At 71.0% G+C, this 113,582-nt stretch carries 107 protein-coding genes, 3 tRNA genes and 1 pseudogene (2 of these 111 cut by a window edge); 63 read left to right on the forward strand and 48 right to left on the reverse strand.

The window, feature by feature from the left end; all coding sequences use genetic code 11:
* Positions 1–348: the 5' portion of a helix-turn-helix domain-containing protein gene (locus ACIBST_RS14995; protein ID WP_397172008.1), read on the reverse strand. It extends 75 nt beyond the left edge of the window; the window shows 348 of its 423 coding nt (coding positions 1–348); its start codon is at positions 346–348; its stop codon lies off the left edge, out of view.
* Positions 349–531: 183 nt separating this feature from the next.
* On the reverse strand, positions 532–993 hold the full coding sequence (locus ACIBST_RS15000; protein WP_358300590.1) for a GNAT family N-acetyltransferase: 462 nt from the start codon (positions 991–993) through the stop codon (positions 532–534).
* Between the two features lie 181 nt (positions 994–1,174).
* Between ACIBST_RS15000 and ACIBST_RS15005 the strand changes: the two are divergent.
* A pseudogene (locus ACIBST_RS15005) lies at positions 1,175–1,342 on the forward strand (transposase); the annotation flags it as partial.
* A 153-nt stretch (positions 1,343–1,495) separates the two neighbouring features.
* Here ACIBST_RS15005 and ACIBST_RS15010 read toward each other — a convergent pair.
* Positions 1,496–2,833, reverse strand: a complete 1,338-nt coding sequence (locus ACIBST_RS15010; protein ID WP_397172011.1) for a multicopper oxidase family protein — start codon at positions 2,831–2,833, stop codon at positions 1,496–1,498.
* 717 nt (positions 2,834–3,550) lie between these two features.
* Entirely contained in the window at positions 3,551–3,931 is a 381-nt protein-coding gene (locus tag ACIBST_RS15015) for a hypothetical protein (RefSeq protein ID WP_397172013.1), read from the reverse strand.
* Between the two features lie 416 nt (positions 3,932–4,347).
* Here ACIBST_RS15015 and ACIBST_RS15020 point away from each other — a divergent pair, with 416 nt between their 5' ends.
* The 3 genes from ACIBST_RS15020 to ACIBST_RS15030 all read left to right on the forward strand — a co-directional run bounded on the left by ACIBST_RS15020 (position 4,348) and on the right by ACIBST_RS15030 (position 6,652).
* Positions 4,348–5,247, forward strand: coding sequence for a DNA-processing protein DprA (locus ACIBST_RS15020; protein WP_397172015.1), 900 nt, complete (start codon positions 4,348–4,350; stop codon positions 5,245–5,247).
* Positions 5,248–5,249: 2 nt separating this feature from the next.
* On the forward strand, positions 5,250–6,068 hold the full coding sequence (locus ACIBST_RS15025; RefSeq protein ID WP_397172017.1) for a hypothetical protein: 819 nt from the start codon (positions 5,250–5,252) through the stop codon (positions 6,066–6,068).
* A gap of 74 nt (positions 6,069–6,142) precedes the next feature.
* Positions 6,143–6,652 carry a single-stranded DNA-binding protein gene (locus ACIBST_RS15030; protein ID WP_397172018.1) on the forward strand — a complete coding sequence of 170 codons (510 nt, stop codon included), beginning with the start codon at positions 6,143–6,145 and terminating at the stop codon, positions 6,650–6,652.
* Here the strand turns inward: ACIBST_RS15030 and ACIBST_RS15035 are convergent.
* Entirely contained in the window at positions 6,627–8,150 is a 1,524-nt protein-coding gene (locus ACIBST_RS15035) for a hypothetical protein (RefSeq protein WP_397172019.1), read from the reverse strand. The genes ACIBST_RS15030 and ACIBST_RS15035 overlap by 26 nt on opposite strands.
* Positions 8,151–8,773: 623 nt before the next feature.
* On the opposite strand from ACIBST_RS15035, the gene ACIBST_RS15040 reads away from it, so the two are divergent.
* Genes ACIBST_RS15040 through ACIBST_RS15055 form a run of 4 tightly spaced genes read left to right on the forward strand, consistent with a single transcriptional unit; the run spans position 8,774 to position 10,498 of the window.
* Complete coding sequence (locus tag ACIBST_RS15040; RefSeq protein WP_397172021.1) at positions 8,774–8,929, forward strand: hypothetical protein; 156 nt, start codon at positions 8,774–8,776, stop codon at positions 8,927–8,929.
* Positions 8,930–9,382 (forward strand): class I SAM-dependent methyltransferase, encoded by a 453-nt coding sequence (locus tag ACIBST_RS15045; RefSeq protein WP_397172581.1) that lies wholly within the window; start codon positions 8,930–8,932, stop codon positions 9,380–9,382. It abuts the gene before it with no gap.
* Positions 9,383–9,426: 44 nt separating this feature from the next.
* Complete coding sequence (locus ACIBST_RS15050) at positions 9,427–9,990, forward strand: hypothetical protein (protein WP_397172023.1); 564 nt, start codon at positions 9,427–9,429, stop codon at positions 9,988–9,990.
* Between the two features lie 52 nt (positions 9,991–10,042).
* Positions 10,043–10,498, forward strand: coding sequence for an integrase core domain-containing protein (locus ACIBST_RS15055; RefSeq protein ID WP_397172025.1), 456 nt, complete (start codon positions 10,043–10,045; stop codon positions 10,496–10,498).
* Positions 10,499–10,688: 190 nt separating this feature from the next.
* Here the strand turns inward: ACIBST_RS15055 and ACIBST_RS15060 are convergent, their stop codons facing one another.
* From ACIBST_RS15060 to ACIBST_RS15070, 3 genes are all read right to left on the reverse strand, one after another.
* The gene (locus ACIBST_RS15060; RefSeq protein ID WP_397172026.1) at positions 10,689–11,102 is read right to left on the reverse strand and encodes a DUF4279 domain-containing protein; all 414 of its coding nucleotides are present in this window, start codon (positions 11,100–11,102) and stop codon (positions 10,689–10,691) included.
* Positions 11,103–11,105: 3 nt separating this feature from the next.
* Positions 11,106–17,771 carry an RHS repeat-associated core domain-containing protein gene (locus tag ACIBST_RS15065; RefSeq protein ID WP_397172028.1) on the reverse strand — a complete coding sequence of 2,222 codons (6,666 nt, stop codon included), beginning with the start codon at positions 17,769–17,771 and terminating at the stop codon, positions 11,106–11,108.
* A 1,124-nt stretch (positions 17,772–18,895) separates the two neighbouring features.
* Positions 18,896–19,240: a hypothetical protein gene (locus ACIBST_RS15070; protein ID WP_397172030.1), complete on the reverse strand. Its 345-nt coding sequence runs from the start codon at positions 19,238–19,240 to the stop codon at positions 18,896–18,898.
* Positions 19,241–19,653: 413 nt separating this feature from the next.
* On the opposite strand from ACIBST_RS15070, the gene ACIBST_RS15075 reads away from it, so the two are divergent.
* The 3 genes from ACIBST_RS15075 (at position 19,654) to ACIBST_RS15085 (ending at position 21,593) form a co-directional block, all read left to right on the forward strand.
* Entirely contained in the window at positions 19,654–20,376 is a 723-nt protein-coding gene (locus ACIBST_RS15075; RefSeq protein ID WP_397172031.1) for a hypothetical protein, read from the forward strand.
* Positions 20,339–20,767, forward strand: coding sequence for an integrase core domain-containing protein (locus ACIBST_RS15080; protein WP_397172033.1), 429 nt, complete (start codon positions 20,339–20,341; stop codon positions 20,765–20,767). The genes ACIBST_RS15075 and ACIBST_RS15080 overlap by 38 nt, the downstream gene beginning before the upstream one ends.
* Before the next feature lie 475 nt (positions 20,768–21,242).
* A complete protein-coding gene (locus ACIBST_RS15085; RefSeq protein ID WP_397172035.1) occupies positions 21,243–21,593 on the forward strand; it encodes a tyrosine-type recombinase/integrase in 351 nt (116 codons plus the stop codon).
* Between the two features lie 207 nt (positions 21,594–21,800).
* Here ACIBST_RS15085 and ACIBST_RS15090 read toward each other — a convergent pair.
* Positions 21,801–21,874: transfer RNA gene (locus ACIBST_RS15090), tRNA-Arg, on the reverse strand.
* A gap of 54 nt (positions 21,875–21,928) precedes the next feature.
* Positions 21,929–22,663, reverse strand: coding sequence for a ZIP family metal transporter (locus ACIBST_RS15095; protein WP_397172036.1), 735 nt, complete (start codon positions 22,661–22,663; stop codon positions 21,929–21,931).
* 917 nt (positions 22,664–23,580) lie between these two features.
* On the opposite strand from ACIBST_RS15095, the gene ACIBST_RS15100 reads away from it, so the two are divergent.
* A complete protein-coding gene (locus ACIBST_RS15100) occupies positions 23,581–24,336 on the forward strand; it encodes an aminoglycoside phosphotransferase family protein (protein WP_397172038.1) in 756 nt (251 codons plus the stop codon).
* Positions 24,320–25,255: a cobalamin biosynthesis protein gene (locus ACIBST_RS15105; RefSeq protein WP_397172040.1), complete on the forward strand. Its 936-nt coding sequence runs from the start codon at positions 24,320–24,322 to the stop codon at positions 25,253–25,255. Before ACIBST_RS15100 ends, ACIBST_RS15105 begins: the two co-directional genes overlap by 17 nt.
* A gap of 27 nt (positions 25,256–25,282) precedes the next feature.
* On the opposite strand, the gene ACIBST_RS15110 is transcribed toward ACIBST_RS15105, so the two are convergent.
* The 4 genes from ACIBST_RS15110 to ACIBST_RS15125 form a co-directional block, all read right to left on the reverse strand.
* Positions 25,283–25,519, reverse strand: coding sequence for a hypothetical protein (locus tag ACIBST_RS15110; RefSeq protein WP_357978197.1), 237 nt, complete (start codon positions 25,517–25,519; stop codon positions 25,283–25,285).
* 88 nt (positions 25,520–25,607) lie between these two features.
* Positions 25,608–26,408: an exodeoxyribonuclease III gene (locus ACIBST_RS15115; RefSeq protein ID WP_397172041.1), complete on the reverse strand. Its 801-nt coding sequence runs from the start codon at positions 26,406–26,408 to the stop codon at positions 25,608–25,610.
* Between the two features lie 37 nt (positions 26,409–26,445).
* Positions 26,446–27,417: an inositol-3-phosphate synthase gene (locus tag ACIBST_RS15120; RefSeq protein WP_397172043.1), complete on the reverse strand. Its 972-nt coding sequence runs from the start codon at positions 27,415–27,417 to the stop codon at positions 26,446–26,448.
* An 8-nt stretch (positions 27,418–27,425) separates the two neighbouring features.
* Positions 27,426–29,912, reverse strand: a complete 2,487-nt coding sequence (locus tag ACIBST_RS15125) for an ATP-binding protein (protein WP_397172045.1) — start codon at positions 29,910–29,912, stop codon at positions 27,426–27,428.
* Positions 29,913–29,986: 74 nt separating this feature from the next.
* Between ACIBST_RS15125 and ACIBST_RS15130 the strand changes: the two genes are divergently transcribed.
* Positions 29,987–31,090, forward strand: a complete 1,104-nt coding sequence (locus tag ACIBST_RS15130; protein WP_397172046.1) for an MFS transporter — start codon at positions 29,987–29,989, stop codon at positions 31,088–31,090.
* Here ACIBST_RS15130 and ACIBST_RS15135 read toward each other — a convergent pair.
* Positions 31,059–31,682: a hypothetical protein gene (locus ACIBST_RS15135; protein WP_397172583.1), complete on the reverse strand. Its 624-nt coding sequence runs from the start codon at positions 31,680–31,682 to the stop codon at positions 31,059–31,061. The two genes, ACIBST_RS15130 and ACIBST_RS15135, sit on opposite strands and share 32 nt — an antisense overlap.
* 20 nt (positions 31,683–31,702) lie before the next feature.
* Between ACIBST_RS15135 and ACIBST_RS15140 the strand changes: the two genes are divergently transcribed.
* Positions 31,703–31,882: a hypothetical protein gene (locus ACIBST_RS15140; RefSeq protein ID WP_397172048.1), complete on the forward strand. Its 180-nt coding sequence runs from the start codon at positions 31,703–31,705 to the stop codon at positions 31,880–31,882.
* Here ACIBST_RS15140 and ACIBST_RS15145 read toward each other — a convergent pair.
* Positions 31,858–33,417 carry an ABC transporter substrate-binding protein gene (locus ACIBST_RS15145; protein WP_397172050.1) on the reverse strand — a complete coding sequence of 520 codons (1,560 nt, stop codon included), beginning with the start codon at positions 33,415–33,417 and terminating at the stop codon, positions 31,858–31,860. The genes ACIBST_RS15140 and ACIBST_RS15145 overlap by 25 nt on opposite strands.
* Positions 33,418–33,601: 184 nt before the next feature.
* On the opposite strand from ACIBST_RS15145, the gene ACIBST_RS15150 reads away from it, so the two are divergent.
* Together ACIBST_RS15150 and ACIBST_RS15155 are read left to right on the forward strand one after the other, a co-directional pair.
* Positions 33,602–35,470 (forward strand): nitrate- and nitrite sensing domain-containing protein, encoded by a 1,869-nt coding sequence (locus tag ACIBST_RS15150; protein WP_397172051.1) that lies wholly within the window; start codon positions 33,602–33,604, stop codon positions 35,468–35,470.
* Positions 35,463–35,819 carry a DUF742 domain-containing protein gene (locus ACIBST_RS15155; RefSeq protein WP_352328721.1) on the forward strand — a complete coding sequence of 119 codons (357 nt, stop codon included), beginning with the start codon at positions 35,463–35,465 and terminating at the stop codon, positions 35,817–35,819. The genes ACIBST_RS15150 and ACIBST_RS15155 overlap by 8 nt, the downstream gene beginning before the upstream one ends.
* On the opposite strand, the gene ACIBST_RS15160 is transcribed toward ACIBST_RS15155, so the two are convergent.
* Entirely contained in the window at positions 35,797–37,203 is a 1,407-nt protein-coding gene (locus ACIBST_RS15160; protein ID WP_397172053.1) for an MFS transporter, read from the reverse strand. The two genes, ACIBST_RS15155 and ACIBST_RS15160, sit on opposite strands and share 23 nt — an antisense overlap.
* Before the next feature lie 73 nt (positions 37,204–37,276).
* Here ACIBST_RS15160 and ACIBST_RS15165 point away from each other — a divergent pair, with 73 nt between their 5' ends.
* The 7 genes from ACIBST_RS15165 (at position 37,277) to ACIBST_RS15195 (ending at position 43,705) form a co-directional block, all read left to right on the forward strand.
* The gene (locus ACIBST_RS15165) at positions 37,277–37,738 is read left to right on the forward strand and encodes a MarR family winged helix-turn-helix transcriptional regulator (protein WP_397172055.1); all 462 of its coding nucleotides are present in this window, start codon (positions 37,277–37,279) and stop codon (positions 37,736–37,738) included.
* Positions 37,739–37,874: 136 nt separating this feature from the next.
* Positions 37,875–37,950, forward strand: a tRNA-Met gene (locus tag ACIBST_RS15170).
* Between the two features lie 21 nt (positions 37,951–37,971).
* Positions 37,972–38,406 (forward strand): RpiB/LacA/LacB family sugar-phosphate isomerase, encoded by a 435-nt coding sequence (locus ACIBST_RS15175; protein ID WP_397172057.1) that lies wholly within the window; start codon positions 37,972–37,974, stop codon positions 38,404–38,406.
* Between the two features lie 10 nt (positions 38,407–38,416).
* On the forward strand, positions 38,417–38,641 hold the full coding sequence (locus tag ACIBST_RS15180) for a hypothetical protein (protein WP_357978227.1): 225 nt from the start codon (positions 38,417–38,419) through the stop codon (positions 38,639–38,641).
* 83 nt (positions 38,642–38,724) lie between these two features.
* The gene (locus ACIBST_RS15185; RefSeq protein WP_397172058.1) at positions 38,725–39,888 is read left to right on the forward strand and encodes an amidohydrolase; all 1,164 of its coding nucleotides are present in this window, start codon (positions 38,725–38,727) and stop codon (positions 39,886–39,888) included.
* Between the two features lie 27 nt (positions 39,889–39,915).
* A complete protein-coding gene (locus ACIBST_RS15190) occupies positions 39,916–42,426 on the forward strand; it encodes a Tex family protein (RefSeq protein WP_397172060.1) in 2,511 nt (836 codons plus the stop codon).
* Positions 42,427–42,577: 151 nt separating this feature from the next.
* A complete protein-coding gene (locus tag ACIBST_RS15195; RefSeq protein WP_397172061.1) occupies positions 42,578–43,705 on the forward strand; it encodes a hypothetical protein in 1,128 nt (375 codons plus the stop codon).
* Between the two features lie 479 nt (positions 43,706–44,184).
* On the opposite strand, the gene ACIBST_RS15200 is transcribed toward ACIBST_RS15195, so the two are convergent.
* From ACIBST_RS15200 to ACIBST_RS15235, 8 genes are all read right to left on the reverse strand, one after another.
* Positions 44,185–45,078 (reverse strand): RNA polymerase sigma factor RpoD/SigA, encoded by an 894-nt coding sequence (locus ACIBST_RS15200; RefSeq protein WP_397172062.1) that lies wholly within the window; start codon positions 45,076–45,078, stop codon positions 44,185–44,187.
* 10 nt (positions 45,079–45,088) lie between these two features.
* On the reverse strand, positions 45,089–45,475 hold the full coding sequence (locus ACIBST_RS15205) for an STAS domain-containing protein (RefSeq protein WP_352327166.1): 387 nt from the start codon (positions 45,473–45,475) through the stop codon (positions 45,089–45,091).
* Between the two features lie 52 nt (positions 45,476–45,527).
* Positions 45,528–46,505 carry a phosphotriesterase gene (locus tag ACIBST_RS15210; RefSeq protein WP_397172064.1) on the reverse strand — a complete coding sequence of 326 codons (978 nt, stop codon included), beginning with the start codon at positions 46,503–46,505 and terminating at the stop codon, positions 45,528–45,530.
* A gap of 109 nt (positions 46,506–46,614) precedes the next feature.
* Positions 46,615–47,844 (reverse strand): methionine--tRNA ligase, encoded by a 1,230-nt coding sequence (locus ACIBST_RS15215; protein ID WP_397172065.1) that lies wholly within the window; start codon positions 47,842–47,844, stop codon positions 46,615–46,617.
* A 135-nt stretch (positions 47,845–47,979) separates the two neighbouring features.
* Complete coding sequence (locus ACIBST_RS15220) at positions 47,980–48,483, reverse strand: TrmH family RNA methyltransferase (protein WP_397172067.1); 504 nt, start codon at positions 48,481–48,483, stop codon at positions 47,980–47,982.
* A gap of 92 nt (positions 48,484–48,575) precedes the next feature.
* On the reverse strand, positions 48,576–49,823 hold the full coding sequence (locus tag ACIBST_RS15225) for an APC family permease (protein WP_397172069.1): 1,248 nt from the start codon (positions 49,821–49,823) through the stop codon (positions 48,576–48,578).
* A 103-nt stretch (positions 49,824–49,926) separates the two neighbouring features.
* Positions 49,927–50,385 carry a universal stress protein gene (locus tag ACIBST_RS15230; protein WP_397172071.1) on the reverse strand — a complete coding sequence of 153 codons (459 nt, stop codon included), beginning with the start codon at positions 50,383–50,385 and terminating at the stop codon, positions 49,927–49,929.
* 110 nt (positions 50,386–50,495) lie between these two features.
* The gene (locus ACIBST_RS15235; RefSeq protein WP_397172073.1) at positions 50,496–51,113 is read right to left on the reverse strand and encodes a DUF998 domain-containing protein; all 618 of its coding nucleotides are present in this window, start codon (positions 51,111–51,113) and stop codon (positions 50,496–50,498) included.
* A 216-nt stretch (positions 51,114–51,329) separates the two neighbouring features.
* Between ACIBST_RS15235 and ACIBST_RS15240 the strand changes: the two genes are divergently transcribed.
* Positions 51,330–51,680 carry a MerR family transcriptional regulator gene (locus tag ACIBST_RS15240; protein WP_364329775.1) on the forward strand — a complete coding sequence of 117 codons (351 nt, stop codon included), beginning with the start codon at positions 51,330–51,332 and terminating at the stop codon, positions 51,678–51,680.
* A complete protein-coding gene (locus ACIBST_RS15245) occupies positions 51,677–52,651 on the forward strand; it encodes an aldo/keto reductase (RefSeq protein ID WP_397172075.1) in 975 nt (324 codons plus the stop codon). The genes ACIBST_RS15240 and ACIBST_RS15245 overlap by 4 nt, the downstream gene beginning before the upstream one ends.
* On the opposite strand, the gene ACIBST_RS15250 is transcribed toward ACIBST_RS15245, so the two are convergent.
* Positions 52,648–53,787: a low temperature requirement protein A gene (locus tag ACIBST_RS15250; RefSeq protein WP_397172077.1), complete on the reverse strand. Its 1,140-nt coding sequence runs from the start codon at positions 53,785–53,787 to the stop codon at positions 52,648–52,650. The two genes, ACIBST_RS15245 and ACIBST_RS15250, sit on opposite strands and share 4 nt — an antisense overlap.
* Positions 53,788–53,797: 10 nt before the next feature.
* A complete protein-coding gene (locus ACIBST_RS15255; protein ID WP_397172079.1) occupies positions 53,798–54,730 on the reverse strand; it encodes an anti-sigma factor RsbA family regulatory protein in 933 nt (310 codons plus the stop codon).
* A 179-nt stretch (positions 54,731–54,909) separates the two neighbouring features.
* Between ACIBST_RS15255 and ACIBST_RS15260 the strand changes: the two genes are divergently transcribed.
* A complete protein-coding gene (locus tag ACIBST_RS15260; protein WP_397172081.1) occupies positions 54,910–55,464 on the forward strand; it encodes a DUF1707 domain-containing protein in 555 nt (184 codons plus the stop codon).
* Here the strand turns inward: ACIBST_RS15260 and ACIBST_RS15265 are convergent.
* Both ACIBST_RS15265 and ACIBST_RS15270 read right to left on the reverse strand, forming a co-directional pair.
* Entirely contained in the window at positions 55,434–56,546 is a 1,113-nt protein-coding gene (locus tag ACIBST_RS15265) for an aromatic ring-hydroxylating dioxygenase subunit alpha (RefSeq protein ID WP_397172082.1), read from the reverse strand. The two genes, ACIBST_RS15260 and ACIBST_RS15265, sit on opposite strands and share 31 nt — an antisense overlap.
* Positions 56,547–56,609: 63 nt before the next feature.
* On the reverse strand, positions 56,610–57,704 hold the full coding sequence (locus ACIBST_RS15270; RefSeq protein ID WP_397172084.1) for an FAD-dependent oxidoreductase: 1,095 nt from the start codon (positions 57,702–57,704) through the stop codon (positions 56,610–56,612).
* Positions 57,705–57,754: 50 nt separating this feature from the next.
* Between ACIBST_RS15270 and ACIBST_RS15275 the strand changes: the two genes are divergently transcribed.
* The 4 genes from ACIBST_RS15275 (at position 57,755) to ACIBST_RS15290 (ending at position 61,178) form a co-directional block, all read left to right on the forward strand.
* Positions 57,755–58,318: a TetR/AcrR family transcriptional regulator gene (locus ACIBST_RS15275; protein ID WP_397172086.1), complete on the forward strand. Its 564-nt coding sequence runs from the start codon at positions 57,755–57,757 to the stop codon at positions 58,316–58,318.
* A gap of 89 nt (positions 58,319–58,407) precedes the next feature.
* Positions 58,408–58,776, forward strand: a complete 369-nt coding sequence (locus ACIBST_RS15280) for a hypothetical protein (RefSeq protein WP_397172088.1) — start codon at positions 58,408–58,410, stop codon at positions 58,774–58,776.
* Positions 58,777–58,891: 115 nt separating this feature from the next.
* Positions 58,892–60,355, forward strand: coding sequence for a DUF2079 domain-containing protein (locus tag ACIBST_RS15285; protein WP_397172090.1), 1,464 nt, complete (start codon positions 58,892–58,894; stop codon positions 60,353–60,355).
* Between the two features lie 31 nt (positions 60,356–60,386).
* Positions 60,387–61,178, forward strand: a complete 792-nt coding sequence (locus ACIBST_RS15290; protein WP_397172092.1) for an NAD-dependent epimerase/dehydratase family protein — start codon at positions 60,387–60,389, stop codon at positions 61,176–61,178.
* Here ACIBST_RS15290 and ACIBST_RS15295 read toward each other — a convergent pair.
* On the reverse strand, positions 61,175–62,257 hold the full coding sequence (locus tag ACIBST_RS15295; protein WP_397172094.1) for a glycosyltransferase: 1,083 nt from the start codon (positions 62,255–62,257) through the stop codon (positions 61,175–61,177). The genes ACIBST_RS15290 and ACIBST_RS15295 overlap by 4 nt on opposite strands.
* A 38-nt stretch (positions 62,258–62,295) precedes the next feature.
* Here ACIBST_RS15295 and ACIBST_RS15300 point away from each other — a divergent pair, with 38 nt between their 5' ends.
* The 3 genes from ACIBST_RS15300 (at position 62,296) to ACIBST_RS15310 (ending at position 67,690) form a co-directional block, all read left to right on the forward strand.
* Positions 62,296–63,114: a PIG-L deacetylase family protein gene (locus tag ACIBST_RS15300; protein ID WP_397172096.1), complete on the forward strand. Its 819-nt coding sequence runs from the start codon at positions 62,296–62,298 to the stop codon at positions 63,112–63,114.
* Between the two features lie 49 nt (positions 63,115–63,163).
* Entirely contained in the window at positions 63,164–64,222 is a 1,059-nt protein-coding gene (locus ACIBST_RS15305; protein ID WP_397172098.1) for a lysylphosphatidylglycerol synthase domain-containing protein, read from the forward strand.
* A 63-nt stretch (positions 64,223–64,285) separates the two neighbouring features.
* A complete protein-coding gene (locus ACIBST_RS15310; protein WP_397172099.1) occupies positions 64,286–67,690 on the forward strand; it encodes a BTAD domain-containing putative transcriptional regulator in 3,405 nt (1,134 codons plus the stop codon).
* Here ACIBST_RS15310 and ACIBST_RS15315 read toward each other — a convergent pair.
* Entirely contained in the window at positions 67,659–68,174 is a 516-nt protein-coding gene (locus ACIBST_RS15315; RefSeq protein WP_397172101.1) for a hypothetical protein, read from the reverse strand. The two genes, ACIBST_RS15310 and ACIBST_RS15315, sit on opposite strands and share 32 nt — an antisense overlap.
* A gap of 154 nt (positions 68,175–68,328) precedes the next feature.
* Between ACIBST_RS15315 and ACIBST_RS15320 the strand changes: the two genes are divergently transcribed.
* Positions 68,329–68,847: a DedA family protein gene (locus tag ACIBST_RS15320; protein ID WP_397172102.1), complete on the forward strand. Its 519-nt coding sequence runs from the start codon at positions 68,329–68,331 to the stop codon at positions 68,845–68,847.
* Here ACIBST_RS15320 and ACIBST_RS15325 read toward each other — a convergent pair.
* Entirely contained in the window at positions 68,844–69,035 is a 192-nt protein-coding gene (locus ACIBST_RS15325) for a DUF1508 domain-containing protein (protein ID WP_357978304.1), read from the reverse strand. The two genes, ACIBST_RS15320 and ACIBST_RS15325, sit on opposite strands and share 4 nt — an antisense overlap.
* Before the next feature lie 156 nt (positions 69,036–69,191).
* Here ACIBST_RS15325 and ACIBST_RS15330 point away from each other — a divergent pair, with 156 nt between their 5' ends.
* A complete protein-coding gene (locus tag ACIBST_RS15330; protein WP_397172104.1) occupies positions 69,192–69,992 on the forward strand; it encodes a D-alanyl-D-alanine carboxypeptidase family protein in 801 nt (266 codons plus the stop codon).
* A 38-nt stretch (positions 69,993–70,030) separates the two neighbouring features.
* On the opposite strand, the gene ACIBST_RS15335 is transcribed toward ACIBST_RS15330, so the two are convergent.
* Complete coding sequence (locus ACIBST_RS15335; protein WP_397172106.1) at positions 70,031–70,651, reverse strand: hypothetical protein; 621 nt, start codon at positions 70,649–70,651, stop codon at positions 70,031–70,033.
* A gap of 196 nt (positions 70,652–70,847) precedes the next feature.
* Between ACIBST_RS15335 and ACIBST_RS15340 the strand changes: the two genes are divergently transcribed.
* A complete protein-coding gene (locus ACIBST_RS15340) occupies positions 70,848–71,141 on the forward strand; it encodes a hypothetical protein (protein ID WP_397172108.1) in 294 nt (97 codons plus the stop codon).
* A gap of 4 nt (positions 71,142–71,145) precedes the next feature.
* Here the strand turns inward: ACIBST_RS15340 and ACIBST_RS15345 are convergent, their stop codons facing one another.
* The 3 genes from ACIBST_RS15345 to ACIBST_RS15355 form a co-directional block, all read right to left on the reverse strand.
* On the reverse strand, positions 71,146–71,595 hold the full coding sequence (locus tag ACIBST_RS15345; RefSeq protein WP_397172110.1) for a group II truncated hemoglobin: 450 nt from the start codon (positions 71,593–71,595) through the stop codon (positions 71,146–71,148).
* A gap of 61 nt (positions 71,596–71,656) precedes the next feature.
* A complete protein-coding gene (locus tag ACIBST_RS15350; protein WP_397172111.1) occupies positions 71,657–72,472 on the reverse strand; it encodes a TrmH family RNA methyltransferase in 816 nt (271 codons plus the stop codon).
* The gene (locus ACIBST_RS15355) at positions 72,465–73,250 is read right to left on the reverse strand and encodes a DUF4184 family protein (RefSeq protein WP_397172113.1); all 786 of its coding nucleotides are present in this window, start codon (positions 73,248–73,250) and stop codon (positions 72,465–72,467) included. Before ACIBST_RS15355 ends, ACIBST_RS15350 begins: the two co-directional genes overlap by 8 nt.
* A 141-nt stretch (positions 73,251–73,391) precedes the next feature.
* Here ACIBST_RS15355 and ACIBST_RS15360 point away from each other — a divergent pair, with 141 nt between their 5' ends.
* The 14 genes from ACIBST_RS15360 (at position 73,392) to ACIBST_RS15425 (ending at position 89,568) form a co-directional block, all read left to right on the forward strand.
* Positions 73,392–74,030, forward strand: a complete 639-nt coding sequence (locus ACIBST_RS15360) for a hypothetical protein (RefSeq protein WP_397172115.1) — start codon at positions 73,392–73,394, stop codon at positions 74,028–74,030.
* 134 nt (positions 74,031–74,164) lie between these two features.
* Positions 74,165–75,937, forward strand: coding sequence for a substrate-binding domain-containing protein (locus ACIBST_RS15365; RefSeq protein ID WP_397172117.1), 1,773 nt, complete (start codon positions 74,165–74,167; stop codon positions 75,935–75,937).
* Positions 75,938–76,076: 139 nt separating this feature from the next.
* Positions 76,077–77,636 (forward strand): sigma factor, encoded by a 1,560-nt coding sequence (locus tag ACIBST_RS15370; RefSeq protein ID WP_397172119.1) that lies wholly within the window; start codon positions 76,077–76,079, stop codon positions 77,634–77,636.
* A 274-nt stretch (positions 77,637–77,910) separates the two neighbouring features.
* Positions 77,911–78,279, forward strand: a complete 369-nt coding sequence (locus ACIBST_RS15375) for a hypothetical protein (RefSeq protein WP_352327059.1) — start codon at positions 77,911–77,913, stop codon at positions 78,277–78,279.
* Positions 78,276–79,406, forward strand: coding sequence for a GNAT family N-acetyltransferase (locus ACIBST_RS15380; protein ID WP_397172120.1), 1,131 nt, complete (start codon positions 78,276–78,278; stop codon positions 79,404–79,406). Before ACIBST_RS15375 ends, ACIBST_RS15380 begins: the two co-directional genes overlap by 4 nt.
* Positions 79,407–79,556: 150 nt before the next feature.
* The gene (locus tag ACIBST_RS15385; protein WP_357978338.1) at positions 79,557–80,390 is read left to right on the forward strand and encodes a glycosyltransferase family 2 protein; all 834 of its coding nucleotides are present in this window, start codon (positions 79,557–79,559) and stop codon (positions 80,388–80,390) included.
* Positions 80,391–80,401: 11 nt separating this feature from the next.
* Positions 80,402–81,343: a glycosyltransferase family 2 protein gene (locus ACIBST_RS15390; protein WP_397172122.1), complete on the forward strand. Its 942-nt coding sequence runs from the start codon at positions 80,402–80,404 to the stop codon at positions 81,341–81,343.
* Positions 81,340–82,143: a polysaccharide deacetylase family protein gene (locus ACIBST_RS15395; protein ID WP_358288009.1), complete on the forward strand. Its 804-nt coding sequence runs from the start codon at positions 81,340–81,342 to the stop codon at positions 82,141–82,143. Before ACIBST_RS15390 ends, ACIBST_RS15395 begins: the two co-directional genes overlap by 4 nt.
* Positions 82,136–83,452 (forward strand): lipopolysaccharide biosynthesis protein, encoded by a 1,317-nt coding sequence (locus ACIBST_RS15400; protein WP_397172124.1) that lies wholly within the window; start codon positions 82,136–82,138, stop codon positions 83,450–83,452. Before ACIBST_RS15395 ends, ACIBST_RS15400 begins: the two co-directional genes overlap by 8 nt.
* A gap of 794 nt (positions 83,453–84,246) precedes the next feature.
* Complete coding sequence (locus ACIBST_RS15405; RefSeq protein ID WP_397172125.1) at positions 84,247–86,628, forward strand: hypothetical protein; 2,382 nt, start codon at positions 84,247–84,249, stop codon at positions 86,626–86,628.
* Positions 86,629–86,737: 109 nt separating this feature from the next.
* Complete coding sequence (locus ACIBST_RS15410) at positions 86,738–87,904, forward strand: DUF418 domain-containing protein (protein WP_397172127.1); 1,167 nt, start codon at positions 86,738–86,740, stop codon at positions 87,902–87,904.
* A 75-nt stretch (positions 87,905–87,979) separates the two neighbouring features.
* Positions 87,980–88,318 (forward strand): winged helix-turn-helix domain-containing protein, encoded by a 339-nt coding sequence (locus ACIBST_RS15415; protein ID WP_352351957.1) that lies wholly within the window; start codon positions 87,980–87,982, stop codon positions 88,316–88,318.
* Positions 88,318–88,584, forward strand: a complete 267-nt coding sequence (locus tag ACIBST_RS15420) for a hypothetical protein (protein WP_352326042.1) — start codon at positions 88,318–88,320, stop codon at positions 88,582–88,584. The genes ACIBST_RS15415 and ACIBST_RS15420 overlap by 1 nt, the downstream gene beginning before the upstream one ends.
* Before the next feature lie 9 nt (positions 88,585–88,593).
* A complete protein-coding gene (locus ACIBST_RS15425) occupies positions 88,594–89,568 on the forward strand; it encodes an NAD(P)-dependent alcohol dehydrogenase (RefSeq protein ID WP_397172128.1) in 975 nt (324 codons plus the stop codon).
* Here ACIBST_RS15425 and ACIBST_RS15430 read toward each other — a convergent pair.
* Positions 89,565–90,026 (reverse strand): DUF2867 domain-containing protein, encoded by a 462-nt coding sequence (locus ACIBST_RS15430; RefSeq protein WP_397172130.1) that lies wholly within the window; start codon positions 90,024–90,026, stop codon positions 89,565–89,567. The genes ACIBST_RS15425 and ACIBST_RS15430 overlap by 4 nt on opposite strands.
* A gap of 52 nt (positions 90,027–90,078) precedes the next feature.
* Between ACIBST_RS15430 and ACIBST_RS15435 the strand changes: the two genes are divergently transcribed.
* Complete coding sequence (locus ACIBST_RS15435; protein ID WP_397172132.1) at positions 90,079–90,654, forward strand: TetR/AcrR family transcriptional regulator; 576 nt, start codon at positions 90,079–90,081, stop codon at positions 90,652–90,654.
* 55 nt (positions 90,655–90,709) lie between these two features.
* Here the strand turns inward: ACIBST_RS15435 and ACIBST_RS15440 are convergent, their stop codons facing one another.
* From ACIBST_RS15440 to ACIBST_RS15455, 4 genes are all read right to left on the reverse strand, one after another.
* Positions 90,710–91,489 (reverse strand): class I SAM-dependent methyltransferase, encoded by a 780-nt coding sequence (locus ACIBST_RS15440; protein WP_397172133.1) that lies wholly within the window; start codon positions 91,487–91,489, stop codon positions 90,710–90,712.
* A gap of 507 nt (positions 91,490–91,996) precedes the next feature.
* Positions 91,997–93,388, reverse strand: a complete 1,392-nt coding sequence (locus tag ACIBST_RS15445) for a xylan 1,4-beta-xylosidase (RefSeq protein WP_397172135.1) — start codon at positions 93,386–93,388, stop codon at positions 91,997–91,999.
* Positions 93,389–93,478: 90 nt separating this feature from the next.
* The gene (locus tag ACIBST_RS15450) at positions 93,479–94,231 is read right to left on the reverse strand and encodes an SDR family oxidoreductase (RefSeq protein ID WP_397172137.1); all 753 of its coding nucleotides are present in this window, start codon (positions 94,229–94,231) and stop codon (positions 93,479–93,481) included.
* Between the two features lie 16 nt (positions 94,232–94,247).
* On the reverse strand, positions 94,248–95,285 hold the full coding sequence (locus tag ACIBST_RS15455; protein WP_397172139.1) for a phosphotransferase family protein: 1,038 nt from the start codon (positions 95,283–95,285) through the stop codon (positions 94,248–94,250).
* Positions 95,286–95,442: 157 nt separating this feature from the next.
* On the opposite strand from ACIBST_RS15455, the gene ACIBST_RS15460 reads away from it, so the two are divergent.
* Both ACIBST_RS15460 and ACIBST_RS15465 read left to right on the forward strand, forming a co-directional pair.
* Positions 95,443–96,525: a GNAT family N-acetyltransferase gene (locus tag ACIBST_RS15460; protein WP_397172140.1), complete on the forward strand. Its 1,083-nt coding sequence runs from the start codon at positions 95,443–95,445 to the stop codon at positions 96,523–96,525.
* A complete protein-coding gene (locus ACIBST_RS15465; RefSeq protein ID WP_397172142.1) occupies positions 96,522–97,652 on the forward strand; it encodes a DegT/DnrJ/EryC1/StrS family aminotransferase in 1,131 nt (376 codons plus the stop codon). The genes ACIBST_RS15460 and ACIBST_RS15465 overlap by 4 nt, the downstream gene beginning before the upstream one ends.
* Here the strand turns inward: ACIBST_RS15465 and ACIBST_RS15470 are convergent.
* Both ACIBST_RS15470 and ACIBST_RS15475 read right to left on the reverse strand, forming a co-directional pair.
* Positions 97,624–98,343: a hypothetical protein gene (locus tag ACIBST_RS15470; RefSeq protein WP_397172144.1), complete on the reverse strand. Its 720-nt coding sequence runs from the start codon at positions 98,341–98,343 to the stop codon at positions 97,624–97,626. The two genes, ACIBST_RS15465 and ACIBST_RS15470, sit on opposite strands and share 29 nt — an antisense overlap.
* 41 nt (positions 98,344–98,384) lie before the next feature.
* The gene (locus ACIBST_RS15475; protein WP_397172146.1) at positions 98,385–99,779 is read right to left on the reverse strand and encodes a PLP-dependent aminotransferase family protein; all 1,395 of its coding nucleotides are present in this window, start codon (positions 99,777–99,779) and stop codon (positions 98,385–98,387) included.
* 71 nt (positions 99,780–99,850) lie between these two features.
* On the opposite strand from ACIBST_RS15475, the gene ACIBST_RS15480 reads away from it, so the two are divergent.
* The 8 genes from ACIBST_RS15480 to ACIBST_RS15515 all read left to right on the forward strand — a co-directional run bounded on the left by ACIBST_RS15480 (position 99,851) and on the right by ACIBST_RS15515 (position 108,586).
* Complete coding sequence (locus ACIBST_RS15480) at positions 99,851–100,489, forward strand: pyridoxamine 5'-phosphate oxidase family protein (RefSeq protein ID WP_397172147.1); 639 nt, start codon at positions 99,851–99,853, stop codon at positions 100,487–100,489.
* An 85-nt stretch (positions 100,490–100,574) separates the two neighbouring features.
* The gene (locus tag ACIBST_RS15485; RefSeq protein WP_397172149.1) at positions 100,575–102,944 is read left to right on the forward strand and encodes a protein kinase; all 2,370 of its coding nucleotides are present in this window, start codon (positions 100,575–100,577) and stop codon (positions 102,942–102,944) included.
* Between the two features lie 114 nt (positions 102,945–103,058).
* Positions 103,059–104,732 carry a serine/threonine-protein kinase gene (locus tag ACIBST_RS15490; RefSeq protein WP_397172151.1) on the forward strand — a complete coding sequence of 558 codons (1,674 nt, stop codon included), beginning with the start codon at positions 103,059–103,061 and terminating at the stop codon, positions 104,730–104,732.
* A gap of 21 nt (positions 104,733–104,753) precedes the next feature.
* On the forward strand, positions 104,754–106,160 hold the full coding sequence (locus ACIBST_RS15495; RefSeq protein WP_397172153.1) for a hypothetical protein: 1,407 nt from the start codon (positions 104,754–104,756) through the stop codon (positions 106,158–106,160).
* Positions 106,161–106,206: 46 nt separating this feature from the next.
* Positions 106,207–107,391, forward strand: coding sequence for a DUF2510 domain-containing protein (locus tag ACIBST_RS15500; protein ID WP_397172155.1), 1,185 nt, complete (start codon positions 106,207–106,209; stop codon positions 107,389–107,391).
* 68 nt (positions 107,392–107,459) lie between these two features.
* Positions 107,460–108,053, forward strand: a complete 594-nt coding sequence (gene orn / locus ACIBST_RS15505; RefSeq protein ID WP_357978410.1) for an oligoribonuclease — start codon at positions 107,460–107,462, stop codon at positions 108,051–108,053.
* Between the two features lie 68 nt (positions 108,054–108,121).
* Positions 108,122–108,197: transfer RNA gene (locus ACIBST_RS15510), tRNA-His, on the forward strand.
* A gap of 155 nt (positions 108,198–108,352) precedes the next feature.
* Entirely contained in the window at positions 108,353–108,586 is a 234-nt protein-coding gene (locus tag ACIBST_RS15515) for a helix-turn-helix transcriptional regulator (RefSeq protein WP_352325186.1), read from the forward strand.
* Between the two features lie 12 nt (positions 108,587–108,598).
* Here the strand turns inward: ACIBST_RS15515 and ACIBST_RS15520 are convergent, their stop codons facing one another.
* Positions 108,599–109,267, reverse strand: a complete 669-nt coding sequence (locus ACIBST_RS15520; RefSeq protein WP_397172157.1) for a helix-turn-helix domain-containing protein — start codon at positions 109,265–109,267, stop codon at positions 108,599–108,601.
* A 117-nt stretch (positions 109,268–109,384) separates the two neighbouring features.
* On the opposite strand from ACIBST_RS15520, the gene ACIBST_RS15525 reads away from it, so the two are divergent.
* Positions 109,385–110,611 (forward strand): NAD(P)/FAD-dependent oxidoreductase, encoded by a 1,227-nt coding sequence (locus ACIBST_RS15525; protein ID WP_397172159.1) that lies wholly within the window; start codon positions 109,385–109,387, stop codon positions 110,609–110,611.
* Between the two features lie 51 nt (positions 110,612–110,662).
* On the opposite strand, the gene lat is transcribed toward ACIBST_RS15525, so the two are convergent.
* The 4 genes from lat to ACIBST_RS15545 form a co-directional block, all read right to left on the reverse strand.
* Positions 110,663–111,931: an L-lysine 6-transaminase gene (lat, locus tag ACIBST_RS15530; protein WP_397172161.1), complete on the reverse strand. Its 1,269-nt coding sequence runs from the start codon at positions 111,929–111,931 to the stop codon at positions 110,663–110,665.
* Positions 111,932–111,997: 66 nt separating this feature from the next.
* Positions 111,998–112,540, reverse strand: a complete 543-nt coding sequence (locus ACIBST_RS15535) for an HdeD family acid-resistance protein (protein ID WP_397172163.1) — start codon at positions 112,538–112,540, stop codon at positions 111,998–112,000.
* Positions 112,541–112,598: 58 nt separating this feature from the next.
* On the reverse strand, positions 112,599–113,246 hold the full coding sequence (locus ACIBST_RS15540) for a hemolysin III family protein (protein WP_397172165.1): 648 nt from the start codon (positions 113,244–113,246) through the stop codon (positions 112,599–112,601).
* 47 nt (positions 113,247–113,293) lie between these two features.
* Positions 113,294–113,582 carry the 3' end of a penicillin-binding transpeptidase domain-containing protein gene (locus tag ACIBST_RS15545; protein WP_397172167.1) on the reverse strand. 1,244 nt of this gene lie beyond the right edge of the window, so 289 of the gene's 1,533 nt are visible here — the last part of the coding sequence; its start codon lies beyond the right edge, outside the window — the gene reads right to left on this strand; its stop codon occupies positions 113,294–113,296.

Below are 113,582 nucleotides of genomic sequence, written 5' to 3' on the forward strand. Positions count from 1 at the left end.
TGCGGGGGTGTCACCGGAATGGTGCACAAGGGTCGCGCCGGAGCGGTGACCGAACGGAATCGAGGCTCTGTTCGTGTGCACCGTGGAGTAGCTGGGAACCGGCCACCCCTGCGCGGTGGCGACGCTGACCGCCTGCCGGTGAATCACCGCGATACTACGGCGGGGCGGCCGCAGCGCCAGCCCCTCGATCAGCAGCCGCAACGGCTCGGGCATCTTCACCCGGCAGCGGTCGGCGCGCGGCCGGCGCACCAGAGCGGCCAGGCCGCCGGTTCGGTAGGCGGCACGCCAGCGGCGCAGCGTCCGCTCGGGGAATCCCGCAGGCGGCGGCGAGCTGGGCCGGCGGGACATCGTCTTCGAGATGGGGCGGCAGCAGCCGCCAGCGCTCGATCGCCGCCCGGCGTTGCGCGTCGCTGAAGCCCGTCAACGGGGCGGGGCCGCCATCTGATGCGGATGTTTCCATCAACCGTCCCCTTTCCGACTGCCATGACGCCACTGCGCCGGCCCGGTGTCGCTCTCTCAGACCCTTAAACATCACGGTCGCGCGGGACACTCTCCGGGAGTACCAAAGATCTGGTCCACACCGTTGGCGTCATCGTAGAGATGAACGAAGCCCGCTCGCTCATAGAGCCGACGCGCCGCGCTACCGCGGTCGATCGCGAGCCGGAAAGGCCTGGCGTCGCGATGGGCGTCCATGACGTGCCGGAGCACCTGGCCACCTATGCCGCGGCCCTGGGCTGCGGGGTCGAGGTAGAAGTGTTCTATCCACTGCGTATCGACCTCGGCTCGCACGGCGATGACGCCCACCGGCTTCCCGTCGATCTCGATGATGTCGGTGTTGGCCGGGATGTACGTGTCCAGGAATCGACGACGTGCCCAGTCTTGATCCCATAGTCCGAGACGTTCCAGGTCTGGGCGCATAGTGAGGGCTTTGAGGTCGGCGAGCCAGTCAGCATCGGCCGGCGTTGCTGGACGAAGTCTCCATGGTCTATCCATGGGAAGAAGATATGTGTCGCACCCTTGCAATCCGTGACACATCGCGATCTCGAGGGTCGGGGTCACATGGCGACGGCCATCGCGTGATCATTCGGGGTTTGTGAAGACAACCAAAATCGTGCGGTGGCCGCGGCCCACAGCGTAGACCCCTGATGGCTGGATGGTCATGTTCAATGAGCTGATGGCCCGGATCGCCGGTCGGTTCGGCCGCGTCGAACCACGCAGGGCCGCGACCGCTTACGTGCGCGGGCTGCTTGCCGACATCGACCGCAAGAACTGCTGGAACCTGGCCGAACACGCCGCCGCCAACGGCCCGCAGGCGCTGCAGCGGCTGCTGCGCACCGCCCGCTGGGACGAAGAGGATCACGCGCCAAATGCACGGGCCGTGCCGGCTTCGATCTTCTGCGCCACCGCATCTTGCCGCGGTGAAGATCACTCAACGCCGCCACCGATTACGGGCCAGAGCCGTTGTTCTTACACGCCCGATACCCGTCCGGATTGCTCAGTGTCCCGTGTGGGTGGGGATGGTGAGGTTCACCTGGCTCTCAGTACCGGGGTTGACGATCACGAATTGCCCCATCATGCCGGAGTCTTCGTGGCGGAGGATGTGGCAGTGGTACATGTACGGCGAGGCAGCGTCGGTGAAGTGGCCGAACTGGACCGCGAGCCGTACGACGCTCTTGGAGGGCACGTAGACGGTGTCCTTGTGGCCGGTGGCGTAGGCGGGCGGCGCGGCGCCGTCCACCTCCAGCACCTGGAAGGCGACCTCGTGGATGTGGAAGTTGTGGGAGTAGACGTTGTTCTCGATCTCCCAGATCTCGATGGCGCCGGCGGGCACGACCTCGTCGATGCGCGCCATGTCCATCTCTTTGCCGTTGATGGCGTCGTGACCGCTGAGCTTGAAGCGGCGCACCTTGGCGCCGGCGGGTGCGGTGATGGGAGTCAGGGCGGCCAGGCGGGCGGGGACGTCAGGACTCGGCTTGAGGTCGTTGGCGGCGGTGAGCTTCAGCAGGTCGAAGTCGCCCTTGCCGATGTCGACGCCGTTGTCGGTGGTGTGCAGTACCACCTGCTCGCCGGGTGCGAAGGCCACGATGATCTCCGCGCGCTCGCCGGGGGTGAGTGAGAACGCCTCAACCTCGACCGGCGCTCTGAGCAGGCCGCTGTCGTTGGCGATGATGTGGAAGCGGCGTTTGTCGGCGAAGGCAAGGTTGTACATCCGGGCATTGGAGCCGTTGAGCACGCGGAAGCGTACGCGCTCGGTGGTGACGGTCAGGTAGGGGTTGTAGGTGCCGTTGACGAGGATGTGGTCGCCCAGGATGCCGAAGGTGCCCTTGAGCGGGTCGCCGTCGAAGGAGCCGTCGGCGGCGAACTTCTTGTCCTGCAGGATCAGCGGGAAGTCGTCGACGCCGTAGTCGGCGGGCAGATCGAGATCGAGGTCGTCGTCAAGGATGAACATCCCGGCCAGGCCGCGGTAGACATGCTGAGCCGTCGTGCCGTGGGGGTGCGGGTGGTACCACGAGGTTGCCGCGGGCTGGTCGATCGTCCAGTGCGGCGTCCAGATGGCGCCTGGCTCGATGGGCTGGTGCGGACCGCCGTCCATCCGGGCCGGCAGGCGCATACCGTGCCAGTGCACGGTGCTGACCTCGGGTAGCTGATTGCGTACGGCCATCTCGACCTTGTCACCACGGCTGGCGCGCAGTGTCGGTCCGAGGAACGTCCCGTTGAAGCCCCAGGTGGGCGTCTGTTTGCCGGCCAGGATCTGCGTCCGGCTGGCCTGCATGGACAGTTCGAAGCGCCGTACGCCGTGCTTGTCGGGCTTGGGGTGAAGCAGCGGGGGCACCCGCAGGGCATTGCCGAAATCGAGTGCGGCCGCCGGAGACGAGGAACTGGCGTCGGAACCCGAGCTACAGGCCGCTGCCAGGCCGGACAGAGCTGCGACCGTGAGGAACTTACGTCGATGCACGGTCGAAACTGTAGCGATCTATCCCTGTTCGCTATGAATCGCGGGGTTTGGCGAAGGCCGACGCGGCGAGGGTCGTGATCCACGCCGCCGTCCGGCACGCACCTCCGCAATAGATCGTCCCGACCGGGTGATCCACATCGTCCAGCCACGATCCCCGGCACGGGCTTGAGAGCCAGCCCCACTCTGACGGACTTCCCGCTGACCGCTCCACTCCCGTTCGCCGCGACCATCGGCTGGGTGAGCAGCGTCCCCGGAAGCACCGTGACTGTTGCGACGGTGGCGGCCACCTGGTCGCGCCGGGACCACGACCAGTAGGAAACTCCCCCATCGGCGATGCGCGCCTCCTGCAGCGCGCCGCGATCGAAGCGCTGGCCCGCGCCGATCGTCTTGGTGACACGGATGACGGAGATACGTTCGTCGGCCCGCATCACCAGCAAGGTCGTGGCCAGAGCACCACCGAGCACAAGCAGCACAGCGAGCGCGGCAAGTGCCGGCCTGCGTTGACGAGCCTGCTGCGGCAACCCACGAGAAGCAACCCCGGTCAACACACCCGATCCTCCAATCCTCTATGAGAAGAGTCGTCCCGGAATACGCCTATAGGTTGCGGGTCTGGTTGCACCAGCGCCACGAGCCGCCATCGGGATCGACGTCCGGGCCGTAGCAGAACTTGGCCCACTTGATAGAGCCGAAAACCACCGAGTCCGAAACGCAGCCCTGCTTGGGCCCGGCCTGCAGCAGGATCGTCCGGCCGATCGTGGTCTTGTACTCCACGGCCACCTTGTCCTCGTCGTCGAGCCGATCGCAGAGTGTCACGTCTTTCCGGTCGGCGCTGATCTGCACGTCACCGAGTTGGCGGTACCCATCGGCCACGGACGCGGGGACGCCCACACAGGCCCAGCCACCAGCAACGAACCCACCAACACGCCTGGCGCTACCGCCACCCACCGTGCCATCGCTCTCCTTCCCGTCGTACACGTGCTTCATAATGTCGCGGAACGCAACTGAATAGCATCAGAATGTAGTGATTGGGCAAGGCGCCCCCAGGATGGAACCTGCCGGGCATGACCGTCCTGGGCCGTGCGCCCAGGAACCGACTCAGCAACGCGGCATCAGGCGACCGCACTCGGGCTGAATCGCCTGCGGCATGTTTGAGCACGTGAACAAGCCTGACCTCGGCAGCTCAGTGGCTGGATGCCCGCCATAGGGCCGGCAATCTGCGGCAGGCGCCCGCGGCGCGGCGGGCACAGCAAGGAATCCAACCCGGCAAACCCGCCCCGCTGTGGGGCCGACCTCGGCACGATAGGCCCAAGGCGAACCACGCATCCCGTCGCCACCTCTGTCGGCGTCGGCGCGTCCGTTCACACCGAACCACGTTCAAGATGGTGATGACCATGACCACAATCGATGAGCAAGCCGCCGTCCTCGCCCTCACCAAAGCCACCCGTACAGAGCCCTGGTTCTCTACCGCGCGCACCATCCTCGACGCTGGTAGCGCCCTTGAGCTGCTCGCCGGCCGGTGCGCGAGTCGGGACGCCGACGACCGGGCGCACGCCGCCGACATCGCGGCCCGGGTCCAATCCGGCGACCTGACCTGGGCCCGCGACCTCGTCACAACCATGCGCGATAACGGCGTCCAGCTCGTCACCGTGCTGGACGACGCCTACCCCGGCAACCTGATGTGGGCCTACGACCGGCAGCCGTTCCTGTGGATCCGCGGTGACATCCGCCCCGGTGACCATCGGTCCGTCGCCGTGATCGGCGAGGACGACTCTGAGCATGCGGCGGCGGCGGCCCGCGCCTTGGCCCACGCGGGCATCACCGTCATTGCGCCCCTGGGCACGGCCCTGGACGCGTCTGTCCACCAGGCCGCGATGGACGCCGGTGGCCGCACCCTGGCCGTCCTGGCCGGCGGCATCACCGAACCGACCGTCCTCGGCGAGTACACCAGTGTGGCCGAGCGGATAGCCGACTGCGGCGCGCTCGTGTCCGCGTTCTGGCCCGACGCCGCCCCGACCGACCGGACCATCGCGCTCGCCCGCATCGTGACCTGCGGGCTAGCAGACTGCCTCTACGTCCTCGACGGAGCCGACGGCGGGACGTCAGCCAGCCACGTTGAGCAGGCACTCCAGACCGGCAAGTACGTGCTTGTCTCCCAGCAGCTCCACCAGGAACAGCCGTGGGTCGCGCGGGCAGGGTCGCGGGGAGGCATGACTGCCGTCCAGGACACTGACGAACTGTCCAAGCGGGCGGTCAATTTAGTATGCATGACACCTCGAACGAGCACCTTCTGATCATGGGTGATGCCGAGGCGTTCACCCGCGAATTCCTGCCGCTGTTTCGCCCGGTGCCACCCACCCGGCCAGGCGTGTGCCGAATCTGCCACTCAGGTCCGAACAACGCCAGAGACACCGGCGGGCCTCACGCCACATGCGCGAGCTGCAAGCGCACCACGCAGCATCTGTACGGCCACACGAAGGAGGTGGTGCCGATCTCGCTGACGACCACGAACGAGCAGCTGTACGACGTTCTTATCCGCGAGAAAGACCCCCGCGGTGCCGGAGGACGGCGCGAACGGGCGGACTTCCTGGCCGCCACGGTGAGCCACTTCTACCAACAGCACGCCCGCTGCCTGCAAGAACGGGCGGGCGGCCCGTTCACCCTCGTGGCCACCATCCCGAGCAACAACCTCCACGCACCCGCCAAACCCCTCCACCTCATGTGGAAAGTCGTGGAGAAGGTGGGCGCCCTGGGTCGACTGTGGCAGCCCCTCCTCCTGGAGGCCGACACCACGTACGCACCGGTACTGGCCGACCGCCGCTCTCACCGCAACGCCTTCCAGATCCCCCGGCCCGACAGAGTAGACAAGGCACGCGTCCTGCTGGTGGATGACCTGTTCGTGTCCGGCGCTCACGTGCAGAGCGCCGCGTCCGCGCTGATCGAGACCGGAGCTGCTGCAGTGGTGGCGCTCGTGATCGCGCGGCTGATCAACCCGGCGTCCGCGGACCCCTATAGCGCCGGCATCTGGAAGCAAGCCCGTGAACAGCTCTTCTGCTTCGACCGCTGCTGCATCTGCGACCGGCACGATCACAGCAGGCGCACAAGCAACCGGTAACCGCCAGCCCACGGCAACTCACGACAGAGCCTCGGCGCTGACAGCGCCGAGGCTCTTCACATTCCTGCACCGCCGTGGCCGACTTCGCCATCGCCTCCAGCGCCCGCACCTACGACAACAGTGTTGAGCAGTGGAAGGACGGTGAGGTGCTGTTCATGCGCTGCTCAGCGTGGCGCGACCTCGGCGAGCACGTCACCGAGTCCCTCACCTGCGGCACCCACGTCATCGCATCCCGACGGCTGCGCATACGCACCTACGAAGCCAGCGACGGCGATTTGGGCACCTGGGCGGTGGCCGTGACCTGGATGGAGGCTGAACGGGAACTTTCACGCGGCCACCGTCCCTGCCGCCTACCACGGCCAGCCCGAGCACGCCGTCGCGATCCCTACCGCGATGCTGGAGTTTCTGCAGGTAACGCGGCCACGGGGAGGGCCACGAAGACGGTTGCGGTGCCCATGAGAGCCGCCAGCACGGATAAGGCTGTTGCCGCATTTCTCTTCGAGAGCATCGCAGACCTTATGATTCAGCTTCAAAGATTACGCCGGGCGGCGTCTCGGGTCAGTCGTTCGGCTTTTCGACGGTGACAACCTGGCTGGCCTCCGCTGGTCCGGTACGGGCGTCGCCAGCCCACCGTACGGTGTACGTGTACTTGCCCGCTTCCGGCGTGTCGGTGAACTGGTACGACCCGAAGTCGCCGATCCACGCCTGCCACTCGACGGTGTCGCCGCCGTCGGCGTTGAGACTGCGCTGGACGGTGATCCAGACCCTCCTCGGCGGAGTAGTGCCATCGGCCTGCGACGTTCCACTGAAGACCAGCGTCGTGCCGGCGACCGCGCTGGGTGGCCCCGTCAGCGTGAGCCCGGCCTTGTATCTAACCGCTGTGGTGACCGAGACCTTGCTCCAGCGGTGCTCACCGTCGCCCTTCCAGAGCACGGTGTAGGTGATCTGTCCACCGGTCGGGGGTGTGTCGGTGATGGCGAAGGTTCCGTCCGCAGCGGTGGTCGCGCTGGGCAGCGTCGCGGTGGTGCCGTTAGGGAGTGTGCGGGTCACGGTGAGGGGCTGCATGCCCGGGGCCATTTCGTCGGCGAACGTCAGTTGCCCCGTCACGGTGAGCGGTTGTTGGGCAGTCCCACCGGGCTCCGCCGTCAACGTCAGCGTGCTCGCCGGCAGGGTAACGTCGTGGAGCCGCCACAGGTAGAGGTGGCCAGTGTCCGACTTCACCAGGCTGTAAACGTCCCGGCCGGCGTACGCGGCGCTTCCGCTCACCACTTCGCCTTGTGGAGGGTTCGTGGCATAGACCGTGGTGCCCGAGGCCCTGTCGTACAGCGTCATCCCTACGCCCCCCGTGCGTCCGCCCGCGATGTAGGTGCCGTCCGGACTGACGGCGACGGTTCGCGGGTATCCCTCGGCCTCGGGCCCCTTCTCATAGTCGCGCACCTTGGCCAAGGTGGTGGCGTCCCACATGGTGAAGGCGTCCGGGAGCGCGAATGCCGAGATGATGTGCGAGCCGTCCGGGGTGACCGCGATGTCTTCCAGCCTGTAGTTGCTGTAGGTGTGCCCATCGATCTCGCCGCGCAGGACGGGTGCGGCGCCGCTCACGTCGTAGACGAACAGGTCGGTCGGACTGCCCGTGAATTCGCCGACCACCAGCGTGTCTCCAGCTGCCGCGATGTACGGGGACGACTTGAGCAGGGAGGTGTCGGCCACCGCCGGCTGGGACGTCGGTGCGGAGAGATCGAAGCCGAGGACGCCGGTGCCGTCGCAGCCGTAGCCGACCCACAGCCGTTCGCCGGTGAGTGCCAGGCTGAAGGGGCATCCGTAGGCGTCGAGGTCGATGCGCCGTGTAATCTCCCGCGTAGCGGTGTCGATCTCGGCCACTTCCTTGGAGCCCTGCAGCGCCGCGTACACGCGGGTACCGTCGGCCGTCATGGCCAGGCCGGAGGCGCCGGACACGCCGGCGATGGTCCCCTGGACCTCGCCGGCGGTGTCGGCGACAATGATGCGATTGTCGATGGACACGACGACCTTGTCGCCTCCGACCACCAGGTCACCGCCATAGGCAAAGGCCCCGAGGTCGGTCATGGAATCCTCGGCCGAGGCCGTCGGGGCCAGGGTGACAAGGAGGCCGACAGTCAAGGCCAGAACGCCACCGAGCGCGGTCGGCCATGATGCAGTGGACCTGCGACGTATCGCGGGTAAGAGGCGCACGTGGATCTCCGCTCATGAGAGGTGAAGAAGACGAAACGCCCCAATCAAGCCAGACGGGGACATCTCAGGTCAATATCGACGGCCAGTAGTCGCCAATGATCATCGACGTGAGATCGGTCACCTGCAGTGATCGCCGCAGGTCGAAAGTCTGGCAAGTGGCATCAAATCGTGACATTGAGTTGGTGTCCCGCTCGAAAACACGGTTTCGCGCTGTGAACTGGGGTTTTGCTGCGTGATCCTTTCTTGCCCAGAAGCAGGAGCCCGGCGGCTTCGCGTGGCAGCGCGAACTCCAGCCATCCAGGAGACGAACCAAATGCGGCGCGATAATCGGCCGTGCTCCTTCGCCTGGCCTTGCGGGTGCCGAATATTTATCCGTGCAGGCCGTGGAGTAATGCACTCCGTCGCGCGCCGCGCACGTGCACTGCTTCATGACTCATCGCGTGGTGCTTGACCTGGGGCGTTGACCCCCAGACGCCTCGCGGACAAGATCGCGGTCTGTGTCGGTTCGTCTGCTGTATCTGACTCTGCTTCGAGTGTTCGGCTGGCTGGTGTTGCTGGAACGTGGTCAGGCATCCAAGGACGTCGAGATCATGGTGCTCGGGGCTTCCCCCTCGAACGTGGACGCCGATTTCAGGCGGCAGACTTCAGGCTAACTGTCGTCTCCTCGTAGACGATCGGACCGCCGGGCCGCGAGCCGCGCATCACCCAGGACCGCGGTCGAAGCCGACATCGCCGACTACGCCTGCCGCGCGTTCGACGCGATCGTGTTCTCCCTGTCGCTGCACCACACCGCCCGGCTGGCGGAAGCGGTCGAACGGGCACGAGCGCTGCTGGCGCCGGGCGGAGTCCTGATCGTCGACGAGTTCGCCGGGGAACGCGCAGATCGCGCCACCGCGTCGTGGCTCTACGACATCGGCGCCGTGCTCTCGGAGCAGGGCGCCACCGCGGCAGACCCTCACACGGAATGGGTGGGCCGGCACCGCGACGAGCACCACCTGCACTCGGGCGACACCATGCTGGAGGCGATCCGCGCGGCCTTCGAGATCCGCGAGCTCGTACGCGCCTGTTGGGTACAAAAATCGATCACCGAAGTGGTCGGCCTGTAGCCAAGCGGCTCAAGCACAGCGTGCTCTGAGGCATCCTGCTGGTGGTGTGGTGGTCTTCGCTCTACGTGATCCTCGGACGCGTTCTGCGATTGCTGGTCCTGCTCGGCCGTGACGACCGCAGCAAGGACGTGGAGATCGTGGTGCTGAGGCATCAGGTCGCCGTGCTGCGCCGTCAGGTGAACCGGCCCGATCTCCGTCCGCAAGACAGGGTGCTACTCGCTGCGCTGTCGCGGATGCTCCCGAAAGCTTCGTGGCCGGTTTTCTTCGTGACCCCCTCGACGCTGCTGCGCTGGCATCGCCAGCTGGTGACGCGCCGCTGGACCTACCCACCCACGCGTCCTGGCCGCCCGCGGACACGAGCAGTAATTCAGGAAACTGTGCTGCGTCTGGCTCGAGAGAATCCCTTGTGGGGCTATCAACACATCAGCGGCGAACTCGCCGGTGCCCGCCTGCGGGTGCCGCCCAGTACCGTGCGCGACATCCTCAAACGAGCCGGCCTCGGGCCGGCGCCACGCCGCACCGGCCCGAGCTGGAGCCAGTTCCTCCAGGCGCAGGCCGCCGGCATCTGGGCATGCGATCTGTTTCACGTCGACACCGTCTTCCTTTAAACGGCTCTACGTACTGTTCTTCATCGACCATGCCACCCGATCCGTGCACGTCATGGGAGTCACCGCGCATCCGAGCGGAGCCTGGGTCGCGCAGCAGGCACGCAACCTGATCATCGAGCTGGGGCACCGGGCTGAAACTCTACGGTTCGTCATCCGCGACCGTGATGCGAAGTTCACCGCAGTCTTCGACGAGGTGTTCACCTCACTTGGCATCCGCATCATCAAGACACCGATCCGGGCGCCCCGCGCGAACGCGATCGCCGAACGCTGGATCGGAACCACCCGGCGCGAATGCACCGACCGACTCCTGATCTACGGAGAAACTCACCTCCGCCAGGTGCTGGCGGACTATCAGCGGCACTACAACAACCATCGTCCGCACCGATCACGAGATCGACGACCACCGCTACCAGCCGTTCTATCGGCACCCGACGATCTCGACCAGCTCCATCTGGAGCGCCACGAAGTCCTCAACGGACTGATCAACCAGTATCGGCAAACAGCCTGATCAGGCTCCGGTACGCCCAGCTCAGCCCGCAAATCTCAGTTTTCGCACCCCACACCCCCTCACGTCCACGGACGTGGTGCATGGATCGATCTTCTGTCCACAAGAGCCGGATGATGCCCAGCTCGTGTATCCGGAGCCGGGTGTATGGGCGTCCCCCACTCGTCAGTGACATCGCGCATGCCGATCAAGCTCACTCCGGCAGAAGCATGAGGTATTGATCGACCTCGACACCGGCCCGCGCCTCCGCCAGCCAGCAGATGAAGTCCGCGCCCATCGAGATGCCCTTCTCCCGGGGCTCCTCGGCGTCGCGGAACTCCTGCACCACGATCAACGTCGTCTCCCAGCCCCGGTCACCGGCGAGATCACGCAGCGTGTGAGCGCCCCGGTCGCCCCACGCCGTCAGTCTAGTGAACACCTCCTCCAACTGGTCCGACCCCACCTGCCGGCCGAGTGCGAGGGTCCATGAACTGAACCCGTACGGCCTGCCCGTCTTGGGGGACGGGCGGCCGTGCCGGGTGGACTCGTCGGGTGCGATACCGAGCGCCTGGGTCACCGATTCGGGGTCACCGTCATCGGCGACCAGGCGCAGGTACACGTTGAACATGGGCTACTTCCACTTGTACGCCGATTTGATCTTTGCCTTGCCGTCCTTGCTGATGAGCCAGTAGTAGCCGTCCGACCCCTTGTAGACGTCGAAACTTGAGACCTTGGCGCCACGTCCGAGCTCTTCACGCTTGAACTCGTGCGGATCGAGATCGTACCGCTCTCGCAACTCCTGCTCGAGACGCCGCTCCTTCACCTTGTTGAAGTCGACGCTCTCCTCGGCCGCCTCCTCAGCGGCCCTCTCGGTGGCCGCGCAGTCCTCACCGGGCCGCTCATCCTCGTTGTGGACGAGCACGTCCACACCGCCCACGACGACGTGGTAGCTGTTCAGACCGGCGACCGTGAGGTTGTGCACACGCTGCTCGCCCGCCGTACGCTTGGCGACGCCAGCGACCCTGACGCGGGTCTGGCCGCTGGTGAGCAGCCACATTCCCCGTTCGAGACCGCCTGCTTTCACCCAGGCGCGGCGGTCCTGCGCCCAGAATGGGTGTTCGGCCGTGGCCTCGACGGCGCCCTCGACCGTGCTCAGGTCACCGTCGGTGTCGACCGAGACCTTGACCAGGTTCTTGGCGCCGTCACCCACGATGACTGCCTGGACTCGTCTGGCGCCGCGCTCGCCGGTCCCGGGATCGGCCGCCATCACCTCATCGCCCACCCGGACCTTTTCGATCGGCTTGGCGCTTCCGTCAGCCATGACCACAAAGGTGCCGGGCACGAAGCTATTCGCCCGTTTAGGCCGTGCACACGCGCGGCCGAGTGCGGCGGTGGCCTCCTGCACTTTCTTAGAGGCGAACTTCAGCCGATCCTTGGCATTCAGCCAGTTCTTGAACGCGGCGATGGCGTCACCCGCGTGCTTCCAGACCTTCTTGCCAAGTTCATACGCCTTTTTCCATTTCCACGGCAGGCCGTATTTGGCCGCGAGCTTGCCCGCCAAGCCGCCGGCCAGCGAGCCGAGGACGTTCAGCGCGGTCTCGCCGCAGGCGCCCAGGTCGCCGGTGCTGAAGCACTTGATGCCGGCGGTAATGCCCAGCTCATCGGCAGCGATCTTGGCGATCGCCATGATGGCAGACAGCAGCAGGTTCAGCTGGCGGTCCACGTCGGCCTGCACTGCCCGCAGCTGCGCCTCGGCCTCCTGCTTACGCTTTACCTTGCAGGCTGTGCTCTTCGGTTTGGCGCACGGGTCAGCCGGGCGGGCGTCGTCGATCACCTTGAGTCCGGTCGGGTCGGACAACCCGACGGGATTGTTGCCCGCGTAGGAGTAGGGATTGAGCCATTGAGGTTTCGAGAAGTCGAGCAGGGGGTCGGTGGAGACGAACCGGCCGATCGCGGGGTCGTAGTAGCGGGCCGACAGGTAGTCCAGCTGGGTGGAGGTGTCCTCGGTCTTGCCGAGGAAACCGCGGTCGGTGAAGGGCAGGTCATCCTCACCCCTACGCTGCCCGAAGGGCAGGTAGCGTTCGCGAGACACCTGGCCGGAGGCGTCGTCGACAGCGAGCTGCGTCGAGCCGTGCAGGCCGGACGCCATCCACTTCAGACTGGTTCCGGTACGAGTGGCGACGACCGCCCCGTCGGGACCAGCGTAATAGCGGGTGGCCTTGGCGCCCGCAGCCGTCGCACGGATCTCCATGGAGCCCAGATAGAGCGTCGCGGTCCCGTCGGGGTCGCGACGGATGAGCCGCTCGCCGTCGGCGTCGTAGACCATCGACGTCTCGTGGCCCTCGACGACTGCCTTGTCCAGCTGGCCCAGAGCGTCCCAGGTGAAGGTGGCCTGCTGATTCCCGACGGTGCGGGCGACGAGTCGACCGGCGTTGTCGTAGCCGTAGGTGTCGGTGCGGCCGGGCCTGGCGATCGAGCTGACGGCGTTGGGACGCACGGCGGAGGCGCCAGGGGCCGGGTAGGTGTAGGTCGCGGTGGCGCCGTTGTCGGTGACGCTGGTCAGATTGCCGGTGGCGTCGTAGGCGAAGGACTGGCTGTAGGGTTCGATGCCCTGCCCGTCGGCGCCGGCCGTGCAGTCGGCTGCCGTCGTGGTGTAGGCGGCGGTGAGTCTGGACAGGCCATCGTAGCTGAAGCATTCGGCCTGGCCGGGCGTGGTGGGGGTGGCCGAGGCGGCGTCGAGAACGCGAGTGATCTCGCCCGTGACGTTGTAGGTGAAGCGGTCGTCCTGGGCGGTCTGGCTTCCAGCCGTGGTGGTGAGGCGGTTGAGCCAGCCGGTGCCCTCATCCCAGGAGAAGGTGCGCTTGACCTGAGCGTTGGCGCCGTAGGAGCGCTCGTTGAGCCGGGAGGTGGGCGAGTAGGCCATGTCCTTGACGTACGTGGTCCCGCCGCCATAGTCCGACGTGAGACTCTTGGCGAGGCCCAGGTCAGTGTAGGTCAGCGTAAGAGTTTCGGCGGACAGGTCGCCCTTGCCGGGCATGCCCTGCTCGATGAGGTTGCCGGCGTAGTCGTACTTGGTGGTGAAGGTGTACTCACCCGCAAGGTCGCCCTCGGCGGCAGGGATGATCACCTTGGTGGCAGTAGGCCGGTAGGCGCTGTCGTAGCTGACCACCGCGTCGCTGTACGTCCTGCCTCCGACATAGCGGACCGCCGTGGCAGGGCTGCCCTTAACGACGCTGTCGTAGGTCCATTCGGCCAGCTTGGTGCCGGTCTGCGGGTCGCCGGCCCACTGGCCGCTCCGGCGTCCCAAGTCGTCGTAGGCCAAGGAGATCTTGGTTCCGTTGCCGTCGACGCTCCACACCTGCCTGCCGGCGGCATCGTAGCCGTAGGTCGCCGAGCCGGCGTCCGGATCGGTGGCGGCGGTGCGGCGGCCGAGCCAGTCGTAGGTGAAGGTCCGGACGTTGCCCGCGGCGTCGGTGAGCTTGGTGAGGCCCCCAGTCGCGTTATAGGTGTAAGTGGTGTCGTGGTGGGTGGAGCCGTCCTTCCACTCCTCGGTCCTGACCGTACGGTCGTAGACGTCGGAGACGGTGACGGTCTTGCCGCCGCCGGGCGGAGTGACCTCGATCCGGTCCAGTCCCGGGTAGGCGGTGGTGGTACGACGATATTCCGTAGCCTGCTGGTAGTCGATGACCGCGGCCGGGCGCTCCATGCTGTCGTAGACGCTCTTGGTCCACGACGGCAGGGTGGTCAGGGCCGGGTTGAGCAGGCCGCTGCCGGGGGCGGCGCCATTGTGCACGGGCTGGGAGGTGGCAGCGGTCAGGCCGCGCGCGTCGTAGGCGGTGACGGTGACGATCCGGCCGCCGACCGGAGAGGCGGTCTGCTCTTCCCGGGTGCGGCCGAGCCCGTCGTCGTAGCTGTACGAGGTGAGGTAGGTGGTACCGCGCAGGAGACGGCGCAGGGTGGTCTTGGCCGGGGCGGTGGGCTGGCCGAGGTTGCCGTCGAAGGGGATGTCGTAGGCAACGGTCGCGGTCGGCGTGCCGCTGGCCTTCGGCTGGTCAGGCTCCCACAGGGCGGCGGCGCGACCGAAGGCGTCGTAGTCGATCTCAGTGGTCTTGTTGTTGGCGTCAACGACCTTCGTGGGCAGGCCGTTGCGGTGCGAGGAGTACGTGGTGACCGCGTGCGCCAGTGGGTTGGTGACCTTGGCGCCCTGGTGGGGCCAGCCAACCGCAGGGGTGTAGGTCGTGGTGGTGACCTTGCCCATCGGGTCGGTGGCGGTCAACGGTCGGCCGTAGTCGTCGAAGGTGTTCTTGGTGACCGAGATCGACGTGGCGCCGGCGTAAGAGCGCGTCTCGGTGATGTTGCCGTCGGACGGAGTGTTGGTGGCCGGGTCGGTGCCTCCGTCGTACAACGTGATCGTCTTGCCTAGCACGGTGCCGCTGGTGCAGCTGTCGCCGGAGCGCTTCTCCACCACTGAGGGCAGGCTGGTGATGCCGTTGGCCGGGTTGCGGGCGTAGGTGGTGCTCGTGCAGGTGTTGTCGGTGGTGACGGCGGTGTCGCCGTAGTCGTTGACCGTGGCCGGCTGGCCGTCGCCGTTGTAGGCGGTGCGTTGGTCGCTCCACCGCCAGGTGCCGCCGGTGACCTGCTCGCGGGCGCGTTCGCGGGTGCGGTGGACGAAGGCAGGGTCGAGGATGCCGGGGCCGGTGCCGGTGGTGGCGACCTGGTACTCGTAGCGGGTGGATTCGGCCTCGGTGTAGGCGCGCGGGTCGGTGGCCGTCAGCTTCCAGGTCTGCTCCTGCAGGAGCTGGCCTTGCAGGGCGCGGGAGTCGGTAACGGTGTTGCCCTCGAAGGTGGTGATGGTGGCGCCGTCGATGCCGCGGTAGAAGGTGTCGGAGGTGACGGTGTAGCCGTTGGGGTCGCTGCCGGAACCGCGGGTGGTGCGGACGGTGCCGTAGCCGCGCCAGTCGCTGCCGGACGGGACCAGGTTGGGCTGGGCGTACTCGACGCGGTTGGTCCAGCGGGGCCCGCCGAGGTAGTCGTAGCTGGTGACCATGTCAGGTGAGCCGCCGACCAGGTCTCGCTCGACCACCTTCATGGCCAGCTGCTTGTAGAAGCGGCCCCAGCTTTCGTAGCCCGTCTCCGGGTTCTCGTCGTACAGGACCTTGTAGCAGTCGCCAGTCGCGTCGGAGAGATAGTCGGTGCCGTCGCGGCCCTTGCCGCCGCCGCACGGGTCGGCCTGGCCGTAGGTGACCTCGATCCGGCCGCCCATCCCGTTGCCGATTCCCGCGACCCTGGGCACCATCCGCCAGGACAGGAAGTCGGTCCAGTCCGACCAGTTGTCGTAGTCCATTCGCCCGGCCACCATGGCGGCGTCGAAGTCCACCGGCGGCAGCTTGGTCGGTGTGCCGTTGAGTCCGGTCTGCTGGACGCTGTCCAGCCACAGCACCGGGTCGTAGGCGGGGCCGAAGTCCGTGCGGGTGTAGATCCACTGGTAGCGGAGGTCGAGTCGGGTGTTCGGCTCCCACACCCCGGAGGTGGGGTTGCGTGACTCGGTGAGCACCGAGTCGAGCTTGCGGGTGGAGTAGAACGCGATCGCGTCGTTGGTGGCGCAGGTGGGGCCGCAGTTCAGGTCGGTCGGCACGTCCAGGCCGCCGCGGTCGGAGGTGGTGAACGTCATCCGCGAGGTCGGTGTGGTGCCGGCGACCTGGGTGTTGTGGCCGTAGGTGATCTGCTTGAGGAAGCCGCCGCGGTCGTACGGCAGGACCTTGTAGGTCTCGTACTGGCAACCCGGCATGCAGAAGTAGTTGGTCTCGCGCTCGTAGGTGTAGTCGATGACGTTCTCGTTGGCGTCGATCGACTGGTCCAGGTTCCACCTCCAGACCCCGGCGCAGGTGGGCGGGATCACGTCGTTGAAGTACCGGTCCGAGCACGGTTCGCCCTGCTGGTTACCGATGTACTGCAGCTGCCACTGGGCGTCCTTGGTGTAGCCGAAGCGGTGCACCTGCCCGTCGGAGGAGGTGACCTTCCAGTACTCCAGGCCGTCTGCGCCGCCGGTCAGCTTTTCGATCTTCCATCCGAAGTCCGGCACCGTCTTCCACAACCCGGACGTGCGGTCCTTGACGATTGAGGCTGAGCGGCCGGCCAGGTTCAGCACCAGCTCGGACTGGGTGTAGTCCTTGGTGACGTCGGTGGCCAGCTCGTCGGGCGACTCCCAGCAGACCGCCGAACCGTAGGGGCCGCCCTCGTCGGCGTGCCAGATCAGGTCGGCGGTGTCGGGGTCGTACTCGTTCCAGGCCGTGCAGCGGCGGTACTTGCGCTCGATGAATCCGGCCGACAGGTTCCAGCCGATGCCGGTCACGCCGGACTGGTTGTTGGTCCAGTGGCCCTCGCCATCCACGGAGGAGGCGTCGTACTGCAACGACAGGTTCGGGCCTGTGCCCACCGGTGACGGCGCCTCCGGCAACGGGTAGTCGTAGGAGAAGCCGCCACCCGAGGTGCCGGCCTGCCAGGTGCCCGACGGCTTGAGGTCGGTGGCGCCGAAGTTCCCGTCCGGGCCGGTCATCCCGGTCGCCAGCACGTACACCGAACCGGAGGTGAACGCCTGCGCCGCCCGCGCGTCCGACTTGCCGCCCTTGCCGTCGGCACTCTTGGGCAGCGGGACAGCGGCTGCCTTGCCATTGGCCGGGTCGGTGTCGACGTCGGCCGTCAGCGTGCCGGTCTTGACGTCGTTGTGCGCCGCCACCCGCTGCGGGCGCACCACACAGTCCCGCGGTCGCGGCGACGTCAACGCGCAGGCCGGCACCCGCAGCACCTGAAGGCGAGTGGCGAAGTTGCCGCCGTAGGCGTCACGGAAGTTCGCGTACGAGAACTCCGCCCTAACCTTGCCGGGAGTGTCGCCGGTGAGCCGGGCCGCGATGCCCACCCCGCCCAGCTTCTGTACGGTCGCGGCCGGCAGCGTCTCCACCTTCACCTTGCCGACGTCCGCGGCGCCCTTGACCGTTGCGACCCGGACAGGCAACTCACCCGCCGCGACCGCCTTCTCGCCAGGATCCACCTGCGCGATTCCTGGCTTCGGCCAGACCGGCTTCTGCCGCTCCCCCTTCGGCTGGGACGCCTCCGCCCCCTTGGCCACCTTGGCCTTCGGGACCGGGCGGCCATCCACGGACGTCTCGGGGTCCGGCCCGGACACCTCTGCCGCCGCCAGGCTGACGAGATTGTCCGGCACCCCCAATCCAGAGATGACCACCGCCATCACCACTGCGATGACCAGCAGCGTCGTTCGTAACCGCCATCGGAGCCGCATGTCGCCACCTTTTCCGGGCACGCTGACGCAGCCCCTGAAGAAAGGCCGCGTTGCGCCATAAGGAGTCAATAAAGACGATCGCCTGGATCGTGATCGACGCTCCTCCCGCGGTCAATACCTACACACCGCCGACGAGAACTACGGAATGTCGCTTTCACCTTTCACAATGAAGTGCACTCCATGTCAACCCAGTCGCGGAATCCGTATTCATCCACACAGCGACGCGAGTGTGATTTAGGTCACATCGGACGATTTTCGCTGAATGTAGAAAATATGTAGAGGAGCCAGCTATTGGCTGCATCACGGACCACGCCGGAGGAACCTCGCTCTCACCGAGCGCACATACACGCTCACCCCCCGCCACGCCACGCACCAATACGTAGACAAGAAGCCGTCAAAGCTCCCCACCACCAGATCTAGGCACCCGCACCAGCACAAACACCCGTCCAGCGATGGACAGTGGAAGGCCCTTACTGAGGAGCCAATACAGGCCGAGCAACCATCACATATAGCCCATTAACAGAGAAGCCGGACGCCATTCGGCTCGAGCTTTCCTAAGTGGGTGCCGCGGGTTCGAATCCTGCCGGGGGCACTCCCCTAGTCGACACCATCGGCCCCTGACCCGCGGTTTTTCAGCCACAGGTCTTTGCATTGCGGACCTTGATAGGCAACCGATGGTGCCCACATGCAGCCGTAAGACCATGATCAGGGGATATGCGCGGGATGATCTCGATCATGCATCCCAGCTCACAGCCCAATTCCCCGCCTCCGCTACCCACTACACCCGCCCAGACACTTGAACGAACGCCATGGGCAATCGTGCCAAATAGGTGCGTGACCCCTGGAGGTGTACGGTCGCCCGCCGAATACGCGCCCCGCGCCCGGGGCCACACTGTCGCCACAGAGCCCAGCGGACTGCGACCAGCACATTTAGGAGCCACGGCATCCTCCCTTCGGGACGCCAACAAGCGCCCCTTCCTCAGGAGAAACTCCGCCGCGACCCCGACGCTGCCCTGTCAGGCCTGGATCTCGGCACGCCAACGAGATCAGCAACATCAAGACCTACCGGACGGAGCACAGCGTCCCCACTGGGAGGAGAACGAGCATCTCGAATGGGTGCGGCTCTAGCCGAGTGAGGGGTTGAGCTGGGCGTTCGCATCCCGGTACGCCTGCGGCAACACAGCCACCCGTGCGCCCGGTCGCCATCGGGGCACTGTCACCACCCCGACCACCCCCGACTCGGCCGGACCGATGTCAGTCCTATCGGCCGAGAACTCGGGCTCTTCCACCAGCCAGGTCGCCTCGCCCAGGATCTCCTCCACAGTCTCCCTGGCGATCACCAACCGCGACAACCGGCTCTCCTCGGTATCAAGCTGCTGGTTCAGCTCGGCGATCTGCTCACGGATCCCCTCGATCCGTCGACGCGCCGCCGTTTCCCGTCGCGCCAGTTCCTCCAGTAACGAGCCCATCGCCACCACCGCCTCGCACGTTTGCTCACACGGTAGACAACGACCACCCGGCCAGACAGTCCTGGCAGTAAACGCCCAGCTCAACCCCTCACTCGGCTAGAGCCGCACCCATCAGGCCGGCCGAGACATCACCGCCGAGGCTGACAGGGACGATCGGTGAGTTCTGACCGGCGCTCCCCTGCGGCGACTCAACATGCGCACGCCACCGGGCTGGCCCAGATCTTCCAGTCTGCCGGCGACATGCTCGTCTACGAAGGCGGGGAGCCGTACCGGTGGGCGCGATGGCCCACACCGCCAGCTCCGGCAACGACCTCGGCAGCGGCGGTGGATGCTGTCCTGCTCGAAAATACGGTCTCGTGCTGTGAACTGCGGTTTTGCTGCGCGTCCAGGGCAGCGACTGCGACCATCGCCAAGTGTTGTTGTCGCTGGTCTATCAGTTGCTGAGGAACCTCTTCGGCCTGCTGACGATCCTGGTTCGCGCTGATCTGTCCAAGGACGTTGAGCTGCTGGTTCTTCGTCACGAAAACCAGGTGCTCCGCCGCCAACTCGACGGCCGGCCGCAGTGGGACCACGCCGACCGGCTCTGGCTTGCAGCGCTATCGCGGCTGGTCTGCCGCCACCAGTGGACCAAAATCTTCCCGGTCCCTCCAGCGACGATCCTGCGTTGGCATCGTCACCTGGTAGCCCGTGAGTGGACCTTCACCGACAGGCGGTGCCCGGGACGGCCCCGCACCCGTCAACCCGTTAAGAGACTGATCGTTCGGATGGAGCGGGAGAACCCGACCTGGGGGCACCGGAGAATCCAAGGCGAGTTGGCGCGCATGGGCTATCCGATCGCTGCCTCCACGGTATGGGAGATCCTGCACACAGCCGTTATCGATCCGGCACCCCGCCGGGCCGGGCCGACCTGGCGACAGTTCCTAACCGCACAAGCCCACGCGATCGTTGCCTGCGACTTCCTGGTGGTCGAGACGATGATGCTCAAACGCCTGTACGTGCTGGTCTTCATCGAGCACGGCACCCGAAGACTGCACCTGGCCGGAGTAGCCGCGAGCCCAAACCGGGGCGTAGCCGCGAGCCCAAACCGGGGCATGGACAGTGCAGCAGGCCCGCAATCTCATGATGGATCTTGGTGATCGCATCTCAGGGCTGCGGTTCGTGATCCACGATCGAGACCCGCTCTTCACCTCCGCCTTCCGGGAGGTCTTCACATCTGAAGGGCTGCGGGACATCACCACGCTGCCGCGGACGCCGAGAATGAACGCCATCTGCGAGCGCGTCATCGGCACCCTACGCCGCGAACTCCTCGACCGGATCCTGATCCTCAACGAACGCCACCTGACCCTTGTGCTTCAGGAGTACCTGATCCACTACAACGGGCACCGGCCGCACCAGTCCAGGCACCAATGTCCCCCGGACATCGCAACCCAACCCGCCCGCGACGTAACCGACCTCAACGACCAGGGGATCGTCCGCCGAAAACCCGTCGTCACAGGCACGATCAACGAATACCACCACGCCGCTTAACCGCAGCTCAGACCACGTAACTCAATATTCGAGCGGCACAGGATCGAGGACCGGGTGCGCGCCTGGCAAGCCGACTTCGCCCAGCACCGGGAGGCGGAAAGCAGCGCCGGAGCAGGCAGCGAGTGAACCCGATCGACGCCTACACCAGCGCTCCGCGCCCCTCTCCTGTCATGGTGTGGACGCCCGCTCAGACCCGTGTGTTCCTCGACCATGCCCGCCGCCACCGCCTGTTCGCCCTGTACCAGCTGATCGCGCTGCGCGGGCTACGCCGGGGCGAGGCGTGCGGGCTACGGTGGAAGGAGGTCGACCTCGACGACCACAGTCTGACGGTGAACTGGCAGCTGGTGCAGCTGGGCTTGGCAGGTCCACGAGGGCACCCCGAAGACCGACGCCTCGGTACGTTCCATCGCGCTGGACACCGACACCGCCCATCCTGCGCGCCCACCGACAGCAGCAACTGCAGGAACGCCTGGCCGTGGGCGAGGCATGGGTCGACACCGGGTTCGTTTTCACCCAGCCTGACGGCCCTCGCCTGCACCCCCAGCACGTCTCCGACCAGTTCCTGTGGCTGGCCTACCTGGCCGGCCTGCCACCCACCCGGCTGCACGACCTCCGGCATGGCGCCGCCTCGCTCATGCTGGCCGCCGGAGTGGACATGAAAGTGGTCCAGGAAACGCTGGGCCACACCTCCAGCGCGTTCACCGCCGACACCTACACCTCCGTCTACCCACAGGTGGCCACGGCAGCGGCCGAGAAGACCGCCGCCCTGCCGTTCGGCAAGGAAGACCAGGCCGAAACCGGGAGAGTCGTCTCGCTGAGGAACTGACAGTCGGATTAAGCATCCGGCCCCGCATTCGCTGACTGCTCCCGGCGAGGCGGGGCCGCTGTTCTTGCTGAGCCGGCCCGGGATGGCTGATGATCATGGTTTGTGCAGGGTTGGTGCAACCGAGCACGCACGGAGCGCGCAACCGCTAGACGAAAATTCTAGAACGCATCCGACGCTGCATTCGCGCAGGTCAGGCCATGATCAAAGCGCGCCCTGCAGGATTCGAACCTGCGACCGTCGGATTAGAAGTCCGGTGCTCTATCCAGCTGAGCTAAGGGCGCTCCTGCCTTATTGTGCATGATCCGGCGACTTGTCACGCACACGTTCTGCTCGTGTCAGGCCGACAGGGCGATCACCAGCCACATGAACAGGGTTCCCGTGACCGTGGCGGCCAGGGTCCAGCCGGTGGCGCGTCTGGTTGTGTGGGCCTCCGGGAGGATGTCGGAGATCGCCAGATAGAGGAGGAATCCGGCGAAAAGGCCCAGGTAGGCGGTCAGGACGTGGGCCGGGATGGCGATGAGGAAGGTCAGGGTGGCGCCGATCACGGGGGCGAGGGCGTCCAGGGCCAGGAGGGTGAGGGCGCGGCGGCGGGCGTTTCCGTACAGAGATGTGATCGTGTACGTGTTGAAGCCGTCGGTGAAGTCGTGGGCGATGACGCCGATGGCCACGGCGGCGGCGAGCGAGGCGTCCGTCTGGTAGGAGGCTCCGATGGCGGCGCCGTCCAGGAGGCTGTGGATGACCAGGGCGGATCCGGCCGTGACGCCTACGCCGGCTCGGGCGTGGCGGTGGGCGGCGTAGTCGCCTTCGTGGGCGTCGTGCATGCCCATGGAGCGTTCGACGATGTGGATGCCGAGGAACGCCAGGGCGAACATGAGCATCGGGAGGGGGACGCCGAGCACGTCGAGGGCGTCCCGGGTGAGGGCTTCAGGGAGGAGGTCGAAGGCCACCACGCCGAGCATCACGCCCGCGGCGGCGCCGAGCACGAGGTGGCGGTTGTTCTTGACGCGGTCGGCGACCAGCCCGCCCAGCAGCGTCATGAGGAAGGCCGCCAAGGAGAGCAGGATGGGCACGGTTCCTCAGGCTAGGGGGTGGCCGGGAGGCAGGGGCGGTACGACACTCGGCCGCGGAATTCGAGGGCACAGGGGGATTCGAGGCATGAACGGAATCGCGGGCACGGGTTCGAGAACAGGCACGTGAGCGGCACGGGTTTCGAGGACAGGCTCGCAGGAGCACGGGTTCGAGGACCGGCTCGCGGTGGGCGCGGGTTCGCGGACCACCTCGCGGGAGGACACGGCTCCGGAGACAGGCGCGCAAAAAGGCGCAGGTTCCAGGACAGGCTCAGCAACAGCACAGGATTCAGGGCCAGGCTGGTGGAAGGGCGCGGGTTCAGGGCCAGGCTCGCGGAAGAGCACGGGTTCAGGGAAGGCGCTCGCGGAAGAGCACGGGGAGGGCTCACGCAAGGGCCCGGGTGCAGGGAGAGGCTCACAGAAGGACACGGGTTCGGGGAAAGGGGCGGGATCCGCAGGGCACGGCGTCCGTCGGTCGCGGAGGCGTCGGTGGTGGGTGCGGGTCGGTGTGGGTGCAGGGCGGTGCGGCGCAGTGCGGGGCGGAACGGGCAGCGCAGAGCGGGCAGCGCAGAGCGGGCAGCGCAGAGCGGGCAGCGCAGAGCGGGCAGCGCAGAGCGGGGGCGGGGCAGGCGGTGCGGGGTGGTGCGGCGCAGTGCGGGACGGAACGGGCGGCACGGAGCGGGCGGCACGGAGCGGGGGGCGGGGCAGGCGGGGCGGTGCGGGGCGCGCAATGGGGTGATCCCGGTACGGGGGCAGGGTGGCCCGGAGTTGGGTAAGGACGTGCCGGAAAGCGGGGAGACGGGGGCAGGTGGGGAGGGAGGGGGTGGGGGAAAGGGCAGGCGGCCCTGGGGCAAATGGGGCTAAGCTGTTGTGGCATGGTCGCGACGCTCCTGCATGAGATTCCCCTGCAGGGCGGGGACGTGACAGACGGGGTGGTGCGCGTCGGTGACACGGTGCGCAGGCCGGTCGGTCCGGCCACGCCCGCCGTGCACGCCCTGCTCAGACACCTTGAGGCAGCCGGGTTCGGGGGTGCGCCGCGGGTCCTGGGAACGGACGGCTTAGGGCGCGAGATCCTCACGTACGTCCCGGGGCGAAGCGGGTTGTGCCTGGCCGGTTCGAGCGATGCGTTCCTGGTGGACCTGGCGATGCTGGTCAGAGAGTTCCATGACGCGACCGCCGGGTTCCCGCTCGACGCCGGCGGGTGGGAAGGCGGGTCGAACGACGACCGCGCGCCGGAGGTCATCGGGCATTGCGACCTGACGCCGGACAACGTGATCTTCCGTCAGGACGCCGGCGTCCCCATGGCCGCCCCCGTCGCGCTGATCGACTTCGACCTCGCCCGGCCCACCACCCGGCTGTTCGACATCGTCACCACCCTCCGCCACTGGGCCCCGATCGCCGACCCCGTCGACCGCCACCCCCTCCAGCGCGACGCCGACGTCGGAGCCAGGATCCGCCTGTTCTGCGACGCCTACGGCCTCGCGCCGCGCGAGCGCCGGCGGCTGCTCGAACTGTCCAGGCTCCGCTTCCACCGCTCCTACGACGTCATGCGCACCCGCGCCCGGGCCGGCGGGAACTGGGGCAAGATGTGGGCAGGCGGCGCCGGGGAACGCATCCGCCGGGCGGCAGCCTGGCTGGATGTGCACGAAGATGAGCTTCATGCCCATTTGGTATGACCCGCTAGGTCTCGCGCTCGGTGTCGCACTCGACCAGGTTCTCGGCGATCCGCGCAGCTCGGCCCACCCCGTCGCCCTGTTCGGACGGGCGGCGGCGAAGCTGGAGGAGTCGTCGTACGGCGACACGAGGTGGCGCGGGGTGGTCCATGTCGGGATCTGCGTCGGGAGCGCGGCCGCCCTGGGCGTGCTGGCCCAGCGGAGCGGCGACCGGGCCGTCCGTACGGCGGTGACGGCGTTCGCCACGTGGGCCGTGCTCGGCGGCACGACGCTCGCCCGCGAAGGCGTGCACATGGCCGAGGCCCTGGAGCAGGACGATCTCCGGCGGGCCCGGGCCAGGCTCCCCCACCTGTGCGGCCGCGACCCCGCGGCGCTGGAGGCGCCCGAGCTGGCCAGGGCGACGGTGGAGTCGCTGGCGGAGAACACCTCCGACGCCGTGGTCGCCCCGCTGTTCTGGGGCGCGGTGGCGGGCGTGCCGGGGCTGCTGGCCTACCGGGCGATCAACACGCTGGACGCCATGATCGGCCACCACTCCCCCCGCTACGAACGGTTCGGCTGGGCCGCGGCCCGGCTCGACGACGCGGCGAACTACGTACCGGCACGCGTGACGGGACTGCTGACGGCGGCGCTGGCCGACGACCCCGTCCGGGCGCTGCGGATGTTGCGACGGGACGGCCACCGCCACCCCAGCCCGAACGCGGGCAGGTGCGAGGCCGCCTTCGCCGGCGCGCTCGGCGTCACCCTCGGCGGCACGAACGTGTACGGCGGCCGGACGGAACACCGCCCCACGATGGGCGACGGCCCCAAGCCGGACGTCAAGGACATCCGGCGCGCCGCCCGGCTCACCCGCGCGGTCGGACTGGCGGCGGCGGGGCTGGCCGTGCTGACCGCATGGGGCCTGCGCCGCCGCCGTTCCGGATAATGGCGGCGGTAATCAGCTGAATGGCGGTCAGCTCATTATCCGATTGAGATTGATCGCCAGCCAGATGACGAATGCGGCGACGGCGGTGACGGCGACCAGACCCTTCACCGCGTGGTGCGCGGTCTCCCGCCGCACCGTCACCTGCCGCTGCGTCTGCTTCCAGACCTGGCGAAGCATGATCATGTTCTGGAAGCGGCGTCCGAGCGCGAACAGGGCCAGCCCGATGAGGACGAACAGAATGACACGACCATCGGCAGGTTCCACGACACGGCCCCCTTTTTCGATCTTGAAGAAGAAGCGTGCCCCCGCACATTTGGTTACTCACGATACTCGTCTTGCAGCTGTTTGTTGATTAATTTACCGGGTCGAGATCCACCACAATGGGAGCGTGATCCGAGGGGCCTTTCCCCTTGCGCGCCTCGCGGTCGACGTACGCCGCCCGCACCCGTTCCGCGACGTCGGCGCTGGCGTAGACCAGGTCGATCCGCATGCCCTTGTTCTGGTGGAACATCCCGGCCCGGTAGTCCCAGTACGTGTACGGGTGCGGCCCCTTCATCGGCGTCGGCACCACGTCGCGCAGGCCGAGGTCGAGCAGCTCGGCGAGCGCGCGGCGTTCGGCGGGGGTGACGTGCGTGGAGCCGGCGAACAGCGCGGGATCCCAGACGTCGGCGTCGGTCGGCGCCACGTTGTAGTCGCCGCAGGCCACCAGCGGCGAGCCGGCCTCCTCGGCCAGCGCGTCCCGCAGCGCGGCGAACCACGCCAGCTTGTAGGCGTAGTGCGGCGAGCCGACCGCGCGGCCGTTCGGCGCGTACAGGGACCAGACCCGCAGGCCGCCGCAGGTCGCGCCGAGCGCGCGGGCCTCGGGACGGGCGGCGCCCACCCCGTCGAGCTCGGCGAAGCCCGGCTCGCCGGGGAAGCTCGGCGTCACCTCCTCCAGCCCGACCCTCGACAGCACGGCGACGCCGTTCCACCGGCCGTCGCCGTGGGCGGCGGCGGCGTAGCCGAGCTCGCCCACCTCTGCCACGGGGAACGACTCCGCGGGACACTTCGTCTCCTGCAGGCAGACGATGTCGGGCTCGGTCGCGGCCAGCCAGTCGAGCAGGCGCGGCAGCCGTGCCTTGACCGAGTTCACGTTCCAGGTCGCCAGGCGCATCCTCCCAGCCTGCCACGACCACTCGCGGCAGCCGAGGTCAGACCGCCTTCATGAGGGCGGCCGAGACGTCGCGCAGGAAGCCGCCCGCGCCCGCGTCGAGCGCGGCCTTGGCCTGGCGCACGGCGTCGAGGACGTTGCCCGCCGCGCTCGGCGAGTCCTCCACCACCATGCGCAGCTCGACCTCCAGCGGGGAGCCGCCGAACCCCTCGCCCTCCAGCCGGATGAAGGCGATCTTGCGGTCGTCGAGGAAGGGCAGGTACTGGGCGCCGACGTGGGTGGAGGTGCCGGCGCCGGACGCCTTGGTGGCCCGCTTGCCGGCCATCCTGGCCGGGTCCTGGAGGTTGACGAAGTCCATGTTGCCCCCGGCCAGGAGCTGGTGGCCGGCGCGCAGCCGGACCCCGCTCGCGGTCAGGGCGTCGACCAGCGCCCGGTGCACGAGCGTGGCGCCGAAGGAGCTCTTCAGGTCGTCGCCGAGCAGCGGCAGCCCGGCCGCGGCGAAGCGGTCGCGCCAGCGTGCGGAGCGGGCGAGCACGGCGGGCATGCAGTTGACGAACGCGCAGCCGGCCTCGATCGCGGCCTCGGCGTACCGCTCGGCGGCGCGCTGGGCGCCGGTGGGCAGGAAGTTCACCACGACCTGGGAGCCGGTCTCGCGCAGGTGGGCGGCCACGTCGGCGACCGTCGCGGCGCCGCTCGGCTCGACCAGCCCGGCCGAGCCCTCGCCCACGCCGTCGGCCAGGATTCCCTCGCGCACCGGCACGTCCAGGTGCGGCACGTCGGCGAAGCGGCGGGAGTTGTTCGGCGGCGCCCAGATCGCCTGCGACAGGTCCAGGCCGAGCTTGGCCCGGCCGACGTCGAAGGCGGCGGTGAAACGCACGTCGGAGACTGCGTACCCGGCGCACACGGGGTTGAGCAGGCCGGGCGCCTCGCCGTCGCGGTAGTACTCGACGCCCTGCACGAGGGACGACACGCAGTTGCCCACGCCGACGAGGGCGACGTTCACGGTGGTCATGCCGGAGTTCATATCAGGCCGGTCCGGCGGGCGACGGCGGCGGCCTCCACCCGGGAGGCGGCGCCCAGCTTGGCCATGATGTTCGACACGTGCACGCCGGAGGTCCTGGCCGAGATGAACAGCCGCTCGGCGATCTGCCTGTTGCTCAGGCCCTCGGCGACCAGGCCCAGCACCTCCAGCTCGCGGGCCGACAGCCCCGGCGTCGCCGACAGCGTCACCCGGGCGGTGGCCGCCGCCGCCTCCGCCTGCCGGCGCAGCGGCTCCGCGCCGAGCGCGGCGGCGATGGCCAGGGCCTCGCGCAACGGCTCGCGGGCCCGCGCCGGGTCCCGCTCGGCCGCGCCGACCAGCGCCCGCCCCAGCCCGTACGGCTGCCCCACGGCCCGCCAGGCGGCCACCGCACCGGCCCACGAGCCGCCGAGCTCGGCCTCGAACGTGGCCCGGTACGCCTCCTGCAGCCGCCCGACGGTGGGCAGGCCCGGCGGCGCGGCGCGCACCCGTCCGATGCGGGCCGCGAGCGCCAGCAGCGGCCAGGCGTAGCGGCGGCTGCGGGTCAGGTCGTGCTCCGACAGCACATGATCGACCACCCGGCGCGCCCGGTCCAGGTCTCCCCCGGCCTCGGCGAGGCGGCATTCGAGCAGGTCGGGCTCCAGGCAGGAGTCGTAGCCGCGGGACCGCCCGCGCATGAGCGGCCTGGCCTGCGCGAGCAGCGCGCCGGCCGCGGACAGCGAGCCCTCCTGCACCGCGACCGTGCCGAGCACCAGCAGGATCCAAGCGCGGTAGATCGGCGGCGGGTCGAGGGCGAGCGCGGGGGCGGCGACCTCGCGGGCCTCCGTCCAGCGGCCCAGCGAGGCGAGCGGCTCGGCCAGGTTGGCGGCCAGGTGGGCGCCGCGCGAGCGGGTCAGGCCCAGCCGGGCGGCCTCGGCGATGCCGCGCCGCGCGACCGCCTCGGCCCTGGCGTGCTCGCCGGCGGCCTCCAGCGCGTCGGCCTCGCCGGCGTAGGAGACGAGCAGCGTGTCGTCGTCGGGCGCGCTGATCCGGGCGCGGGCGTACAGGGCGGAGGCGGTGGCGAGGTCGTCGTCGAGCGCGGCGAGCGCGGCCAGGGTGACCAGGGACCTGGCGTCGCCCAGCGCGTACGCCTCCTCGGCGCGGGCGCGGGCCTCGTCGTCCTGGCCGTGCCAGGCCAGCGTGCAGGCCAGGGCGCCGAGCAGCCGGGACTCGCGGGGGGCCAGCCGGACGGCCTCGCGCAGGTCGTCCAGGCCCTCCTCGCCGTGCAGGTCGCGGATGGCGACGCGCAGCTCCAGCAGGTGGGCCGCGCGCAGCGGGTCGGCGACCTCGGCGAGCGCCCGGCCGGCCAGGTCGTCGGCGCGGTGGGCGTCGCCGTCGCGCAGGGCGTCCCTGGCGGCGTCTTCGAGCACCTGGGCGTGGTCCTGGCCGTCGGCGTGCGCCCACAGCTCCAGCACCAGGTCCCATCTGCGGGCCCGCCAGGCGGCCTCGAAGGCGCGCGGCCCGTCGCCGGCCGCGTGCCAGTGGTCGGCGGCCAGGTCGGGCTGGGCGGGGGCGCAGCGGGCGTGCAGGCGGCGGCGTTCGCCGGGGAGCAGGTCGTCGTAGACGGCCTCGCGGATGAGCGCGTGCCGGAAGACGTAGGCGTCGCCGTCCACGAGCAGCAGCCGGGCCCGTACGACCGGCCGCAGCGCCTCGTCGAGCGCCAGGTCGTCGAGGCCGGCGACCTGGCGCAGCACCTCGTGGGGCGTCCTGCGCCCGGCCACGGCGGCGATCCGCAGCACGTCGAGACCGGGCCCCGGCAGCCTCTCGGCCCCGGCCAGCAGCAGCTCGCGCAGCGAGGCGGGGGTCGTCTCGCCCGCCTCGGCCAGCGCCTCGGCGAACAGCGGGTTGCCCTCGCTGCGCGCCACGATCGCGTCGACGTCGTCGCGGCCGAGCAGGCGGGCCACCTCGTCGCGGCCGAGCGGCGGCACCCTGACCAGCTCCGCGCCGGGCAGCCGCAGCGGCTCGCGCGAGGTCGCGACGACCATCGCGCCGGGCCGCGTCAGGTTGCGCAGCAGGTACGCCAGCAGGTCGCGGGCGGCCTGGTCGGCCCAGTGCAGATCCTCCAGCACGATCACCAGCGGACGGCGCTCGGCGGCCCGCTCGACCAGCAGCAGCACCTCCTCGAACAGCCGGGCGCGGCCCAGGTCGGGCGTGTCGTCCAGCTCCCCGAGCTCGGGCAGCAGGCAGGCCAGCCCCTTGCGCCCGGCGCCCGGCACCAGCCCGGCGCCGTACTCCCTGACCAGGCGGCGCAGCACGGGCACGAACGGCGCGTACGCCGGCCCGCCCGGATCGGCCCCGCCCTCGGCCACCAGCGCGTCCACCCCGCCGGCGAACCGCGCGACCAGCCTGGACTTGCCGATCCCCGCCTCGCCCACGACCAGCACCGCACTCGGGGTACGGGCCCACGCGGCGGCCAGCCGGCCCAGTTCGGCCTCACGTCCCACGAACACACCTCTCATTATGAAGAGGCGGCTACGCATCATGCCCGATCCGGTCCAAAGCGGGATTCGTCATCGTCGATGGCATGATGACGCGTTCGTTGGGCCTGATGATGGCTGCCTCGGTGACCGGGATGCTCGGTTTCTTCCTGCTGTTCTCCACCGTCCCCCTGTACGCGGCGACCGGCGGGTCCGGCGCGTCCGGCGCGGGCCTGGCGACCGGCGCGATGATGCTGTCCACGGTGCTCGCCGAGCTGGCCGTCCCCTGGCTGCTGTCGCGGCACGGCTACCGGACGGCGATGGCGCTCGGCCTGGTGCTGCTCGGCCTGCCCGCCCTGCTGCTGCCGCTGTCGGCGGAGCTGCCCGTGGTGCTGGCCGTGTCGCTGCTGCGCGGCGCGGGCCTCGGCGTGCTCGTGGTCGCCGGCACCGCGCTCACCGCCGACCTGGTGCCCGCCGAGCGCCGCGGTGAAGGGCTCGGCCTGTACGGCCTGGCCGTCGGCGTGCCCTCGGTCGCCGGTCTGCCGCTGGGTCTGTGGGCGGCCGACGTGCTCGGGTTCGCGCCCGTCCTCGTGGTGGCCGGGCTGCTGCCGCTGGCCGGGCTCGTGGCGGTGACCGGCCTGCCCGCCGGCAGGCCCGCGACGGCCGGCGCGGGCGGGCGGGCCGGCGGGCTGGCCGCGCCGATGCTGGTCTTCGCCTCGGTCACGGTCTCCGTCGGCGTGCTGGTGACGTTCCTGCCGCTGGCGGGCTCGCCGGGACTGGCCTCGGCGGCCCTGCTCGCCCAGTCGCTCGCCACGCCGGCGGCCCGCTGGTGGGCGGGCCGGTTCGGCGACCGCCACGGCCCGGCCAGGCTGCTCGTGCCGGGCCTGCTCGCCGCCGCCGCGGGCACCGCGCTGCAGGCGTGGACGACGGCTCCCGTTGCGGTCGTGGCCGGGATGGCGCTGTTCGGGGCGGGGTTCGGGGTGCTGCAGAACGCGACGCTGACGGTGATGCTCCAGCGCGGCGAGCCGGCCCGCGTCAGCGCCCTGTGGAACCTGGCCTACGACGCCGGGATGGGCGTGGGCGCGACGGGGTTCGGGCTGGTGCTCGGGCACACCGGCTACCGGCTGGGGTTCGTGCTGGTCGCCGCGCTCGTCGTGACGACGATCCCGCTGGCCAGGGTCAGGCCCGCGTACGCGGAACTCCCACGGTGATCTCGTGGCCGAGGCGGCGGCCGGTCAGCAGCTCCAGGTCGTCGCCGCTCCAGAACCTGCCCGGGTCGTACCAGTTGGGACGCCGGCCGCCGGGCAGCAGCCCCATCTCCTCGTAGGTGACGGCCACGACCTCCGCGCAGTACGCGCTCTCCAGCGTGGCCTCCTTCCTGGCCCGCCGCGGGACCCGGCCCCTGGCCCAGCGGGCGGCCAGCCGGGCGGTGGACGGGAACGGGGTGCCGTCGAGCCGGGCGACCACGCGCAGCGCGGCGTCCTCCATCTCGGGGGTGGCCTGCGGTTCGAGCTGGCGCAGCCAGGGACGCTGGCCGTAGCGGTCGGCCCAGACGGTGACCGCGTCGCGCAGGTCGTGCAGCTGGACCCCGCGCTGGTGGGTGCCCGCCCACAGGTCGAGCAGCGACTTTCCCAGCTCGGCGTGCCACATCATGGGCGGCAGGTCCTCGATCACGATCGCCATGCCCACGTGGTTGACCGGGCTGTTGGTCATCGTCTGGATGGCCCGGTCGGGCACGGACCGGCCGCGGAAGATCCACAGATCGCCGGTTCTGGTCACCTTGACGGCCTCGTCGAGAGTCAGCACATCGCTAGCCTAGGCACATGCGCTGGTGGAAGATGCTCGGTCTGGCGGGAATCGCGGGGGTCGCGGCCACGGGGGTGGTGATCGCGCGCGCCGAACGCAGGCGGCGGGCGTACACGCCCGAGGAGATCAGGACGCGGCTGCGGGAACGCGTCGAGGCGGCGTCCGAGGCGGGTCAGCCCGAGGGGCGCAGCTCGTAGGCGAAGACCACGTCCGGGTAGGCGGGGTTGTCGTCGTACCCCTGCACACCGCCCAGGTAGGCCCTCTGGTACCGCACCACCCAGGGCAGCGCCGCGGCGGCCCGCACGTCGAGCACGCGCCCGGTGGCCTGCTCGTACGCCGCCTGCGCGGCCTCCTTGTCGGTCACGCTCAGCTCGGGCAGCCCGTCGAGCAGCTCGTCCAGGGTCCTGTCGCGCAGGTAGGCGAGGTTGAACACCGGCGGGTCGCCGCCGCGGAAGACGTTGCCGAACCACGAGTAGCCGTCGGGGTAGTCGGGCCACCAGTACATGACGAAGATGTCCTGGCCGCGTTTCCTGCCCTGCTCCCACTGGGCCTTCCAGGGCATGGCGCGGGCGTCGAGCGTGACGTTCAGCGGCTTCAGCTCCGCCGCCAGGCTGGTGGCCAGCAGCCGCTGGTCGTGGTCGCCCTGCGCGTAGGTGAGCGTCAGCCGCAGCGGCCGGCCCGCGGGTCCGTACCCGGCGCGGCCCAGCAGGGCCGCCGCACCCGCCAGGTCCTGCCGGGGCGGGCGGCCGGCGACGTGGCCGGTCAGCCCCTCAGGGACGATGCCGCCGGCCGGCGCGACCGCGCCCCTGAGCGCTCTGACCAGGCCGCGGTAGTCCACGGCCTTCTGCACCGCGCGGCGCACCCGCACGTCCTTCATCGGCCCGCTCGCGGTGTTGAACAGCAGCATGGCCGTCTGGTACGAGTCCCGCTCGCTGGTGCGCACCCCGGGCGTGACCGCGGCCCTGGCGAACAGCCGGGGGCTGAGCCGGTCCACGAAGCTCACCTCGCCGCGGGCCAGCATCCGCCACGCGCGGTCGGGGTCGGGCACGACGCGGTACTTGACCGTGCTGTAGTGCGGCTTGTCCCATCCGCCCCAGTACTTGGGGTACGCCTTGAGCGTCAGCTCCTCCTCCTGGCCCGGATGCCAGGCCGCCACCGTGTACGGCCCCGACCCGGCGTCCCTGCCCGCGCCGAGCCATGAGCGCAGGTCCGGCGCCGCCTGCGTGTCGTAGATGTAGGCCGCGTACCCGGAGGAGGCCACCAGGTCGAGCGGCACGGCGTACTTCAGGGCGAAGGTGACCGTGCTCGCGTCCTCGGCCTTGACGGAGGAGACGGCGTCCCAGATGTAGGACGCGCCCGCGCCGGTCTTGATCGTGCGCTCGATCGACGCCTTGACCGCCGCGGCGTCCACCGGCCGGCCAGTGTGGAAGGTCGCGCCCTGGCGCAGCGTGAACGTCCAGGTGCGGCCGTCGGGCGTCGAGCGCCAGGAGGTGGCCAGGCGGGGGGAGGACTTCTTGGTGAAGGGGTTCCAGAGGGTCAGGGTCTCGTAGACGTTCTGGAAGGCGATCAGCTCGTTGGAGTAGGAGCTCGCGGGGTCCCAGTCGGAGATGACGTCCAGGTTCTGCGCGTACACGAAGACCGACTCGGCGGCGGGGGGCCGGGGGACCTCCGTGGGCCCGGAACAGGCCGACAGAAGCGCCAGCGCGGCGGCCGCTGCGAGACGACGGCGCAACGCATCTCCCTCTGTAACCGATTTGGGGGAAACCTACTGCAAGATCACGGACACATGTCCAAAAGTCCCGAAAAATTGGGCAATTGGGTGATCGAATTGCTATCCTCTGGGCTTGTCCCGTCCGGGGTTGCCAGCAGGGGACCGACCGGAGTGAGGTGCCATGGGTCGTAGCCGGACGATCCGCATGAAGATCATCGGACTACTACTCGTGCCTCTGACCTCCATGGTCGTGTTGTGGGGCGTGATCACCGCCGTCACCGCCGGCGAGAGCCTGGAGCTGCGTCAGTACAAGACACTCTGGACGAACCTCCGCCATCCGGCGTACAAGTTGATCAGCGAGCTCCAGCACGAGCGTCTCTCCTCGGCCAAGCTGCTGCGCCGGGCCGCCTCCCAGAAGGACGTGGCCGACCAGCGCACCCGCACCGACGCCGCCAGGGACGAGTTCAGAAAGCTCTCCAGCAACTCCAAGGACCGATCGGAAGAGATCCGTACGCAGGTGGACGCGGTGTACACGCAGCTCGGCAGGCTCGACGCGATCCGTGGTGAGATCGACGACGGCCTGTCCGACCGTCTGCTCGCCGGCGAGGCGTACAACACCGTGATCGACTCCCTCTACGGCCTGCACCGGCGCGTCGCGCTCATCGACGACATCCCGATCTACGAGCAGTCCCGTGTGATCATCGAGCTGGGCTACGCCAAGGAGCTGCTGACCAGGGAGCAGGCCATCGCGCTCGGCCCGGTCACGCCGGCGGAACGCCGGCAGTTCACCCAGATCGTCGGCAACCGGCGCTTCCTCATCGACCAGGGGCTCGGCGAGCTGGACACGAGCCTGCGCGACACCCAGGTCTCCCTCGTCACCTCCCCCGTCTACCAGCGCATGCGGCTGATGGAGGACCGGATCATCGCCGGCGCCACGCCGCCGCGCGGCTGGCTGAGCACCACCGAGTCGATCTCCAAGACGTACGGGGAGTCGCTCATGCGGGCCAGCACGCTGCTCAACGCGCGCGCCGACCCGGTGGCCGACCAGGTGCTGTCGCGGGCGTTCATCCTGGCCGGCACGTGTTTCCTGCTGGTCATCGTGTCGATCGTGTTCTCGCTGCGGATGGGCAACCGGCTGTCGAAGGAGCTGGGCGCGCTCCGGCTCGCCGCGCTGGAGGTGGCCCAGGAGCGGCTGCCGCACGTGGTGGCCAAGCTGCGCAAGGGCGAGAGGGTGGAGATGCCGGAGTTGTCGGTGGCCACCAGCACGGTCGAGATCGGCGACGTCGGCCAGGCCTTCTCCACCGTCCAGCAGACCGCCGTCGAGGCCGCGATCGGCCAGGCGCAGCTCAGCGAGGGCGTCGGGCACGTCTTCCGCAACCTCGCCCGGCGCTCCCAGGCCCTGCTGCACCGCCAGCGCATCCAGCTTGAGGACATGCAGCACCGCGCGACGGACCCCGAGGCCCTGGACGACCTGTTCCGCCTCGACCACCTGACCACCCGCATGCGCCGCCACGCCGAGGGCCTGATCATCCTGTCGGGCGCCACCCCGGGCCGCGGCTGGAGCAAGCCGGTGCCGCTGCTCGACGTGGCCCGCGGCGCGACGGCCGAGGTGGAGGACTACCGCCGGGTCACCGTCGAGCCGATGTCCGGCCAGCGCCTGGCCGGGCCGGTGGTCGGCGACGTGATCCACCTGGTCGCCGAGCTCATCGAGAACGCGACCGTCTACTCGCCGCCGCACACGCAGGTCATCGTGCGCGGCGAGGAGACCGCCCGCGGCTTCGCCTTCGAGGTCGAGGACCGCGGGCTCGGGCTGAGCGCCCAGGAGCTGGCCGAGCTCAACGAGCGGCTGGCCAGCCCACCCGAGTTCGACCTGGCCGACAGCGACAAGCTGGGGCTTTTCGTCGTCTCCCGCCTGGCCGCCAGGCACGACATCCGCGTGACGCTACGCGGTTCACCATATGGAGGGACCACCGCGATCGTGTTGATCCCGGCTGAGCACGTCGCCGATCCGGAACCGGAGGCCGACGTGAAGGAGCCCGCCCGTCCTGTGATGCGGGTGGTGCCAAGTGAGTGACGAGCGCTGGCTGGACGAGGACGCCGGTCCGATCGTCCCGGCCTACCTGCTGACCAGGGGCCGTACGGTGCCCGCGAGCGAGGCCATCGACCTCATCGCGGTCATCGTCACCGCCGGCGGGCTGACGCCCCCGGTCGGGCTCGGGCCCGAGCACCTGATCATCATGCAGAAGTGCACCAAGCCGACCCGGCTGGTGGACGTGGCCGCCGAGCTGAACCTGCCCATCGGCGTGGTCCGGGTGCTGGTCGGCGACCTGCACGCGCGGCAGCTCGTCCAGGTCGAGCTGCCGCCCCCCGCGCCGGACGCCAAGGTGCTGCTGGAAGTGATCAGTGGGCTGAAGGCGCTGTGACGGCCCGGCTGTTCAGCTTTCCGTAGACGGTGGCGAACACCGCCGCGACCAGCCCGGCCGCCGCGGCGGTGCCGAACACCCACTGGAAGCCCAGGACGCCGGGGCGCGCGGCCAGGATCGCGGCGATGGCCGCGCCCGCCACGCTGCCGCCGACGATGCGCACCAGCGCGTTGACCCCCGCGGCCAGCGCGGTCCTGGACGGCTCGACGTGCTCGACGGCCATCGTGCCCAGCGCGGCGTAGCCGATGCCGAGGCCGATGCCCATGAGGGACGAGGCCACGTACAGAGTGGCCGGGCTGCCGTGCTCGAACGCCAGCCACGCCCCCGCGAGCCCGGTCACGCCCGCGCCCGTCGCCACCATGAACGAGGCGGCGAACCGGCGCATGATCCGCCCCGCGAACAGCGAGATGACCAGCATGAACAGGGTGCTCGGCAGCAGGAACAGCCCGACCTGGAGGGTCGAGGCGCCGAAGCCGAAGCCGGTGGCCTTCGGAACCTGGGCGAACTGCGACATGCCGGTCAGCATCGTGAAGAACGAGAACCCGAGCAGCATCGAGGAGACCGTCGCGCCGATCGTGCCCCTGTGCACCAGCATCGACATCTCGACCAGCGGCTCGGCCACCCTGCGCTCGACCAGCACCCACACCACGGCCAGCACGGCGGCCCCGGCGAACAGGCCGAGCACGCCGGGCGACGTCCAGCCCCACGAGCCGCCCTCGCTGATCGCCAGCAGCAGCGCGACCAGCCAGGCGGTCAGCAGCGCGGCCCCCGCGAGGTCGGGGCGGCCCTTGCCGGCCGGCGCCACGTCCCGCACGAGGAAGGCCAGGATCACGACGGCCACCAGCGAGATCCCGCCGGTGATCCAGAACACCAGGTGGTAGTCACCGGCGGCCAGCCCGGCCAGGATCATGCCGCCGCCGCTGCCGAACCCCATCGTCGCGCTCAGCACGCCGATGCCGGTCGCGAGCTGCTGCCTGGGCAGCAGGTCGCGGACCACGCCGATCGACAACGGGACCAGCGCGGACACCGCCCCTTGCAGGATCCGGGCGATGATCAACCAGGTCAGCGACGTGGCCATCGCCGCCATGACCGAGCCCACCACCAGCAGGCCCAGCGCGCCGAGGATCATCGGGCGCCGGCCGTACATGTCGCCGAAGCGCGACAGCAGCGGCGTGGAGACCGCCGCGACCAGCAGGCTGATGGTGAGCGTCCAGCTCACGGCCGAGAGCGAGGCGTGCAGCTCCCGCTGCAGCACGGGAAGCAAGGGGACCACGGCGGTGTTCTGGAGTGCGGCGATGGAGGCCGCGAACGCCAGGGAGACCACCGTGGGCCAGGGATTGCGCATCGACGTCTCACGCGTCGCGGATACGACGGCTGTCGCCATGTCGGCTCCTTTAGATAACTTAGGTAAGTAACCGAGCAACGATGATACATACGTAAGTTAGGTAAGCAAACAGATGGGCGAAGATCTCAACAGGACGGTGTCGGCCTTCCGGCGGCTGGTCGTCACGCTCAACCGCGCCAAGACCCACGAATGGCTCACCGAGGCGGCCGGCATCCGGCTCGACCGGCCCGACGTGCAGATCATCGTCTACCTGCTCGACGCGGGCGAGCCCCGCAGGATCGGCATGATCGCCGAGGGGCTGCAGGTCGAGAGCCCGCACGTGACCAGGCACGTCGCGGCCCTTGAGCAGCGCGGGCTGGTCGAGCGCGTACGCGACCCCGACGACCGGCGGGCCTGGCGCATCGCGCTCACCGAGGAGGGGGCCGAGGTGGCGAGCAGGTGCCGCCGGGTCACCACCGAGTGGTTCGAGGAGGTGCTGTCCGACTGGCCGGAGCAGGAGCGCGCCGACCTGTCCCGGCTGATGACCAAGCTGTCGGACGACTTCTGCGAGCGCATGCGCGCCCGGTACACCTGAGAAAACGTGTTGCGGGGCCGGGGGCGCGGGCGGCATGCTCGTGCCCGTGGTCATCCAGCTGATCGTCCGGCGAATGCGCATGCCGCACCCGTCCGGGGGTTCCCGCCGCTGAACCGGCGGCCCCCGGCCCGTTCCAGACGGGTGGGGGCGCTGGTGTGCCCGGCGGTTTCATAAGCCGCTCCAGGCGGGTTCGATCCCCGCACCCGTCACCACATTGCTGGTAGAGATGGGCCATGCGGATTTCGGTGGCGGCGGACAGCAACGACGGGGTGGCCGGGCGCATCGTGGCCGAGCTGCGCGGTCGGGGTCACGAGGTGCTGACCCACGGCGCACTCGACGACGGCGAGCGCGACGACTGGGCGTGGGCCTGCGAGCTGGCCGCCAGAGACGTCGCGGAGGGCCGGGCCGACCAGGCGGTGGTCTGCTGCTGGACGGGCACGGGCGCCTCCATCGCGGCCAACAAGGTGCCCGGCGTGCGGGCCGCGCTCTGCGCCGACGCCTACACCGCCGACGGGGCGCGCAAGTGGAACGACGCCAACGTGCTGGCCCTCAGCCTCCGTCTGACCTCCGACGTCGTGCTCGGCGAGATCCTCGACGCCTGGTTCGGCGGGCGGCCCAGCACCGACCCGGCCGACGTGGCCAACGTGGCGCACCTCGCGGAGATCTAGGCTCTGCGGCATGGACAACTTACGGTGCACGCATTGCGGCGAGGAGGGGCTCGAACCCGGCTTCGTCGCCGACCAGGGTGAGCACTCCCGGGGGTACGCCCGCTGGGTCGAGGGGGCGCTGTCACGCGGGATCTTCGGCGGCGCCCGGCTGATGGGCCGTCCCAAGTGGGAGATCGACGCCTACCGCTGCCGCTCCTGCCACCACCTCGAACTGTTCGCCACCCGCCCCGACTAGCTCCGTCCGCCGTCGCGGGCGGCTCACGACCCTCACGTCCGAGGGCACGGAAATCGTCGGTGCCGCCCTCTAGGGTGCTGGGCATGACCGACGTGCTGATCCGCGGCGGCCGGCCCTGGGGGCTCGCGTCCCCCGCCGACCTGCTCGTCCGCGACGGCCGCATCCACCGGGTGGGCCCGTCCCTCGACGCGCCCGGCGCCCTCGTCCTCGACGTGTCCGGTCAGCTCGTCCTGCCCGGTCTCGTCGACGCCCACTGCCACCTCGACAAGACGCTCTACGGCGGCCCCTGGATCCCCCACTCCGCCGACGACTCGCTGGCCGGCCGCATCGCCAACGACCTGGGCCGCCGCGCCGAGCTGGGGGTGCCGAGCGCCGAGCGCGCCGCCGCGCTGCTGGCCCGGATGAGCCAGGCCGGCACCACCCACGTGCGCACCCACACCGACATCGACCCGTCCGTGGGCCTGCGGGGCGTGGAGGCCGTGCGCGAGGCCGCCGCCCGCTCCCCCGTCCACGTGCAGCAGGTCGCCTTCCCGCAACACGGCGTGCTCACCAACCCCGGCACCGCCGACCTGCTGGCCGAGGCGCTCAGCGGCGGCGTCGAGGCGATCGGCGGCCTCGACCCGGCCGGCGTCGACCGCGATCCCGTGCGCCACCTCGACCTGATCTTCGGCCTGGCCGACCGGTTCGGCGCGCGCATCGACATCCACCTCCACGACGGCGGCTCGCTGGGCGGCTGGGAGCTGGAGCTGATCACCGAGCGCACCAAGGCGCTGGGGCTCGGCGGCCGGGTCACGGTCAGCCACGCGTACGCGCTGGGCGAGCTCGGCGAGGCCGCCCAGGATCGCCTGATCCAGGGCTTCGCCGAGGCGGGCGTGGCCATCGCCACCGCCGCCGTCTACAGCTACCCGGTGCCGCCGGTCAAGAAGCTGCGCGCCGCGGGCGTCACCGTCGCCTGCGGCCACGACGGCGTCCGCGACCTGTGGGGTCCCTACGGCTCGGGCGACATGCTGGAGCGCGCGATGCACCTCGCCTACCGCAGCGCGTTCCGCCGCGACGAGGACATCGAGCTCGCCCTGGAGGCCGCGACCGTGGGCGGCGCGCTGGCCCTCGGGCTGCCCGGCTACGGCCTGGCTCCGGGCGACCGGGCCGACCTCGTCGTGGTGCCCGCGAGCGGCCCCGGAGAGGCCGTGGTCGTTCACCCTCGGCGCACTCTGGTCATGAAAGACGGCGTAGTCCTGCACAATTGACCGGCGGGACCATCGAAAGGCAGGCAAGTGCTCTCTATTCACCAGCGGATCGCGGCAGAGCTCGGCGTGCGCGACGGGCAGGTGCAGGCGGCGGTCGATCTGCTCGACGGCGGCGCCACCGTGCCGTTCATCGCGCGCTACCGCAAGGAGGTCACCGGCGCCCTCGACGACGCGCAGCTCCGCACGCTCGAAGAACGGCTGCGCTACCTCCGCGAGCTCGACGAGCGCAGGGCGGCGATCCTGGAGTCGATCGAGTCTCAGGGCAAGCTCGACGACGAGCTGCGCGCGCAGATCATGGCGGCCGAGACCAAGGCCAGGCTCGAAGACATCTACCTGCCCTACAAGCCCAAGCGGCGCACCAAGGCGCAGATCGCCCGCGAGCTCGGCCTGGAGCCGCTGGCCGACAAGCTGCTCGGCGACCCGACGCTCCACCCGGCCACGGTCGCCGCGGAGTTCGTCACCGAGGGCGTGGCCGACGCCGGCGCGGCCCTCGAAGGGGCCAGGGCGATCCTGATCGAGCGGTTCGCCGAAGACGCCGACCTCATCGGCGAGCTGCGTGAGCGGCTGTGGAGCCGCGGCCGGCTCGTGTCGAAGGTGCGCGAGGGCAAGCAGGAGGCGGGGGCCAAGTTCTCCGACTACTTCGACTTCACCGAGCCGTTCACCAAGCTCCCCTCCCACCGCATCCTGGCGATGTTCAGGGGCGAGAAGGAGGAGGTGCTCAACGTCGCGCTGGAGCCCGACGAGACCGCCGACTACGAGCTGCGCATCGGCGCCCGGTTCGGCATCTCCGACAAGGGGCGTCCGGCCGACACGTGGCTGGCCGAGACCGTGCGCTGGGCCTGGCGCACCCGCATCCTGGTGCACCTCGGCATCGACCTGCGCATGCGCCTGTGGCAGGCCGCCGAGGACGAAGCGGTGCGCGTGTTCGCCGCCAACCTGCGCGACCTGCTGCTGGCCGCCCCGGCCGGCACCCGGGCGACCATGGGCCTCGACCCCGGCCTGCGCACCGGCGTGAAGGTGGCCGTGGTCGACGCCACGGGCAAGGTCGTCGAGACCGCCACCATCTACCCCCACGAGCCCAAGCGCCAGTGGGACCAGTCCCTGGCCGTGCTCGGCGCGCTGGCCCAGAAGCACGGCGTCGAGCTCATCGCCATCGGCAACGGCACCGCCTCGCGCGAGACCGACAAGCTGGCCGGCGACCTGGTCAAGCTCATGCCGTCGATCACCAAGATCGTGGTGTCGGAGGCGGGCGCCTCGGTCTACTCGGCCTCGGCCTACGCCTCCCAGGAGCTGCCCGACCTCGACGTGTCGCTGCGCGGCGCGGTCTCCATCGCGCGCCGGCTGCAGGATCCGCTCGCCGAGCTGGTCAAGATCGACCCCAAGTCGATCGGCGTCGGCCAGTACCAGCATGACCTGGCCGAGTCCAAGCTCTCCCGCTCGCTCGACGCCGTCGTCGAAGACTGCGTCAACGCGGTCGGGGTCGACGTCAACACGGCGTCCGCGCCGCTGCTCACCCGGGTGTCGGGCATCGGGGCGACGCTGGCCGAGGGCATCGTGCGCCACCGCGACGCCAACGGCCCGTTCCGCACCCGCACGGCGCTGAAGGAGGTCTCTCGGCTCGGGCCCAAGGCGTTCGAGCAGTGCGCGGGCTTCCTGCGCATCCCGGGCGGCGACGACCCGCTCGACGCCTCCAGCGTGCACCCGGAGGCCTACCCGGTGGTCCGGCGCATCCTGAGCTCGGTCCAGACCGACCTCAAGTCGCTGATCGGCAACACCTCGGCCCTGCACACGATCCGGCCGCAGGACTTCACCGACGACACCTTCGGCCTGCCGACCGTCACCGACATCCTGCGCGAGCTGGAGAAGCCGGGGCGCGACCCGCGTCCGGCGTTCAAGACGGCGGCCTTCAAGGAGGGCGTGGAGAAGATCTCCGACCTGGTGGCGGGGATGATCCTGGAGGGCGTGGTCACCAACGTGGCCGCCTTCGGCGCGTTCGTCGACATCGGCGTCCACCAGGACGGCCTGGTCCACGTGTCGGCCATGTCCCGCACGTTCGTCAAGGATCCGCGCGACGTGGTCAAGCCGGGCGACATCGTGCGGGTCAAGGTCCTTGAGGTGGACATCCCGCGCAAGCGCATCTCCCTGACCCTGCGCCTGGAGGACGACGTCCCCCAGCCGTCCGCGGAGGGCCGCCCGCCCCGCAAGTCGGGCGCCCGCTCGGACGGACCCCGCAACGAGCCCCGCCGCGACGGCTCCGCTCGTGACGGCTCCGCCCCCCGTGGCGAGGGCGGCCGCGACGGCGGCTCCCGCGGCGACGGCCGCGACGGCGGCCGGGGTGAAGGTGGCCGGGGCGACGGCACGCGCGGCGGTGGCGGTCGTGACGGCGGACGTGGCCAGGGTGGTCGTGGCGACGGTGGTCGTGGCCAGGGTCGCGGCGACGGTCAGCGCGGCGGACAGCGCCGCCAGGACCGTCCGGCTCCCATGGGCGCGATGGCCGAAGCCCTCCGCAAGGCGGGCCTCGGCGGCGACAACCGCTGACGTCAGCCCCTGACGGCGGGCCGGCCTCACAACCGGCCCACCGTCAGGGCTCCCCTGCCACCAGCCCACTGTCAACCGGCTCATCCCCCACTAGGCGGAGGGTTTGCAGTGGGGGCGATACGGTCGGAGGGTGAGGACAACTGTGTTTTCCATGGCTGTCGGCCAAGCCCGCGACCTGCTTCGCTGGCGCTCGCCGCTGCGGACCGAGCTCTGGGCGGCCCGGCTCACCGCCGCTCTGGAGCCCGATGAGGTCAGGCCGTTCCTGCGGGAGCTGGCCGAGGACGGCAGCGCCGAGTCGCGTCTCACCCTCGCCGCCCTGGCCGCGGTCGACAGGCCCGGATGGACGGGGGCGGAATCCTCTCCGGACGTTGATCACGAGTCGGCCGAGCCGGGTGAGACGGCGGTCGGGTGGCACGGGGCGGATGGCGATCAGGAGGGTGCGGAATCGGGCGCGGCGCCGGACGCCTCTCGGGGGGAAGCGCGGTCTGAAGCGGGAGCGCGGCCGGGGGCGGGGGTGCTGCGGGTCCTGGGGGTGGAGGTTCCCGGGATGACCGAGGCCGAGCTCGGGCTGCCCGGGTGGGTGCGGCGTATGGGGCAGGTGACCTGTGAAGGAGCCTGGTACGGCAAGGCCGACCCGTACGGCGAGCAGACGCTGGCCGTCCTGTCCTTCCGGTACGCGAACGGCAAGGAGCCGCACATCCTCGTCGTCGGCATTGACCAGCCCAACGGCGGCCTCGCGGTGGACGCCGTCGTCGAGGAGGTCAAGTTCCTCGACGACCTGGGCCTGAGCCCGGCCGATCCCGGGGTGGTGGCCGGGCGGGTGCTGGACGCGTTCGAGCTGGGCGACCGGATCATGGGGGCTCAGGTGGCCGACACGCTGCCCGCCGTCCGTCCGCTGGCCATCGCGCGGGCTCTCGCCGTGCCCGGGCTCGTACGGCAGGCGCCCGACGGCACGATGGCCGATTTCCACGAGCTGCCCGATGTGCCGGGGGCGCGGGAGGCGTTCGAGAAGTTGGCGGAGTTTGTGGGTGAGCGTCCGCTTTGGTGGAGTCCGGCGCGGGTGAGCCAGTTTTTGACGTCGTGGCTGCCGAGGGAGGCCATCCTGTCGGACCCGGCGGTGGCGGCGATGCCGGAGGTGGTCCGGGCGTGGAGCCGGTTCAACGGCGCCCATCCCGCCGTACTGCACCAGATCGACGTGGACGCCCCGCGCCTGCCCGCCCTGATGGCCGACGAGTCCCTGGCAAGTCTCGGCAAACGCATCGCCCGCCAGCAGCTGTGAGGCGGCTCCTCCCCATCGGCCGCCGGCAGCTGTGAAGTGGCCCGTCCCCATCGCCCGCATCGCCCGTCAACAGCTGACACGTCCGCATCGCCCGGCGAACGGCTCCCGCACGTGGCACATTCGGCTGTCGACGGTGCCGCCGGCCGGGACCTCCCGGGGATGTGGGTGGATCGAGTCGGGGGTGGGGGCGGCTATGCTGCGCAGTGACGTTTAGCGGTGCCCCACTTGGGCGTTTCGAGGGAGACTTGCGCGATGTACAAGGAGTTCGCTGTCGAGGCCGTCATGTGGCTCGTCCCGGTTGCGGTGCTGATCGGGGTCGCGCTCCTCGTCACCGCCTGACCCAAGACCCGAGGAGAACGGGGGCCGAGCACGCGCTCGGCCCCCGTCCGCTGTCCGGGACCGACCGGGTGACCGCGCCCCGACGCCCACCGCCCAAGAACAGCGGACGACCCGCCGTCCAAGAACCGGCGGATGCGAGGTCAGGAGGCCCAGGCCAGGAGGGGTCTGCACTGGCGGAGGCGTTTCAGTGCCTGCTTCTCCAACTGCCTGATGCGTTCCCTGGTGAGCCCGAGGCGGTCCGCGATCTCGCTGTAGCTCTCCGCCTTCTGCCCGGTGAGGCCGTACCGGAGCTTGATGACGAACGCCTCGCGCGGCGGCAGCGACGTGACCACGTCCCGGACGTCGGCGCTCAGGGCACGGTGTTCGGCGACTTCCTGCACCCCGGCGCCCTCCTCGTCGGCGATCATGTCGGCGATGCGGCTCTCGCCGGACTCGCCGACCGGGAGGTCCAGGCTGACCACCTCCTGGCCGAGCCTGCGTAACGCGGCGACCTGCTCGGCGGTGAGCGCCGCCGAGGCGGCGAGCTCGCCGTCCGTCGGCTCGCGGCCCAGGTCGGTGGCGAGCTGCCGCTCGGCCCTGAGCAGCCGCGACAGGTCCTCGGCCACGTGGATGGGCAGCCGTACGGTGCGGCTCTTGTCGTGGATGCCGCGTTCGATGGCCTGGCGGATCCACCACATGCCGTACGTCGAGAACTTGTACCCGCGGGTGTAGTCGAACTTCTCCACGGCCCTGATCAGCCCGAGGTTGCCCTCCTGGATGACGTCGAGCAGCGGCAGCCCGCGGAAGGCGTACCGCCGGGCGGCGGCGACGACCAGGCGGAGGTTGGACCTGATCAGCTGGTCCTTGGCCCGCCGCCCGTCGCGCACGACGGCTTCGAGCTCCGGGGTCGCGGCGCCGCGCTCGATCAGGTGGCCCGCGTACAGTCCTGCCTCGATCCGCCGGGCGAGGTCGACTTCGTCCGCGGCGGAGAGCAGGGGATTTTTTCCGATCTGCTCCAGGTACATGCCGAGCAGGTCGGGCTCTGCGGCCGACATGTAACGGCAACTACCCGGTAAAAGGCGGCGAATTCCCGGCTTCGTTGAGTTCGGCGATGGCCAGCTCGGCCGTGCTGCGGATGTCGAAGAACTTGTCCAGCGCGGTGATCGCGAACAGGTGCTTGCACCGGCCGTTCAGACCGGACAGCAGCAGCTTGCCGCCGGAGGCGGTGACGGCCTTGTGCAGGTAGACCAGCACGGACAGGCCCGAGGAGTCGCAGACGCTGACGGCCTGCATGTCGATGACGAGGAGCGGCGGTTGGGTGAGGTCGAGCGCCTTGGTGACCCGGTCGCGCACCTCGGCCGCGGACCCGAAGTCGAAATCCCCGGTCAGCCGTGCGATGACGCAGGGGCCCTGGAGTCCGAGGCTGATCGACAAAGCCTGCTCCGAAGTCACCCAGCTCCACCTACCCGCGTTGTTTCCCACTTGTCGTCACTTCTCGACCACTTTACGAGAAGTAGCGTCTCGGGTTGAACACCAGCATCTGTTCGATCTGGTCATCGGTGACACCAGAGCCGAGCAGTGCGGCCAAAACGTCATCGTGAATGTGATCGTAGCGCCAGTTCGGCGCGAGCGTGTTTCTGGCTTCGTCCCAGGCGCCGCCGAAGTAGTCCATGAAGCAGGCGGTGTCGTGGCTGAGGACCATGCGGTCGGCGTATCCGCGCCGGCACAGGGCCGCGATCGTGGCCACGCGCTGCTCGGTCGGGTTGTAGACGTCGAGCCCGAACCGGTCCATGCCGAGCGTCGCGCCGGTGTCGGCCAGGCGCATCAGGTAGTCGAGGTCGTTGCTGTCACCCGCGTGCCCGACGACCACCTTCTCCAGGTTCACCCCTTCCTTGGCGAACAGGTCCAGCGCGAGCAGCCCGCTCTGGGTGAAGGCGTTCGTGTGGACGGTGATCGGCGCCCCGGTCAGCACGTGGGCCCGCGCGACGGCCCGGCAGATGCGCTCGACGCCGGGCGTCAGCCCCTTGTGCTCCACCACGCATTTCAGCAGCGCGGCCTTCACCCCGGTGTCGGCGATGCCCTCGGTGAGGTCGCGGACGAAGTCGTCGATCATCGGGTCGGGCATGTCGAGGAACAGGCCGGGGCCGCGGTGCTCGTACTGGTGGGGCAGTTCCTCGAAGGCGTACAGGCCGGTGGCGACGACGATGTTGAGGGCCGGCACCGCGGCGGCCACCCGCTGGATGCGCGGGATGTGGCGGCCGAGGCCCCACACCGTCGGGTCGACGATCGTCCGCACGCCCTTGGCCGCCACCGCACCGAGCTTGGCGATGGCGTCGGCGACCCGGAACTCCTCGTCCCACCAGGCGCCTTTGCCGTAGTTGTCCACGTGCTCGGCGGCCACGACGAACACGTGCTCGTGCATCAGCGTCTGGCCGAGCCGTTCGACGTCGATCGGGCCCCGGACGGTCTCGACGGTGGGCATGGGACCTCCATACCAACTGGTCAGTAAGTGCGCCCAACGTAGGCCGCCCCTGCCGCACCGTCAACCGTCCGGGGCGGGTCCCGATCGGCGTGTTGGCACATGTCGCGATTCACCGGGTCAGGCGCGGGAACAGGGGCTCCGGCCGCGGCAGCCGTTCCCCCGACACCGCCGCCGCCACCCGCGCCGCCGCCGTCGGCAGGAACGGCTCCAGCTCGACGGCCAGCGTCCGGCACGCCCCCACCAGCACGCCCAGCGACGCCTCCCGCCCGCCGGCGGCCTGCTGCCACGGACGGACGCGCTCGACGTACCTGTTCGCCTCCTCCACCAGCCGCCACACCGCTCCGGCGGCCCGGCGGAAGTCGAAGTCCCGCAGCGCGCCGTCCACGTCGCCCGGCCCGAACTCGTCGCGCACCTCCGGCACGTTCCCGTCCAGGAACCGGTGGACCATCGTGGCCACCCGGTTGACCAGGTTGCCCACGCCGTTGGCCAGGTCCTCGTCGGCCCTGGCGATCAGGCGGTCCTCGGTGAAGTCGGCGTCGCCCACGCGCGGCACCTCGCGCAGCAGCCACCACCGCACCGCGTCCACGCCGTACGCCTTCACCAGGGCCACCGGGTCGACGGCGGTCCCGGACGACTTGCTGATCTTGCGGCCGTTCACGGTGAGGTAGTCGTGCACGAAGATCTGCGACGGCAGCGGCTCGCCGGCGGCCAGCAGCATCGCCGGCCAGTAGACGGCGTGGAAGCGGATCACCCCCTTCCCGACCAGGTGCACCTTGTCCGGCTCGGCCACCCACCAGCGCTCGTGGTCGGCGCCCTCCAGGGCGGTGACGTAGTTGGCGAGGGCGTCCCACCACACGTACACGACCTGGGTGGGATCCCCCGGCACGGGGATGCCCCAGCCGCGGGCGCGCGCCGCCGATCGCGAGACGCTGATGTCGGCCAGCCCCGCCTCGACGAACGCCAGCACCTCGTTGCGCCGGGCGGCCGGCTCGATGCGCAGGCCGCCGCCGCGGACGAGGTCGAGCAGGGCGTCCTGGTAGCGGGAGAGCCGGAAGAACCAGTTCCGCTCCGAGACCACCTGCAAGGGCCCCTCGTGCCCCTCCGGACAGGGCCCTTCGAACGCGGCCGCGTTGCGGTCCACGAACTCCCGTACCGGCAGCCCCTCGGCCTCGGCGGCCAGCACGTTCTTCAGCGAGTTGTCGTCGGTCCCGGTCTGGAACCGCACCGGTTCGCCGCGCCGCCGGTGGCGCCTGGCCAGCACGTCCGCCTGGACGAGCTCCAGCGCGTGCCCGAGGTGCGGGCGGGCGTTGACGTAGGGGATGGTCGTCGTGATGTACATCGGTCGCCTCCCGGAAGGGGCCCCGACACGACGAGAGGCCCCGGGTCGCAGGGCCTCAACAGGACGTCGTCGGTGAAACCCCCTACGGGGCCGTCATCACCGAGCTGATCGTCATGTCCGGCATCGTACCCGGCGTCAGGCCAGCCCGGCCAGCTTGTAGAGCACCAGCGACCCGGCCACCGCCACGTTGAGGCTGGCCCCGGTGCCGATCATCGGGATCTCGACCACGGCGTCGAGCAGGTCGAGCGCCTCGCCGGGGATGCCGGTGGCCTCGTGGCCGAGCACGACGACGGTCGGCTCGCGGGCCATGGGCAGGTCGGCCAGCCTGATGGCGTTCTCGGCCAGCTCGACGCCCAGCACGCGGTCGCGCCGGGAGGCCAGCCAGGGCAGCGGATCGACCCAGTGGACGCAGGCTCCGGCCCGGAGGGTGTTCCCCCTGGCCAGCGCCTCGGGCACCCAGGGCAGGCGGGGCACGGCCAGGCACGCGCCGGCCGCGTCGCAGGTACGCAGCAGGGTGCCGAGGTTGACGCCGTGCATCGGCCACAGAGGGGCGACGGTGAGATGGGCGAGGCAGCGGGGCCGCCTGCGCCGCCGCTGGGCCCGGAGCTCTCTGGGGGTGCGCACCCGGATGCCGCTCATGCGGCCGGGCGGAGGTTCCTTACGCGGACGTTCACGAGAAGGGCGCTTTCGTCGGCACGCCCGGGCCATCGTCGAGAGGAATCACGCCCAGTCTACGCCCGCGACCCGCGCACGCGGTGGCGTACGGCCCAGACGGCCAATCCGACGGCGAAGACGGCCACCCCCGCGAGCACGGACGCGAGCGGCAGCGTGAACGCCAGCACCAGGCACAGCACCAGCCCGAGCACCGGCACGGCCTTGACCGGCGCGCCCTCGGCCCGGGAGAGGGTCAGCGCGCAGGCGTTGGCGATCGCGTAGTAGACCAGCACTCCGAACGAGGAGAACCCGATCGCGCCGCGCAGGTCGGCCACCAGCAGCAGCACGACCACCGCGGCCCCGACCGCCGCCTCGGCCCGGCGCGGGACCCGGCGCTCCGGGTCGACCGCGGCCAGCACGCCCGGCAGGTCACGCTCCCTGGCCATCGCGAGCACGGTACGGGAGACGCCGAGCAGCAGCGCGAGCAGCGCCCCGAGCGAGGCCACCGCCGCCCCCGCCCCCACGACCGGCACCAGCCACTGCGCCCCCGCCCTGCGCACGACGTCGGCCAGCGGCGCCGCGGACCCGGCCAGCCCGGACGCGCCCAGCGTGCGCAGGGCGGCCACCGCCACCAGCGTGTAGACGACGAGCGTGACGCCGAGGGCGATGCCGATCGCCCGCGGGATGGCGCGGGCCGGATCGCGCACCTCCTCCCCCAGCGTGGCGATCCTGGCGTATCCGGCGAAGGCGAAGAACAGCAGCCCGGCTCCCTGGAGCACGCCCCACGGGCCCGAGCCGGGCAAACCCGCGCCCGGCATTCCGGGCGGCCGCTCCCCCGCCAGCCCGGCGACGATCACCGCGGCCAGCACGGCGAGCACCAGCACGACGATCACCCGGGCGACCGCCGCCGAACGCTGGACGCCGAACAGGTTGAGCAGCGTGAGCGCGACGACCGCCGCGACGGCCAGCGGCCGGGCCGCGCCCGGGGCGACGTACGAGCCGAAGGTGAGGGCCATCGCGGCGCACGAGGCCGTCTTGCCGACGGTGAACCCCCAGCCCGCCAGGTAGCCCCACAGCGGGCCGAGCCGCCGCCGGCCGTAGACGTAGGTGCCGCCGGACTCGGGGTGGACGGCGGCCAGACGGGCCGAGGAGGTGGCGTTGCAGTATGCCACGACGGCGGCGAGCGCGAGGGCGGCGAGCAGCGAGCCACCCGCCGCGGCGGCGGCCGGGGCGAAGGCGGCGAACACGCCCGCGCCGATCATCGCGCTCAGCCCGACGACGACCGCGTCGCCGGTGCCCAGCCGCCGCGCCAGGCCCTCGGCCATGCCGCCCCCTCCTCCGGCCCACGCCCTTGATCGGGTCACCGGTCAGGAGATCCCGAGGCCCCCACTCTGCCGCACGCCACCGACATCCTCGCCGCCGGGTCCGTCAGGAGGTCGCCTCGGGGCCGGGGACCACCAGCACGGGACGCCGGGCGTGGTGCAGGACGCGGTCCGAGGTGCTGCCGAGCAGCAGTGATCGCACGCCGCCCAGTCCCCGCGTGCCGGTGACGATGAGGGTGGCGTCGATCTCGTCGGCCACGTCCACGATGGTGGACCACACCGCCACCGAGTCCAGGTCGCACCGGGGCGTCGCGTCGAGGCCGGCCTCGCGGGCCAGTTCGGCGCCGTGCCCGGCCAGCTCGGTCATCGCCTGGCCGATCGCCTCGTCCTCGGCCGCGGTGTTGTCGAGGGTCATCATGAGCCCGGCCGAGGCGCGGGCGGAGGTCATCGCCAGCCGCTCCCACACGGTCAGCACGACGGCGGACCTGTCCTGCACGGCCCGTCCGGCGAACGCGATGGCGGCCTTGGCGTCGTCCGAACCGTCGTAGGCGATCAAAATGGTCATCTTCACAGCTCCTTGGGCGAGGTCAGAGCCCTACCTCTTTCCAGGAGCGGGCCCTTCTCACGCGAAGAGGGGCGGGAAGATCATCCCGCCCCTCGCGAACCGGCCGGGCGTCAGGCCAGCACGGCCGACACCCGCCGCGCCGCCGGCCTGAGCATCGACAGGCCCGCCAGCGCCAGCACCCCGATCTCGGTCACGACCACCACGCGCTGGGTCAGGCCCGCCGGGATGTCGTCGTTGCTCAGGGGGATGCCGAACATGCGCACGACGTACGGGACCACGACCAGCAACAGCGCCCCGAGTGCCACGCCGCTCAGCACGCGCATCGCTCTGGCGTACCGGATCTGGGCCTTGGCCAGCAGGAACCCCGCGGCGGGCATCACCAGGAAGGCGGCGAAGGCGGCGTAGCGGTGGATGCCTCCGGACAACGAGAGCGGCACCCCGGGACGGTCGGTCGGGAAGGCCCCGATCAGGAACATGCTCGCCCCCCAGGCCACCAGCAGCGCGACGACCCAGCGGTTGGCGCCGGAGCGGCGCAGCGCCTCGGCGATCAGCGCGGATCCCACGGCGAACAGCGTCAGCGAGGCCGGCAGCAGCCAGCCGGACGCCTGGAAGGCGTACTCGCTGATCACGCTGTGCAACGGGTCGAGGCCCGCTTCGGCGTGCAAGGTGAGCATCGCGCCGGCTCCGGTGCCGATGGCCGTGAATCCGCTGACAAGCAATCCCCTCATGCCTTAAAGCTCGCGTAAGGCGGCCTTGACCGGCATCGGAGATGAGCCCCCAGCGGGCCCTGATCCATCCCCTAATACCTTGGTCGGCAGGGTCCAGGGACGGGCCCGTGACCTGCGGGAACATGACCCTGGGTAGGGCTTCCCCCCTCAGGGTGAGTGCAGTCGGCGATACCCCCGATTTGACTTGGAGTGCACTCGAAGGGTGACTCTGGATACATGACGATCCAAGAGGCCGCCCAGCGTTCGGGTCTCAGCGCCCACACCTTGCGCTACTACGAGCGCATCGGGCTCATCCACTCGGTCGGCCGCAACGTCAGCGGGCATCGCGACTACGCGGAGGCGGATCTGCGGTGGCTGGACTTCCTCACCAAGCTGCGGACCACCGGCATGCCCATCGCCGACATGTGCCGCTACGCGGAGCTGCGCCGCATGGGCGAGCACACCTCCGCCGAGCGGCTGGCGATGCTGGAGCTGCACCGCGAGCGCGTCCGGGCCAGGATCGCCGAGCTCAGCGCGGACATGGACGTCCTCGACCACAAGATCGACAACTATCGGGAGCGGATGTGAAGACGCGCGTTCTGGGGACCGGCGGCCCGCGGGTGTCGGCCCTCGGCCTGGGTTGCATGGGCATGTCGGAGTTCTACGGGCAAGGCGACGAGAAGGAGTCGATCGCCGTCATCCACCGCGCCCTCGACCTTGGCATGAATTTTCTTGACACAGCCGACATGTACGGACGCGGCCACAACGAAGAGCTGGTCGGCCGCGCCGTCAAGGACCGCCGCGACGAGGTCGTCCTGGCGACCAAGTTCGGCATCAACCGCCACGACGGCACCCGCACGGTCGAGAACAGCCCGGAGTACATCAGGGCGGCCTGCGACGCCTCGCTCCGGCGGCTCGGCGTCGACCACATCGATGTCTACTACATGCACCGCCGCAACCCCGACGTGCCGATCGAGGAGTCGGTCGGCGCCATGGCCGAGCTGGTCCAGCAGGGCAAGGTGGGCCATCTCGGGCTGTCGGAGGTGAGCGCGGACACGCTGCGCAGGGCCGCCGCCGTGCACCCGATCGCCGCGCTGCAGAGCGAGTACTCGCTGTTCACGCGGGGTCTGGAGGCCGAGATCCGGCCCGCGGCCAGGGAAGTGGGCACCGCGGTGGTGGCGTACTCGCCGATCAGCCGCGGCCTGCTCGGCGGCGCGCTGCCGAGCGCCGACCGGCTCCCCGACGACGACTTCCGCAAGCACCTGCCCCGCATGTCCGGCGAGCACGCCGAGCACAACGCCCGCCTGGTCGAGCGGGTGCGCGAGATCGCCGGGGCGGCCGGGCTCACCCCCGCCCAGCTCTCGCTGGCCTGGCTGCTGGCCCAGGGCGAGGACGTGGTGCCGATCCCCGGCACGAAACGCCTGGCGTACCTGGAGGAGAACGCCGCCGCGGCCGACGTCACGCTGACCGCCGAGCAGCTCGACGCCCTGGCCAGGGCGGTGCCCGCGGACGCCGTCCGGGGCGCCCGCTACCCGAACATGTCGGAGGTCGAGCGCTAGGCCGCGCGCCTGGTCACGCCGGTCACGACCACCAGCGCGACCAGGACGATCGCCGTCAGCGGGATCGGCGCCGGCGTCAGCGCCGACAGCAGCACGAGCACGGCCGCGCCCAGGAAGGCCGCGCTGTCGGCCGGGCCGTAGCGGTGGGGCCGCACGTGCAGCAGCCAGACCATCGACAGGAACACCGCGACGGGCACCGCCACGGCCAGCGCCGCGCCCGTGGCGGACAGGTGGGACGTGCCCGAGGCGTGGTCGATGCTCACCTCGACCCCGGCGCTGAACGCCCCGACCGCCGCGAAGATCGCGTAGTGGCCGTACCCCCAGAGCAGGGCGCGCCTGGTGGAGTCGAGGATCTCGGCGGTCGGCGGGTCGAAGTAGAGCCACCACATGGCGAAGGCGATCACCAGCGCGCCCAGGGCCAGCACGATCAGCTCGGGCCGCAGTCCGGCGGTGCGCGCCTCGGCCTGGAAGGCGACCGTGGCGGCCAGCACGTTCTCGCCCATCATGATGATCGTGAACAGGCCGTACCGCTCGGCGATGTGGTGCGGGTGCCAGGCGGTCGGGCTGCCCCGCTCGGCCCACACGGGCACCGCGAGCTCCAGCACGACGCCCAGCGCGAACGCCGCCAGGTACCACTCCCCCGGCACGACCAGCAGCGGGATCCAGCCGACCTGCGCGACGCAGATGCCGGCGGCGTACCGCACGGCCGTCCGCCGGCCCGGACGGTCGCCGCAGGCCGCCCGCAGCCAGTGGGCGGCCATGGCCAGGCGCATGATCACGTATCCGGCGTAGACGACGCGGAAGTCGTGCTCCTGGAACGCCCTGGGCACCCCGGCGGCCAGCACCAGCACGCCCGCCATCTGGACGAGCGTGGTCAGCCGGAACAGCCAGTCGTCGTTGTCGTAGGCGGAGGCGAACCAGGTGTAGTTCATCCAGGCCCACCAGACGGCGAAGAACGTCGTCAGGTAGCCGAGGACGCCCTCGGCCAGGTGCCCTTCGCTGAGCGCGTGGTGGAGCTGGGAGCCGGCGAACGAGACCGCGACGACGAAGCACAGGTCGAAGAAGAGTTCCAGGTTGGTGGCGACGCGGTGGGACTCGCCCGCGTCGCGCGCCCGCATGGGCCGCAGCCGGATCATCCTCCGATGTCTACACCAGGGAGACCGGCAGGTCGAAGTAGGCGCGGACCGCGGTCGCGCCGGGACGGCTGTGGACGCGTACGAGGTCGGCCAGCAGGTTGACGATGAGCAGGCCGCGCGAGCCGGAGCGGCGGGCCTCGACGGGCAGGCGCCCGGCCAGCGGATCGGTGATGTGACCGCCGTCGGCGACCTCGCAGACCAGCCGCGCGTCCTCGATCCAGACCCTGATCAGGCCGGCGCCGCCGCCGTAGTCGAGGCTGTTGGCGCCGAGTTCGGCCACCACGAGCCGGATGTCGTCGAGCCGGTCGTCCCCGAAGCCCGCCGCCTCGGCCTGGGCGGCCGCCAGGGTGCGGGCCGAGGCCAGGTTGGTGTGGTCGAAGCGCAGCGAGACGCACGCGGCCGGCTCGGCGAGCGGCTGGTTGTGCCGCGCGACGACCTCGTCGGGCGCGTAGCCGGGGCTGGGCCGCTCGCCGGAGGCGTCGCGCAGCACCGGGTGGGTGCGCTCGGCCTCGCGCAGCACCTCGGGCGTCAGCCCCGCCAGGTCGTACGGGCACAGGATCGTGACGCGCCGCCCGGCGAACGACAGGTTGATCAGCGCCTCGTGCTGGGCGCAGGCCGGGTACTCGGTCGCCGAGCGGCCGGGCCAGATCGGCTCGCCGATGATCCGCACGTGCTCGCCGGGATGCCGGTCGGCCACGGCCCGCAGCACGGCCGGGATGATCCGCCCCGGGTTGCGGCCCGCCACGCCCATGTCGAGCAGCGTCACCCGGGCCGCGTCGGCCCCCAGGCCCGCCTCGATCTTGGCCAGGTTCGCGGCGGGCACGGCCACCGCCACGGGCTCCCCGGCGGCCAGCCCCTCGCGGACGAAATCCGTGGTGGCAGCCACATATTCCGGGTCACCTCGGTAGAAGAGGGCCGGATGCACGAAAGGGTCCGCCGACATCAGGCACACGGTACCTCCGCATGAGGACTCTTAGACAATCAAATGGGTATTTACAGGGCGTGAAGCGACTTCAGCTCGTGCGCAGGCCCCTGCGGGGGCGCCGGTACTCCCATCTCGATCTGCGGACCCCTTCCGGGCGACGCCTCCCGTTCTGACCGCCGCGAACCTATGCTCGGTTCATGTCGGAAATGCACATGCGGGTCTCCGACGAGGACCGGGAGCGCACGGCGGAGCGGCTCCGGCACGCCTTCGTCGAGGGCCGCCTGACGCGTCCCGAGCTGGAGGAGCGGCTCGGGCTGGCGCTCACCGCCAGGACCTACGGCGACCTGCGCGGCCTGATCACCGACCTGCCCGCCCCGGCGGCCCCGGTCGAGGACGTGGTCGAGCTGGAGTCCAAGAGCGGGCACGTGCGCCGTTCCGGTGACTGGGCCGTCCCGCGGCGGCTGCGGATCTCCTCCCAGTACGGCGGCGTCGACCTCGACCTGTCCCAGGCCGTCATCCCCCACCCCGTCGTCGACCTCGAACTCGACCTCACGTACGGCTCCGCCAGGATCACCGTGCCCGAGGGCGCCGCGGTGAACGTCGACGCCTTCCGGACCGACTGGGGCCAGACCGTCGTCGGCGACGTCCCAGGCAGGCGGCGGCCCGGCGGCCTCTACCTGGTGGTCGGCGGGCGGGCCAACTACGGCGGCCTGCGGGTGCGCTATCCGCGCAAGCGCTGGTTCACCCACTGATGGAAGGCCGAGATGTGGTGCTCGCTCGGCACCAGCACGCCGCCCGCCCGGTAGGCGCGTGACCCCATGCCGAGCTGGGTCCGCTCGCAGGCGTCGAAGTCCTGCTCGTTGACCCGGTGGAACAGCTCGACCGACGGCGTCAGGTCGGCCCCCGAGGCCACCACGTCGGGGTGGTAGAGCCAGTCGCACTCGACCACCGTGCGGTCGGCGGCCATGGGGAACATCCGGTGCAGGATCACGTGGTCGGGCACCAGGTTGACGAACACCTGCGGCTTGACGGTGATCGCGTAGTAGCGGCGGTCCTGCTCCGGGGCCAGGTCGGGGAGCCGGCCGAAGCCCGCGCCGCCGTCCACGGTGAAGCCCTCGGCCCGCTCGGCGAACTCGGCGCCGTGGCCGACGTAGTACTGGGCGGCGTACCCGCCGGCGAACTCGGGCAGCACGGCCACCAGCTCGGGGTGGATCGTGGCGCAGTGGTAGCACTCCATGAAGTTCTCGACGATCAGCTTCCAGTTGGCCTTGACGTCGTAGACCACGCGGCGGCCCAGGGCCAGCCGGTCGACGTGGTAGTTCTCGATGGCGGCCGGGTCGCCCAGGCGTTCGGTGGCCGCGTAGGCGACGGTGTCCTCGAAGGACGGCGGCTCGTCGGCCAGGCACACCCAGGCGTAGCCGAGCCATTCGCGCAGGCTCACCGGGACCAGGCCGTACTCGACGCGGTCGATGTCGGGCATCCTGGCCAGGTTGGGGGCGGCGGCCAGCCTGCCGTCCAGGTCGTAGGACCAGGCGTGGTAGGCGCACCTGATCGTCCTTCTGACCTCGCCCCGCTCCTCCACGCACAGCCGCGCGCCGCGGTGGCGGCAGACGTTGAGGAAGGCGCGCAGCAGCCCGTCACGCCCGCGGACCACGAGCACGCTCTCCGCGCCCACCTGGACGGTCCGGAACGCGCCGGGTCTCGGCAGGTCGCCGGCGCGCACGGCGCAGAACCACATGCTCTCGAAGATCTTGGCCTGTTCCTCGGCGAACAGGGCGGGGTCGGTGTAGGAGCGGCCGGGAAGCGTGGAGATCAAGCTCGACGTGGTGGTCAACCGACACCCCTTGTTGCGTATTACGCACCGAGTTGCTCTATATGCGACATCGTCCGGCGGCCTTCAGGAGGCTGTCAAGAGGTAGGTGCTGAACCTGCGCAGCGACGCCGTGTGCATCCTGGTCGCCATCCAGTCGGGGATCAGGCCCGCGAACGAGCGCTGCCGGTTGGTCACCTCCGTACCGGCGATCATGGCGGGACGCCGCGCGATCCGCGCCCTGGCCCGCTCGTACGCGCGCAGGTCGCCGCCGGCCGCCCGGGTCAGCAGCCAGGCGTCCTCCAGGGCCTGGTTGGCGCCCTGGGCCATGGTGGGCGGCATGGTGTGGGCGGCGTCCCCGGCCAGCGTGGTCGGGCCCCTGCCCCAGACCCGGGGGATCGCCTGCCGGTGGTGCGGGAAGAAGCCGACGTCCTCCATCGTCTCCAGCACCGCGGGCACCGGGTCGGCCCAGCCGCCGAACCGTTCGCGCAGCCGCGGCACGATGTCGGGGTCGTCCTGCCAGAACGGCCCGCCGGGCGACGCCTGGACGTCGAACCACCACAGCAACCGGCCCGCGCCCGCCGGGATCAGCCCGCACAGCTCCCGCCGTCCGGCGATCATCACAGCCCGGCGGGAGCGCGTCAGCGAGGTCGGCGCGGTGGTGAAGCCCTGCCAGGTGACCCAGCCGCTCAACGCGGCCCGATCCTCGCCCCACAGGGCGCGGCGCACCGCCGACCGGCGGCCGTCGGCTCCCACCAGCAGGTCGCCGCGCACGGTGCGGCCGCCGGTCAGCCGCGCCTGCGCCCGCTCCGGCTCGGCGTGCTCGACGCCCGCGCCGTAGACGACGGGCATGCCCGCCGACAGGGCCTCGACCAGCTCGCGCCGAGCCACGTGCACGCACGGATGCCCGTAGCGCCGCTCGGCCTCGGTGAGATCGACGGTGACCAGCCGGCGGCCGTCGTCGGCCCACGACTCCATGGTCTCCAGCCGCCGTCCCAGTCCCGCGTACCCGACGCCGAGCTCGTCGAGGATGGCCGTGCTGCCGGGCCAGAGGGTCACCGACCCGCCCGCCGTGCGCAGCTCGGACGCCTGCTCGTAGACCTCGACGTCGTGCCCCGCGGCCAGCAGCCCGCGCGCCGCCGCGAGCCCCGCCACCCCGGCCCCCGCCACGATTACCCTCATAGAAGCCTCACTTCAAGAGACTTCAAGTATCAGATACTGGGAGTATCACAATGCCCGCGCGCGGCCGCAAGCCCGATCCCACGGTCGACCACCGCATCAGGCGGGCCGCCACCGAGCTACTGCTCTCCCACGGCCTCGACTTCACCATGGACGACGTCGCCAAGGCGGCAGGCGTGGGCAGGGCGAGCGTGTTCCGGCGCTACGCCACCAAACGCGACATGCTGCTCGAATCAATCGGCGGCCTCATGGACACGCACGTCGCCGTCCCCGACACCGGCTCGCTCGAAGGCGACCTGCGCGTGGTGGTCTCCGACACCCTCGCCCTGTGGCGGCACCCCGGCGTCGCCCGCCTGACCAGGCAGCTGTACGGCGAGGCCGGCCGCGACCCCGCCGTGGCCGAGATCGTCCGCACCGGCATGCGCACCCGGATGCGGCGCTCGCAGGTCGTCTACGAGCGCGCGATCGACCGCGGCGAGCTGTCCCCGGACGCCGACCTGGAGCTCCTGACGGACCTGTTCGCCGGCCTGGTGGCCTACCGCGGGCTGCTCGACCTGCCCATGCCCGACGCCGAGGAGGTCGTCCACGTGCTGCTGCGCGGCTTTACGCCCAACTGACGGCCGGAATGTTAGCGGCGTGCAAGCGGGGATCAACCAGAGATCGCTAATGTCCTCCTCGTACGGAAAACCAACGAAGGGCACCAAAAATGACTCCCCCTCGCCGACTCGCCCTCGCAGTCGCGACGATCTCCCTTGCCGCTCTGTCCACCGCCTGCGGTGTCGGCCAGGCCGTTGACTGCAACAGCGCCGTCAACGAGCTCTCGAAGATCACCACCGAGTGGAGCGGCGCCATCACGAAGAACGCCACGGACACCGCGGCGCTCGGGGACGCCTCCAAGGCCGCCGCCGCCAAGACCAAGGAGCTCGCCGGCAAGTACGACGGCGACGTCGCGGCCGCGCTGAACGACTTCGCCGCCGGCTTCGAGAGCCTGCAGAGCGGCGACATCAGCAAGGCGACCGAGTTCAGCGGCAAGATGAGCGGCTTCACCTCGAAGATCACCGCCGCCTGCTCCTGACCGGTCCGCGGTCGCCGCACCGCCTGCGGGGGGCAGGTCGGCGCGGTGACCGCCTCATCCGGTCCGCCGCAACGGGGTACGGACAGGACCGGATGATCCCCTTACGCTTGCTGCCGTGACCGACGAAACGGTGATCGCACGGCCTCCGGCAGGCACCGCACTCCCCGCCAGAGTGCTCTTCCGCCACCGCGTGCGGGTCGGCGCCATCGCGCTGCTCGCCGCGGTGGCGTACGCCGTTCTCGGGCTGGTCAAGCTGGCCACCTTCCGGGCGACCACGTTCGACCTGGTGATCGTGGACCAGGCGGTGCGCAACTACGCCCGCCTCCGGCCGCCGTACGTGCCGGTGCTCGGCGTCTTCCACGGGCGCGGCACGGACTACCTCCAGCTCGCCGACCACTTCTCGCCGATCTACGCGCTGCTCGCGCCGTTCTACTGGGTGCACGACGGGCCCGAGACGCTCGTCGTGGCCCAGGCGCTGCTGTTCGCGGGGGCGATCCCGTTCCTGTGGCTGTTCACCCGGCGGGTGCTGGGCGCCGGGCCCGCCTATCTGGTCGCCGTGGCGTACGCGCTGTCGTGGCCGATCGCCCAGGCCGTCGCCTTCGACGCGCACGAGGTGATGTTCGTCCCGCTGCTCACCGCGATCATGATCGAGCGCTACCACGCCGGACGCGTGCTGCCGGCCTTCCTGGCGATGCTCGGGCTGCTGCTCGTCAAGGAGGACATGGGGCTGCTGGTGATCGGGGCCGGGCTGTACCTGTTCGTCGTCGGCGACCGGCTGCGCGGCGTCGTGTGCGCGCTGGTCGGCGCGGGGGCCGTCGTGCTCGTCCGGGGCCTGCTGATCACCTCGTTCGGCGGCGACAGCAAGGACTTCTGGGCCTACGGCCACCTCGGCCCCGACGCGCCCGCCGCGCTGCTGGCGATGCTGCGCGACCCGCTCGCCGCCCTGCTGCTGCCCTTCAGCGACGAGGCCAAGGTCGACACCCTGTTCCTGCTGGCCTGGCCGACGTTGCTGCTGTGCCTGCTGTCGCCGCTGTCGCTGGCGGCACTGCCGCACGTGCTCGAACGCCTGCTGTCCGACCGCCCCCAATGGTGGCAGGCCGACTTCCAGTACAGCGCGTTCACCGTGATCATCCTGTTCTGCGCGGGCGTGGACGGCCTGTCCAGGCTGCTGCGCTGGACCGGCCGCGCCGACCGGCAGGGGCTCAGGCTCGCCTGGGCCGCCGCGGTCTGCGCCGTCGCCCTCACGCTGGTGCCCAGGTTCGCGCTCGACCAGCTCTACCACCCCGCCTTCTACAAGGAGGACAAGGCCGCCGCGGCGGCCGAGGCGGTGAGCAGGGTGCCCTCGGGGGTGACGGTCGAGGCGGTCAACTCCGTGGGCCCGGCGCTGTCCTCGCGCACCACCGTCCTGCTGTGGAGCGCGGCCCCGCGCGGCGCGCCCTGGATCGTGGCCGACACCGCCCGCTGGGAGTTCCCCTTCGGCTCCGCCGACGACCAGCGCACCCGGGTCGAGCAGCTCCAGACCGAGGGCTACACGAAGGTGTTCGAACGCGACGGGTACGTCGTCCTCCGGCGGAACTGACCGCATAGCCCCGATGCCGCACAATGTCGGCATGGAGATGATCGTGCTCACCGGCGCAGCCGGCATGGTGGGGGGCGCCGTACGCGAGCGGCTCCGCCGGTCCGCCACCAGGCTCGTCCTGGCCGACCGGACGCCCATGGAGGCCGGGCCGGGCGAGGAGGCCGTCCGCACCGACCTGTCGGACCTGGCCGGGACCGTGGCGCTGGTCAAGGGCGCCGACGCGATCGTGCACCTGGCCGGGGTGCCCGACGAGGCGCCGCTGCCCGACCTGCTCGACGGCAACGTGCTGACCACCCACCGCGTGCTGGAGGCGGCCCGGCTGGCCGGCGTGCCGCGCGTGGTGCTGGCCAGCAGCAACCGCCTGACCGGCATGTACCCGGCCACCGCCGCGATCTCCCCCGACCTGCCGCCGCGCCCCGACGGCCTGTACGGCGTCAGCAAGGCCGCCGTCGAGGCCCTGGGCCGCCTGTACGCCGACAAGTTCGGCCTCGAAGTGGTCTGCCTGCGCATCGGCAGCCTGGAGCCCGAGCCCCAGGACGTCCGCCACCTGGCGACCTGGCTGAGCCCGCGCGACTGCGCCGGGTTCGTGCACGCCGCCGTCACCACGCCCGGCCTGCGCTTCCTGGCCGCCTACGCCGTCTCGGCCAACACCCGCCGCTTCTGGCTGCTCTCCCCCGAGCTCGGCTACGAGCCCGAGGACGACGCCGAGTCGTACGCCGCCCGCGTGACCGGCACGCCGGCCGCCTTCTTCGCCGACGGCGTCCCGCAGGGCGGCGACTTCGCCGCGCCGGAGTACACGCTGCGCAGGGGCGGGCTGGCCTAACGCCCGATCGCCTGCTCGTAGGCCCGGTCGAACCCCTCCAGCACCCCGGCCCACGAGCCCGCGACGGGCGGCGTCGAGCGGTTGTGGGCGGCGATCTCCCGGCGCAGCCCGGCGTCGGAGCACAGCCGCGCCACCGCCCCGGCCAGGTCGTCGAGCGTGCGGCCGAGCAGCCCCTCGGTGCCGTCCTTGACGAAGTCGGCGACGCCACTCTGGGCCCTGGCCACCACCGGCACGCCGGCCGCCCGCGCCTCCAGCGCCGCGATGCCGAACGACTCCCTGGGCGCCGGGGCCACGAAGACGTCGGCCGACTCCAGCAGCTTGGCGATCTGCTCGCGCGAGTAGCGGCCCGGCAGCGACACCCAGCCGGTCATGCCGTGCTCGGCCAGGAAACGTTCCATGCGGGCGCGCGCGGGGCCGTCGCCGACGATCGTGGCGCGCATCGGGATCCCGGCGGGCACCCGCGCCCGCGCCGCCCGCAGCAGCCTCAGCAGCCGTACGGGCTGCTTGCGCGGGGCCAGCCGGCCGACGGCCACCACGTGCACCTCCGCCCGCTCCGGCGGCACGCCGGGGGCGGGCGCCCAGCCCGACAGGTCGAGGCCGTTGGAGACCACCCGCACCGGCACGCCGGGCCCGGCCACCGCCCTGATAGGCGCCGCCGCGGCGGTGCTCACCGTGGTGGCCACCAGCCCCCAGCGCTGCCAGCCGAACGCCAGCCGCAGCAGCCGGTAGAGCGCCCGGGTGACCGGGTCCCACATGCTGTGCACGGTGACCACGCACGGCACCCCCGCCCGCCGCGCCGCCCGCACCCCCATCCAGGCGAACGGCGAGACCGCGCCGGTGTGCACGTGCACCACGTCGGGCCGGACGACGGAGACGCCCCGAGTGAGATGCCCCACTCCGAACGGATGCACCGGCAGGTCGAACGGCATCCTGGCGACGACCCTGCGCACGCCCGGCAGCGCCTCGCCCCTGGTCGCCGTGGCCACGACGACGTCGTGCCCGGCCTCGCGCTGCGCCCGCACCAGGTCGGCCACCTGGACCTCGATCCCCCCGAGTCGCGGCAGGTAACAGTCACTCACGTGAAAGATCCGCACCCCTCCCAGACTAATCTGGGCGTGTGCCTCCACGTACCGCGGTCTTCTTCCACGCCCATCCCGACGACGAGGCCCTGCTCACGGCGGGCACCATGGCGATGCTCGCGGCCGAGGGCCACCGCGTGGTGCTCGTGGTCGCTACCGCCGGCGAGCGCGGCCTGGCCGAGATCGGCCCCGGCGAGGAGCTGCGCGAGACCAGGCTCAAGGAGCTCTACGAGTCGGCCGCGCTGCTCGGCTGCGCCCGCGTCGAGTGCCTGGGCTACGGCGACTCCGGGCTCAGCCCCAAGGGCGGCGTCGCCGAGGAGCGGCCCGACAACGCCTTCATCGACGCCGACACCGAGGCGGCGGCCAGGGCCCTCGCGGCGATCCTGGAGGAGGAGAAGGCCGACCTGCTGTCGATCTACGACCCGGCCGGCGGCTACGGCCACCCCGACCACGTCCAGGTCCACCGGGTGGGCAAGCGGGCGGCGCAGATCGCGGGCACGGAGATCGTCCTGGAGGCGACGGTCAACCGCGACCCGCTGGTGCGGCTGCTGCGCATGGCGGGCCGGGTGTACAAGTTCCCGCCGGAGTTCGACGTGCGCACGTTCGAGAGCGCGTACTCGGCCAGCGACACGATCACCCACCGGGTCAACGTCCGCCGCTACGCCCGGCAGAAGCGCGCCTCGATGGCCGCGCACGCGTCCCAGGCCAGCGGCGGCGACAGCGACCGCACCCTCGCCGTCATGCTGAAGGTCCCCGGCCCGCTCTACCGCCTGGTCTTCGGCACCGAGTGGTTCGTACGCCGCGACCTGCCCCCGGGCGCTCGCCTGACTCACCCTTTCGACCCATGGCCGAAGTAGCACCTGAGGGTGACGTGCCGGCTCCGGCGACCCGTCAGACTGGTGGGCGATGAAGAACAAGCCGCTCCAGATCGCCCTGTCCGTCCTGTCGCTCGGGCTGGCCGTGCTGCTCGTGGTCTACCTGCCGCAGATCGTGCGCGCGCTCACCGGCAAGCCGGTCTCCTGGCACGAGATCGGCGCGGTCTTCGGGGCGCTCAGCTTCGGCCAGATCGCCCTGATGACGGCCCTGTGGCTGCTGAGCCTGCTGGCGTACACGTTCGTGCTGACCAACTCGCTGCCGGGGCTGAACAACCTCCAGGGCCTGACGCTCAACGCGGCGGGCAGCGCGGTCAGCAACCTGCTGCCGTTCGGCGGCGCGGTCGGGGTGGCGCTGTCGTTCGCCATGACCAGGGGCTGGGGCTTCGCCAACCGGCCCATCGTGGTGATGACGCTGGTCAGCGGCATCTGGAACACGCTGTTCAGGTTCATCCTGCCGGCCGTGGGCATCATCGCGCTGCTCATGGCGGGCGAGGTGCTCGACCCGACGTTCGTCAAGGCCGGCTGGACGGGCGCGATCTCCATCCTGGTGCTCTGCCTGGTCGTGGCCGTCGCCCTCTACTGGGACCGCGCCGCCGCCGTGCTCGGCCGGGCGCTCGACGGGCTCACCCGGCTGCTGCGCCTGAAGGTGCACGCCTCCGAGGCCTTCCACCGGCTGCGCGCCGACACCGCGGAGGTCGTCCGCACGCGCGCGCTCGGCCTGTCGCTCGGCATGGTGTTCTTCCTGGGCTTCCAGTGGGCCATCATGGCGGCCTGCATGACGGCCACCGGCGCCTGGCCGGGCCTGGCCCAGTCGATCGCGGTCTTCGCGCTGTCCCGCGTGCTCACCAGCGCCGTGGTCACGCCCAGCGGGGCCGGGATCATGGAGAGCGGGGTCGCCGCGCTGCTGATCACGTTCGGCGTGCCGGGCACTCCGGCCGTCGCGACAGCACTACTTTTCGGCTTCTGGACTTACACTATCGAGATCCCGTTCGGCGGTCTCGCGCTCGGCGCGTGGGCGCTCCTGCGCAGGCGCAACGGCCGGAACGCCGCCGCGGAACCCCCGCCCGCGATCTCGAAGGCCCCGCAGTGACAATCCCAAAGCCATCAAAGACCTTGTGCGCCCTTCGGAAGCCCGCATAGCGTGGCGGCTGACATGGTGGCGTTCCGGGTTCTGGGGCCAGTCGAGGCGTACGAACACGACGACGAACTCGACCTCGGCGGGTTGCGGCAGCGGGCCGTCCTCGCCCGACTTCTCGTGGCCAGAGGTCAGGTCGTGCCGGTTGACACGCTTCTTTACGATCTGTGGGACGACGACGCCGCCAAGGGCGCCCAGTCGGGCCTGCAGGTCTACATCTCCCGCCTGCGCAGGGTGCTCGAACCGGGCCGGCCGCGCGGCGGCCCCAACCGCCTGCTGGTGACCGTCGCCTCCGGCTACGCGCTGCGCGTGGCCGCCGAGCAGGTCGACGCGCTGCGCTTCGAGCAGCTGGTCAGGGCGGCGGGCGAGCACCTGGAAGAGGGCGACCCGCAGTCCGCCCGCGGCCGCCTGGAGAAGGCGCTCGGGCTGTGGCGCGGCACCCCCTACTCCGACTTCGCCGACCAGCCCTGGGCCGAGGCCGAGGTCAACCGGCTGGCCGAGCTGCGCCTGGTGGCCCGCGAGCGGCACGCCGACACCGGCCTGCGGCTGGCCCTGCACGCCGAGACCGTCCCCGACCTGGAGGCGCTGACCACCGAGCACCCGCTGCGCGAGGAGGGCTGGCGGCTGCTGGCGCTGGGCCTCTACCGCTGCGGCCGGCAGGGCGACGCGCTGGCCGCGCTGCGCAGGGCCAGGAACATGCTGGCCGACGAGCTGGGCATCGACCCCGGGCCGGCGCTGCGCAAGCTGGAGTCCGACATCCTGGCCCAGGCCCCCGAGCTGGAGCTGGCCGCGCCGCCGCGGCCCGCCCGGCCCGCCCCGGTCACCGACACCTGGCCGCCCCGGCCGGCCGCCGCCCACGTCGAGCCGCCGCCGCTGGAGCCCGAGCCGTTCGTCGGCCGCGACGCCGAGCTGGCCAGGCTGACCACGGCCGCCTCGCGCACCGGCCGCTTCCAGGTCGCGATCGTGACCGGCGTCGCGGGCGCGGGCAAGACCACGCTGCTGCGCCAGCTCGACGGCAGGCTCGGCGCCGACGGCTGGATCACCGCCTCCGGCGCCTGCCCCGACTCCAGCGCCACCCCGCCGGGCTGGGCCTGGGTCGAGATCCTGCGCTCGCTGATCGGCACGACCGGCGCCGGCGAGTACGCCCAGCTCCTGGCCCCCCTGCTCGACGACACCGCCCCCGACCCCGACGAGGACGAGGTCTCGGGCGGCTTCCGCCTGCACCGCGCGGTCGGCGGCTACCTGGCCGGCGTGGCCCGCCGGGCGCCGGTGCTGCTGACGCTGGAGGACCTCCACTGGGCCGACGACCAGACGCTGGCCCTGCTGCGCGCGCTGCCGAGCCTGCTGGCCACCAGCCGCGTCCTGCTGGTCGTGACGTGCCGGGAGAGCGAGCTCGACGACCGCCAGTCCGACGTGCTGGCCGCCCTGGCCCGGCTTGAGCCGCTGCGCGTGGGCCTGTCCGGCCTCGACCCCAAGGCCGTGGCCGAGCTGGTCAAGGCCACCTGCGTCCGCGAGATCGACGAAGACGCGGTCGAGTCCATCGTCGAGCGCACCGGCGGCAACCCGTTCTTCGTGCGCGAGACCGTCCGGCTGCTCGACGCCGAGGGCGCGGCCGACCGGGCCAGCGCCACGCAGGTGCTCTCCCGCGTGCCCTCGGGCGTGCGCGACGTGCTGCGGCGGCGCATCTCGCGGCTGCCCGCCGGCGCCCAGCAGATCCTGCTCCAGGCCGCGGTGATCGGCCGCGACGTCGACCTCGACGTGCTGGTCACGGTCGCCGGCGACGAAGACGCGGTGATCGAGGCGGTCGAGGCCGCGCTGCTGGCCGGGCTGGTGACCGAGCCGGGTCCCGGGCTGCTGCGCTTCGACCACGACCTGGTGCGCGACACGATCTACTCCGACGCCTCCCGCCTGCGCCGCACCCGCCTGCATGCCGCGGTCGCCGCGGTGATCGAGCAGCGCACGTCCTCCGACGTGGCGGCGCTGGCCCACCACTACTTCCTGGCCGACGCGGCCGAGAAGGCCGTCCACTACGCGGGCCTGGCGGCCGAGCAGGCCGAGCGGCGCTTCGCCCACCGCGAGGCGGCCACCCTGTGGGAGCAGGCCATCGCCGCCTTCGACCGCGGCGGTCCGCGCAAGGACGACAAGGGCCGCGAGTCCGAGCCGGAGCGTGCCAAGGAGCGGCTGCGGCTGATGCTCCGGCAGATCAAGGCGCTGGCCCTGTGCGGCGACATGACGGCGGCCAGGCTGCTGCGCCGCCAGGCCATGGACGCCGCGCTGCCGCTCGGCGACCTGGAGATCACCGCGAAGGTGGCCGCGTCGCTGGCGGTGCCGCACAAGGGCATGGCGCGCGACTTCACCCGTACCGCGTGGGAGATCGTCGACGTCACCGAGAAGGCGCTCATGGAGCTGCCGGCGGGCGAGCAGCGCCTGCGGGCGAGCCTGCTCACCACGCTGGCGCTGGAGCTGGAGGGCTCCTCCGCGCCCGAGCGCGGGCGGCAGGCGTCGCTGGAGGCGCTGGAGCTGGCCAGGCAGAGCGGCGACCCGACGCTGATCGCGGCGGCGCTGAGCGGCCGGCTGCGCCAGTCCTACGACATCCCGGCGGTCGACACCCGTGAGGGCATCGGCAGGGAGCTGCTGGAGGTCGCCCAGCGCTCGGGCCAGATGGCCACGCAGGCCCTGGCCCACCTGGTGCTGCTGGAGTGCGCGGCGGCCAGGGGCGAGTTCGCGGTCGCCGACGAGCACGCCGCCGCCGCCGACCGCCTGGCCAAGCAGTACGACCTGTCCGCGCCCGCGGCCGTCGTCGTCTGGTACGCCGGTCAGCGCCTGATGATCGCCGGCGACTACGCGGGCGCCGAGCGCGCCTACCGCGAGGCCGCCAGGATGACCGCGCGGGCCGGCATGCTCGAAGGCCGTCAGGACCTCCCGCTGATCACCGCGTTCTGCCTGCACCTGGTCGACGGCCGGGCGGCCGAGACCGTCGACCTGCTGGCGGCGGCCCACCAGCGCGGCGCCAAGTGGACGCTCGACGCCTACGCCCTCGCCCTGGCCTCGGCCGGGCACCTCAACGACGCCAGGGCCGTGGCCGCCACCCGCCCGCCCGTCCGGCCCGACTTCCTGTACGAGCTGGTGATGACCTGGCGGGCCCTGGCGGGCATGCTGCTCGACGACCGCGAGCGCATGGTCGACTGCTACGACAAGCTCAAGCCGTTCGCCGACCGGGTGGCCGGGGCGGGCACGGGCGTCGTGGCGTTGTGGCCGGTGGCGCTGACCCTGGGCGACCTGGCCATCCGGCTGGGCCAGCCCGACGCGGCCCGCGAGCACTACGAGAAGGCTCTTGAGGTGGCCCAGCGGGTGGGCGTGCCGCGCTGGGTGGAGGCGGCGCGCCGCTCGGTCAGCAGCTCACCTGGAAACGCTCGCTCGTGACGGTCCCGCCGGGCCGGGCGATCAGCTCGACCCGGTACCACCCGGCGTTGCCGGAGATCTGCGGCTGCCACTCCACGCTCCGGCTGCCGCCGGCGAACCCGGAGTGGTCGGCCAGGTAGGTGCGCCACGTCCCGGTGGCCGGGCTCCAGCGCGACAGCCTCCAGCGGTACAGGACCGTCGTGCCGGGCCGCGGGTTGACCAGCAGGCCGCGGGCCAGGAACGACTTGCCGCAGCCGGGGGCGCCGTCGGTCAGGGCGCTGAGGGCGATCTCGCCCGCCCGGACGGGGGCGCTCTGCCGGGCCGGGGCGGTGATGGGCAGCTCGCGGGCCGAGAGGGTGACGGTCCGCACCGGCTCGGCGGCCGATCCGGCGCTGCTGTAGGCGGACAGGCCGACGTATGCGCTGGTGAAGGCGAGCGCGGCCACGAAGAGCTTGACCGCGTTGGCGGTACCGCCGGCCAGGACCACCGCACTTCTCGACGACATGATCAACACCCCTTTTGCTCAGTTCAGGTATAGGGCGAGATGGTTGAGGGGTGGTTGTCGGCTACTTGCAGCCGGTGGCCCGGCCTTGCAAGCTGATGTGGCGGAACGCCTCTTCCTTGACTAAGGTAAGGCTGACCTAAGACGTGGAGTGGGGGTGAGCGGGCTCATGTGGCATGCGGCTGCCGCCCTCCCCGATCCCGCCCGGCCGTTCTGGTTCGGGCTGCCGTACTGGCTGGTGGGGGCCGTCCTCATCCTGGCCCTGTTCGGCGCGTTCCAGGTCTACTACTGGGTCGGCCGCAAGCTCGGCGAGAAGCTCTACGAGTCCAAGGTCGGCGTGCGGCTCGGCCGCGAGCGCATCGAGCGGATCGAGGGCGTCGTCGAGAAGTGGGGCGCGCTGGCCGTCTACGGCTGCTTCTGGGTGCCCATGCTGCGGCACACGCTGCCGTGGGTGGCGGGCGCGCTGCGGGTGTCCTACCCCTGGTACGTGGTGGCGAGCGCGCTCGGCTGCCTGACCTGGGCGCCCATCTGGTGGTTCGGGCTCACGGCGCTGGTGTGGGGCTGGCTGCAACTGGCCGCCCGCTCGCCCGTCAGCGCGCTGGTGCTGCTGCTCGCGGTCGCGGCCGGCGTGGCCTGGTTCTTCGTCCGCCGCCGGCGCAAGGCCCTGGCCTCCTAGATCGCGGCCGGGGTCTGGTCGTCGATGGCGGCCTCGGGAGCGTTCCTGCGCACGGTCTCGATGCCGTTGACGCAGGCGGCCTTGCTCGGGTAGCCCTCGCCCACGGCCAGCGTCTGCCCGTTGTTCGCGACGAGCGCGAAACGGAACGTGCCCCGCTCGTCCTGACTGATGATGAATCTGCCTGCCACGGCCTCGTCTCCCCGCAGATGTCGGATCTATCAAGCATTTACCCCCAACTGAGGGCCACTTACGGCCGAGTTTCGCAAACCAACCGTTGATCTCCTGCGAACATGTCTGGCATGCGTATTGGGGGTTTCATCGGCTCTGCCGTACTCGCGTTGGTTGTGGGGATCTCTTACCCGGCGTCCGCCGCGCGGGCCGCCGACGTCCCGACCGTGAAGGCGGAGGCGGCATATGTAGTGGACTCGGACGGAACGATCCACTTCGCGAAGCGGGAGACCCGGCGGGTGCCGGTCGCCAGCCTGGTCAAGGTGATGACGGCCTACGTCGTCCTGCGCGAGGGACGCCTGAACGAGCCGATCACCGTCACCGCCGCCGACACGAAGCACGCCACCAGCAACGGCGCGACCACGGCCGGCCTGCGGAAGGGCGAGCGCCTCACCGCCCGGGACCTGCTGTACGGCCTCATGCTCCCCTCGGGCGCCGACGCCGCCAACGCCCTGGCCAGGAAGTACGGGCCGGGCAAGACCGCGTTCGTGGCCAAGATGAACCGGGCCGCGCGCTCGCTCGGCCTCGGCGACACCCGCTACACCAACCCCGACGGGCTGCCCACGCCGGCCAACGGCGGCTACTCGACCGCCGTGGACCAGGTCAAGCTGGCGCAGCGGGCGATGGCCGACCCGGTCTTCCGCACGGTGGTGGGCAGCAAGGTGTACAAGGTCGCCAAGTCGGGCCTGCACGGGGCGCACACCTGGCGCAACTCCAACAAGCTGCTCGGCCGCTCCCCGGACGTCCTGGGCGTCAAGACCGGATACACGAACGCGGCGCAGTACTGCCTGCTGTTCGCGGGCGACCGCGGCGGCAGGCGCGTGTTCGGCGTCCTGCTCCACGACGGGGACGAGCGCCGCTTCAGCACCGCTGAGCAACTGCTGGACTTCGCGGGCGAGCAGATCGCCGGCGGCTGACCCTCCGGGAGCCGCCCGGCCCGCGGGTCGGCCGCGGATCAGCCGAAGGTGAGCCGGCCCGCCGCCGACAGCGTGCCCAGGCCGCCGGTCGCGCAGGCCAGCAGGCCCATGGCGGGCGTGATCGTGCCGCTGACGCGCTCGCGGGCCAGCGGCCCCGCCACGACCGTGCCGGTCAGGAAGCTGTCGGCCGGGCTCTGGGTGGCCATCCGGTCGGCCCGCGTGCGCACCTCCGAGGTGCCGACCGGCCGCCCGTCGAGGCCGAACCAGGTGATGCGGGCGGTGCCGTGGACCTGCCGGGCGCTCGCGCACGAGGCCCGGCCGACGCTCTTCAGCGTGACCCAGCCCGAGCGCAGGTAGGGGGCCGAGCCGTCGCCCGACAGGCAGCCGGTGAGCTGGAGGTTGCCGCGGGCCGACACCGGCTTCGCGGTCAGGCCGATGCGCGGGCTGAAGGTCAGCGGCCGGCCGGCCGGCGAGCTGACGGCACAGGTCAGGGCGCTGCGGTCGGCGGAGGCGCCCCACGGGTGCGCAGCCGCGAACGCGGGCGGGATCGTCCGGACGGGCGAGATCGTGAGCGCGGGCGGGGCCGTGAGCGCGGGCGGGGCCGTGAGCGCGGGCGGGGTGGCCGCGACCGCGGCCGCGATGATCCAGGTCGGCTTCACAGGGCCTCCGTCGGTCGCTCTGGGTGATCGGCGGATCACATCTTGCCGCATCCCGTCGTGATTGAGGCTGCCGATCTCGGGTAACGGCTCGTCGCAACCGACGCCACCCAGGCGGACTTCCGCCGCCGGAAGCCGACCCCACGGTCGATTCACGCAGATAGGGTGGTGAATGTACCCCTCCGCAATAAGGAAGATCATGGCGGAATTCATCGAAGTCCGCACGACGATCGAGGGCCATGAGCAGGCCGCCGCGCTCGCGCACACGATCCTGCTCGCGGGGCTGGCCACCTCGATCGACATCGCGGAAGTCCCGGCCGCGAAGGCCGGGGTCTCCTGGCAGCTCACCCTCGTCACACCACGCGAACAGGCCGCCGAGCTGGCGGCGCACATCGGCGCGAACGGCGGCGCCGGCGCCGTCGAGGCCCAGCCGGTGCTGCACGACATCGACGCCTACCCCGACTGGCTCACCGAGGACACCGACCGCCCCTGACCGGCTACTCCGGCGGCCGCTCCCACTCCCAGCGCGGCACCTCGCGCAGCGGGTGGAGCTGGTCGTCGGTCTCGGCGTGGGAGTTCTGCAACGCCACCTGCGTGCCGAACTCCACGTGCGAGCGGAGCGAGGCCCGGAACGGCTCGTCGCCGGGCAGCCCGGCCGCGTCGGCGGCCTCCATGTACAGCTCGACGAACCGCCGCCGCTGGGCCTCCTCGATGCCCAGCCCGCGGTGCGCCTCGATGAGCAGCGGGAAGCCGCCCATCTCCGCCGAGAACGTGTCGGGGCCGCCGAACGTCTCGACGGTGAAGGCGGTCAGGTTGTCGACGTGGCTCGCCTTGCCCTCGCCGAAGAGCGGCTGGAGCAGCGGGTCGGCCAGCAGGCTGCGGTAGAAGATCTCGATGAAGCGGCGTAAGCCCTCTTCGCCGCCGGCGTGCTCGAACAGGGTCTGCATGATTACAGGGTTACACCCCTGTTCGAAGCGCCACCAGACCCATTCGCGCGCCCTCGGACGGTCAGCGCGCGGCCGAGCGCATCAGCCCGTGGCAGGCGATCGCCGCCGCGGCCACCACGTTGAGCGAGTCGACGCCGGCCTCCATCGCGGCCGGGCTCATGGGGATGCACACGGCGTGGTCGGCCTCGTGCAGCCAGTGGGAGGACAGGCCGTCGCCCTCGGCGCCGAGCAGCAGCGCCACCCGTTCGCCCATCGGGACCCGGTCGAGGGGGACCGCGCTCTGGTCGGGGGTCAGCGCCAGGGTCTGGAACCCCGCCGCCCGCAGCTCGCCGAGGCCGGTGTACCAGTCGTCGAGCCGCGCGTACGGGACCGAGAAGACCGCGCCCATGGAGACCTTCACCGCCCGGCGGTAGAGCGGGTCGGCGCAGCGCGGCGAGAGCAGGACGCCGTCCACGCCGAGCGCGGCGGCGCAGCGGAAGATCGCGCCGACGTTGGAGTGGTCGACCAGGTCCTCCAGGACGAGCAGCCGGCGGGCCCCGCCCTTGATCAGGGTCTCGGCCGCGGGCAGCGGCAGGCGTCGCATGGAGGCCAGCGCGCCGCGGTGGATCTGGAAGCCCGCGATGCCGGTCATCAGCTCGTCGCTCACCTCGTAGACGGTGGCGTCGCCGATGACGTCGGACAGCGACTCGTACCAGCGCCGGGTGGTCAGGACCGAGCGGATGGGGTAGCCGGCGGCGATGGCCCGCCTGATCACCTTCTCCCCCTCGGCGAGGAACAGGCCGCGCTCCGCCTCCAGGCTCTTGCGCAGCTCGACGTCCCGCAGCCGGGTGTAGTCGGCGATTCGGGGGTCGTCGGCGTCGAACACGTAGTCAGGCACCTTCCGATACTGCCATGCGCCGCCTGACCTGCCAGACGATCGCGTAGCAGGCCAGGACGGCCGAGAGCCCGACCACGGTGCCCGCGCCCGTCTTGGTGAGCACGCTGCGGAAGCCGAACGCGGGGTTGGGCTCGTCCACCAGCGGCCACAGCAGGGCGCCGGCGACCGTGCCGAGCGCGCAGGCGGCCAGCACGGCCCACCGTACGGCGGGCGCGAGCCGCAGCCGGCCCGGCACGTCGGCAGACTCCGTACGGGACTCGGCGCGGGACAACGCCCGCCAGGCCCACCACACGACCACTGCCAGCCCGACGGCCGACGAGGTGTACTGGAGCACGCTGAAGAGCCTGGTGGTGCCGAAGACGGGGGTGTCCGGCCAGGAGCCCCAGTGGGCGGAGGCGTAGGAGTGGGTGAAGGAGTCCCAGAACAGGTGGGTGGCCGAGCCGATCACGCCGCCGGCCGCCACCGGCAGGATCCTGAGCCGGCCCGGCCGCAGGAGCGCCGCGGCCGGCCCGGCCAGGGACGGCGGCAGCAGCGAGATCAGCGGATCGCGCAGCACGAGATGGAACAGCGGCAGGAGCAGCAGCACCGCGGCCAGGTCGAGGGTGAGCACGCCCTGCCAGGAGTGCCAGTCGCCGTAGACCGGCAGGAACGGCAGGAAGATCGGCAGGTCGGGGACCATCGCCCCGAGCGCGAGCGCCCACGGATCGGCGAACCGCCGCGCCCGTCCGGAGGCCATCAAGGGCAGCACGGCGGCGATGTGACTGGGCGTGAACGGCACGATCCCTCCCCCGGACGCGATCACCGCCATTATCCGGTGAATCTTGAACATCCTTTGCCGCACAGGGCTTAAGGTCACTCTGGGTCATGGGTACGTTACGTAACGCTGTCGACGGCCGGATAGCCGGGAGTTCGGGGGTTCATGGTGTCTGACCAGCGGATTCATGAGCATCCGGCCGCGACGGCCGACTGGCTGCGGGCCGCCCGCGCCGCGCGTGCGCTGTCGGTGGCCACGCTCGCCTGGCTGGCGGTGGAGAGCACGCTGGGCCTGGCCGCCGGGCTGTCGGCGCATTCCGTCGCACTGATCGGGTGGGGTCTGTCGGCCTTCGCCGAGGCCGGGGCGAGCCTGATCGTGGTGTGGCGCTTCACCGGCGCGCGCACGCTCTCGCCGCACGCCGAGACCACCGCCAGGCGCGCGGTGGCGGTGAGCTTCTGGCTGCTCGCGCCCTACCTCGTCGTGCACGTCGCGCACGACCTCGACGCCGGCCACCGGGCCACGCCGACCGCGCTCGGCATCGTGGTCACGACGGTCAGCCTGCTCAGCATGCCCGCGCTGGGGCTGGTCAAGCGGCGGCTGGGGGCGCGGCTGGCGTCGGCGGCGACGTCCGGCGAGGGCACCCAGAACCTGATCTGCGCCGCCATGGCGGCCGGCGTGCTGGCCGGTCTGTGGCTGAACACGCTGGGCTGGTGGTGGGTGGATCCGGCCATGGCGGTGGCCCTCGCGGCGGTCGCGGTGCGTGAGGGAGCGCGCGCCTGGCGCGGTCACGCCTGCTGCCATTGACCGCGACTCTCCGTAATAGGTGCACCAAAAGAGTGGTTTTGCCACACAGAGCCCACCGAGTAGTGTTCCCGGAGTATTGCGGAGCAACTCCCGCTAGGGTCTCCGGAAGGTCTCAACACACCTAAGAGGACATCGTGGGGCGACACCGGACAGACGAGCTCGACGGCGGCTACCGAGCCCAGGAACCACCCTCCCGCAGGCGGTCGGTCAGCGGGCGTGGCAGGGTGCTCGTACCGCTGGCCGGGGCCGTCGCGCTGGCCGTGCTCCTCGGTGTCGCGGCGTTCGTGATCTTCAATCGGGAGCACGACTGCTCGGCCGGCAAGCTGCCGCTGCGCGTCGTGGCCACCCCCGACATCCACCCCGCGCTCGGCAAGATCGCCGCCAACTACACCAAAGCCCTGCACTCGATCGACAGCAAGTGCGTCGAGGTCACCGTGACCAGGGAGGCGGCGGCCAAGACCGCGAACGGGCTGGCCGCCGGCAAGTCCGGCGCGGACGTGTGGGTGGCCGACTCCAGCCTGCTGGTGAGCAACCTCCGCAACTCCCCCGCGGGCTCGGCGCTGCCGGAGCCGGCCGGCTCGGTCGCCCTGTCGCCCGTCGTGCTGGCCGCGGCCAAGTCCGCCGCGGCGAAGCTGTCCGGCAGCCTGACGCCGAGCTGGGCGGGCATGATCGCGGCGGCCAACGTGGCCAATCCCGACGGTCCCGGCAGGAAGGTCCGGGTGCTGGCGCTCGACCCGCAGAAGAACTCCGCCGGGCTGGCCGCGCTGCTGGCCGCCGCCACCTCGGCCAAGGAGGCCGGGCAGAACAAGGCGCTGGTGGGCGCGCTGAAGGAGATCTCCGGCCAGCTCGCCTCCGACCCGGCGGCGCTGCTGGCCAGCCTGACGGTGAAGTCGGGCAGCAAGGTGCCGGTCGGCGTCGCCTCCGAGCAGGCCGTCTACGCCCACAACGCCAAGAAGCCCGAGGCCCCGGTGGTCGCCCTCTATCCCAAGGAGGGCACGCTCAGCCTCGACTACCCGATCACGATCGTCACCAAGGACCCGGCGGTCCAGAAGGCGGCCGCGGACTTCAGGCAGGACCTCGGCACGGACGCGGCCAAGAAGATCCTGCGCGACGCGGGCTTCCGCAGCCCCGACGGCAAGGCCGGCGACGCGCTGACGAAGGAGAAGGGGTTCGTCCCCGACAAGCCGGAGGCGCTGCCGAGGCCCGACGCCAAGAGCGTGGCCTCGATGGTCCAGACCTGGTCGCGCCTGAACCTCGGCACCCGGCTGCTCACCCTGCTCGACGTCTCCGGCACGATGGCGCTGCCCGTACCCGGCACGAACATGACCCGCATGCAGGCCATCAACAAGATCGCCATGGAGGGCCTGGGGCTGTTCCCGGCCGACTCCGAGCTGGGCCTGTGGACGTTCTCCACCCACATGGACGGACAGGGCAAGGACTGGCAGGAACTCGTCTCCGTCGGCCCGCTGGCCGAGTCCACCAACGGCGTGCTGCGCAAGCAGGCATTGGTCCGGCAGTTCGGGCAGATCCATGCCAAGGCCACCGGCGACACCGGCCTGAACGACACCATCAAGGCCGCCTACGGCGAGCTGACGAAGACGTACCAGGAAGACAAGATCAACACCCTGCTGATCCTGACGGACGGCGCGGGCAACGACGACCCCGACGGCGGCGTCTCGAACGCCCAGATCCTGCAGTACCTCAAGAAGACCTACAACCCGAAGCGGCCGATCAGCATCCTGCTCATCGCCTTCGGCCCGGAGGCCGAGGCGGGCAGGAAGCAGATGGACACGCTGGCCAAGACGACCGGCGGCGAGGCCTACATCGCCAAGGACGTGCTCCAGGTCCGCGACTTCTTCCTCCAGGGCATGGAACGCCGCCTCTGCGCCCCCGACTGCGACGGCTGAGCCACTCCCGTCACACCGATCACGACGTCATGCCGAATGGGCATGAGCGCGGCCGCGCCGGTCAACCTGGCCGATCGAGGCGGCGTCCTCTCCCGCGTGGGGGCTTGAACGCCCGTTCCACCCGCGGGGAGGGGAATCCGTGCCTGGATGGCCGACGGCCGGCCGCGCCGACGATCAGGAACTGGTCGCCGCTCTGCGGCGCGCCGACACCGACGCTCCCGCCGCCCTGTACGACTCCTACGGCGAACGGCTCTACGACTACGCCCTCTCGCTGATCGGCGACCGGGACTCGGCCGCCGACGCCGTGCACGACGCCCTGGTGACCGCCCAGGGCTGCGTGGACCGGCTCAAGGAGGCCGGCCGCCTGCGCGCCTGGGTGTACGCGCTGACCAGGTTCCAGGTCCGGGCCAGGATGGCGCACCGCGGCACGCCCGCCGGGGGCCTGCCGCAGGCGCATCCGTCCGCCGCGCCGGCCGGGGAGCCCGACTCCGAGCTGGCCGGGCTGGTCCGCGAGACGCTGGGCGAGCTGAGCGGGAACGAGCGCGAGATCGTCCTGCTGTCGCTGCGGCACGGCCTGACGCCGGTGGAGGTGGGCTCGGTGCTGGGGCTGACCTCCCGTCAGGCCGCCGGCCGGCTGGGCCGGGCCCGTGACCAGCTGGAGAACGCGGCCGCGGCGGTCGTCCTGGCGAAGACGGGCCGGGCGCACTGCCCGGACCTGTCGGCGATGGTGGACTCCTGGGAGGGGCCGCTCACGCCGTTGCTGCGGCGGCGGCTGTCGGGGCACATCGCCGGGTGCGAGGTGTGCACCGAGGGCAAGCACCGGCAGGTCGCGGCCTCGCGCCTGCTCGACCTGGTGCCGGTCGAGTTCGCGTCGCTCTCGCTGCGCCGCCGGGTGGTGGACACCTGCGTCGATCCCGGGCGCGACCAGACCAGGACGCTGATCACCGACCGCGGCGACAACTTCGACCGGACCGGCTTCCCGGTGGCCGCCGGGCGGCGCTCGCGCCGCCGCCGTCCGCGCCGTCTCGGGCCGGTGGTGCTGGCCGGGGCGTGCGTGCTGGCCGCGACCGGGGCGGTGGTCGTGATGAACGGCGGCGACGCCGCGCAGACCGCGCTCACCCTGACGCCCACCCCCGCTCTCTCCCCCTCCGCCGACCTCACGCCGGAGCCGGTGCCGGAGGAGGACGACGACGTGACGCCCGAGCCCACGCCGAGCGCCGACCCGCCGGAGACGTCCCCGTCCGAAACGCCGACGGTCCGGCGGCCCGCCCGGCGGCCCAGCGGCGGGCCGGCCGCGCCGACGGTGAGCCGCCGCAGGCCCGCGCCGGTCGCCCGGCTCGGCACGACGTGCCCCGCCTCGATCGCGGGCGCCGCCAAGATCGGGCTGCGCGCCCGCAACGCCGCGGTCTCCTGGGTGGCGACCGCCTCACAGGGCCTGGACGTCTTTCCCGCCAGCGGTTCGGTCAAAGCGGGAGGCTCGGTGTCGATCTGGGTGACCGTCGTGGACCCGAGCTCCGGCGGCCGCGGCCGCGTCTCGTTCACCTCGAACGGCGGCGCCGCCAGTTGCTCGCTGGCCTGGAACGCCGACCGCGCCCCGGAGTCCGATCCACCCGCCGATCCGCCCACGCCCACCGCCGAGCCGTCCGAGGCGCCGAGCGAGGGGCAGAGCTCGAATGTGGACGCGGCACCACAAGGGTGACGAACAACTCCCCAGCAGAAGCGGACATAACGGGATAAACAGGACCCTGGCTCGAACATCATAGGCCACATAGGGCATTCTGGTTAGCTTGGGGAACACGTCCGGAAACCCGGAGTCACCACGTCGTGTGGCGGAAGTCACATGACAAACTTCGCCATGCCGGTGAACCTCAAGGGCTCACCAAGCGTCGGCATTGACGTGCCCGGACCAGGATTGGTCCCATGAAATTCGATCAACCATGTCTTGACCAGAAAGAGCAGGAGAGAAACAGGAGATGCTCAAGCACCGCAGAGCGCTGGCATGGCTGCTGGCGCTCGCCTGCATAGCGGGGGCCGTGGTCGCGCTGTTCGACCTCGACACCCCGCTGCGCCCGTTCTTGATCTCCCTGTTCCTCATGGTGGTGCCGGGGGCGGCGGTGGTGGGACTGTTGCGCGATCGTGACCCCCTTGCCGCACTATCAGTAGGAGCCGCGGCCAGCCTCGTCCTGAACGTGCTCCTCGCCGAAGCCATGCTGCTGTTCAACGCATGGTCGCCCAGAGCCGGCGTGGCGACGGTCGCCGTGCTCGGCGGGTTCATGTACGTGCTTCGCGTGTTGTACCGGGGGAAGAACATGCAGACCGAACAGGGGGCCAGGGCAAGGTGAACATCCAGGTAGTACGCCCGAGAGACCTCGGAGACTCCGAACGCGCCCGATGGCGCGAGCTCCAGAAGGCCGATCCGAGTCTGGACAACCCGTTCCTGTCCGTCGAGTTCGCCGTGGCGATGGACCGCCTGCGTGACTACGTGAGGGTGGCGGTCATCTCCGACGGCAACCGCATCGCCGGGTTCTTCCCGTACGAGCGGCACAGCTTCGGCATCGGCAAGCCGCTCGGCGGCTTCCTCACCACCTGCCACGGCCTGATCGCGGTCCCCGACCTGCAGCTCGACGCCAAGCAGCTGCTGCGCGCCTGCAAGCTCAGCGTGTTCGACTTCGACCACCTGGTCGCCGGCCAGCCGACGTTCGCCCCGTACGAGGCCGACGTGCGCCCGGCCCCCGTGATGGATTTCACCTCCGGCTTCGACTCCTGGCTGGAGCAGGTCAAGGCCAACTCCCCCAAGAACCTCAAGACCGTCCGCTACAAGGAGCGCAAGTTCGGCCGGGAGCAGGGCGGGCTGCGCTTCGAGTGGAACGCCACCGACCCCGAGGTCCTGCGCACGCTCCTGGCCTGGAAGTCCGACCAGTACCGGCGCACCGGCCGGGTCGACCGGTTCGCCCAGCCGTGGATCGTCGAACTCATCGACATGATGCATGCCGAGAAGTCATCGGACTTCTCCGGCATCCTCACCATGCTTTATGCCGGGGACGTGCCCGTCGCCGGGCATTTCGGTCTCCGAACCGCCACGACGCTTGTAGGGTGGTTCCCCGCCTACGACACCGAGTACGCCCGCTACTCGCCCGGCATCGTCCACCATCTGCAGATGGCCGAGGCCGCCGCGAACGACGGGATGCACATGGTCGACATGGGCAAGGGCGGCAAGGAGTACAAAGACTGGCTCAAGAGCGGGGTCCTGTACGTTGCCGAGGGCCGCATCTCCCGTCCGTCCGCGACAGCGGCCGTCCACTGGATGGGCCGAACTCCTTTCAACAAAGCTCGAACAATCGTGTTGGATCGACCGTCTCTCTATAAGGCGGCCGACCGCGTCCTCAAGGGCTTTGGTCGGGTGCGCACCTCGATGCAGCAGCAGCAGGAGTCACCCAATGTAGTCAAGGAACCAACGGGAGCCGGCTGAGCGCTCCCGGCACCACCCCCCGGCACCAGCACACACCCTCACTCCACAGGACCCAACAATGCACCGCTCGTCGGCTCCGCCATTCCCGCAGCACCCGGGGATGACTCCGTGCGGTGAGCAGGGCCGGGTCCCGGAAGGATATCCCTCGCCATGAGTCCCGAGATCACCAAGCACAACGGCAAGGTCCAGAAGTCCCCCTTGCGTTCCATGCCGCCCCCTTCGAGCTTCACGCCGGTCACCCCTCACCTGGCCATTTCCCCTACGGTGAGCGTGGTCGTCCCGGCGATGAACGAGGCCGAGAACCTGCCGCACGTCTTCGCGACGATCCCCCAGTGGGTCGACGAGATCGTGCTCGTCGACGGCAACTCCGTCGACGACACCGTCGAGGTCGCCAAGCGCCTGCGGCCCAACGTGAAGATCGTCACGCAGACCGGCAAGGGCAAGGGCGACGCCCTGTCCGCCGGCTTCGCCGCGTGCACCAGCGACATCATCGTCATGATCGACGCCGACGGCTCGACGGACGGCCGCGAGATCATCTCGTTCGTGGGCGCCCTCGTGACCGGGGCCGACTTCGTCAAGGGCTCGCGCTACGCCGCCGGCGGCGGCAGCGACGACCTGACGCTCAACCGGCGCCTGGGCAACAAGGTCCTCACCGGCATCGTCAACGTGATGTACAAGACCAGCTACACCGACCTGTGCTACGGCTACAACGCGTTCTGGGCGCGTCACCTCGACGTGCTCGACCTCGACTGCGACGGCTTCGAGGTCGAGACCCTGATGAACGTGCGGGCGGCCAAGGCCGGGCTGAAGGTGCACGAGGTGCCGAGCCACGAGCGCAACCGCATTCACGGCGAGAGCAACCTGCGTGCCGTACGAGATGGCTTCCGTGTGCTCAAGACGATCCTGAAGGAGTGGCGCCGCCAGCCCTCCGCCCCTCAGCCTGAGCCCACCGCCACTCCCGCCGCTGACCGAGGCGTCGCGTAAGAGGAACCGTTGTGAACACGTCTGTTGTCATCTGCGTCTACACAGAAGAGCGCTGGGAGGACATCAGGCAGGCAGTCGAGTCGGTCGAGAACCAGAGCCGCCCGGCACACGAGCTGATCCTGGTGGTCGACCACAATCCGGACCTGCACCTGAAGCTCAAGCGCGCCTATCCACAGGCCATCGTGGTGGAGAACACGCACGAGCAGGGGCTGTCCGGCGGCAAGAACACCGGCGTGGCCACGGCCACCGGTGAGATCGTCGCGTTTCTCGACGACGACGCGGTCGCCGACGCGGGGTGGCTGGAGGCTTTGGAGGAGGGCTTCCAGGAATCCGGTGTGGTGGGCGTGGGCGGGCGTACCGACCCCTTGTGGGCGTCGAAGCGCCGGCCCCGCTGGTTCCCGTACGAGTTCGACTGGACCGTCGGGTGCACGTACCGCGGCATGCCCGCGGTGCGCGCCCCGATCCGCAACGTCATGGGCGGCAACGCCGCCTTCCTGCGCGAGGTCGTCGCCGAGGTCGGCGGCTTCCACAGCGGCATCGGCCGCAGCGTGCAGGGCCGCAAGTCGCGCCCGCTGGGCTGCGAGGAGACCGAGTTCTGCATCAGGCTGAGCCAGCGCAAGCCGGGCTCGGTCATGCTGTTCGAGCCCCGCGCGGTCATCGGGCACAAGGTGTCCAGGCAGCGCGAGGGCTTCGCCTACTTCAGGTCCAGGTGCTACGCGGAGGGCCTGTCGAAGGCCCTGGTCACGCGGGAGGTCGGCACCCAGGACGGCCTGGCCAGCGAGCGCGCCCACGCCATGAAGACGCTGCCGCTCGGCGCGCTGCGCGGCCTGGGCGACGCCCTGCGCGGCGATCCGTCCGGGCTCGGCAGGGCCGCCGCGATCGTCGTCGGCCTGGCCTGGACGACCTGGGGTTACGTGGTTGGCACGGCACGGCTGAAGGTGGCACGCTCATGATCCGCATTCCGATCCTGATGTACCACTCGGTCAGCGACAGCCCCAACGACGAGACCCGGCCGCACGCCGTGCGGCCGTCCGACCTGGCCGAGCAGCTCGCCTACCTGTCGGAGAGCGGGTTCACCCCGCTCACGCTGGGCGACCTGGTGGCCGCGCTGAACAAGATCGACGGCCGTACGGTGCCGGCCAAGCCGATCGTCCTGACCTTCGACGACGGCTACGCCGACTTCCACAGCCAGGCGCTGCCCCTGCTCGACCGCTACAACTTCCCGGCCACGGTCTTCCTGACCAGCGGCTGGGTGTCCGACGCCGGCAAGGACGCGGCGGGCCGTCCGCTCGACGACATGCTGTCGTGGGGCCAGGCCCGCGAGGCCGCCCAGAACGGCATCGAGATCGGCGGCCACAGCCACAGCCACCCGCAGCTCGACCAGCTCCGCACCGACGACCTGCGGCAGGAGCTGCGCAGGAACAAGGGCCTGCTGGAGGAGAAGATCGGCGCGCCGGTCGCCACCATGGCCTACCCCTATGGCTACTCCAGCGCCCGGGTCCGCCACGAGGTGCGCAAGGCCGGCTACTTCGCCGCCTGCGCCGTGAGCAACACCATCGCGGCCGACCGCCACGACATGCTCGCCATCCCCCGGCTGACGGTCGGCAAGCCGACGACCATCAGCATGTTCAAGCGCGCCGTCGAAGGCAACGCCGTACCTCTCATCTACCTGCGCGAACGCATCCTCACCAAGGGGTACGCGGTCGTCCGGCGGACGAGGTACGGGCTGCAGCGGGTGCGCGGAAATGTCTAGCCTGCGGGAAAAGCTCCTCCGCGACCTCAGCAATCCGCTCTTCCGCCAGGGTTACGCCCTGATGGCCAACACGGTCGTCACGGGCACCCTCGGCATGGGCTACTGGCTGCTCGCGGCGCACTTCTACACCCCCGAGGAGTTCGGCCGCGGCCAGGCGGTGATCACCGCGATGCGGCTGTTCGCGTCGCTGACCGCGCTCGGCTTCGTGGGCGCGCTGGCCCGCTTCCTGCCGGTGGCCGGGCGGCGCACGCCCGAGCTCATCCTGCGCGGCTACGGCCTGGCCGCCGCCACGGGCGGGGTCGCGGCGCTCGGCTTCCTGCTGACGCTGCCGCTGTGGGGGAAGACGTACTCGGTGCTGGCCGGGTTCGGGCCGGGGCTGTTCTTCCTGGCCTCGGTGCTGGTGTGGGCCGTCTTCACACTCCAGGACGTCGTGCTCACCGGCCTGCGCAAGGCCACCTGGGTGCCGGTCAACAACCTGGTGTTCGGCCTGGTCAAGATGGGCCTGCTGGTCGCGCTGGCCAGTGCGCTGCCCGACGGCGGGATCTTCGTCTCGTGGATGATCCCCACCGCGCTCGCGCTGATCCCGGTCAACTGGCTGATCTTCGGCGTCGTCGTGCCCCGGCACGTCAAGAGCCTCGGCACCGCCCACGAGCCGCCCGGCCTGCGGCAGATCGGCCGCTTCCTGGCCGGCGACTTCCCCGGCACCCTGTCGATCCTGGCGATCGTCTACCTGGTGCCCGTGGTGGTGGCGACCAAGGTGGGCGAGGCCACGTTCGGGCGCTTCTCGATGGCCCACACGCTGGCCAGCATGATCGAGCTGCTGGCCATGAACATGGCGGTGTCGCTGACGGTCGAGGGCTCGTTCGACCGTTCCAAGCTGGCCCTGAACTGCCGGCGGGCGCTGCGGCGCGGCTTCATGATCGTGACTCCCATCATCGCGGTGGCGATCATCGGGGCGCCGCTGATCCTGACCGTCTTCGGCGCCGAGTTCGCCGACGAGGGGTCCACGCTGCTGCGGCTGATGGCGCTGGCCGTGCTGCCGCGGGTGCTGATCGAGGTGTACCTGAGCGCGTTGCGGGCGCAGAGCCACGCGCGCACGCTGGCGCTCGTGCAGATCGGGCTGGCGGTGCTGGTGCTGGTGTCCACGGTGGCCCTCTTCCCGCAGTTCGGAGTGAACGCGGTGGGTTACGGGCTGCTCTTCAGCGAGCTGCTGGTGGCACTTCTGATCTTCGGAAATCTACGCAAAATACTCAATTTTGGTGAAACTGGGCAGCCGACTGTCACTCAGGGGTCGTCCGGGGCCGCATGATGGTCAACGTGAGGCAACGGGACGGCGATGGCATGACTAAGGGGAAGACCGGCTCCTCCGACGTTCGCAAGGACGCCGGGGAGGAGACAGAGACGCCCTTCGATCCGGAGGCCACGGGGGTGATCCCGCGGCTGACGTTCGACGACGGTCAAGAGGGCGCTCCGGCGTCCCCACCGGAGTCGGACGAGGAGGCGTCCGAGGCGTCCGGCTCCCCGGCGGAGGTGAACGCCGAGACGACGACGGCCTTCCGCGTCCCCGGAACCGTGCACATCGGCCACCCTCCCACGACTGACGAGCCTTCTTCCGGGCCTTCCCAGGCGTTCGCGGAGCGTGCAGGCGAGGCCCGGCCCAAGCCGGTGGGGCCCAACGCGTTCACCGCCAGGGCGCCCCACGCGCCGGCGGCCGAGCCGTCCAGCCCTGAGGGTGCGTCCGGGGAGGGCGCGGCTTCGGAGGCGAAGGGGGCGCCCGCCGCCGGGACCATGCCGATGCCCGTGGCGGAGTCTTCGCCGACTCCCGCCTCCGGGGCCGCCAAGGGCGGCTCCTCCACCACTGCCGACAGCGGCGACAGCCCCTCGAAGAGCCCCGCGGCACCCCGGAAAGACGGCCCGAAGGGCTCCGGCCCGGCCGGATCGGGGGCGACGGAGGTTGCTCGCCCCGGGGCCTCCTCCGGAACTCCTGTGACGGAGGCTGCCCGTTCCGGGGCCTCCTCTGGAACGACCGCGACGGAGGCCGCTCGTTCCGGGGGCTCCTCCGGCTCGGGTGGCGCCTCGCCGGACGGTGAGGCGGGCGGCGGGGTGCCCGGTTCTCAGGGCAAGCGGCCCGAAGCGGCCGCCGTCGAGAGTGACGAGGAGAGTGACGGCCGGACCGTCGCCTTCAGGGCGCCTGCCGCCCGGACGGCCGGTCCCGTCGCGGCCTCCGGGGCCGGGGCGCCGGTCGTCGAGCGGGCCCCGGCGGCTCCCGCCGACGGGCAGATCGTGGGCGGCCCGCGGAGCGGCGAAGCCGTGACCGCGGGGCAGAAGGGCCGGGCCGCCGGAGGGCGGGTCGGGGCGCTGATCGCCAGCGCGCCCAAGTGGCTGCCCATCGTCCTCGTGCTTGAGGGCCTGCTCATGTACATCCTCGCCCTGCGCGTGCCCCCGGGCCCGCTGCGGGGTGTGGACCCGGACAACATCAACGGCCTGGGCCTGATCTCGGCGCTGCCGGCGACGGCGTTCATCGCCATCCTGATCATGATCGTGTCGTTCTTCGTCACGGTCGCCCAGAGCACCGACCGCAAGTTCCTGCTGCTGTTCCAGATCGCCGCCATCACGTTCGCCCTGCACGGCGCGGGCGCCCTGGTGGCCACCGAGCCGCGCTTCCCCACGGCCTACATCCACGCCGGTTTCGTGGAGTTCATCTCCCGGACGGGCGAGACGGCGATCAGCATCGACGCCCGCATGGGCTGGCCGGGTTTCTTCGCGTTGTTCGCGTTCGTCACCAAGGCCGCCGGCATCACCGACATGACGACGATCCTGCAGTGGACGCCGCTCCTGTCGAACCTGCTCTACCTGCTCCCGTTCGTCCTGATCCTGCGCCAAGTGGTGGCGACGACGCGGGCCCGCTGGTTCGCGGCGCTGCTGTTCATCCTCGTGCAGTGGATCGGACAGGACTACTTCTCGCCGCAGGGGTTCACCTTCGCCCTGTATCTGGCGTTCGTGGCGATCCTGTTGCGCTGGTTCGGACGGGTGGAGCCGCGTACCAAGCCGATCCCGCCCAAGGGGCTGCGCAAGCTGCTGGGCAAGCTCGACGCGATGACGCCGGGCGAGATCGTGAACACCGGCACCTACCGGGCCGACAAGCTGCTGATGCTGCTGATGCTGCTGGCGTTGTTCTTCGCGTCGGTGGCCTCGCACCAGATCACGCCGTTCATGATGATGGGCGTCGTGACGGCGTTCCTGATCTTCAAGCGGACCTCGCTGACGTGGGCGCTGCCGTTCTTCCTCGGTCTCGTGACGCTGGCGTGGATCAGCTACATGACGGTCGGGTTCTGGGCGGGCCAGATCGACGCGATCTTCGGCGGCCTGGGCAAGATCCTGCAGAACATCGGCAGCGCCACGTCCGACCGCGTCGAGGGCAGCGACCCGGCGCACGCGCTGGTGCTGCAGGCGCGGCTCGGCATCCTCGGGGTCATCCTCTCGCTGGCGGCGGCCGGGCTGTTCCGGCGGCTGCGCCGCGGGGTGTTCGACCGGTCCGCGCTGATCCTGCTGTGCGTCCCGGTGCTGGCGCTGGGGCTGCAGAGCTACGGCGGCGAGATCGGGCTGCGCATCTACATGTTCGCGCTGCCGGGCTCCTGCCTGCTGGCCGCCTACGCGTTCTTCCCGAACCTGCCGGCCGACAGCGCGGACGTGCGCGAGGAGACCGTGCCGCTGCGCAGGCGGAACGTGCGCTTCAACCCCGAGCTGACCAGGAAGATCTCGGTCGTGCTCGCGGCCTGCTTCGCGGTGCTGTTCGCCTTCGCCTTCCTGCTGGCCCGGTACGGCAACGAGAAGTTCGAGCGGGTCACCACCGGCGAGGTCGCCGCCCTGCACTACGTCTACGACCACGACAAGCCGAGCGCCAAGGTGCTCTACCTGGTGCCCAAGGAGGGCCCGGAGGTCACGCCGACCCTGCCGTGGGGCGAGCGGGACGTCGAGCTGGTCAACTTCGGCGTCCAGGCGCTGGTGCACAAGGACCCGACGCAGATCGCCGACGCGGTGGCCAAGCTGAAGGAGCAGCCGCGCAACTCGTACCTGATGGTGAGCCGCGGGCAGGTCAGCTACCTCCAGCTCAACGAGGGCTTCCCGGAGGACTGGGGGCAGCGGTTCCGGGCCGCGCTGGACGCCTCGCCCGACCTGAAGAAGGTCTTCTCCAACGACGACGCCGCGCTCTACACCTGGAAGAAGTTCGTGAAGGGCACGGAGATCCCCGAGCCCAACCCCTACAAGGGACGCGGCGACCCCACCTCGCCGTGGACGCCCGTCGGCATCGGCGCGCTGGTTGTGACGTGGGTGGCGCTGTTCGGCTACGAGGTCATCGGGCTGAACGGGCCGAACCGGGCGCGACGGGCGCGCAGGGGGCTGATGTTCCTGGCCATTCCGGCGTTCTTGATCTCCATAGCAGTGATCGTGGAGAGATTTATCCACATCGCACTAAATAACTGAATTCACAGGAAACGCTAAGGTTTTGCGGGATGATGTAGACCTGATGAGGACACAGGAGACACTTCCCGCCATGCCCGATGCACGACTCGCGGCTGCGAGGATCACTTCTGTGGACGCCCTGCGCGGCTTCTCGCTGCTGGGGATCCTCGTCGTCAACATCGCCTTCCTGGCCTCCGGTTACCGGATGGCCGGGATGGCGGAGCCCGGCTTCGACTCCTCGCTCGACTGGGTCGTGCGCTGGCTCGTGACGCTGTTCATGGAGAACAAGTTCTACCTGCTGTTCTCCTTCCTGTTCGGCTACAGCTTCACGCTCCAGCTCGACTCGGCCGTCCGGCAGGGGCGGGCGTTCGTGCCGATGTTCCTGCGCCGCCTGGGCGGGCTGCTGCTGATCGGCCTGGCCCACGCGGTGCTGCTGTTCCCGGGCGACATCCTGACCACGTACGCGTTCGTCGGGATCGCGCTGCTGGTGCTGCGCCGGATCGGGCCCAAGACGGCGATCGTGCTGGCCGGGCTGCTGACCCTGATGCTCGCGTTCGGGTTCCTGATGCTGGCCCTGCTGGCGATGGTCGGCCTGGACGCCTCCGGCACGGTCGCCGAGGGCACCGCCGAGGCCGCCCGGTCCGACACCGCCCTCGGCGGGGTGTTCTGGCAGATCATCTCCGAGCACATGCGCAAGCTGTCGCTGATCGTCCTGCTGCGGGTGCTGTTCCAGGGGCCGGCGGTGCTGGCCGCGTGCCTGATCGGGCTGGCGGTCGGCAAGCTGGGCGTGCTGCGGGACCTGTCGGCGCACAAGGTGGCGCTGCGCCGGTTGCAGTGGACCGGGTTCACGGTCGGGCTGGCCGGCGCCTTCGTCTACACGCAGTCGGCCTGGAACGGCACGGTGAACAAGTTCCTGGGCGAGGCGATCGACCTGGTGACCGCGCCGCTGCTGGCCGCCGCGTACGCGGCCACGTTCCTGCGGGTGCTGCCGTACCTGCCGCGGGTGGGCCGCGCCCTGGCCGCCCCCGGACGGATGGCCCTGTCGAACTACCTGGGCCAATCGCTGATCTGTTCGCTGATCTTCACCGGTTACGGCCTGGCCCTGGTGGACCGGGTCAGCCCTCCCGTCGAGGTGCTGATCGCGCTGGCCATCTTCACCGTCCAGGTGCTCTACAGCCACTGGTGGCTCAAGGGGCACCGGTACGGGCCGGTGGAGTGGGTGCTGCGCTTCCTGACGTACTGGCGCAGGCCCACGGGCCAGCGGCACAAGACCGCCGAATCCGCACAGACCGTCTGAGAACATCTGCCCAAAGACCCCTTGGGCGAGGTACGCTCTCACGTGTAAGGAAAATCTTTCACGTGACGGGAAACCATGACCGATGCCGGGCCGACCGGTGACGAGCTGGTCGAGATGCTGGCGGCGCTGGGCAACCCCCTGCGGGTGCGCATCGTCGCGACCCTGGCCGCCGGGCGCGACTATGTGAGCCACCTGGCCCGCGAGATCGGCGTCAGCCGTCCGCTCCTCCACATGCACCTGCGGCGGCTGGAAGCGGCCGGCCTGATCGTCGGCACGCTGGAGCTCTCCGAGGACGGCAAGGCCATGAAGTACTACGAAGTCACCGACTTCGACGTCCACCTCACCGCAGCGGCGCTGGCCGAGGCGGCCAAGACCCTCACCGCGCCCGACCCGGAGCCCAAGGAGCGCCCCTGATGCCCACCGCCTGGCCCGAGGTGATCTTCATCCTCGGCGTGCTGCTCGTGACCGGCTTCCTGATCTGCCTGGTCATCGTCGGCCTCTTCGACTTCCGCAAGGCGAAGCTGGAGGCCCTGCAGAAGGACGACCTGCGCCGCCTCGTGCACAGGTTCGAGCAGCTCGCCGAGAACACCCTTGACGCCCAGCAGCGCTCGGCCGCCGATCTGGCCGAGCTGCGCGCCCGCACGGCGTCGATCGAGCAGATCCTCAGAACCGTCGAGTAGGAGCGTGCCATGAAGGCCATCCGTTACGCCGCCTACGGGCCGCCAGAGACCGTCATCGAACTGCGCGAGGTCGATCCGCCGCCGGTCGGCGACGACGACGTGCTGGTCCGGGTGCGGGCCGCGGCCGTCAACCCGGGCGACTGGCATTTCGTGCGCGGCCTGCCCTACGTGCTGCGGGCCGTCTCCGGGCTGCGCCGGCCCTCGTTCGGCGGGCTCGGCATGGACCTGGCCGGGCAGGTCGAGGCGACGGGCCGCAACGTCACCCGGCTCAAACCCGGCGACGAGGTGTTCGGCCACTTCCGCGGCGCCTTCGCCGAGTACGTCGCCGTCCCCCAGGACAAGGTGCTGCTGGAGAAGCCGGCCGGGTCGACGTACGAGCAGGCGGCGGCCGTGCCGCTGGCGGCGCTGACCGCGTACGAGGCCCTGGCCACCAGAGGTGAGGTCAAACCCGGGCAGAAGGTGCTGGTCGTCGGTGCGGCGGGCGGGGTGGGGACGTTCGCGGTGCAGATCGCCAAGGCGCTGGGCGCCGAGGTGACCGGCGTGTGCAGCGGCGGCAAGGCGGAGCTGGTCGCGTCCCTGGGGGCCGACGAGGTCATCGACTACACCAGGCAGGACTTCACCCGCCACACCGGCCGGTACGACGTCATCCTCGACAACGTCGGCGACCGGCGGCTCGCGGACTGCCGGCGCGCCCTGACCCCCACCGGCGCCTACGTCCCCAACTCGGGCTCCGGCGGCGGGTCGTTCCTCGGGCCGTCCGGGCGCATCCTGCGCGTCCTGGCGACGAAGCCGTTCGTCCGGCAGCGCATGGTCAACTTCGTCACGGCCGAGGACCGGGACACGCTGGCCGCCGTGCGCGGGCTCGTCGAGGCGGGCGAGGTCGTCCCGGTCGTCAGCCGGACGTACCGGCTGGACCAGGTGCCCGAGGCCGTCGCCCACGTCGAGCAGGGCCACGCCACGGGCAAGGTCGTCGTCACCCTCTAGATGCCGGCTCCCAGGCGGCGCTGGGCGGAGCGGAGCATGGCCCGCACGACGATCGGGTGCACGAGGCGTACCGGCCAGAAGTAGAGCCGGCCGCGCCGGCCCTTCAGCCGGACGGTGGTCGTGACCCGCACGAGCCGGGCCTCGCGATCGACCCCCACCCCGCAGCGGAAGTCCAGGTGCCGGTCGTCGGCCGCGATCAGCGCCTCCTCCCCCTCGACGCGGGCGACCCGGAAGACGTCGCGCGGCGCGCGCGGGATGCCGGCCAGCGGCACGACCGCCTGGCGCAACCACAGGGCCGCGGCGATCCAGCGCGGCATCGACCTGATCGAGAAGACGGCCTTCGCCCAGGCCCGCGGGTCGTCGGTCGCCCGCGGCGGCAGCACGCCGACGATCACGTCGGCGTAGTCGGGCGCGGGCATGTCGTCCAGGGCGGACGACCAGTAGACAGGTGTTCTCATGACTCCTCCATACGGTGCCGTATGGTGAGGACTATACGGTACCGTATGGCGCATGGCGCAAGGGGGCCGGATCACGGCGGAACAGTGGGTGGACGCGGCCTACGCGCGGTTCACCACGATCGGGCTGGACTCGGTGCGGGTCGAGGCCGTCGCCCGCGACCTCGGCACCACCAAGGGCTCCTTCTACTGGCACCACGCCGACCGCGGGGCGCTCGTCCGGGCCGTCATGGAACGCTGGGAGGCCGAGGAGACCGAGCACATCATCGCGGCCGCCGCCGCCGAGGCCGAGCCGCGCGCCCGGCTGCGGGCCCTGTTCGGCACGGTGGCGGCCCGCGCGGGACGGCGCGGCGGCGAGAGCCGCCTCTACCTCGACGCCGACCGCGAGGGCGTCGCCGACATCGTCACCCGGGTCACCCGCCGCCGGGTCGACTTCGTCGCCGGGCTGCTGGTGGGGCTGGGCTTCGACGAGGAGGAGGCCGAACGCCGCGCGCTGCTCGCGCTGGCGGTGGTGGTCGGCCTCCAGCAGCTCGAACGCGGCACGCGGCCGCACATCCCGCTCGACCAGGCGCTCCTCACCGAGACCGCCTTCACGATGGCCGTCACGCCGCCGCCCGCCCAGGGCGACTGAGGCCCCATCGCGGAGGTCCGCGCCGGCGGCGGCGGGCTGTCCTGGCGGCCGGCTGTCAGGCGTTGGGGCCGTTGCGCTGGAGTTCCAGGAAGTCCTGGTCGCAGCTCAGGCGGTAGCCGTCCGGGGTGCGGAAGTGCTCCTGGAGGTAGGCGGCGACCTCGTCCATGGCGGGCGGCCGCTCCAGCGGGACGACGTTCAGCATGAACTGCGCGACGGCCAGCGCGGTCTCCAGGTCCGGCATCGTGACGGAGGCCGGGTCGGTGCTGATGCCGATCTCCCACTCGGCTCCGGCGGTGGCGGCGAAGGCGCGCCCGAGGGCGTCCAGGTCGTAGCGGTGGCCGGTGAAGCGGCGCAGCAGGCGCATGCAGTCGCTGTCGGGGTTCTGCATGACGACCACGGCGAAGCCGCCCTCGGCCGTCCAGGACGCCAGCCGCTGGAGCTGGTGCAGCCAGGTCTGCTGCGGCACGTAGTACAGGACGTGCGCGCACAGCACCAGGTCGGCGGTCTCCTCCGGATCGGCGGTGGCGATGTCCTGGCTGAGGATCGCGGCTTCGGGACACCGGCGGGCCAGCTCCGCCCGCAGGTGCTCGTTCGGCTCGATGGCGATCGTCCGGTCGAACCTGGGAGCCAGCCACGCGGTGGTCTCGCCCGTCCCCGCGCCGGCGTCGATGAACGTACGGCGGTGGGGCAGCCGTCCCACGACCCGGGCCAGTTCTTCGCGGGCCCGGATCTTCTGGTCGGTGTGGGCCAGGAAGGTGGCGAAGGCGGCGTCGTAGGCCGCGCTCATCGGGTCGAGGATGTGCACGATGGGCGGCTCGGCGTTGCTGTCGGTCATCACGGTCCCCGGCATCACAAGTCAGTCACTTTCGGCTTATGGAGCACCACTCTACGTTCATGGGTGCGGGGGGTGGTGAAGCGGTGGACCGTGCCAGGCGGCCGGCCCGGGACGGTCAGGGTTGTGAAGGTGGGGGCAGGTGGGAGGGGGCTGGGCGTCGAGGGTCGCCTCGGGGTGGGGGCAGGACGGGGGAAGTGGGTGGGGGCGGTGCCGGAGGAGGCTCGCGGGGGTTCGGCCGGAGAGATGACAGTGCTGCGGTGACAGTGTTGCGATGGCGGTGTTGACGGGGTGCTGCGGCGACGGTGTTGCAGGCTGGTGGCCAGGCTCAGGAGCCGAGGGGAGGGCTGTAGCAGTACTTCGCCGGTATTTGAGCAACGGCGCGCCCAAGGGTGCCGAAGCGCCTGCCCCGGGGGTCCTGAGCCGCTTTCCAGAAGCCCCGGAGGCGCCCTTCCCGGAGTCCCGAAGACGCCAGGGCGGAATCCACCAGCGCCGAAGGCGCCGGGGGCGTCAGGCGCCGCCTCTTCCCGCCCACTTGATCTCGTACGCCCCCAGCGTCACCGTCCTGCCGTCCACCGTGGCCGTCACCTCCCGGTCGGACGTGTTCACCATGACGACCTGCTGCTCCTGCGCCAGCACCCGCACCTTCGGGTCGGACGACGTCACCGCGCTGTCGAGCCGCGCCCCCGCGGGGAACCACCGGGTGAACCCGCTCAGCAGCCCCGCCATCGGCATCTCGTCCCCCCGCCCGGGCGCCCAGAGGCAGCCGTCGCACTGGCCCGTCCCCTTCACCTGCGGGTTCCAGTACAGGGCGGTGGTGACGCCGCTCCTGGCGAACTCCATCATCGCCGCCGCCTGCACGGCCGTGCGCCGCTCCTCGCTCCAGCCGGAGTTCTCCGGCTCGACGTACCATTCGGCCCACCAGACGGGCAGGTCGCCGCTCTTCTCCCGCAGCCACTTGGTGATCGCGCCGAACTTGCCGAGCGCGCCGAAGTCGTCGGGAACGTTCCCCTTGTCGGTCGTCATCGAGGCGCCGTCCACGACGATGAAGTCGGCGCCCTTCTTGTGCTCGATCCAGTACTCGATGGCGTCGAGCGCCCGCTGGTCGACGGTCCCCCACGGACCCTTCAGCTCGGACGGCCCGCCGCCCGAGCCGCTCTCGATCGGCATGTACGGCCCGCCCACCTTGATCTGCGGGTCGACCTTCTTCAGCGCCGCGTAGACCTTGTTGTAGAGCTGGGTGTACCCCTCGGCGTCCCAGCGGTTGGTGGAGGGGTCCCAGAAGCCCTTGAACTCGTTCCACACCATGTAGTACTTGACGGTCGGGTACTGCCGGGCCACCCGCGCGGCCAGCTTGGCGTAGTCGTCGAAGTGCTCCGGCTTGGGGGCGACGGTGTGGTTCTTGCTCCAGTCGGTACGTCCGGGCTGCCCGCCCTTCATCCAGTCGGGCGCGCAGCACAGAGTGATCACCGGCACCGCCCGCGACGACGCCATGAACGTCAGCCGCCGGTCGAGGTCGCGGAAGCTGAACTGGCCGGGGCTCGGCTCGGGGTTGCCCACGCCCCAGCCCATGATGTGCTGGTTCTGCAGCATCGGCACCCGCCCGAGCATGCCCCTGGCCTGTTCGACGACCTGGCGCGGCTCGGTCTCGGTGCTGTACTGCGTGTGCGTGATGCCCCACCGGGGCCAGTCGTGGAGCACGGGCGGCTGTTCGAGCCGCGGCGGCGCCTGGGTGGGCCCGACCTCGGCCACCTCGCCGCCCCTGAAGCCCTCGCGCGAGCTCGACCGCATGCCCGCGTAGACCATGATGCCGACGACGAGCACGACCGCGAGGACGCCGGCCCCCAGGGCGATCGGCCATGGCGACCGTTTGCGCGCGTGTCTGCCCTCGGTGGGAATCACGGAACGCTCCTTACCATCACGCAACGTACAAGGGCCAGGCAGTGCCCGGCCCTTATGACGGTAATCGTTCCGCTTGCAGCAGACTTGCTATCAATCGGAAGCGGGTGGACGCTGACCGCCCGCGGGCCCGGGAACCCCCGAGTAACGGTACGGCACCGGCTGCCTGCCCGGCTGCACGATGAGCAGGGTGCCCGGCGTCTCGGCGTAGAAGGCGGACTCGACGGCGGCGGCGACGTCCTCGGCCGTGAGCAGCGGGAATCCGGCGTCGACGAACATCTCCCGCGCGGCGGCCACCAGCGGAGTGTCGGTGAATCCGGGGCAGACGGCGTTGATCCGGATGTTCTGCTGGGCCAGCGGCTCGGCCAGCGCCCGGACCAGGCCGACGACGGCGTGCTTGGTCATGGTGTAGATCGGGTCGCCGGCGAAGGCCACCAGCCCGGCCAGCGAGGACGTGGCCACGATCGCGCCGCCGCCCGACCTGACCAGCAGCGGCACGCAGGCGCGCACGCCGAAGACGACGCCGTCCACGTTCACGCCGACGGTCGCGCGGTAGCGCTCCAGGTCGAAGTTCGCCAGGTCCACGCCCCCTGAGATGCCGGCGTTGAGGTGCACGAGGTCGAGGCGGCCGTACCGCCGTTCGGCGAGCGCGACGGCCTCCAGGGAGGCTTCCTCGGTGCTGACGTCGGCGGCCAGCCACGCGCCCTCGACCTCCTTGGCCACCCGCTCGACGCCCTCGCCGTCGCGGTCGACGAGGACGCACTTCGCGCCGCCCGACGACAGCCGCCGGGCCACCGCGGCGCCGATGCCGCTGGCCGCTCCGGTGATGAGTGCAACTGTGCTCATGGGGCTCCTTGCGGGGTCAGGGCTGGTCGAGCATGCGATGGGCGCGGGAGATCAGCGTCGGCACGGCCGCGCCGATGCGGTCGAACCCCTCCCCCACGGTCTTACCCTGCTTGAACCGGGCGTGGATACCCTCCACGATCACCGCCAGCTTGAAGTTGCCGAAGGCCACGTAGAACCCGAGGTCGGAGATGTCGCGGCCGGAGACCTTGCCGTAGTGGGCGGCGAACTCGGCGGCGTTCATGAACCCCGGCGCCACCGTCACGTCCCCCGACACGGGGATGCGGGCGCGTTCGTCGTCCCCGCGGTCGTGCCAGTACGTCAGCGTCAGCCCCAGGTCGGCCAGCGGGTCGCCGAGCGTGGACATCTCCCAGTCGACCACGGCCATGATCTCGATCTCGGCCGGCGGCGGCGCCAGGCGCACCAGCGTGTTGTCCAGCCGGTAGTCGCCGTGCACCAGGGTGCTGTCGGACGCGGCGGGCAGCCGTTCGCGCAGCCGCCGGACGAGGCTGTCGTAGTCGGGCAGGTCGGCGGTCTTCGACCGTTCCCACTGCTGGCACCACCGGTCGAGCTGCCGGGCCAGGTACCCCTCGGGACGGCCGAAGTCGCCGAGCCCAACCTCGCGGTAGTCGACGGCGTGGATGGCGGCCAGCACCTCGGCCAGCCGCTCCGACAACCGCCGCGTCTGGTCCGGCGTCGGCTGCCCCAGCTCGTCCTTGGTCTGGACGGCGGCGCCGGGCACGTACCCCATGACATAGAACGGCGCCCCGACCACCTCCTCGTCGGCGCAGAAGGCGACGGGCTCGGGCACCGGGACGGGCGTCGGCGCCAGCGCTGAGATGACCCGCCACTCCCGACGCATGTCGTGGGCGGTGGGCAGCACGTGACCCAGCGGCGGCCTGCGCAGCACCAGCCGGCGCTCGCGCGCCTCCACCAGGTAGGTCAGGTTCGACCTGCCTCCGGAGATCAGCGAGACGGACAGCGGCTCCCCGGCGTCCGGCACGTTCCTGCCCAGCCACGAGACCAGCCGCGGCCAGTCGATCCCTGGTACGGTCATGGACACACATTAGAACGCCACTCGGTCCTGAAAGCCAGCTGAGAGTTGCATAACAGTAGGCCCGGCACATCCCAGGCATGGACGGCCATCCTTTAACCTGGCCATACACCTCTGACCGCATGCTGGTCAGGTTGTGGTGAGTCGACAGTAGGAGCCCATGCGCGTCACCGTTGCCCACCCTCGCGATCTGGGACAGCCCGAACTCAGCCGATGGCGCGCGCTGCAGGAGTCCGACGCCGCCTTCGACAACCCCTTCCTGTCCCCGGAGTTCACGGTCACGGTGGGCGAACTCCGCGACCTGGTCCGGGTGGCCGTCCTGTACGACGGGCCGGACATCGTCGGCTTCTTCCCCTTCGAACGCCATCCGCTGGGCATCGGCAAGCCGGTCGCCGCGGGGCTGACCGACGCCCAGGGCCTGATCCACGCCAAGGGGCTCGACCTCGACCCGCACCGGCTGATCAAGGGCTGCGGGCTGTCGGTCTACGAGTTCGACCACCTGGTCTCCGGTCAGCCGCTGCTCGACGGGCGGCACACCACCCACCCCTCGCCGATCATCGACCTGCGCGACGGCTGGGGCCCCTACACCGAGACGTTGCGCGCCCGGTCCGGCAAGACGTACAAGTCCACCCTGGCCAAGTCGCGCAAGCTGCAGCGCGAGTCGGGGCCGCTGCGCCACGACTACGCGATCACCGAGACCGGGCCGCTGCACACGCTGCTCGGCTGGAAGACCGACCAGTACCGGCGTACCGGGCGCACCGACCGGTTCTCGCAGCGGTGGATCGTCGAGCTGGTCGAGCGGCTGCTGGCCACCCGGTCCGACAGCTTCGCCGGCGTCCTCGACATGGTCTACGTCGACGACGTGCCGGTGGCCGGGCACTTCGGGGTGCGCACCCGCACGACGCTGGCCGGCTGGTTCCCGGCCTACGACACCGCCTACGCCAAGTACTCCCCCGGGCTGATCCACCACCTGGCGATGGCCGAGGCGGCCGCCGCGTCGGGCGTCCAGGTGATCGACATGGGCCGGGGCGAGAAGGAGTACAAGGAGAAGCTCAAGAACGGCGAGCTGGAGGTCGCCGAGGGCCGCGTGGCCAGGGCCGGCGTGGCGGCCGGGGTCCACTGGATGATGCGGGTGCCGGTGCGCAAGACGCGCGCCACGGTGATGGCCAATCCGCTGCTGCTCAAGACCGCCGACAAAGCGTTGAAAACTTTTGGGCGATTGCGTACCGTCCTACAAGGGTGAGACTCATCGCGGAGCGCACCGGGCGGCACTGCCTGTGGCTCCCATCCAACCGCCTCGGCCTCTACCTCGCGCTGCGCCACTGGTGCCTGCCGGGTCAGCGGCTGCTCATGTCTCCGGTCTCGGCCGACGAGATCCTCTTCCTCGTGCTGGCGGCCGGTCTGCGCCCGGTGATCGCGCCGCTGTCCCCGCGTGACGGCAACATCGACGTCTCCCGCGTGGACCTGTCCACGGTGGACGCCGTCCTGACGACGAACCTGTACGGCCTGCCCGACCAGGTGTCCGCCTTCGCGGGGAAGATCCTCATCGAGGACGTGGCGCACGCCCTGGAGACCGCTCCCGGCGGGCGCCCGCTGGGCACGTTCGGCCAGGCGGGGGTCTTCAGCCTGTCCAAGCATCCGGGCGCGGGCTCGGGCGGCGTGCTGGCGGTGACCGACCGCGCCGACCTCGAAGCGCTCGAACGCGCCCGCGACGAGCTGCTCGTCCCCGGGGCGCTGCGCGCCGACCTGTTCAGCGTGGCCACCTCCATGGCCCGGCAGGCGGCGCTCAGGCTCGACCTCGTCCGTCCGGCGCTCGCGCTGATGCGCGCCCTCGGCATGCAGGAGGAGCGGGAGGGTTACCGCATCGCCCTGGAGCCCGACGCGCTGGAGCTGGCGCTCAAGCAGGTGCCCGCGCTGCCGCCGTTCGACCCGTGGGTACGCGCCGACCTGGCGGCCTACCGCGCCCGGCGGGGGCGGGTGGTCCGCTGGTACCAGTCCAGGCGCCTGGCCAAGGTGCCCGGCGAGCGGGCGCGGCGGCTGGCCGGGATCGCCCGGCTGGCCGAGCTGCCCACGGTGGCGCCCGCCGTGCTGGACAACCTGGACCAGCCGCTGTTCCGCGTCCCGCTGCTGGTGCGCGACAGGGACGCGGCCGTCGCCGAGCTGGAGCGCCGCGGGGTGGCCACCGGCTACCTGTACGACCCGCCGTACGACGAGTACGCGCTCGGCTTCACCGACGCCTCGCCGGACCCGGGCCCCGCGCGCTGGTGGGCCCGGCACGTGCTGCCCGTGGACCCGCTGTACGCGGCCCGCTCGCTGCCCGTCCTGCGCGGTCTGGAGCCGCCTATGCGGGGTCCGCGCGAAGCAGTCTGAGGAACGCGCGCAGCCCGGTGATGATCTCCTGGTTGTCGTTGAGGCCGTCCACGGTCTCCTCGAAGCGGCGGGCCATCAGCGTGATCCGGCGCTCCAGGTCGTGGTCGGCCCGTTCCAGGCCGGCTTTGGCGGCCGCGAGCTCGCCGCCGAACTCCTCGGCCTGCCGGGTGAGCCGTTCGGCGGCGGCGGACAGCGCCTCGACCTGGTCGCGCAGCGCGATCACGTCGGGGCGCGGGTAGCGGACCTCGCGTCCCAGCGTCCTGACCCGCTCGCGCAGGTGCCCGACGTAGGCCCCGGCCGGCCGGAACGCGGTGGCCAGCAGGTAGAACCCGGCGAAGTAGTAGCCGATCTGCCGCCCGGAGAAGAACGTGACCACCGCGACCACGACGGCCGAGACCACGTGCCCGGCGACCGCGAGGACGAGCATGCGGCGGGCGATCGTCCTGGCCTCCTCCTCGCCGCGGGCCGGGACGTCGATGCCGGTCTCGCGGGAGACCGCGATGTCGCGCACCACCTGCCGGGCGGCGAAGGACAGGTTCCACGGCAAGGTCAGCAGGACGACCAGCCAGACCAGGCAGATCGCGCCCAGGCCCAGCGACAGGAGGATGGACAGGGGCACGTCCGCGTACAGGACGAGCCACGCGGTGACCGCCGTGACGATCAGCGAGGCCGGCAGGAGCCAGGGTTTCATGCCCGCCACCCTGCAGGCGGCGGCCCGGCCGCCGGAAGCGCTCAGATACTCAATCCGGTCTGAGCATCCCGGATCAGGGCGGCCAGCACCGCGCAGCCGCGCCGGACGTCCCTGAGCGAGGCCGAGCCGTAGCCGAGGACCAGGCCGTGCAGGCGGGCGCGGTCGTGGTGGTGGCGGTCGGCGGGGTCGAGCAGCACGCCGCGCTCCCTGGCCCGCTCCACCACCTCCTGGACGTCGCCCGCCGGCAGCTCGGCCAGCACGTGCAGGCCGGCGGTGTCGCCGCGCAGGCGGCAGACCGGGCCGAGGATCTCCACGACGGCGGCGCGGCGGCGGGCGTACTCCAGGCGCATCCTGCGCAGGTGGCGGTCGAGGTCGCCGCGTTCCAGGAGGGTGGCGACGGCCTGCTGGACCGGTCCGCTGGTGCGGTCGGAGACCGCGCCGCGGATGGCGGCGATCCGGCTCACCAGGTCGGGCGTGCCGACCAGCCAGCCGACGCCGACGTCGGGGGCCAGGGTCTTGGACAGCGAGCCGAGCAGCACGACGCGGGTGGGGTCGAGGCCGTAGAGGGCGGGCAGGGGGGCGACGTCGTAGCGGAACTCGGCGTCGTAGTCGTCCTCGACGATCGTGGCGCCGGTGCTCCTGGCCCAGGACAGCAGGCGTTCCCGGCGCGGGATCGGCAGCCGGCCGCCCAGCGGGTACTGGTGGGCGGGGGTGGTGTAGAGGACGCGCAGGTCGCGCGGCAGGTCGTCGACGATCACGCCGTCCTCGTCCACCGGGCAGGGCACGACCTCGGCGCCCCTGGCGGCGAACACCGTGCGGGCCACGTGGTAGCCCGGGTCCTCGACGCCCGCCCGGCCGCCGCCGGCCAGCAGGGCCAGCGCGCACAGGTCGAGCCCGTTGCCGGTGCCCCTGGTGACCAGGACGTTCTCGGGGCCGACGGCCATGCCTCTGGCCCTGCGCAGGTGATCGGCGAGCAGCTCGCGCAGGCGCGGCAGGCCGTGCAGGTCGGGCGAGTCGCCGGGCGGCAGCTCGCCGGCCCGGCGCCAGGCCCGCTTCCAGGCGGCCCGGTCGTAGTCGCGCACCCAGGGGTCTCCGGGACGCAGGTCGATCCACTCGCCCTCGGGACGCCGGGCGGGCGGCGCCGGTTCGTACGGGCTCTCCCGCGGCGGGACGTGCGACTCCATGGCCGCCACGAACGTGCCGGACCCGTGGCGCCCCTCCAGCCAGCCCTCGGCGTAGAGCTGCTGGTACGCCTCGGTGACGACCGTCCGGCTCACCTTGAGCTGGTCGGCCAGCGCCCGCGTGGACGGCAGCCGCTCGCCCGGCGCGAGCGCGCCGCCCATCATGGCGTGCCGCAGCCAGCCGGCGAGCTGGGTGGTCAGCGGGACGGCCGAGTCGCGGGACAGGGATACCGGCAGGTCAATGTGGGTGCGCACGAAAGTGGTCTCTAGGAAGGGTCGGTTAGTGGCCCTACAGGATAGGTCCACTTCGCGAATAGCGTCGAATCATGCTCTCCTCCACCCCGCGCACGGCTCTCGGCCGAGAGAAGCACCGCGGCAGCACCGACCGGAACGATCTCTACGACGTGCTCGACAGCGGGCTCGTCTGCCATCTCGGCGTGGTGTCCGACGGCCATCCCATGGTCGTGCCCACCGGCTACGGGCGGATCGGCGACACCCTCTACCTGCACGGCTCCACCGGCGCGCGCTCGCTGCGGGCCGGCGACGGCGCCGAGGTGTGCGTCACCGTCACCCACCTGGACGGCATCGTGCTGGCCCGCTCGGTCTTCAACCACTCCATCAACTACCGTTCGGCGATCGTCTACGGCCGCGCCCGGCTGGTGAGCGACCCCGACGAGCGGCTGGCGGCCCTGCGGGCGCTGACCGAGCAGCTCGCCCCCGGCCAGTGGGACTACGTCCGGCCGCCCACGCGCAAGGAGCTGGCCGCCACCGCCGTGCTGGCCCTGTCGCTGGCCGAGGCGTCGGTCAAGATCCGCAGCGGGGCGCCGGAGGACGAGGAGGAGGACTACGCGCTGCCGGTCTGGGCCGGGGTGCATCCGCTGGTCACGACCTGGGGCGAACCGCAACCGGATCCGGCACTTCCAGAAGGTATCGATATACCGGTTCACATCCTCCGTCGGGAGTAGTTCCATAATTCCGGAACCACCTGGCAAACCCGACTCCTTGATCACGCGTCTCATCAGGTGGGCCGGCTCCTGATGGGAGAGGGCGATGGAGTGGAGTGCTCCCGGTTACACGGAGATCAGACAGCTCGGCGCGGGCGCGAGCGGACGCGTCGTGCTGGGCGTGCACGACGAGACGGGCGTGAAGGTCGCGATCAAGTACCTCTCCGAGGCGCTGCTGCGCGACCCCGCCGCCCTGTCCCGCTTCCAGGCCGAGGCGCGGGTGCTGACCTCGCTGCGCGACCCGAACATCGCCACGATGTGGGAGTACATACAGGAGCCGAACGGCGCCTGCATCGTGATGGAGCTGGTCAACGGCGTCTCGCTGCGCGCCCTGCTGCGTGAGAACGGCACGACCGAGCCCGAGGCGGCGCTGGTCGTGCTGAAGGGCTCGCTGCTGGGCCTGGCCAGGGCCCACGCGTCCGGGGTCGTGCATAAGGACTACAAGCCCGAGAACGTGCTCGTCCGCGACGACGGGATGAGCAAGCTGGTGGACTTCGGTGTCGCGGTGCCGCAGGGCACGGCCACGCATCCGGAGGGGACGCCGCCGTACATGGCGCCGGAGTTGTGGGCCGGCCGGCCCGCCTCGCCGGCGACCGACGTGTACGCGGCCACCGCGGTCTTCTTCGAGTGCCTGACCGGGCACCGGCCGTACCGGTCCACCGAGCCCAGCGTGCTCGGCTACCAGCACGTGCACGCGCCGGTGCCCTTCCACGACGCGCCCGAGCCGGTCCAGGCGCTCGTCCGGCGCGGGCTGGCCAAGGAGCCGCGGGACCGGCCGCCGAGCGCCTTGGCCTTCGTCGAGGAGCTGGAGGCCACGGCGCGGGCCGCGTACGGCGAGGACTGGGAGGAGCGGGGCAGGCGGCGTCTGGCCGCGCTGGTGGCCCTGCTCGCCCTGCTCCTGCCGGCCCCGCCGCAGCCCGCCCCCGAGGTCACCACGTCCCTGGCCAGGACGGTCTTCCACGGCCTGCGGTCCAACGCCGTGCGGGTGGGCATGGGCACCGCCCTGGTGGCCGTGGTGACGGTGGCGGTGGTGGTCGCGCTCGCCGCCCGGCGGCAGCCGCCCGAGCAGCCGGTCGGCGCGGCCGTCGCGGTGCCGCCGGCCACGACCGAGGCGGTGACCGCGCCGCCGAGCACGGCCGAGGCCGTGCTCGCGCCGCCGACCACGCCCGAGGCGACGCCGCGGACCTCTGCCGAGGGGCCGCCGACGCCGGCGTCCTCGCCCGAGCTGCTGCCGCCGCCGACGACCTCCAGGCCGCCGGTCGCCACCCGCGCGCCGCGCACGCCGACGGCCGCGCCCACGAGGAAGCCCACCAGGACCGCCACGCCGAAGCCCCCGGTGACGCCCTCCCGGACCCCGACGCCGCGCCCCACCCCGACCCCCACCCCGCCCCCCACCCCGACCCCCACCCCGACGCCGACGCCCGTCGCGGCCGTCCTCGGGGTGAGCGTGGGTGACGTCACGGTCGACGGCGACGGCCTCGCGCGCGCCTCCGTCACCGTCCGGACCGCCGGGGGCGCCCCCGTCACCGCCACCGGCACGTGGACCGCGCCGGGCGGCGAGGGCCGCGTCCAGCGTCTGCGGCTGAGCGGCGCGACGTCCTACACCCGCGCCTTCACCTGGGACATCGGCGAACGGCCGTGCGGCAGGACCGTCACGCTGACCGTCGTCACCGCACCCGCCGCGCCGGGCGGCGCCCGGTCGTCCTCGGTGTCGGTGCCGGCCTGCCCGACGCGGGTGGGCGGGCTGCGCGTCTCGCTGGCGATGCCCGCCGCGCCGGGGCTGACCGCGCGCGCCCAGGTCGGGGTGACCGCCGACGGCACCGGCGCGATCCCGGTCGAGGCCGCGTTCGCGGTGGACGGCGAGACCGTCGGCACGCGTACGGCGACCCTGTCCGGCCGGACCTCCTACTCCCGCGTCTTCACCCACGCCTTCCGGGCGCGCCCCTGCGGCTCCACCCTGTCGGTACGGGTCCGCGCCGGCGACCGCGTCAGGACCGCCCGCGCCGAGGTCGCCTGCCCGCCCGCCGTGCGGCAGGTCTCGATCGTCAGGGCCGGGCTGGGCGAGGGCGGCCTGGTGGCGACCGTCTCGGTGGTCACCGCCGACGACCGGCCGGTGACGCTGGACGTGGGGTTCCTGATCGGCGGCGAGCCGGCCGGCTCGGAGCGGGTCACGCTGTCCGGCGACACCACGTACACCAGGACGGTGAGCCGGGCGCTGCGGACCGTCCCGTGCGGCACCACCTGGACCGTCACGGCGAGCACGACGCCGGAGGCGGCCGGCGGCCCGGACCGGGCGAGCGGAAAAACCCCCGAATGCCCCAGAGAGACACCCAAGCCCGAAGAAACCCCAAAACCACAGGAAACGCCCAAACCGCAAGAAACCCCACAACCCGATAAGTCCGACACAGTGGACTAATCTCGCAAATTCGGCCATATCGGCATATCGGTGGCGGGAAAGCCCTTCCCTCTGGTTAAGCTACGCAGCGTTTGATGCGGGTGGGGGCCCGAATGACTCCAGAGGAGACCGTTTATGTACGGCGAAGGGCAGTGGGGGGTCCCCGGCTACACCGAAGTCCGGGAACTGGGCAGCGGTGCCGCCGGCCGGGTGGTCCTTGCCACGCGCGACCACGACGGCGTGGAAGTCGCCATCAAATATCTGAATGACGAGCTCAGGTCCGACATGGGCTTCGTGGCCAGGTTCCGGCACGAGGCCCGGCTGCTCGGCACCCTGCAGAGCTCGCACCATGCGCGCCTGATCGACTACGTGGAGTCGGGGCAGGGCGCGGCGATCGTCATGGAGCTGGTCAACGGCGTCTCGCTGCGCGAGATCCTGCGCTCCGAGGGGCCGACCGGGGCCGAGGCGGCGCTGGTCGTGCTCAAGGGCTCGCTCCAGGGGCTGGCCGCCGCGCACGCGATCGGCGTCGTCCACCGCGACTTCAAGCCCGAGAACGTGATGGTCCAGGGCGACGGGGTCAGCAAGCTGGTGGACTTCGGCATCGCGGTCCGGGCCGGCGAGGGGGCCAGTGCCGCGGGCACGCCGCCGTACATGGCGCCCGAGCAGTGGGCGGGCGGGGCCGCCGGGCCGGCGACCGACGTCTACGCCGCCACCGTCGTGTTCTTCGAGTGCCTGACCGGCACCCGGCCCTTCCGTGCGCCCAACATCGCCGCGCTCGCCCGCCAGCACCAGAGCGCGCCGCCGCCCGTCGAGGAAGTGCCCTCGGCGCTCCAGAGCCTGGTCGAACGCGGCCTGGCCAAGCAGCCGGGGGAACGTCCGCCGTCCGCCGAGGCGTTCCTGACCGAGCTGGAGGCCATCGCGGCCGAGGCGTACGGCGCCGACTGGGAGGAGCGCGGACGCCGCCGCTTGGCCGCGCTCGCGGGCCTGCTGATCCTGCTGTTCCCGAGCCCTCTGCACGATGCCGCCGAGACGCAGACCGCGCTCACCGAGACCCGCTTCCGCGACCCCGGACGCCTGCTGAGCAAGCTGTCGGCCAAGGTCGCGATCGGCGCGGTCGCCGTGGGCGTGGTGGTGGCCGTGGGCGTGATCCTGGTCAACTCCTCCTCCGACGAGCCGGTGCTGCGCGCCCAGACGAGCGAGGTCACGCCCAGCGCGACCGACCCGGTGATCGACGAGGAGCCCACGGAGGAGGAGCCGACCGCGACGCCCGAGGAGACCACCCCGGAGCCGGACCCGACGCCGACCTCCGTGGACCCGGCCGTCTCGACCCCGCCGCCCGTCCTGCCGACGGCGACGGCGGCGGCCTCGCCGTCCACGACGCCCAAGCCGACCCCGACGCGGAAGCCGACCAGGCGGCCGGTCAGGACGCCGAAGCCGACCCCGACCGACTCCCCCGAGCCGGACATCACCGGCAAGAACAGCACGACCAGCGACGGCAGCAAGCCCACCTCGGCCGCTCCCACGCCCACCCAGACCTCCGCCCCGCCCACCAGGACGCCTCCTCCGACCAGGACGCCCCCGACCAGCCAGCCGCCGACCAGCCCGGCCCCCTCGGAGACGTCGCAGACGCCGACAAGGACCTCGACCGACGACGGCGGCGGTGACGGCGTCACCGAGACGCCCACCCTGGACACGGTGGGCAAGGCGCAGGCCGGACTCCTCGCGCTCGGCCTGATGACGTCCGGCGCGGTTCCGGTCACACTTGCGGTGAAACGTCGCATGGCAGGACGCCACAGAAAGCAGCGCTAGACGCGCCGGGGGGCAAGGGGGATGGACAACCACAGGAACGGCATCGCGGGGTTCCGGCTGACCGAGCACACGTGGATGACCGAGCTCGGCAACTGGATCGACGCCATCTCGCCGGACGGCCGCAGGGCCGGGGCGCTGCTGTTCGACCCGCGGGTCATCGGCCTGCCCGGCGTCCGGGAGCGCGTGGTGAACGCGGTCATGACCGACCAGCACCTCGTGCTGGGCGGCATGGGCGGGCTGATCCCGGTGGCCGACGTGGTCGCGGCGGGCGACCAGGTGTGGCTGCTCACCGCGCAGGCGGTCAGCCCCACGCTGGCCGACCTGCTCGCCGGCGCGCCCGTCGATCCGGCGGGGGCGGCGTCGGTGCTGACGGAGACCGCGCAGACGCTGCTCGCGCTGCACGCCGCCGGGGTCACGCACGGCTCGGTGCACCCGGGCACGGTGGTGATCACTGCTGAGGGGGCCGCGCTGCTGTCGGAGCGGGGCCTGTCCGACGCGATCCGCGGCCAGGTCTCGCCGCGCGAGCGGGACGCGGCGGGCTGGGCGTCGCTGGCCCGGGGGCTGGCCGCGTCCTTCACGCAGACCGCGCCGCGGGCCGCCGGCCTGTTCGAACGGGCCGCGGGCACGGCCACCACGCTCGGCCTCGAACCGGCCCGCGCCATGCTGAGCCAGGAGCGCGCGGCGCTGCCCGGCGGCCTGATCAGCCGCGACGCGCTGGCGCGGGCGGCGCGCGGCAGGTCGGCGTTCGCGCAGCCGCCGTCGTTCGCCGCGCAGCCGCCGCCGGCGCCCCAGGACGAGGGCGACATCGTCACGCTGCTGCACGTGCCGGCGTCGGGGTCGCCGCCGCGCCTGCAGTTCGGCCCGGGGGTGGGCGGCCCTGGAGCAGGCCCTGGAGCCGGTGCCGGCACCGTGCGGCAGCCCGAGACGACGGCCGAACGCATCTGGCGCGAGGGGCGCGACGGCGCCGCGACCGTTCACCGGCCGGACAAGCGGTCCCAGGGCCGGGTGGCCAAGGTGTCGCGGCGACGGCGGCGGCGGCGCACGATCCTGTCCACGGCGCTCTTCGCGGTCGTCATGGCGGGCGCGATCGTGGCCTGGTTCCGGCTGACGGACGCCCCCGAGCTGGCGGTGCGGTCGATCGACGTGGTGGCGCCGAAGAAGACGCTGGGCTGCGGCGGCGCGATCGTCCTGACCGGGACGGTGGTCACCAACGGCGGCGTGGGCGAGATCCGCTACGAGTGGCGCAAGAACCTGGACAAGGAGGTCGTCAAGGGCAGCCTGCGCACGAGCGCCGACAAGACGTCCTACGCGGTGCCGCTGCGCTGGACGTTGTCGGGCAAGAGCAACGTCAAGGCCACGGCCACGCTGAAGGTGCTCTCGCCGGGCCCGGCGCGTACCGACAAGGCGAGCTTCACCTACAAGTGCTGACCTTCCCTGAATGCGCAACAAAGCGGTTCTTACTAATCTGACGGGCATGACCACGCAGACCCCCGCGGGCTGGTACCCCGACCCGTACGGAGAGCCGCAGCTCCGCTGGTGGGACGGCAACCAATGGACGGACGCCACCCACGCGCAGGAGCGGCAGCCTCAGCCGCAGCAGCCGTCCTCCGGGCCGCAGCCGGGCCCGGGGCCGCAGCCCCCGTCGTCCCCCGACTGGTCGGCCACCCCGGCGAACCCCACGCTCCAGTACGGCCGGCCCTCCCCCGGCCAGCCGCCCTACGGGCAGCCCGCCGACCAGCAGCCCGCGCAGGGTCAACCCCCCTACGGCGGGCAGCCCGCCCAGGGCCCGCCCGCCTACGGGCAGCCCACCCGCCAGCAGCCGGCCTTCGGACAGCAGCACGCACAGCAGCCCACCCAGTGGGCCGGCGGGCCGCTGCCCGGCCCCGGCCTGGCGCCGCCGCCCAAGCAGGGCAACCCGCTGCCGTGGGTGTTCGGCGGCCTGGCCGCGCTGGTCGTGGTCGCGCTGATCGTGGTCGCCGGGATCTTCTTCCTCAACCGCGGTAGCAGCACCCCGGTCGCCTCGCCCACCACCGAGGAGCCGCAGCCGTTCCCGACGGCCGAGCCGCCCTCCGCCGGGCCGCCGACCGAGCTGCCCCCGCAGGGCGGCGAGCTGCCGCAGCCGCAGGACGGCCGCATCACCGACCCGCGCAGCGGCCTGTCCTACCAGGTGCCCGACGGCTGGAAGGTGCCCGCGTACGGCGACGTCAACGGCACCGACCCGTCCCAGCAGATGTGGACGAGCGGCGTGCAGGCCAGCTCGCAGGAGAACTACGAGGGCGACAAGGACTGGATCGGCAACGCCTACGCCGGCCCACTGGCCGCGCTCATCCCCTACCCCGGCGCCTCGGCGCTGGAGGACACGGCCAAGGCGCTGTTCATGCAGTTCAGCACCCAGTTCTACGAGCCGCAGCACACGACCAAGCTGATCGAGAACAAGGCCACGAAGATCGGCGACCACGACGCGTGGGTCATGCAGTTCCAGCTCGACTTCACCGCCGTCGCGGAGAAGAACGGCTACAAGTGGAAGAAGGAGAACGCCGCGATCGTGCTCATGGACCGCGGGGCGGGGCAGCGTCCGACGTTGTTGTACATCTCTGTTCCCGACAATCTGGGCACCGACGTGGTGGCGAAGGTTCTCGGCTCGCTCAAGCCCGCGTAAGCGGGGGCACTAGGCTGGTGGGGTAACAAGCGGGCGGATTGCTCCGAGCCGCTGGGCGAGGAGATCGAATGAGTGACGTGCTGGTCTGGATCGACTGCGAGATGACCGGGCTCGACCTGGGGCGCGACGCGCTGGTCGAGGTGGCCTGTGTCATCACCGACAGCGAGCTCAATCAGCTCGACGAAGGCGTCGACGTGGTCATCAAGCCGCCGCCGGAGTCGCTGGAGCAGATGTCGCAGGTGGTGCGCGAGATGCACACCGCCTCGGGCCTGCTGCCCGAGCTGCCGGGCGGCGTCACGCTGGCCGAGGCGGAGTCGCTCGTGCTCGACTACATCCGGCGGCACGTGCCGGAGCCGAAGAAGGCGCCGCTGTGCGGCAACTCGATCGGCACCGACCGCACGTTCATCGCCAGGGACATGCCCGGGGTCGACGCCTGGCTGCACTACCGCATGGTCGACGTGTCGTCGATCAAGGAACTGGTGCGCCGCTGGTACCCGCGGGTCTACTTCGCGGCCCCCGAGAAGCAGGGCGGCCACCGCGCGCTCGCCGACATCAAGGAGAGCATCAGGGAGCTGCGCTACTACCGCGCGGCGATCTTCGTGGCGCAGCCCGGCCCCGACTCGGCGACCGCCCGGCAACTCGCCGAGCGGGTCAGCGGCTAATTGGATGGCGTAAAGACTCCCGAACCCCGCTACACTTTTCCTGTGCCGTCACGGAGCGGGCGGCCATGGTGGGTGTAGCTCAGTTGGCAGAGCGCCAGGTTGTGGTCCTGGATGTCGAGGGTTCAAGTCCCTTCACTCACCCCAAGCACACAGCCGGTCCCTCGGGACCGGCTGTTGTCGTTTTCTCCCGGCAACGCCCCCAAATCAGGACAATGCGAGTTATGCTCGCTGTCTACCGCTAACGCCGGAAGCACGGGGGCCATCGGCGATCAGACCGTCTGCGCGCCCCCGGAGGCCGGATGAGAGTCGACGACGCAGCGTTCGACAGCGTGATCACGTCCTTGAGCAAACGCGAGGCCGAGGTCATGGATCTGATCGCCGCGGGCCGGTCCAACGGCCAGATCGCCCAGTGCCTGTTCCTCAGCGAGAAGACCGTGAAGAACCACGTCAACCGTATCTACGCCAAGCTCGGCGTCGACTCCCGGGTCACGGCCATCGGACTGTGGCTGTCGCTCAGGAAGGACGGCTCCTGACCCGGCGGGGGTTCAGCCGGTCGTGATCCGGCGGCCGGTCAGGCGGGTGGGCCTGATCTTCAGGTAGTGCTGGCGCCGCCCGCCGGCCCACGGCTCGACGCCCGTGCTCTCCGCCTCGGCCTGCTCGTCCTCGCCCGTGACGTGGTGCAGCGAGCCGTGGACGAGCACGCTCCAGCCGCCCCGCGTCAGCTCCTCTATGCGGTCGACCTCGAACGCGACCTCGTACTCGACGTCCTCCACGCCCGTGCTCAGGTCCTCGTCGGTGCTGCCGCCCGCCGCGGTGCGGAACACGATCGCGCCCTGCGAGATCCGGAAGTTCACCGGCAGCACGGTCAGGCCGTAGCGGCCCTCGAAGGCGATCCGGCCCACTCCCCCGGGCCGCAGCAGGCGCAGGCACTCCTCCTCCGTCAGCGGCACCAGCGTGGGGTGCGCCGAGGCAGGCCCCGCGCCGGCGGGCTCGGCCACCTCCCCGAGCAGGCCCTCCACGGTGGTCTCCAGCGCCTCGGCCAGGCGGGCCAGCGCCTCGCGCACCGAGATGCCGGACTGGTCCTCCAGATAGGCGACGTAGCCGACGGCCACGCCGGACCTCTCGGCCAGCTCCTGCCGGCTCAGGTTCAGCGATTCGCGGCGTTCGGCTATCCGGCGGCCCAGGCGTTCCATCGTGGTCACTTGCTCAGACATACCGGTGCCCTACCCCGGATCTCCCCACTTCCCGGTGGTGTCCATGGCAGAAATGGTTTAACCGATGCTCTGGGTGCCATATGGACCATGGAACACAATCCGGGAAGGGACGTGGTCATGGTGCGGAGAGCGCGCGTCGTCGTCGTGGGGGCGGGCTTCGCCGGCCTGGCCGCGACGCGGGAACTGGCCAAGGGCGGCGCCCTGGTCACGCTCGTGGACCGGAACCCCTACTCGACCTTCCAGCCCCTGCTCTACCAGGTGGCCACGGCGGGGATGGGCACGTCCGACGTCTCCTACCCGATCCGGACGTTCGCCGCCAAGTGGCCGAACGTCCGCGCCCACCGGGCCGCGCTGAGCAAGGTGCACCCGGCCGACCGGCGGGTGGAGTTCGCGGACGGCTCCACCCTCGACTACGACTACCTGGTGATCGCCACCGGCGTCACCACCAACTGGGTCCACGTGACCGGCGCCGAGGAGAACGCGCTGCCGATCTACTCGCTGCGCGACGCGGCCGACCTGCGCCGGCACCTCCAGCACTGCCTGGAGGACACCGCGGCGGGCCGGCGCGAGAGCGCCCACGTCGTGGTGGTGGGCGGCGGCGCGACGGGCGTGGAGACCGCGGGCACGCTGGCCGAGCTGCGCCGCCGTACGGTGCCGCTGACGCATCCCGAGATCCGGCCCGACCAGACGAGCGTCACGCTGGTCGAGCGGTTCGACTACGTGCTGGCGCCGTACAAGCCGCGGCTGCGGGACGCGGCGGCCGAGGCGCTGCGCAGGAGAGGCGTCCGGATGCGCCTGGGAGCCACGGTGGCGGGCGTGGAGCCGGACGCCGTCATCCTGGAGGACGGGACGCGCCTGCCGAGCGACGTGACCGTCTGGGCCCTCGGCGTCACCGCGCCCAAGGAGGTGACCGACTGGGGGCTGCCGCAGGGCAAGGGCGGCCGGATCACGCTCACCGACGCGCTCAACGTGCCCGGCCATCCGGAGATCTTCGTGGCCGGCGACCTGGCCGGGCAGCCGGACCCGCTGCCCCAGCTCGCCCAGCCGGCCATCCAGATGGGCAAGCACGTGGGCAGGCAGATCCTGGCCGCGGCGCACGGGCGGCCGCTCAGCCCCTTCTCCTACCGCGACCCGGGGATCATGGCCACGGTCGGCAAGGCCGAGGCGGTGCTCCAGCTGCGCAACGGGCTGACCATGCGCGGCCTGCCCGCCTGGCTGGCCTGGATCTTCGTGCACGTGGCGTACCTGCTGGGCGGGCGCAACCGGGTCAGCGTGCTGCTGAACTTCTTCTGGCGCTACGGCGGCCCGCGCCGCAGCGCCACCAGCATCGCCTCGACCGAATGAGCCTCGACCGAATGAGCCTGGACGAGCGAGCCTCGACCGGGTGAGCGGCGCTCAGAGCGCGGCCGACAGCGCGCCCAGGCCGTGTTCGAGGTCGGCCTCGGGGATGTTCAGCGCCGGGCGCAGTCGGACGGACCGGGGCCCGCAGGGCAGTGCCAGCACGCCGTGCTCCTCCCTGAGCCGGGTCACGTAGCCGTCCCTGGCGGCCTGGTCGGGCAGGTCGAAGGCGCACATCAGGCCCCTGCCGCGCACGCCCGAGACCGTGTCGGGGTGCTCGGCCTCCAGCTTGGTGAGCCGTTCGAGCAGGACGCCGCCGAGCGTGCCGGCCCGGGCGATCAGGCCGTCGCGCTCGATGATCTCCAGGATGCCGCGGCTGCGGACCATGTCCACCAGGCCGCCGCCCCAGGTGGAGTTGATCCGGCCGCTGAGCCGGAAGACGTTGTCGGCCACCAGGTCGACCCTGCGACCGGCCATGATCCCGCCGACCTGCACCTTCTTGGCGAAGGCCACCACGTCGGGGGCCAGGCCGAGCTGCTGGTAGGCCCAGGGCGTGCCGGTGGTGCCGCCGCCGGTCTGGACCTCGTCCAGGACGAACAGGGCGTCGTGCTCGTGGCACAGGGCCTGCATGGCGCGCAGGAACTCGCCGCGCATGTGGTTGTCGCCGCCCTCGCCCTGGATCGGCTCGGCGATGAAGCAGGCGATGTCGTGCGGGTGACGTTCGAAGGCCGCCCTGGCCTGGGCCAGCGCGCGTTCCTCGGCCGCCTCGACGTCGCCGAGGTGGACGGCCGGGACGTCGATGCGCGGCCAGTCGAACTTGGGGAAGCGGTCGGTCTTGCCCGGCTCGGTGTTGGTCAGGCTCAGCGTGTAGCCGCTGCGCCCGTGGAAGGCGCGGGTCAGGTGCATGACCTTGGTGCCCAGGTCGCGGGGGCGGCCGGCGGCCTCGTTGCGCCGGCTCTTCCAGTCGAAGGCGGTCTTGAGCGCGTTCTCCACGGCCAGGGCGCCGCCCTCGACGAAGAACAGGTGGGGCAGCTCCGGGTCGCCGAGCACGCGGACGAACGTGTCGACGAAGTCGGCCAGGTGCTCGGTGTAGATGTCGGGATTGGCGGGCTTGTTCCGGGCGACCTGGCCGAGCAGGGCGGCGAAGTCGGGGTCGAAGGGCGGGTTCACACCGAGCGGGGCGGACGCGAAGAAGGTGTAGAAGTCCAGGTAGCGGCGGCCGTTGCGGGCGTCCACCAACCAGGAGCCACGGCTGAGTTCGAGATCGAGGACGAGACGGTAGCCATCGACGAGCAGGTGACGGGCAAGGCGGGTGTGTACGTCCATGCCTTCTCCAATGTCGTGAGACAGGCCGGAGGTTCCATACAGGGAACCCGGTCGTATCCGTAAAATTTACGGTATTCCTGCCCCGCGAGTGAACTTCTTCAAACGAAGTGACAGCACAATCATCGCGATTCCATACAGGATCGCGAAAATGCCGATCAGCCAGACGAGGCTCAGCATTCCGGCGCCGGGCCAGATGATGAGCAGCACACCGAAGATCACCGACAGGATGCCGGCGATGATGAACATCCACTCGTTCTCGATGGACTTGCGCAGCCGCACGCCCGCCACGATCTCGGAGATTCCGGAGATGATGGCCCAGAAGGCGATGAGGTAGAGCAGCGCGAGCGAGGTGATCCCGGGCCAGGCGAAGGCCATGATGCCGGCCACGATGCCGACGATGCCGGAGAAGATCAGCCAGGCCCGCGACCGGGCGCCGTGCCGGAAGGCGGCGAAGAGCTCGAAGACGCCGGAGACGATGGCGTACGCACCGAAGAAGATCACCAGCACCAGCAGAGTGATCCCCGGCCAGATCAACGCCAGCACACCGAAGATGATTGCGGCGATGCCGCGGACGAGCAGCAGCCACCACGAACGCGAAAGTTCCTGCATACTGGTCTGCTTTCCGTGATTCGTGCGAAAAGAGACCAGCTTTGGGTCAAATGTCGACCTACATGTGGGCATAGACGACGATCGATACCGCGATGTACTGCACCAGGTACGCGGCGATGGTGAAGGCGTGGAAGACCTCGTGGAAGCCGAACCAGCGCGGCGACGGATCGGGGCGGCGCAGCCCGTAGACGATCGCGCCCGCCGAGTAGAAGACCCCGCCCACGGCCACCAGCACGACGGCGGCCACCCCGGCCCCTTCGAGCAGTTGCGGCATCACGAAGATCGCCGTCCAGCCCAGCGCCAGGTACAGGACGGTGTAGAGCCAGCGCGGCGCGTTCATCCAGCACACCCGGAACAGCACCCCGGCCAGCGCGCCGCCCCACACCACCGACAGCACGGCGACCCTGGCCGCGCCGTCGAGGGCGAGCAGCCCGAACGGCGTGTACGTGCCCGCGATGATCAGGTAGATGTTGGCGTGGTCGAACCTGCGCAGCACCTCGGCCAGGCGCGGCCCCAGCGTGCCCCGGTGATAGGTCGCCGAGATGCCGAACAGCAGCCCCGAGGTGATCGCGTAGACGCCGGCCGCCAGCCGGGCCTGCAGGGTCGGGCCGAGCGCCACGAGCACGAACCCGGCCACCAGCGTCACCGGCAGCGCCCCGGTGTGCAACCAGCCACGCAGCCGCGGCTTCACGGTGATGGTCGTCATGTAACCTACGGTACCGTAGGTTACGGATTGAGCTGAAGTGCCGATGGTCACAGGCCGTTCAGGAAGCGCACGGCGATCGGCACCGCCGCGGAGCGGCCCGAGCCGCCGTTCCTGACGAACACGCAGAAGGCCAGGTCGTCCCGGTAGCCGATGAACCAGCCGTGCGACGTCTGGTCCTGCACCTCGGCGGTGCCCGTCTTGCCCGCCACGCCCTCCGGCAGGCCGGCCTGGCTCGCCGTCCCGTGGTCCACGACGGCGGCCATCATCTCCCGCAGCGCCCCGACCACCCCCCTGTCCAGCTTGACGTCGGGGAACGGCTCGCCGTCCACGCGGCGC

Source organism: Nonomuraea sp. NPDC049684 (genome assembly GCF_044465345.1).
Classification (GTDB): Bacteria; Actinomycetota; Actinomycetes; order Streptosporangiales; family Streptosporangiaceae; genus Nonomuraea.

Coding starts and splice junctions, on each gene's coding strand:
- ACIBST_RS15000 (WP_358300590.1), bottom strand. CDS start 993: ATGGATAGACCATGGAGACTTCGTCCAGCAACGCCGGCCGATGCTGAC.
- ACIBST_RS15385 (WP_357978338.1), top strand. CDS start 79,557: ATGAGTCCCGAGATCACCAAGCACAACGGCAAGGTCCAGAAGTCCCCC.
- ACIBST_RS15230 (WP_397172071.1), bottom strand. CDS start 50,385: ATGACCATTTTGATCGCCTACGACGGTTCGGACGACGCCAAGGCCGCC.
- ACIBST_RS15130 (WP_397172046.1), top strand. CDS start 29,987: ATGATGACGCGTTCGTTGGGCCTGATGATGGCTGCCTCGGTGACCGGG.
- ACIBST_RS15250 (WP_397172077.1), bottom strand. CDS start 53,787: ATGATCCGGCTGCGGCCCATGCGGGCGCGCGACGCGGGCGAGTCCCAC.
- ACIBST_RS15055 (WP_397172025.1), top strand. CDS start 10,043: ATGGGAGTCACCGCGCATCCGAGCGGAGCCTGGGTCGCGCAGCAGGCA.
- ACIBST_RS15480 (WP_397172147.1), top strand. CDS start 99,851: ATGCTCTCCTCCACCCCGCGCACGGCTCTCGGCCGAGAGAAGCACCGC.
- ACIBST_RS15360 (WP_397172115.1), top strand. CDS start 73,392: ATGGTGTCTGACCAGCGGATTCATGAGCATCCGGCCGCGACGGCCGAC.
- ACIBST_RS15210 (WP_397172064.1), bottom strand. CDS start 46,505: ATGCCCACCGTCGAGACCGTCCGGGGCCCGATCGACGTCGAACGGCTC.
- ACIBST_RS15495 (WP_397172153.1), top strand. CDS start 104,754: ATGGACAACCACAGGAACGGCATCGCGGGGTTCCGGCTGACCGAGCAC.
- ACIBST_RS15200 (WP_397172062.1), bottom strand. CDS start 45,078: ATGTCGGCCGCAGAGCCCGACCTGCTCGGCATGTACCTGGAGCAGATC.
- ACIBST_RS15310 (WP_397172099.1), top strand. CDS start 64,286: ATGGTGGCGTTCCGGGTTCTGGGGCCAGTCGAGGCGTACGAACACGAC.
- ACIBST_RS15025 (WP_397172017.1), top strand. CDS start 5,250: ATGGGTGATGCCGAGGCGTTCACCCGCGAATTCCTGCCGCTGTTTCGC.
- ACIBST_RS15140 (WP_397172048.1), top strand. CDS start 31,703: ATGCGCTGGTGGAAGATGCTCGGTCTGGCGGGAATCGCGGGGGTCGCG.
- ACIBST_RS15520 (WP_397172157.1), bottom strand. CDS start 109,267: ATGTCTGAGCAAGTGACCACGATGGAACGCCTGGGCCGCCGGATAGCC.
- ACIBST_RS15470 (WP_397172144.1), bottom strand. CDS start 98,343: ATGAAACCCTGGCTCCTGCCGGCCTCGCTGATCGTCACGGCGGTCACC.
- orn (WP_357978410.1), top strand. CDS start 107,460: ATGAGTGACGTGCTGGTCTGGATCGACTGCGAGATGACCGGGCTCGAC.
- ACIBST_RS15180 (WP_357978227.1), top strand. CDS start 38,417: ATGGACAACTTACGGTGCACGCATTGCGGCGAGGAGGGGCTCGAACCC.
- lat (WP_397172161.1), bottom strand. CDS start 111,931: ATGGACGTACACACCCGCCTTGCCCGTCACCTGCTCGTCGATGGCTAC.
- ACIBST_RS15540 (WP_397172165.1), bottom strand. CDS start 113,246: ATGACGACCATCACCGTGAAGCCGCGGCTGCGTGGCTGGTTGCACACC.
- ACIBST_RS15260 (WP_397172081.1), top strand. CDS start 54,910: ATGTCGGAAATGCACATGCGGGTCTCCGACGAGGACCGGGAGCGCACG.
- ACIBST_RS15280 (WP_397172088.1), top strand. CDS start 58,408: ATGACTCCCCCTCGCCGACTCGCCCTCGCAGTCGCGACGATCTCCCTT.
- ACIBST_RS15455 (WP_397172139.1), bottom strand. CDS start 95,285: ATGACCGTACCAGGGATCGACTGGCCGCGGCTGGTCTCGTGGCTGGGC.
- ACIBST_RS15165 (WP_397172055.1), top strand. CDS start 37,277: ATGGGCGAAGATCTCAACAGGACGGTGTCGGCCTTCCGGCGGCTGGTC.
- ACIBST_RS15415 (WP_352351957.1), top strand. CDS start 87,980: ATGACCGATGCCGGGCCGACCGGTGACGAGCTGGTCGAGATGCTGGCG.
- ACIBST_RS15420 (WP_352326042.1), top strand. CDS start 88,318: ATGCCCACCGCCTGGCCCGAGGTGATCTTCATCCTCGGCGTGCTGCTC.
- ACIBST_RS15185 (WP_397172058.1), top strand. CDS start 38,725: ATGACCGACGTGCTGATCCGCGGCGGCCGGCCCTGGGGGCTCGCGTCC.
- ACIBST_RS15395 (WP_358288009.1), top strand. CDS start 81,340: ATGATCCGCATTCCGATCCTGATGTACCACTCGGTCAGCGACAGCCCC.
- ACIBST_RS15430 (WP_397172130.1), bottom strand. CDS start 90,026: ATGAGAACACCTGTCTACTGGTCGTCCGCCCTGGACGACATGCCCGCG.
- ACIBST_RS15315 (WP_397172101.1), bottom strand. CDS start 68,174: ATGTCGTCGAGAAGTGCGGTGGTCCTGGCCGGCGGTACCGCCAACGCG.
- ACIBST_RS15440 (WP_397172133.1), bottom strand. CDS start 91,489: ATGACCGACAGCAACGCCGAGCCGCCCATCGTGCACATCCTCGACCCG.
- ACIBST_RS15425 (WP_397172128.1), top strand. CDS start 88,594: ATGAAGGCCATCCGTTACGCCGCCTACGGGCCGCCAGAGACCGTCATC.
- ACIBST_RS15225 (WP_397172069.1), bottom strand. CDS start 49,823: ATGGCCGAGGGCCTGGCGCGGCGGCTGGGCACCGGCGACGCGGTCGTC.
- ACIBST_RS15435 (WP_397172132.1), top strand. CDS start 90,079: ATGGCGCAAGGGGGCCGGATCACGGCGGAACAGTGGGTGGACGCGGCC.
- ACIBST_RS15525 (WP_397172159.1), top strand. CDS start 109,385: ATGGTGCGGAGAGCGCGCGTCGTCGTCGTGGGGGCGGGCTTCGCCGGC.
- ACIBST_RS15275 (WP_397172086.1), top strand. CDS start 57,755: ATGCCCGCGCGCGGCCGCAAGCCCGATCCCACGGTCGACCACCGCATC.
- ACIBST_RS15065 (WP_397172028.1), bottom strand. CDS start 17,771: ATGCGGCTCCGATGGCGGTTACGAACGACGCTGCTGGTCATCGCAGTG.
- ACIBST_RS15290 (WP_397172092.1), top strand. CDS start 60,387: ATGGAGATGATCGTGCTCACCGGCGCAGCCGGCATGGTGGGGGGCGCC.
- ACIBST_RS15340 (WP_397172108.1), top strand. CDS start 70,848: ATGGCGGAATTCATCGAAGTCCGCACGACGATCGAGGGCCATGAGCAG.
- ACIBST_RS15270 (WP_397172084.1), bottom strand. CDS start 57,704: ATGAGGGTAATCGTGGCGGGGGCCGGGGTGGCGGGGCTCGCGGCGGCG.
- ACIBST_RS15460 (WP_397172140.1), top strand. CDS start 95,443: ATGCGCGTCACCGTTGCCCACCCTCGCGATCTGGGACAGCCCGAACTC.
- ACIBST_RS15070 (WP_397172030.1), bottom strand. CDS start 19,240: ATGGGCTCGTTACTGGAGGAACTGGCGCGACGGGAAACGGCGGCGCGT.
- ACIBST_RS15345 (WP_397172110.1), bottom strand. CDS start 71,595: ATGCAGACCCTGTTCGAGCACGCCGGCGGCGAAGAGGGCTTACGCCGC.
- ACIBST_RS15115 (WP_397172041.1), bottom strand. CDS start 26,408: ATGCGCCTGGCGACCTGGAACGTGAACTCGGTCAAGGCACGGCTGCCG.
- ACIBST_RS15235 (WP_397172073.1), bottom strand. CDS start 51,113: ATGAGGGGATTGCTTGTCAGCGGATTCACGGCCATCGGCACCGGAGCC.
- ACIBST_RS15120 (WP_397172043.1), bottom strand. CDS start 27,417: ATGACCACCGTGAACGTCGCCCTCGTCGGCGTGGGCAACTGCGTGTCG.
- ACIBST_RS15060 (WP_397172026.1), bottom strand. CDS start 11,102: ATGTTCAACGTGTACCTGCGCCTGGTCGCCGATGACGGTGACCCCGAA.
- ACIBST_RS15220 (WP_397172067.1), bottom strand. CDS start 48,483: ATGAGCGGCATCCGGGTGCGCACCCCCAGAGAGCTCCGGGCCCAGCGG.
- ACIBST_RS15515 (WP_352325186.1), top strand. CDS start 108,353: ATGAGAGTCGACGACGCAGCGTTCGACAGCGTGATCACGTCCTTGAGC.
- ACIBST_RS15195 (WP_397172061.1), top strand. CDS start 42,578: ATGGCTGTCGGCCAAGCCCGCGACCTGCTTCGCTGGCGCTCGCCGCTG.
- ACIBST_RS15490 (WP_397172151.1), top strand. CDS start 103,059: ATGTACGGCGAAGGGCAGTGGGGGGTCCCCGGCTACACCGAAGTCCGG.
- ACIBST_RS15450 (WP_397172137.1), bottom strand. CDS start 94,231: ATGAGCACAGTTGCACTCATCACCGGAGCGGCCAGCGGCATCGGCGCC.
- ACIBST_RS15175 (WP_397172057.1), top strand. CDS start 37,972: ATGCGGATTTCGGTGGCGGCGGACAGCAACGACGGGGTGGCCGGGCGC.
- ACIBST_RS15035 (WP_397172019.1), bottom strand. CDS start 8,150: ATGACCGACCTCGGGGCCTTTGCCTATGGCGGTGACCTGGTGGTCGGA.
- ACIBST_RS15485 (WP_397172149.1), top strand. CDS start 100,575: ATGGAGTGGAGTGCTCCCGGTTACACGGAGATCAGACAGCTCGGCGCG.
- ACIBST_RS15500 (WP_397172155.1), top strand. CDS start 106,207: ATGACCACGCAGACCCCCGCGGGCTGGTACCCCGACCCGTACGGAGAG.
- ACIBST_RS15400 (WP_397172124.1), top strand. CDS start 82,136: ATGTCTAGCCTGCGGGAAAAGCTCCTCCGCGACCTCAGCAATCCGCTC.
- ACIBST_RS15535 (WP_397172163.1), bottom strand. CDS start 112,540: ATGCAGGAACTTTCGCGTTCGTGGTGGCTGCTGCTCGTCCGCGGCATC.
- ACIBST_RS15255 (WP_397172079.1), bottom strand. CDS start 54,730: ATGTCGGCGGACCCTTTCGTGCATCCGGCCCTCTTCTACCGAGGTGAC.
- ACIBST_RS15160 (WP_397172053.1), bottom strand. CDS start 37,203: ATGGCGACAGCCGTCGTATCCGCGACGCGTGAGACGTCGATGCGCAAT.
- ACIBST_RS15215 (WP_397172065.1), bottom strand. CDS start 47,844: ATGTACATCACGACGACCATCCCCTACGTCAACGCCCGCCCGCACCTC.
- ACIBST_RS15240 (WP_364329775.1), top strand. CDS start 51,330: ATGACGATCCAAGAGGCCGCCCAGCGTTCGGGTCTCAGCGCCCACACC.
- ACIBST_RS15020 (WP_397172015.1), top strand. CDS start 4,348: ATGACCACAATCGATGAGCAAGCCGCCGTCCTCGCCCTCACCAAAGCC.
- ACIBST_RS15150 (WP_397172051.1), top strand. CDS start 33,602: ATGAAGATCATCGGACTACTACTCGTGCCTCTGACCTCCATGGTCGTG.
- ACIBST_RS15305 (WP_397172098.1), top strand. CDS start 63,164: ATGAAGAACAAGCCGCTCCAGATCGCCCTGTCCGTCCTGTCGCTCGGG.
- ACIBST_RS15375 (WP_352327059.1), top strand. CDS start 77,911: ATGCTCAAGCACCGCAGAGCGCTGGCATGGCTGCTGGCGCTCGCCTGC.
- ACIBST_RS15105 (WP_397172040.1), top strand. CDS start 24,320: ATGCCCATTTGGTATGACCCGCTAGGTCTCGCGCTCGGTGTCGCACTC.